Annotated in this window: 111 protein-coding genes and 2 pseudogenes (1 of these 113 cut by a window edge); 55 read left to right on the top strand and 58 right to left on the bottom strand. The window is 70.4% G+C overall.

The annotated features are described in order from the left end of the window. Window positions 1-1,156: AfsR/SARP family transcriptional regulator (locus tag DI276_RS22140; protein ID WP_198680817.1), on the bottom strand; the 1,156-nt coding region annotated here is incomplete at its 3' end. 97 nt (window positions 1,157-1,253) lie between these two features. Between DI276_RS22140 and DI276_RS22145 the strand changes: the two genes are divergently transcribed. After that, complete coding sequence (locus tag DI276_RS22145; RefSeq protein WP_157984867.1) at window positions 1,254-1,778, top strand: helix-turn-helix transcriptional regulator; 525 nt, start codon at window positions 1,254-1,256, stop codon at window positions 1,776-1,778. 10 nt (window positions 1,779-1,788) lie between these two features. Continuing rightward, the gene (locus DI276_RS22150) at window positions 1,789-2,703 is read left to right on the top strand and encodes a peptidoglycan-binding protein (protein ID WP_112266330.1); all 915 of its coding nucleotides are present in this window, start codon (window positions 1,789-1,791) and stop codon (window positions 2,701-2,703) included. Here the strand turns inward: DI276_RS22150 and DI276_RS22155 are convergent. Together DI276_RS22155 and DI276_RS22160 are read right to left on the bottom strand one after the other, a co-directional pair. Further along, window positions 2,697-3,179: a hypothetical protein gene (locus DI276_RS22155; RefSeq protein ID WP_112266332.1), complete on the bottom strand. Its 483-nt coding sequence runs from the start codon at window positions 3,177-3,179 to the stop codon at window positions 2,697-2,699. The two genes, DI276_RS22150 and DI276_RS22155, sit on opposite strands and share 7 nt — an antisense overlap. A gap of 11 nt (window positions 3,180-3,190) precedes the next feature. Next, a complete protein-coding gene (locus tag DI276_RS22160; protein WP_112266334.1) occupies window positions 3,191-4,021 on the bottom strand; it encodes a patatin-like phospholipase family protein in 831 nt (276 codons plus the stop codon). Window positions 4,022-4,218: 197 nt separating this feature from the next. Between DI276_RS22160 and DI276_RS22165 the strand changes: the two genes are divergently transcribed. Then, window positions 4,219-6,765, top strand: coding sequence for an MGH1-like glycoside hydrolase domain-containing protein (locus tag DI276_RS22165; protein ID WP_112266336.1), 2,547 nt, complete (start codon window positions 4,219-4,221; stop codon window positions 6,763-6,765). Beyond that, complete coding sequence (locus DI276_RS51150) at window positions 6,762-7,085, top strand: alpha-amylase family protein (protein ID WP_198680892.1); 324 nt, start codon at window positions 6,762-6,764, stop codon at window positions 7,083-7,085. Before DI276_RS22165 ends, DI276_RS51150 begins: the two co-directional genes overlap by 4 nt. Window positions 7,086-7,269: 184 nt before the next feature. Here the strand turns inward: DI276_RS51150 and DI276_RS53275 are convergent. After that, window positions 7,270-7,740, bottom strand: a pseudogene (locus DI276_RS53275) (hypothetical protein); the annotation flags it as partial. Between DI276_RS53275 and DI276_RS22175 the strand changes: the two are divergent. Together DI276_RS22175 and DI276_RS22180 are read left to right on the top strand one after the other, a co-directional pair. Continuing rightward, window positions 7,739-8,659 carry an MBL fold metallo-hydrolase gene (locus DI276_RS22175; protein ID WP_112266338.1) on the top strand — a complete coding sequence of 307 codons (921 nt, stop codon included), beginning with the start codon at window positions 7,739-7,741 and terminating at the stop codon, window positions 8,657-8,659. The pseudogene DI276_RS53275 and the gene DI276_RS22175 overlap by 2 nt on opposite strands. Before the next feature lie 241 nt (window positions 8,660-8,900). Then, window positions 8,901-11,126 carry a PQQ-dependent sugar dehydrogenase gene (locus tag DI276_RS22180; RefSeq protein WP_112266340.1) on the top strand — a complete coding sequence of 742 codons (2,226 nt, stop codon included), beginning with the start codon at window positions 8,901-8,903 and terminating at the stop codon, window positions 11,124-11,126. A gap of 57 nt (window positions 11,127-11,183) precedes the next feature. Here the strand turns inward: DI276_RS22180 and DI276_RS52270 are convergent, their stop codons facing one another. Together DI276_RS52270 and DI276_RS22185 are read right to left on the bottom strand one after the other, a co-directional pair. Continuing rightward, entirely contained in the window at window positions 11,184-11,378 is a 195-nt protein-coding gene (locus DI276_RS52270; RefSeq protein ID WP_232836823.1) for a hypothetical protein, read from the bottom strand. Then, entirely contained in the window at window positions 11,335-12,123 is a 789-nt protein-coding gene (locus DI276_RS22185; protein WP_232836824.1) for an NmrA/HSCARG family protein, read from the bottom strand. Before DI276_RS22185 ends, DI276_RS52270 begins: the two co-directional genes overlap by 44 nt. 148 nt (window positions 12,124-12,271) lie before the next feature. Between DI276_RS22185 and DI276_RS22190 the strand changes: the two genes are divergently transcribed. Then, window positions 12,272-12,751, top strand: a complete 480-nt coding sequence (locus DI276_RS22190; RefSeq protein WP_232836825.1) for a MarR family winged helix-turn-helix transcriptional regulator — start codon at window positions 12,272-12,274, stop codon at window positions 12,749-12,751. Window positions 12,752-12,754: 3 nt separating this feature from the next. Here DI276_RS22190 and DI276_RS22195 read toward each other — a convergent pair whose 3' ends face one another. Continuing rightward, window positions 12,755-14,110: an alpha/beta fold hydrolase gene (locus DI276_RS22195; protein WP_157984868.1), complete on the bottom strand. Its 1,356-nt coding sequence runs from the start codon at window positions 14,108-14,110 to the stop codon at window positions 12,755-12,757. 146 nt (window positions 14,111-14,256) lie between these two features. Further along, window positions 14,257-14,547 (bottom strand): DUF4342 domain-containing protein, encoded by a 291-nt coding sequence (locus DI276_RS22200; protein WP_112266344.1) that lies wholly within the window; start codon window positions 14,545-14,547, stop codon window positions 14,257-14,259. 216 nt (window positions 14,548-14,763) lie between these two features. Here DI276_RS22200 and DI276_RS22205 point away from each other — a divergent pair, with 216 nt between their 5' ends. Continuing rightward, window positions 14,764-15,501 carry a D-Ala-D-Ala carboxypeptidase family metallohydrolase gene (locus DI276_RS22205; RefSeq protein ID WP_112266346.1) on the top strand — a complete coding sequence of 246 codons (738 nt, stop codon included), beginning with the start codon at window positions 14,764-14,766 and terminating at the stop codon, window positions 15,499-15,501. 3 nt (window positions 15,502-15,504) lie between these two features. On the opposite strand, the gene DI276_RS22210 is transcribed toward DI276_RS22205, so the two are convergent. Beyond that, a complete protein-coding gene (locus tag DI276_RS22210; RefSeq protein WP_112266348.1) occupies window positions 15,505-17,022 on the bottom strand; it encodes a serine/threonine-protein kinase in 1,518 nt (505 codons plus the stop codon). A 15-nt stretch (window positions 17,023-17,037) separates the two neighbouring features. On the opposite strand from DI276_RS22210, the gene DI276_RS22215 reads away from it, so the two are divergent. The 5 genes from DI276_RS22215 (at window position 17,038) to DI276_RS22235 (ending at window position 20,642) form a co-directional block, all read left to right on the top strand. Continuing rightward, window positions 17,038-17,712, top strand: a complete 675-nt coding sequence (locus DI276_RS22215) for an NUDIX hydrolase (protein WP_232836826.1) — start codon at window positions 17,038-17,040, stop codon at window positions 17,710-17,712. Between the two features lie 171 nt (window positions 17,713-17,883). Then, window positions 17,884-19,095: a vanadium-dependent haloperoxidase gene (locus tag DI276_RS22220; RefSeq protein WP_198680818.1), complete on the top strand. Its 1,212-nt coding sequence runs from the start codon at window positions 17,884-17,886 to the stop codon at window positions 19,093-19,095. An 88-nt stretch (window positions 19,096-19,183) separates the two neighbouring features. Next, window positions 19,184-19,501 carry a WXG100 family type VII secretion target gene (locus DI276_RS22225; RefSeq protein WP_157984869.1) on the top strand — a complete coding sequence of 106 codons (318 nt, stop codon included), beginning with the start codon at window positions 19,184-19,186 and terminating at the stop codon, window positions 19,499-19,501. Next, window positions 19,498-20,427, top strand: a complete 930-nt coding sequence (locus DI276_RS22230) for a WXG100 family type VII secretion target (RefSeq protein WP_112266354.1) — start codon at window positions 19,498-19,500, stop codon at window positions 20,425-20,427. Before DI276_RS22225 ends, DI276_RS22230 begins: the two co-directional genes overlap by 4 nt. Then, on the top strand, window positions 20,424-20,642 hold the full coding sequence (locus DI276_RS22235) for a hypothetical protein (RefSeq protein ID WP_112266356.1): 219 nt from the start codon (window positions 20,424-20,426) through the stop codon (window positions 20,640-20,642). Before DI276_RS22230 ends, DI276_RS22235 begins: the two co-directional genes overlap by 4 nt. Before the next feature lie 44 nt (window positions 20,643-20,686). Here DI276_RS22235 and DI276_RS52275 read toward each other — a convergent pair whose 3' ends face one another. From DI276_RS52275 to DI276_RS22250, 3 genes are all read right to left on the bottom strand, one after another. Further along, window positions 20,687-22,558 (bottom strand): S8 family serine peptidase, encoded by a 1,872-nt coding sequence (locus tag DI276_RS52275; protein ID WP_232836827.1) that lies wholly within the window; start codon window positions 22,556-22,558, stop codon window positions 20,687-20,689. 193 nt (window positions 22,559-22,751) lie between these two features. Continuing rightward, window positions 22,752-24,110: a GntT/GntP/DsdX family permease gene (locus DI276_RS22245; RefSeq protein ID WP_112266360.1), complete on the bottom strand. Its 1,359-nt coding sequence runs from the start codon at window positions 24,108-24,110 to the stop codon at window positions 22,752-22,754. Then, complete coding sequence (locus DI276_RS22250; RefSeq protein ID WP_232836828.1) at window positions 24,107-24,607, bottom strand: gluconokinase; 501 nt, start codon at window positions 24,605-24,607, stop codon at window positions 24,107-24,109. Before DI276_RS22250 ends, DI276_RS22245 begins: the two co-directional genes overlap by 4 nt. A gap of 143 nt (window positions 24,608-24,750) precedes the next feature. Between DI276_RS22250 and DI276_RS22255 the strand changes: the two genes are divergently transcribed. Further along, window positions 24,751-25,455 carry a FadR/GntR family transcriptional regulator gene (locus tag DI276_RS22255; protein ID WP_232836829.1) on the top strand — a complete coding sequence of 235 codons (705 nt, stop codon included), beginning with the start codon at window positions 24,751-24,753 and terminating at the stop codon, window positions 25,453-25,455. Here the strand turns inward: DI276_RS22255 and DI276_RS22260 are convergent. Genes DI276_RS22260 through DI276_RS22270 form a run of 3 tightly spaced genes read right to left on the bottom strand, consistent with a single transcriptional unit; the run spans window position 25,387 to window position 29,812 of the window. Next, entirely contained in the window at window positions 25,387-26,550 is a 1,164-nt protein-coding gene (locus DI276_RS22260) for a 3-deoxy-7-phosphoheptulonate synthase (protein ID WP_112266362.1), read from the bottom strand. The genes DI276_RS22255 and DI276_RS22260 overlap by 69 nt on opposite strands. Then, entirely contained in the window at window positions 26,547-27,911 is a 1,365-nt protein-coding gene (locus DI276_RS22265; protein ID WP_232836830.1) for a class-II fumarase/aspartase family protein, read from the bottom strand. Before DI276_RS22265 ends, DI276_RS22260 begins: the two co-directional genes overlap by 4 nt. Before the next feature lie 50 nt (window positions 27,912-27,961). Continuing rightward, the gene (locus DI276_RS22270) at window positions 27,962-29,812 is read right to left on the bottom strand and encodes an FAD/NAD(P)-binding protein (RefSeq protein WP_112266364.1); all 1,851 of its coding nucleotides are present in this window, start codon (window positions 29,810-29,812) and stop codon (window positions 27,962-27,964) included. 219 nt (window positions 29,813-30,031) lie between these two features. On the opposite strand from DI276_RS22270, the gene DI276_RS22275 reads away from it, so the two are divergent. From DI276_RS22275 to DI276_RS22300, 6 genes are all read left to right on the top strand, one after another. After that, a complete protein-coding gene (locus tag DI276_RS22275; RefSeq protein WP_157984870.1) occupies window positions 30,032-30,757 on the top strand; it encodes a hypothetical protein in 726 nt (241 codons plus the stop codon). Between the two features lie 77 nt (window positions 30,758-30,834). Continuing rightward, window positions 30,835-33,027 carry an aminodeoxychorismate synthase component I gene (gene pabB / locus DI276_RS22280; protein WP_112266368.1) on the top strand — a complete coding sequence of 731 codons (2,193 nt, stop codon included), beginning with the start codon at window positions 30,835-30,837 and terminating at the stop codon, window positions 33,025-33,027. After that, window positions 33,024-34,484 (top strand): AMP-binding protein, encoded by a 1,461-nt coding sequence (locus DI276_RS22285; RefSeq protein ID WP_232836831.1) that lies wholly within the window; start codon window positions 33,024-33,026, stop codon window positions 34,482-34,484. Before pabB ends, DI276_RS22285 begins: the two co-directional genes overlap by 4 nt. A gap of 17 nt (window positions 34,485-34,501) precedes the next feature. After that, complete coding sequence (locus DI276_RS22290) at window positions 34,502-36,079, top strand: class I adenylate-forming enzyme family protein (protein ID WP_232836832.1); 1,578 nt, start codon at window positions 34,502-34,504, stop codon at window positions 36,077-36,079. After that, the gene (locus tag DI276_RS22295; RefSeq protein WP_232836833.1) at window positions 36,072-37,256 is read left to right on the top strand and encodes an FAD-dependent monooxygenase; all 1,185 of its coding nucleotides are present in this window, start codon (window positions 36,072-36,074) and stop codon (window positions 37,254-37,256) included. Before DI276_RS22290 ends, DI276_RS22295 begins: the two co-directional genes overlap by 8 nt. Continuing rightward, a complete protein-coding gene (locus tag DI276_RS22300) occupies window positions 37,257-38,051 on the top strand; it encodes an aminotransferase class IV (RefSeq protein ID WP_112266372.1) in 795 nt (264 codons plus the stop codon). It abuts the gene before it with no gap. Here the strand turns inward: DI276_RS22300 and DI276_RS22305 are convergent. From DI276_RS22305 to DI276_RS22320, 4 genes are all read right to left on the bottom strand, one after another. Further along, the gene (locus tag DI276_RS22305; protein ID WP_112266374.1) at window positions 38,034-38,513 is read right to left on the bottom strand and encodes a carboxymuconolactone decarboxylase family protein; all 480 of its coding nucleotides are present in this window, start codon (window positions 38,511-38,513) and stop codon (window positions 38,034-38,036) included. The two genes, DI276_RS22300 and DI276_RS22305, sit on opposite strands and share 18 nt — an antisense overlap. Window positions 38,514-38,731: 218 nt before the next feature. Continuing rightward, window positions 38,732-39,058, bottom strand: coding sequence for a hypothetical protein (locus DI276_RS22310; RefSeq protein WP_157984871.1), 327 nt, complete (start codon window positions 39,056-39,058; stop codon window positions 38,732-38,734). A gap of 64 nt (window positions 39,059-39,122) precedes the next feature. Next, a complete protein-coding gene (locus tag DI276_RS22315) occupies window positions 39,123-40,022 on the bottom strand; it encodes an RNA polymerase sigma-70 factor (RefSeq protein ID WP_112266378.1) in 900 nt (299 codons plus the stop codon). Then, window positions 40,019-41,176 carry an NAD(P)/FAD-dependent oxidoreductase gene (locus DI276_RS22320; protein ID WP_198680819.1) on the bottom strand — a complete coding sequence of 386 codons (1,158 nt, stop codon included), beginning with the start codon at window positions 41,174-41,176 and terminating at the stop codon, window positions 40,019-40,021. Before DI276_RS22320 ends, DI276_RS22315 begins: the two co-directional genes overlap by 4 nt. Window positions 41,177-41,318: 142 nt before the next feature. On the opposite strand from DI276_RS22320, the gene DI276_RS22325 reads away from it, so the two are divergent. Continuing rightward, window positions 41,319-43,328: an ATP-dependent Clp protease ATP-binding subunit gene (locus DI276_RS22325; RefSeq protein ID WP_112266382.1), complete on the top strand. Its 2,010-nt coding sequence runs from the start codon at window positions 41,319-41,321 to the stop codon at window positions 43,326-43,328. Here DI276_RS22325 and DI276_RS22330 read toward each other — a convergent pair. Next, a complete protein-coding gene (locus tag DI276_RS22330) occupies window positions 43,290-44,186 on the bottom strand; it encodes an NmrA family NAD(P)-binding protein (protein ID WP_112266384.1) in 897 nt (298 codons plus the stop codon). The genes DI276_RS22325 and DI276_RS22330 overlap by 39 nt on opposite strands. A gap of 86 nt (window positions 44,187-44,272) precedes the next feature. Between DI276_RS22330 and DI276_RS22335 the strand changes: the two genes are divergently transcribed. Next, window positions 44,273-45,010 carry a TetR/AcrR family transcriptional regulator gene (locus DI276_RS22335; RefSeq protein ID WP_112266386.1) on the top strand — a complete coding sequence of 246 codons (738 nt, stop codon included), beginning with the start codon at window positions 44,273-44,275 and terminating at the stop codon, window positions 45,008-45,010. Here DI276_RS22335 and DI276_RS22340 read toward each other — a convergent pair. Beyond that, window positions 44,961-46,139, bottom strand: a complete 1,179-nt coding sequence (locus tag DI276_RS22340) for a PucR family transcriptional regulator (RefSeq protein WP_232836834.1) — start codon at window positions 46,137-46,139, stop codon at window positions 44,961-44,963. The genes DI276_RS22335 and DI276_RS22340 overlap by 50 nt on opposite strands. A 108-nt stretch (window positions 46,140-46,247) precedes the next feature. Between DI276_RS22340 and DI276_RS22345 the strand changes: the two genes are divergently transcribed. Next, window positions 46,248-47,735 (top strand): flavin-containing monooxygenase, encoded by a 1,488-nt coding sequence (locus tag DI276_RS22345; RefSeq protein ID WP_112266390.1) that lies wholly within the window; start codon window positions 46,248-46,250, stop codon window positions 47,733-47,735. On the opposite strand, the gene DI276_RS22350 is transcribed toward DI276_RS22345, so the two are convergent. After that, entirely contained in the window at window positions 47,707-48,024 is a 318-nt protein-coding gene (locus DI276_RS22350; protein WP_408610569.1) for an ArsR/SmtB family transcription factor, read from the bottom strand. The two genes, DI276_RS22345 and DI276_RS22350, sit on opposite strands and share 29 nt — an antisense overlap. Before the next feature lie 73 nt (window positions 48,025-48,097). Here DI276_RS22350 and DI276_RS22355 point away from each other — a divergent pair, with 73 nt between their 5' ends. Further along, a complete protein-coding gene (locus tag DI276_RS22355) occupies window positions 48,098-49,252 on the top strand; it encodes an MFS transporter (protein WP_232836836.1) in 1,155 nt (384 codons plus the stop codon). 4 nt (window positions 49,253-49,256) lie between these two features. Here DI276_RS22355 and DI276_RS22360 read toward each other — a convergent pair whose 3' ends face one another. The 3 genes from DI276_RS22360 to DI276_RS22370 are packed head-to-tail and all read right to left on the bottom strand — an operon-like array spanning window position 49,257 to window position 52,401. After that, window positions 49,257-49,769 (bottom strand): DinB family protein, encoded by a 513-nt coding sequence (locus tag DI276_RS22360; RefSeq protein ID WP_112266394.1) that lies wholly within the window; start codon window positions 49,767-49,769, stop codon window positions 49,257-49,259. 27 nt (window positions 49,770-49,796) lie between these two features. Then, window positions 49,797-51,563 (bottom strand): bifunctional sugar phosphate isomerase/epimerase/4-hydroxyphenylpyruvate dioxygenase family protein, encoded by a 1,767-nt coding sequence (locus DI276_RS22365; RefSeq protein WP_112266396.1) that lies wholly within the window; start codon window positions 51,561-51,563, stop codon window positions 49,797-49,799. Beyond that, window positions 51,553-52,401 carry a shikimate dehydrogenase gene (locus tag DI276_RS22370; RefSeq protein WP_112266398.1) on the bottom strand — a complete coding sequence of 283 codons (849 nt, stop codon included), beginning with the start codon at window positions 52,399-52,401 and terminating at the stop codon, window positions 51,553-51,555. The genes DI276_RS22365 and DI276_RS22370 overlap by 11 nt, the downstream gene beginning before the upstream one ends. A 114-nt stretch (window positions 52,402-52,515) precedes the next feature. Between DI276_RS22370 and DI276_RS22375 the strand changes: the two genes are divergently transcribed. The 9 genes from DI276_RS22375 (at window position 52,516) to DI276_RS22415 (ending at window position 59,615) form a co-directional block, all read left to right on the top strand. Next, complete coding sequence (locus tag DI276_RS22375; protein ID WP_112266400.1) at window positions 52,516-53,160, top strand: TetR/AcrR family transcriptional regulator; 645 nt, start codon at window positions 52,516-52,518, stop codon at window positions 53,158-53,160. Between the two features lie 237 nt (window positions 53,161-53,397). Continuing rightward, window positions 53,398-54,702 carry an MFS transporter gene (locus DI276_RS22380; RefSeq protein ID WP_112266402.1) on the top strand — a complete coding sequence of 435 codons (1,305 nt, stop codon included), beginning with the start codon at window positions 53,398-53,400 and terminating at the stop codon, window positions 54,700-54,702. Window positions 54,703-54,735: 33 nt separating this feature from the next. Next, on the top strand, window positions 54,736-55,701 hold the full coding sequence (locus tag DI276_RS22385) for a phosphotriesterase family protein (protein WP_112266404.1): 966 nt from the start codon (window positions 54,736-54,738) through the stop codon (window positions 55,699-55,701). 95 nt (window positions 55,702-55,796) lie between these two features. Then, window positions 55,797-55,931, top strand: a complete 135-nt coding sequence (locus tag DI276_RS53020; RefSeq protein WP_269814288.1) for a hypothetical protein — start codon at window positions 55,797-55,799, stop codon at window positions 55,929-55,931. A gap of 212 nt (window positions 55,932-56,143) precedes the next feature. Next, on the top strand, window positions 56,144-56,782 hold the full coding sequence (locus DI276_RS22390) for an RNA polymerase sigma factor (RefSeq protein ID WP_232836837.1): 639 nt from the start codon (window positions 56,144-56,146) through the stop codon (window positions 56,780-56,782). Window positions 56,783-56,816: 34 nt separating this feature from the next. Next, window positions 56,817-57,485, top strand: a complete 669-nt coding sequence (locus tag DI276_RS22395) for a hypothetical protein (RefSeq protein WP_112266406.1) — start codon at window positions 56,817-56,819, stop codon at window positions 57,483-57,485. 120 nt (window positions 57,486-57,605) lie between these two features. Further along, window positions 57,606-57,875 (top strand): hypothetical protein, encoded by a 270-nt coding sequence (locus DI276_RS22400; protein ID WP_112266416.1) that lies wholly within the window; start codon window positions 57,606-57,608, stop codon window positions 57,873-57,875. A gap of 10 nt (window positions 57,876-57,885) precedes the next feature. Beyond that, entirely contained in the window at window positions 57,886-58,701 is an 816-nt protein-coding gene (locus tag DI276_RS49575) for a lipoyl protein ligase domain-containing protein (RefSeq protein ID WP_119724483.1), read from the top strand. A 62-nt stretch (window positions 58,702-58,763) separates the two neighbouring features. Next, on the top strand, window positions 58,764-59,615 hold the full coding sequence (locus tag DI276_RS22415; RefSeq protein WP_112266422.1) for a trypsin-like serine protease: 852 nt from the start codon (window positions 58,764-58,766) through the stop codon (window positions 59,613-59,615). A gap of 39 nt (window positions 59,616-59,654) precedes the next feature. Here DI276_RS22415 and DI276_RS22420 read toward each other — a convergent pair whose 3' ends face one another. From DI276_RS22420 to DI276_RS22450, 7 genes are all read right to left on the bottom strand, one after another. After that, window positions 59,655-60,146 carry a cupin domain-containing protein gene (locus tag DI276_RS22420; RefSeq protein ID WP_112266424.1) on the bottom strand — a complete coding sequence of 164 codons (492 nt, stop codon included), beginning with the start codon at window positions 60,144-60,146 and terminating at the stop codon, window positions 59,655-59,657. Window positions 60,147-60,152: 6 nt separating this feature from the next. Then, the gene (gene cysK, locus DI276_RS22425; RefSeq protein WP_232836838.1) at window positions 60,153-61,124 is read right to left on the bottom strand and encodes a cysteine synthase A; all 972 of its coding nucleotides are present in this window, start codon (window positions 61,122-61,124) and stop codon (window positions 60,153-60,155) included. 22 nt (window positions 61,125-61,146) lie between these two features. Then, window positions 61,147-61,773 (bottom strand): serine O-acetyltransferase EpsC, encoded by a 627-nt coding sequence (epsC, locus tag DI276_RS22430; protein WP_198680820.1) that lies wholly within the window; start codon window positions 61,771-61,773, stop codon window positions 61,147-61,149. After that, complete coding sequence (locus DI276_RS22435; protein WP_112266426.1) at window positions 61,770-62,672, bottom strand: DMT family transporter; 903 nt, start codon at window positions 62,670-62,672, stop codon at window positions 61,770-61,772. The genes epsC and DI276_RS22435 overlap by 4 nt, the downstream gene beginning before the upstream one ends. Before the next feature lie 43 nt (window positions 62,673-62,715). After that, on the bottom strand, window positions 62,716-63,579 hold the full coding sequence (locus DI276_RS22440) for an alpha/beta fold hydrolase (RefSeq protein ID WP_112266428.1): 864 nt from the start codon (window positions 63,577-63,579) through the stop codon (window positions 62,716-62,718). Window positions 63,580-63,686: 107 nt separating this feature from the next. Beyond that, on the bottom strand, window positions 63,687-65,294 hold the full coding sequence (locus tag DI276_RS53025; RefSeq protein WP_112266430.1) for a response regulator transcription factor: 1,608 nt from the start codon (window positions 65,292-65,294) through the stop codon (window positions 63,687-63,689). A gap of 39 nt (window positions 65,295-65,333) precedes the next feature. Next, window positions 65,334-65,885 (bottom strand): CGNR zinc finger domain-containing protein, encoded by a 552-nt coding sequence (locus DI276_RS22450; protein WP_112266432.1) that lies wholly within the window; start codon window positions 65,883-65,885, stop codon window positions 65,334-65,336. A 78-nt stretch (window positions 65,886-65,963) separates the two neighbouring features. Between DI276_RS22450 and DI276_RS22455 the strand changes: the two genes are divergently transcribed. Then, window positions 65,964-66,914 carry an EamA family transporter gene (locus tag DI276_RS22455; RefSeq protein WP_112266434.1) on the top strand — a complete coding sequence of 317 codons (951 nt, stop codon included), beginning with the start codon at window positions 65,964-65,966 and terminating at the stop codon, window positions 66,912-66,914. A gap of 10 nt (window positions 66,915-66,924) precedes the next feature. On the opposite strand, the gene DI276_RS22460 is transcribed toward DI276_RS22455, so the two are convergent. Beyond that, window positions 66,925-67,614, bottom strand: a complete 690-nt coding sequence (locus DI276_RS22460; protein ID WP_157984872.1) for a S1 family peptidase — start codon at window positions 67,612-67,614, stop codon at window positions 66,925-66,927. A 204-nt stretch (window positions 67,615-67,818) separates the two neighbouring features. Between DI276_RS22460 and DI276_RS22465 the strand changes: the two genes are divergently transcribed. Continuing rightward, a complete protein-coding gene (locus DI276_RS22465) occupies window positions 67,819-69,084 on the top strand; it encodes a hypothetical protein (protein WP_232836839.1) in 1,266 nt (421 codons plus the stop codon). Between the two features lie 14 nt (window positions 69,085-69,098). Here the strand turns inward: DI276_RS22465 and DI276_RS53030 are convergent, their stop codons facing one another. Next, a complete protein-coding gene (locus DI276_RS53030; RefSeq protein ID WP_269814289.1) occupies window positions 69,099-69,230 on the bottom strand; it encodes a hypothetical protein in 132 nt (43 codons plus the stop codon). 189 nt (window positions 69,231-69,419) lie between these two features. Between DI276_RS53030 and DI276_RS22470 the strand changes: the two genes are divergently transcribed. After that, a complete protein-coding gene (locus DI276_RS22470; RefSeq protein WP_112266440.1) occupies window positions 69,420-70,322 on the top strand; it encodes an NADP-dependent oxidoreductase in 903 nt (300 codons plus the stop codon). Between the two features lie 3 nt (window positions 70,323-70,325). Here DI276_RS22470 and DI276_RS22475 read toward each other — a convergent pair whose 3' ends face one another. Next, window positions 70,326-71,348 carry an LLM class flavin-dependent oxidoreductase gene (locus tag DI276_RS22475; RefSeq protein WP_112266443.1) on the bottom strand — a complete coding sequence of 341 codons (1,023 nt, stop codon included), beginning with the start codon at window positions 71,346-71,348 and terminating at the stop codon, window positions 70,326-70,328. A gap of 119 nt (window positions 71,349-71,467) precedes the next feature. Here DI276_RS22475 and DI276_RS22480 point away from each other — a divergent pair, with 119 nt between their 5' ends. After that, entirely contained in the window at window positions 71,468-72,274 is an 807-nt protein-coding gene (locus tag DI276_RS22480) for an SAM-dependent methyltransferase (RefSeq protein WP_198680821.1), read from the top strand. Here DI276_RS22480 and DI276_RS22485 read toward each other — a convergent pair. Beyond that, the gene (locus DI276_RS22485; RefSeq protein ID WP_232836840.1) at window positions 72,271-72,801 is read right to left on the bottom strand and encodes an extracellular solute-binding protein; all 531 of its coding nucleotides are present in this window, start codon (window positions 72,799-72,801) and stop codon (window positions 72,271-72,273) included. The genes DI276_RS22480 and DI276_RS22485 overlap by 4 nt on opposite strands. Between DI276_RS22485 and DI276_RS52285 the strand changes: the two genes are divergently transcribed. The 6 genes from DI276_RS52285 (at window position 72,751) to DI276_RS22510 (ending at window position 79,007) form a co-directional block, all read left to right on the top strand. Beyond that, window positions 72,751-72,861: a hypothetical protein gene (locus DI276_RS52285; RefSeq protein ID WP_232836841.1), complete on the top strand. Its 111-nt coding sequence runs from the start codon at window positions 72,751-72,753 to the stop codon at window positions 72,859-72,861. The genes DI276_RS22485 and DI276_RS52285 overlap by 51 nt on opposite strands. Then, on the top strand, window positions 72,858-73,379 hold the full coding sequence (locus DI276_RS22490; RefSeq protein ID WP_112266447.1) for a GNAT family N-acetyltransferase: 522 nt from the start codon (window positions 72,858-72,860) through the stop codon (window positions 73,377-73,379). Before DI276_RS52285 ends, DI276_RS22490 begins: the two co-directional genes overlap by 4 nt. A 115-nt stretch (window positions 73,380-73,494) precedes the next feature. Beyond that, entirely contained in the window at window positions 73,495-74,508 is a 1,014-nt protein-coding gene (locus tag DI276_RS22495) for a LacI family DNA-binding transcriptional regulator (RefSeq protein WP_112266450.1), read from the top strand. Window positions 74,509-74,649: 141 nt separating this feature from the next. Next, window positions 74,650-76,737, top strand: coding sequence for a beta-galactosidase (locus tag DI276_RS22500; protein ID WP_112267583.1), 2,088 nt, complete (start codon window positions 74,650-74,652; stop codon window positions 76,735-76,737). Between the two features lie 10 nt (window positions 76,738-76,747). Then, a complete protein-coding gene (locus DI276_RS22505) occupies window positions 76,748-78,268 on the top strand; it encodes an RICIN domain-containing protein (RefSeq protein ID WP_112266452.1) in 1,521 nt (506 codons plus the stop codon). Between the two features lie 37 nt (window positions 78,269-78,305). Next, a complete protein-coding gene (locus tag DI276_RS22510; protein WP_157984873.1) occupies window positions 78,306-79,007 on the top strand; it encodes a carbonic anhydrase in 702 nt (233 codons plus the stop codon). Here DI276_RS22510 and DI276_RS22515 read toward each other — a convergent pair. From DI276_RS22515 to DI276_RS22535, 5 genes are all read right to left on the bottom strand, one after another. Continuing rightward, window positions 78,971-79,978: an RNA polymerase subunit sigma-70 gene (locus tag DI276_RS22515; RefSeq protein WP_112266456.1), complete on the bottom strand. Its 1,008-nt coding sequence runs from the start codon at window positions 79,976-79,978 to the stop codon at window positions 78,971-78,973. The genes DI276_RS22510 and DI276_RS22515 overlap by 37 nt on opposite strands. A 63-nt stretch (window positions 79,979-80,041) precedes the next feature. Continuing rightward, window positions 80,042-80,803, bottom strand: coding sequence for an isocitrate lyase/PEP mutase family protein (locus DI276_RS22520; protein WP_112266458.1), 762 nt, complete (start codon window positions 80,801-80,803; stop codon window positions 80,042-80,044). 3 nt (window positions 80,804-80,806) lie between these two features. After that, window positions 80,807-82,177, bottom strand: coding sequence for an MFS transporter (locus DI276_RS22525; protein WP_232836842.1), 1,371 nt, complete (start codon window positions 82,175-82,177; stop codon window positions 80,807-80,809). 42 nt (window positions 82,178-82,219) lie between these two features. Further along, window positions 82,220-83,422: a PP2C family protein-serine/threonine phosphatase gene (locus tag DI276_RS22530; RefSeq protein ID WP_112266460.1), complete on the bottom strand. Its 1,203-nt coding sequence runs from the start codon at window positions 83,420-83,422 to the stop codon at window positions 82,220-82,222. 41 nt (window positions 83,423-83,463) lie between these two features. Beyond that, a complete protein-coding gene (locus tag DI276_RS22535; RefSeq protein ID WP_112266462.1) occupies window positions 83,464-83,781 on the bottom strand; it encodes a winged helix-turn-helix transcriptional regulator in 318 nt (105 codons plus the stop codon). 61 nt (window positions 83,782-83,842) lie between these two features. Here DI276_RS22535 and DI276_RS22540 point away from each other — a divergent pair, with 61 nt between their 5' ends. Both DI276_RS22540 and ligD read left to right on the top strand, forming a co-directional pair. Next, a complete protein-coding gene (locus DI276_RS22540; protein ID WP_232836843.1) occupies window positions 83,843-84,316 on the top strand; it encodes a group II truncated hemoglobin in 474 nt (157 codons plus the stop codon). 811 nt (window positions 84,317-85,127) lie between these two features. Then, complete coding sequence (ligD, locus tag DI276_RS22545) at window positions 85,128-87,104, top strand: DNA ligase D (RefSeq protein WP_198680823.1); 1,977 nt, start codon at window positions 85,128-85,130, stop codon at window positions 87,102-87,104. Between the two features lie 17 nt (window positions 87,105-87,121). On the opposite strand, the gene DI276_RS22550 is transcribed toward ligD, so the two are convergent. After that, window positions 87,122-87,685, bottom strand: a complete 564-nt coding sequence (locus DI276_RS22550) for a hypothetical protein (protein WP_232836844.1) — start codon at window positions 87,683-87,685, stop codon at window positions 87,122-87,124. A 118-nt stretch (window positions 87,686-87,803) separates the two neighbouring features. On the opposite strand from DI276_RS22550, the gene DI276_RS22555 reads away from it, so the two are divergent. Further along, complete coding sequence (locus DI276_RS22555; protein ID WP_112266464.1) at window positions 87,804-88,385, top strand: TetR/AcrR family transcriptional regulator; 582 nt, start codon at window positions 87,804-87,806, stop codon at window positions 88,383-88,385. On the opposite strand, the gene DI276_RS22560 is transcribed toward DI276_RS22555, so the two are convergent. The 6 genes and pseudogenes from DI276_RS22560 to DI276_RS52290 all read right to left on the bottom strand — a co-directional run. After that, complete coding sequence (locus DI276_RS22560) at window positions 88,314-89,468, bottom strand: glycosyltransferase (protein ID WP_112267593.1); 1,155 nt, start codon at window positions 89,466-89,468, stop codon at window positions 88,314-88,316. The two genes, DI276_RS22555 and DI276_RS22560, sit on opposite strands and share 72 nt — an antisense overlap. Next, window positions 89,465-90,307 (bottom strand): DUF3152 domain-containing protein, encoded by an 843-nt coding sequence (locus DI276_RS22565; protein WP_232836845.1) that lies wholly within the window; start codon window positions 90,305-90,307, stop codon window positions 89,465-89,467. Before DI276_RS22565 ends, DI276_RS22560 begins: the two co-directional genes overlap by 4 nt. Window positions 90,308-90,324: 17 nt before the next feature. Further along, complete coding sequence (locus DI276_RS22570; protein ID WP_112266466.1) at window positions 90,325-91,035, bottom strand: GNAT family protein; 711 nt, start codon at window positions 91,033-91,035, stop codon at window positions 90,325-90,327. Then, on the bottom strand, window positions 91,035-91,631 hold the full coding sequence (locus tag DI276_RS22575) for a hypothetical protein (protein ID WP_112266468.1): 597 nt from the start codon (window positions 91,629-91,631) through the stop codon (window positions 91,035-91,037). Before DI276_RS22575 ends, DI276_RS22570 begins: the two co-directional genes overlap by 1 nt. 121 nt (window positions 91,632-91,752) lie before the next feature. Continuing rightward, window positions 91,753-92,136: a hypothetical protein gene (locus tag DI276_RS22580; protein WP_112266470.1), complete on the bottom strand. Its 384-nt coding sequence runs from the start codon at window positions 92,134-92,136 to the stop codon at window positions 91,753-91,755. A 3-nt stretch (window positions 92,137-92,139) separates the two neighbouring features. Next, window positions 92,140-92,553, bottom strand: a pseudogene (locus tag DI276_RS52290) (GH25 family lysozyme); the annotation flags it as partial. 305 nt (window positions 92,554-92,858) lie between these two features. Between DI276_RS52290 and DI276_RS22590 the strand changes: the two are divergent. Genes DI276_RS22590 through DI276_RS22600 form a run of 3 tightly spaced genes read left to right on the top strand, consistent with a single transcriptional unit; the run spans window position 92,859 to window position 97,813 of the window. Continuing rightward, window positions 92,859-96,449, top strand: a complete 3,591-nt coding sequence (locus tag DI276_RS22590) for a discoidin domain-containing protein (RefSeq protein ID WP_112266474.1) — start codon at window positions 92,859-92,861, stop codon at window positions 96,447-96,449. A gap of 43 nt (window positions 96,450-96,492) precedes the next feature. Beyond that, a complete protein-coding gene (locus DI276_RS22595; RefSeq protein ID WP_112266476.1) occupies window positions 96,493-96,852 on the top strand; it encodes an antibiotic biosynthesis monooxygenase family protein in 360 nt (119 codons plus the stop codon). Between the two features lie 4 nt (window positions 96,853-96,856). Continuing rightward, window positions 96,857-97,813, top strand: a complete 957-nt coding sequence (locus tag DI276_RS22600; RefSeq protein ID WP_232836846.1) for a threonine ammonia-lyase — start codon at window positions 96,857-96,859, stop codon at window positions 97,811-97,813. A 61-nt stretch (window positions 97,814-97,874) separates the two neighbouring features. Here the strand turns inward: DI276_RS22600 and DI276_RS22605 are convergent, their stop codons facing one another. The 3 genes from DI276_RS22605 to DI276_RS22615 are packed head-to-tail and all read right to left on the bottom strand — an operon-like array spanning window position 97,875 to window position 102,595. After that, window positions 97,875-99,116 carry an MFS transporter gene (locus DI276_RS22605; RefSeq protein ID WP_112266477.1) on the bottom strand — a complete coding sequence of 414 codons (1,242 nt, stop codon included), beginning with the start codon at window positions 99,114-99,116 and terminating at the stop codon, window positions 97,875-97,877. A gap of 39 nt (window positions 99,117-99,155) precedes the next feature. Next, window positions 99,156-100,913: a fatty acyl-AMP ligase gene (locus DI276_RS22610; RefSeq protein WP_112266478.1), complete on the bottom strand. Its 1,758-nt coding sequence runs from the start codon at window positions 100,911-100,913 to the stop codon at window positions 99,156-99,158. Continuing rightward, a complete protein-coding gene (locus tag DI276_RS22615) occupies window positions 100,913-102,595 on the bottom strand; it encodes a fatty acyl-AMP ligase (RefSeq protein ID WP_112266479.1) in 1,683 nt (560 codons plus the stop codon). Before DI276_RS22615 ends, DI276_RS22610 begins: the two co-directional genes overlap by 1 nt. A gap of 183 nt (window positions 102,596-102,778) precedes the next feature. Here DI276_RS22615 and DI276_RS22620 point away from each other — a divergent pair, with 183 nt between their 5' ends. Then, window positions 102,779-104,023 (top strand): beta-ketoacyl-[acyl-carrier-protein] synthase family protein, encoded by a 1,245-nt coding sequence (locus tag DI276_RS22620; protein ID WP_112267599.1) that lies wholly within the window; start codon window positions 102,779-102,781, stop codon window positions 104,021-104,023. 203 nt (window positions 104,024-104,226) lie between these two features. Here DI276_RS22620 and DI276_RS22625 read toward each other — a convergent pair whose 3' ends face one another. After that, complete coding sequence (locus DI276_RS22625) at window positions 104,227-104,853, bottom strand: LuxR C-terminal-related transcriptional regulator (protein ID WP_112266480.1); 627 nt, start codon at window positions 104,851-104,853, stop codon at window positions 104,227-104,229. Further along, window positions 104,853-105,557 (bottom strand): 3-oxoacyl-ACP reductase FabG, encoded by a 705-nt coding sequence (gene fabG / locus DI276_RS22630; protein ID WP_112266481.1) that lies wholly within the window; start codon window positions 105,555-105,557, stop codon window positions 104,853-104,855. The genes DI276_RS22625 and fabG overlap by 1 nt, the downstream gene beginning before the upstream one ends. A gap of 212 nt (window positions 105,558-105,769) precedes the next feature. On the opposite strand from fabG, the gene DI276_RS22635 reads away from it, so the two are divergent. Continuing rightward, window positions 105,770-106,711 (top strand): AraC family transcriptional regulator, encoded by a 942-nt coding sequence (locus tag DI276_RS22635; RefSeq protein ID WP_112266482.1) that lies wholly within the window; start codon window positions 105,770-105,772, stop codon window positions 106,709-106,711. On the opposite strand, the gene DI276_RS22640 is transcribed toward DI276_RS22635, so the two are convergent. Continuing rightward, entirely contained in the window at window positions 106,696-107,529 is an 834-nt protein-coding gene (locus DI276_RS22640; protein WP_112266483.1) for a class II glutamine amidotransferase, read from the bottom strand. The two genes, DI276_RS22635 and DI276_RS22640, sit on opposite strands and share 16 nt — an antisense overlap. 396 nt (window positions 107,530-107,925) lie before the next feature. Here DI276_RS22640 and DI276_RS22645 point away from each other — a divergent pair, with 396 nt between their 5' ends. Both DI276_RS22645 and DI276_RS22650 read left to right on the top strand, forming a co-directional pair. Beyond that, window positions 107,926-108,777: a glutaminyl-peptide cyclotransferase gene (locus DI276_RS22645; protein ID WP_157984874.1), complete on the top strand. Its 852-nt coding sequence runs from the start codon at window positions 107,926-107,928 to the stop codon at window positions 108,775-108,777. Between the two features lie 125 nt (window positions 108,778-108,902). Continuing rightward, window positions 108,903-109,268 (top strand): cupin domain-containing protein, encoded by a 366-nt coding sequence (locus DI276_RS22650; RefSeq protein WP_112266485.1) that lies wholly within the window; start codon window positions 108,903-108,905, stop codon window positions 109,266-109,268. On the opposite strand, the gene DI276_RS53035 is transcribed toward DI276_RS22650, so the two are convergent. Together DI276_RS53035 and DI276_RS53040 are read right to left on the bottom strand one after the other, a co-directional pair. Beyond that, a complete protein-coding gene (locus DI276_RS53035) occupies window positions 109,265-109,765 on the bottom strand; it encodes a ferritin-like domain-containing protein (protein WP_198680824.1) in 501 nt (166 codons plus the stop codon). The genes DI276_RS22650 and DI276_RS53035 overlap by 4 nt on opposite strands. Next, window positions 109,753-110,307: a ferritin-like domain-containing protein gene (locus DI276_RS53040; RefSeq protein WP_198680825.1), complete on the bottom strand. Its 555-nt coding sequence runs from the start codon at window positions 110,305-110,307 to the stop codon at window positions 109,753-109,755. Before DI276_RS53040 ends, DI276_RS53035 begins: the two co-directional genes overlap by 13 nt. Before the next feature lie 157 nt (window positions 110,308-110,464). Between DI276_RS53040 and DI276_RS22660 the strand changes: the two genes are divergently transcribed. Continuing rightward, window positions 110,465-111,553, top strand: coding sequence for a VanZ family protein (locus DI276_RS22660; RefSeq protein ID WP_198680826.1), 1,089 nt, complete (start codon window positions 110,465-110,467; stop codon window positions 111,551-111,553). After that, window positions 111,528-111,935, top strand: coding sequence for an SRPBCC family protein (locus DI276_RS22665; protein WP_112266487.1), 408 nt, complete (start codon window positions 111,528-111,530; stop codon window positions 111,933-111,935). The genes DI276_RS22660 and DI276_RS22665 overlap by 26 nt, the downstream gene beginning before the upstream one ends. A gap of 4 nt (window positions 111,936-111,939) precedes the next feature. Here the strand turns inward: DI276_RS22665 and DI276_RS22670 are convergent, their stop codons facing one another. Both DI276_RS22670 and DI276_RS22675 read right to left on the bottom strand, forming a co-directional pair. Next, a complete protein-coding gene (locus tag DI276_RS22670; protein ID WP_198680827.1) occupies window positions 111,940-114,039 on the bottom strand; it encodes an alpha/beta hydrolase in 2,100 nt (699 codons plus the stop codon). After that, on the bottom strand, window positions 114,036-114,061 hold the 3' portion of the coding sequence (locus tag DI276_RS22675; protein ID WP_112266488.1) for a class I SAM-dependent methyltransferase. Its footprint extends 1,048 nt past the window's final position; the window shows 26 of its 1,074 coding nt (coding positions 1,049-1,074); its start codon lies off the right edge, out of view; its stop codon occupies window positions 114,036-114,038. Before DI276_RS22675 ends, DI276_RS22670 begins: the two co-directional genes overlap by 4 nt.

Here is a 114,061-nt window from a genome sequence, read left to right on the forward strand (position 1 = left end):
CGAGGAATTGTGAGCGCTCACATTCGTTGGCGCACAAGGTGAACAGCTCTTCCAACTGATCCACCACGAGCAACACGCGCACGTCGTCCGGCCCGTTCGCCAGCTCGTTGCGCACGGCGATGTCGAACGCCGCCGGATCCGCGTTCAGGTCCAGCCGTTTGCCGAGCGCGTTGCTCAGCGCTTCGAGCGGGCGTGCGGTCGGGGTGATCACGATCGGCCGCCACGTCTCGTCGAGCCCGCCGACGACACCCGCTCTGAGCAGCGACGACTTGCCGCTGCCGGACGCACCGAACACGCCGACGACCGGGTGGCGCTCGATCCTGCGGGTGACCAGCTCGATCAGGTGGTCGCGGCCGAAGAACCACGGGTGGTGCTCGGGTTGGTAGGCCATCAGGCCGCGGTACGGGCAGTCCGTGCGGACGACCTTGGGCGGCGGGGCCTGGTCGAGCGGCCGGCCCTGCAGCATCGTCTCGTGCAGGCCGCGCAGTTCGGGGCCGGGTTCGATGCCGAGGTCGTCGATCAGCCGCTCGCGGGTTCTTCGGAAGGTCTCCAGCGCCTCTGCCTGCCGGTTCGCGCCGTACAGCGCGGTCATCAACTTGGCGTGCAACGGTTCCCGGTACGGGTGCTGCCGCGCCAGCTCCTGCAGGTCCCCGACGACCTCGGCGTGCCGGCCCAAAGCCAGCTCGGCCGTGACGCGTGCTTCCGCTGCCCGCAGCCGTGCCTCGTCGAGCCGCGCCGCGAACTGGTCGGGCAGGTCCGGGTAGGCCGGTCCGCGCCACTTGCCCAGCGCCTCCGCGAGCAGATCGGCGGCCTTCGCGGGGTTGCCGTCCGCGAGCGCCTGCTCGCCGTCCTCCAGCAACTGGTCGAACCTGGTCGAGTCCAGCTCGCCGGGTTCGACGGTGAGCTCGTACCCGACCGGCGTGCGGCTGATCCGGCCACCGAGCGCCCGCTTGAGCTGGTGAACGTACAGCCGGACGTTCTCCTGCGCCGAGGCCGGTGGCACCTCCCAGAGCGCCTCGATCAGCCGGTGCTGCGACACGGGCGTGTTCGCGTGCCTCAGCAACATCGCGAGCAGGATGCGCTGCTTCGCCGACCGCAGCGGCACCTCACCTTCGCCGGTGCGCACGACCAGCGGACCGAGCACCCGGAACTCCACGCGCCCTCCCCCACGAATCGGCGGAACCGTAGCAACGACCAGGCGTTATACGCAGGCGATACGAAGAAATACGCCCGTCCGCCAACCGTCTCGACGTGTGCGAACCATCCATGTCGCGCTGTCGCTGCACAGCGCTCTGCTGGCGAACAAGATCTCTTCCCGCCTCGCCGCCCTGCCGTGGGCTGCCCCAGGCACTCCCGCCGACGTGACCGTCACCGACGCTGCCAAGGCCGGCGGCCCGCGAACCGTCGCGGTGCTGCCTTCCGGCGCCGGGGTGGAGGGCTTGCTGCGGGCGGGAGTCACCGGACTCGTGCTCGCGGACGATCCTTTGGACGACATCGTGCGCGCGATTCACGACGTGCACGCGTTCGGCGGCTGGGTCTCGCCCCGCCTGGTGTCCTGCGTGCTGCCATCACCGCCGCCGACGTCGTTGACCCTGCGCGAACGCGAGACGTTGAAGTTGGTGGCCGAGGGCCGGGAGAACGCGGAGATCGCCGCCGCCATGTTCATCTCCGTCAGCGCGGTCAAGTTCCACGTCTCGAACCTGTTGCGCAAGTTCGGCTGCCGCGACCGCACCCAACTGGTCTCGCGACTAGGGCGCCCGCTGCCGGTGCTTTCCTAGCGTGCCTCACATGAGAATCCTCGTCGCGGGCTTGCTCGCCTTTTCCGTCCTAATAGGACTCGCCAGCCCTGCCCAGGCCGCGTTGCCAGCCTGGCCGAACGTGCGGATCGGCGCCACCGGTGCCGTCGTGCAGAGCGCCCAGCACCTGCTGCGCCACCGCGGTCACACCATCGCGGCCGACGGCGACTTCGGCTCGGGCACCGAGGCCGCAGTCAAGCAGTTCCAGTCGTCGGCAGGCCTGTCGGCCGACGGCGAGATCGGCCCGCTGACCTGGCCCAAGCTGATCGTGAGCGTGCAGCGCGGCAACAACAGCGAGGCCGTCCGCGCGGCCCAGGTCCAGCTCAACCGCTACGGCCACGGCCTGGTCGTCGACGGCGACTTCGGCACCGGCACCCACAACGCGGCCGTGGCGTTCCAGAGCTCGCACGGCCTGACCGCGGACGGCATCGTCGGCCCGAACACGTGGCAGGCCCTGATCGGCGGCACACCGTCCTCCGGCGGCTCCCACAGCCTGCCGCTCGCCCGCAGTGCGTTGCCGCGCAGCGAATACGACGACCCGCACCACGACTACCCGGCCATCGACCTGCCGGTGAACAACGTCCCGGCGTACGCGATGGTCAGCGGCACCGCCTACCGCATCGACCAGCCCAGCGGCTGCGGCTACGGCATCCGGATCGCCAAGGGCGGCGTCGACTACATCTACTGCCACTTCTCGGGGTGGTCGGTCGCGCACGGCCAGGCGGTGACGGCCGGCCAGCGCGTCGGCACCACCGGCAACACCGGCAACTCGACGGGCCCGCACCTGCACATCGCGATCAAGATCAGCGGCACCTCCTACTGCCCGCAGAACTTCCTGCTCGCGATCTACGACGGCCGCACCCCGCCCGCGCCGTCGTCGCTGCCTCGCACGGGCTGCTTCTACTGAATCGCGGTGCTGCCGCTGATCGTCGGGCTCGGCTGGTGCTGGGCGTAGCGGCTTCGCCATTGCACGGTGAGCCGCTCGCCCAGTGTCGCCGTGGCGAAGGCGACCTCGTACGAGTAGCTCTGGCCGGCTTTCAGCGGCTCGAAGAGAACAGGCCTGCCGTCGACGTCGGGCATGATCGGCTTGATCTTGCGCCCGTCGGTGGACGCTTCGAAGTCCTGGTCTCCGACTCTCCTGCCCTCGTCACGCGCGTTGAACACCGTCACCTTGACCACGGTCACCACCCGGTTCGGGGTTCCGTCGCGGTCCTGGAACTTCGGCGCCGACACCACGAGCCAGTCGCCGTTGGGCCACACCACGCGTTCGTCCCACGTGTACTCACGCGGGGTCGCCGAGGACGGGGGCGGTGCGGCCGGTGGGGGCGCGCCACAGCCGGCCAGCAGCAACACGACGGCGAGCTTCCCCAGGACACGTGGCACCCGAGCAGTATCTACGCCCCGCAGTGCTGGTGCACCGAATTCCTCGGGCAGCCCCCGGCGAGCCAGTCGCGTGTGCTCGCGAACGCGGCGTCGATCAGTTCGCGGGCGCGGCTGAAGTCGCCGGGCGACACCTCGAGCGGGCACAGCGACGGCACGACCTTCATCTCCACCACGTCCCGATAGCGCTCGACGTCCACCGCCAGCCGGTGGTTGACCAGCAACGTCAAGGCCTGCAAGGCGATACCGATCGCGCTGCGCGGCGGCGACGTCAACGCACACGCGTAACCGGTCGGCAGCACCCACACCTGGTCAGCACCTCGTTCGACCGCGTGCGACACGGGGTTGTTGTTCACGGCGCCGCCGTCCATCAGGTAGCGGCCGTCGAGCACCACCGGCGGGAAGACGGCCGGAATCGCGGTCGAGGCCAGCACCGCGTCGACCGCGGATCCTTTCGACAGGAAGACTTCCCCGCCCGACAACACGTCCGTGGCAATGACGTGGGCCGGCAGCTCCGTGCCGGTCAGGTCGATCTCGCCGAGCGAGCGTTCCAGCAGGCGGCGCAACCCGGACGGCGGCACGAGGTGGTCGCGAAAGCCCAGCAAACCGAGCACACCGCGCACCGGCCGGAGCGGGAAGACATCGGTGCGGCGCAACGAAACCCACAGTGCGGCCAGGGAGTCCACATCGGACGGGTACAGCGCGAACCACACGGCGTTGGCCGCGCCCACCGATGTGCCGACGACGAAGTCCGGGTGGACGCCGGCGTCGGTGAGCGCGGCCAGCATGCCGACCTCTATCGCGCCCAAGCTCCCACCGCCTGCGAGCACGAACGCGGCCGCCATCTCCTCATCCTCCCCGGAAGGCGCTCGCGGGGGCGAGGGGCCAAATTCCGCACAGGTGGCCCGCACACCACGAACGCCAGGAGCCGTCTCCTCCGGTCCAGGTGGCCAGACACCACCGAACCATCCCCGCGGGGTGAACCGCCGCACCCGATCCCCACCCCAGCCTGGGATTTCCAAGGCGACGAAAGGCGGTCAACGTGGTCAGCGCGGAAAAGCAGAGGCTCCAGGACGCCGGTCCCTGGCGCAAGTGGGGCCCGTACCTGAGCGAACGCCAGTGGGGCACGGTCAGGGAGGGCAACGACAGCAGCGATGCCTGGACGTCGTTCACCCACGACCAGGCCAGGTATCGGGCCTACCGGTGGGGCGAGGACGGGCTGGCCGGGTTCAGCGACGACCGGCAGCGCGTCTGCCTGGCGCTCGCGTTGTGGAACGGCGTCGACCCGATCCTCAAGGAACGGCTGTTCGGCCTGACCAACGGCGAGGGCAACCACGGCGAGGACGTCAAGGAGTGCTACTACTACCTCGACGCCACGCCGACGTCCTCGTACCTGCGCATGCTCTACAAGTACCCGCAGGCGAAGTTCCCCTACGAGGACCTGCGCGCCACGAACGCGGCGCGCGGCCGCACGGAGCCCGAGTACGAGCTGCTCGACACCGGGGTGTTCGACGACGACCGCTACTTCGACGTGGAAGTCGAATACGCCAAGGCAGGGCCCGAGGACGTGCTGATGCGCGTCACTGCCCACAACCGCGGCCCGGACGACGCGACGCTGCACGTCCTCCCGACGCTGTGGTTCCGGCACACGTGGTCGTGGGCGGGTGATGTCCGGATACCGTCGCTGCACACCTGCGAGCCCGGAACCGTGCGCGCCGAGCATCCGGACCTCGGCACCAGGTGGTGGTACGTCGCGCCGCCCGCGCCGATCCTGGTGACCGAGAACGAGACCGACAACGAGCGGGTGTTCGGGTCGCCCAACGTCACCCCGCACGTCAAGGACGGCATCGAACGCGCGGTGATCCACAGCGATCAACAAGCGGTCGCCCAGGACGGCGTCGGCACGAAAGCCGCGGCCCACCACGAGTTGCGCATCCCGGCCGGACGAGCCGCGACGATCAGGGTCCGGCTCACCGACAGCAGCCTGAACGACCCGTTCCTGGACTTCGACGCCATCGTCAGCCAACGGCGGGACGAGGCCGACGACTTCTACGACGAGGTGCTCGGCGGTGATCCCCGCAGCGAGGAACGGCTGGTGTGCCGGCAGGCGCTGGCCGGGCTGTTGTGGTCGCGGCAGTACTACGCGTTCGACGTCGAGCGCTGGCTGACCGAGCGCGGCGTCGATCCCCTCGGCGCGGACCAGAACTGGCGGCACCTGGTCGCCGAGGACGTCATCTCCATGCCGGACAAGTGGGAGTACCCGTGGTTCGCCGCCTGGGACCTGGCCTTCCACGCGGTGCCGCTGGTGATCGTCGACCCGGAGCTCGCGAAGCAGCAGATCGAGCTGTTGCTGGGACGTCGCTACCAGCACCCGAACGGCCAGATTCCGGCCTACGAGTGGAACTTCGGCGACGTCAACCCGCCGGTGCACGCGTGGGCCGCGTGGTTCGTCTACCAGTACGACCGTGACGAGGAGTTCCTGAAAAGGGTGTTCCCGCCGCTGCTCAAGGCGTTCGGCTGGTGGTTGAACCGCAAGGACGCGGACGGCAGGAACCTGTTCCAGGGCGGGTTCCTCGGGCTCGACAACATCGGTGTGTTCGACCGCAGCGCGCCGCTGCCCACCGGCGGGCGGATCGACCAGGCCGACGGCACCGCGTGGATGGCGCTGTACTGCCAGAACCTCGTCCAGATGGCGCTCGAGCTGGGCGAGCTCGACGAGGCCGCCACGCTGCTGGAGAGCCTCGCCTGGATCGCGGCGGCCACGAACCACGTCGGCAGCGGGTTGTGGAACGAGGAGGACGGCTTCTTCCACGACGTCCTGCGGCATCCGGACGGCAGCTCGACGCCGTTGAAGGTCCGGTCCGCCGTCGGACTGCTGCCGCTCGCCGCCGCGACGGTGATCAGCCAGGACGTCCGCCGCGAGCATCCCGAACTGATCGACGGCATGCGCGAGTTCCTCGACCGGCATCCGGCGGTCAAAGCCGCCTTGTGGGGGCACGGCGCACAGGCCGACGCGACCGGGCCCGTGCTGTTCTCGTTGTTCGACGAGAGCCGGTTGCGGCGGATCCTCGCCCGCGTGCTCGACCCGCAGGAGTTCCTGTCGCCGCACGGGATCCGCTCGTTGTCGCGGTGGCACGCCGAGCACCCGTACACGCTCACCGTCGACGGCGTCGAGCACCACGTGGGCTACCTGCCCGCGGAGTCCGACAGCGGGATGTTCGGCGGCAACTCCAACTGGCGCGGCCCGGTGTGGCTGCCGATCAACGTGCTGGTGATCAGGGCGTTGCGGCACCTGCACGAGTACTTCGGCGACGACTTCACCGTGGAGTGCCCGACCGGCTCCGGGCGGCACCTCACCCTCCGCGAGGTGGCGCAGGACATCGGCGAGCGGCTGCTCGACACGTTCCGGACCGGTGTGGACGGTCGCCCGGTCCACGGTGGACAGACGCGGTACCGGGACCCGCACTGGCGTGATCTACCGCTGTTCTACGAGTACCTGCACGGCGACAACGGCGCGGGCATCGGCGCCAGCCACCAGACCGGGTGGACCGCGCTGGTCGCCCTGCTGCCGCGGGAGGTGGCCCGATGAGCCGGCCGGACCAACCCGTGATCTACGAGCTCAACACCGCCGTGTGGCTGGGCGAGCTGTCCCGCGCCGCCGGACGGGAGGTCACCCTCGGCGACGTGCCCTCGTCCGCCTGGCACGACGTCACGCCCGCCGGCGTTGACGCGGTGTGGCTGATGGGCGTGTGGGAACGCAGCGTGCCGGGCCTCGCGATGGCGAACGCGCATCCCGGCCCGCGGGCATCGTTCCACGAGGCGCTGCCGGATCTGCGACCAGAAGACGTCGCGGGCTCACCGTACTGCGTGCGTCGCTACGCCGTGGCCTGGCCGGGTCGTGCATCGTGACCAGGCCGAGCAGTTCCACGTTGCCCCGCAAGGCTTCCTCGGACAGCTCGCTGCCCGCCGCGCGGCCGATCGCGAGCACCCGCAGACCGGCGGCGGACAGGTCCTCGGCTTCGGCGTGGTGGTCGCGGCCGGCGAGGGCGAGGACCCGTTCGACCGCGCCCTTGACGTAGACCACGTCGTTGGCGTGCCGGGTCGCCATGAACATCCGTTCCGAGCTGAACGGCAGGACGTCCACGCGTTCCGGCACGTCGGTGTCGTCCAGGCCGGCCTTGCGCGCGGCCACGAGGTGAACACGAACGCGACGAACCCGCCGAGCACGCCGACCGCGAGCACCACGACCAGGCCCGTCGCCAGGACACGTGGCACGCCGTGCCGGGTGAGCCAGAACGCCGCCGGCCGCAGCAACGCGGACAGCAGCACGGCGATGGACAGCGGGATGACCACCACGGCCAGCCGTCCCAGCACGTAGCCCGCGGCCCACACCGTCACGCCGATGACCAACAACTGCAGGCACACCAACGACACGGCACGCAGCCGCTGTCCTGCCGTCACGATCCCGGCTTCCGCCAACGGCGCTCGGCCAAACCGGCGAGCGCCCGAACCGGTGAACGCGGCCGCACCCGTCCACCGGCGCCGCAAGTAGGTTGAGCGCCATGACCTCCCAACCCTCGCTGCAGGAAATCGCGCCCGGTGTGCACGCCTGGATCCAGCCCGACGGCACGTGGTGGATCAACAACGCGGGCGCCGTCCACTCCGGCGGCGAAGTCGTGCTCGTCGACACGTGCGCGACCGCTCGCCGCACGAGGCTCTTCCTCGACGCGGTCGACGCGGCCACCGGCGGGGCGCCCGTCCGCCTCGCCGTGAACACGCATCTGCACGGTGATCACGTGTACGGCAACGCGCTGCTGCCCAACTCCACCGTGATCGTGGCGCACGAGCACACCCGGCAGGGCATCCTGCAGGACTTCATCCTCGCCCACACGCCGCCGGTGTGGTCGCCGACGCCGGAGTGGGGCGTCGACGCGGTCCGCGCGCCCACGCTGTCGTTCCGCGACGAGGTCACCCTGTACGCGGGCACGAAGCCGGTCGTGGTGCGGCATCCCGGGTACGCCGCGCACACCGTGGGCGACGCGGTCGCGTGGTTGCCGGAGGAGCGCGTGCTGTTCACCGGCGATCTGGTGTTCCACCGGGTGACACCGATGATCGCGATGGGCTCGCTGGAGGGCGCGCTGCGGTCGCTCGACTGGCTCGCCGCGTTCGAACCGGCCGTGGCGGTGCCCGGCCACGGGCCGATCGTTCCCGGTGCGGACTTCGCCGAGGTGCTGGACGAGCACCGGCGCTATTACGGGTTCGTGCGCGACACCGCTGTCACGGGACGGGAGAAGGGCTGGACGCCGCTGGAGGCCGCGCGGGAGGCCGACCTCGGCGAGTTCGCCGACCTGCCGGACGCCGAACGACTGGTGCTCAACCTGCACCGCGCCTACGCCGACGCGGACGGGGTGGACATCAACGTCGCCGCCGCGCTCGGTGACGCCATCGCCTACAACGGAGGCCCGCTGGCCTGTTCGGTGTGAGTGGAACGCCGAGCGGTTTCCGCCTTGCGCGGATCTCCGCGGGCGAACCGCGAACCCCGCCCGCACTGCGCAGCGGGCGGGCTTCGTGACGTGGTCCCGAGTGGACGCTCACGACACGTCAGCGCGCGAACACAAACCGTTGCCGCGTAACGATATTGCTCTCCCGCCGATGTCCAGAGCACCGGACCGGAAGGGGGCCGCAATGTCGCCGCGCCCTTGGCTGAGGACAGCCCTGCTCACAATGGTTCTGCTCGCGCCCGCGATCGTGGTGGTGCCGCCCGCCGCCCAGGCGGCGGTGCTGCCGCCGAACTTCCAGGACCGGGTGGTGCTGAGCGGGCTCACCAACCCGATCGACGTCGAGTTCGCCGCGGACGGACGCGTGTTCGTGGCCCAGAAGAACGGTGTCATCAGGGTTTTCGACAACCTGGCCGACACCACGCCGACGACGTTCGCCGACCTGTCCGCGAGCGTGCACGACTTCTGGGACCGCGGCATGCTCGGCTTCGCGCTGCACCCCGCTTTCCCGGCGAATCCGTCCGTGTACGCGCTGTACGCCTACGACCCGAGCGGGCGGTGGGGTGACGGCTGCCCGACCCCGCCTGGTCCCACGACCGACGGGTGTCTGGTGTACGGGAGGCTGTCCCGGCTGACCGCGAGCGGCAACACCACGACCGGCGCGGAGCAGGTGCTGATCCAGGACTGGTGCCAGCAGTACCCGAGCCACTCCGTCGGCACGCTGCTGTTCGGCCGCGACGGCGCGTTGTACGTGAGCAGCGGTGACGGCGCGAGCTTCACCAACGTCGACTACGGCCAGTACGGAGCCAACTATCCCCTTAACCAGGCCAACCCGTGTGGCGATCCGCCGGGCGGCGTCGGGACCGCGCTCACGCCGCCGAACGCACAGGGCGGTGCGTTGCGCAGCCAGAGCATCCGCCGCCCGAGCGGCCCGGTGACGCTGGACGGAACGGTGCTGCGCATCGACCCGGCCACCGGCGCCGGCCTGCCGGACAACCCGTTCGCGGCCTCGGCCGACCCCAACGCGCGGCGCGTGATCGGCTGGGGCCTGCGCAACCCGTTCCGGATGACCCAGCGGCCGGGCAGCGACGAGCTGTGGATCGGCGACGTCGGCTGGACCAACTGGGAGGAGATCAACCGGCTCACCACCAACCGCAACTTCGGCTGGCCCTGCTACGAGGGTGCCGGGGCGCAAAGTGGTTACCAGAGCGCCGGTCTCGCCTCGTGCTCGCAGCTGTACAGCACGCCCGGTTCGGTCGCGGCGCCGTACTACGCCTACAACCACAGCGCGTGCGTGGTGAACTACACCGGTTGCCGCACCGGCAGCTCGTCGATCACCGGCATCGCCTTCTACGGAGGCGGTTCCTACCCGGCCGAGTACAACGGCGCGTTGTTCTTCGGCGACCACAGCCGCAACGAGATCTGGGCGATGATGCCGGGCACCAACGGCCTGCCCGACCCCGCGCAACGCAGGTGCTTCGTCTGCGCGGACTCCTCCGGCGCGGCCGCAGGCCACCCGGTCGCTCTGAAGATCGGGCCGAACGGCGACCTGTTCTACGTCAACATGGACAACGGGACTATCCACCGGATCACCTACACCGCGGCGAACCAGGCGCCGACCGCGCGCATCAGCGCCACCCCGACGACCGGCAACGCGCCGTTGACGGTGAACTTCAGCGGCACCGCGTCGACCGACCCGGAAGGCTCCCCGTTGGCCTACAGCTGGGACCTCAACGGCGACGGTCTGTTCGGCGACGCGACAACGCCGACGGCGACCCACACCTACACGTCGTCCGGCAACTTCGTCGCGTCGTTGCGCGTCACGGATCCCCAAGGCGCCGCCCACACGGCGACGGTCACGATCACCGTGGGCAACACCCCGCCCAGCCCGGTGATCGACTCGCCGTCGGCCGCGGTGCGCTGGAAGGTCGGTGACGCGATCAACTTCTCCGGCCGCGCGACCGACACGCAGGACGGCACGATTCCCGCGTCCGGGCTGAGCTGGTCGTTGGTGCTGAACCACTGCTTCAGCGCGACCGACTGCCACGAGCACGTCCTGCAGACGTTCTCCGGTGTCGCAAGTGGACAGTTCGCGGCACCTGACCACCAATATCCGTCGCACCTGCAACTGCGGTTGACCGCAACGGATTCCGGCGGGCTCAGCACCACAACGAGCGTGCGGCTCGACCCGCAGACGGTGCAGCTCACGTTCAAGACCAACCCCGGAGGGCTCAAGCTGACCGGGTTCGGGTTCAACGAGGGCGCGACGGCGACGCCGTTCACCGTCACCGTGATCGTCGGGTCCAGCAACTCGGTGAGCGCGCCCGAATCGCAGGTCGTCAACCGGTCGACCTACTTCTTCTCCTCGTGGTCGAACGGAGGCGCGAAGGACCACACGCTGATCGCACCCGCGGTCAACACCGTCTACACCGCCTACTACCGGAAGCGATGACGAGAGCCCACCCTGCCACTGTCCGATCCGGACAATGGCAGGGTGGATCGCCAGTCCCTACGCGGACTTCACCTCCGCGATGTGCTCGTCGAGCCACGTGCGGAAGTTCTTCAGCCGCGGGTTGAGCGCGCGCACGAGGTCGAGGTCGCGCGCGCCGACGAAGTCGCGCTCACCCTCGGTGTAGAACTGGAACATGTTGCCGAGCTCGTCACCACCGGGCAACCCGAGCGCCCGGAACTGGTCGTGCGGCACCGGGTAGTAGGACACCGGCTCGCCCAGTGCGGCGGCGAACGCCTCGGCGTACTCCACGCCGGTCAGGTGCTCGCCGGCGATGCTCACGACGCTGTCCTGATGCTTGTCCCCCGCCGAGGAACACGCCGTGAGCGGTGCGGCCGATGTCCTCGGACGCGATGCCCGGCAGCTTGGCCTCCCCCATCGGCAGTGTCAGCACGAGCTTGCCGTCCTCGCCGCGCTGCGGTTTGAAGTGCTCGGCGAGGTTGTCCCAGTAGAAGGTGGTGCGCAGGAACGTCGTCGGGACACCCGACGCGCGGAAGAACTCGTCCGCCTCGGCCTTGGCGTCGAAGTGCGGCACCGTGTAGCGCTCCTGGAGCACCGGCACCCGCCCGTCGAGGACCCCGCGCGTGTCCTCCAGCGTCGACCAGACGACGTGGGCGACGCCGGCCGCCTTGACGGCCCGCGCGGCGCGCGCGGCCTGGGCCAGCTCGACGTCCGCGGAGAAGCTCTCCCAGAAGTTGGTCACCACGAAAACGCCGTGCGCGCCTTCGAAGGCCTTGAACAGCGAGTCCTCGTCCTCCAGGCTGGCTTCGACGACCTCGGCACCGCGGTCGGCGAGCGCGACGGCCTTCGGTGCGGTCGCACTGCGCGTGATGGCCCGGACCCGGAACGGACCGTCGGGGTCGGCGAGGACGGCGTCGACCAGTCCCCCGCCCTGAGCACCCGTCGCCCCCAGCACCGCGATGATCTTCTTGTCGCTCAACTTCGCTCCCCGGAACTGTGTCACCGCCCAGCGCGGCAACTTACCTAGTTAGACAGGTAAGTTGCGCAGAGAATTCCCGAGGCGGGCTGTGGCCTGGGTCACCGAGCCCGGGGAGGCCGGACCCGCGCGGGACGTGGAGCATGAGCACGTGGCACGAGAAGAACGAGCGGTTCCCACAGCCGCGGCGAGCGGACCGGTCAGCCATCAGCTGTTCCGGGCCGCGCGGCTGCACCGGATGCTGGCGGGGTACCTGCTCCGCGACCTCGGCCTGCACCGCGGCCAGGAGCTGCTGCTGATGCACCTGTGGGACTCGGGCCCTGCGCGGCAGACCGAGCTGATCGAGGTGCTGGACTCCGACTCGCCGACCATGACCAGGATGGTGCAGCGGCTCGAAAAAGCCGGTCTGGTCGAACGCGTGCCCGACCCCACCGACGGCCGGGCCAGCCTGGTGTCCACCACCGCCGCGAGCGAGACGCTGCGGCGGCAGATCGAGCAGATGTGGCACGACCTGGAGGTGGCGACCGTCGGCGACCTCACCCCCGCCGACCTCTCCCCCGTGCTGGCGACGCTGGGCCGGATCGAGGCGAACCTCGCGAAGGCGGTCGCCCGCATCCGGCTCACGCCGTAGCCATCAGCCCGTCGAGCGGTCGCCGAGGAACTCAGCCGGCCGGAAGCCGATGAACGCGGCCGGGCCCAGCCCGAGCGACTCGGCGCGCGCCTGCAGCCGGCGCGGATCGGCCAGCCCGTCCCAGCGACCGGTCTCGATGCGCGTCTCCATCGTCACCACCGAAGCGACCAGTTCGGCCGGCGTGAAGGTGCAGTGCCCCGCACGGTCGGTGTACGCCTGCCGATGCAGTCCGGTGGAACCGCCGTGGCGCACGTCTTCGGCGTATTCCTCCTGGTGCTGCACCGGAACCAGGCCGTCGTCGGTCGTGTGCAACGTGAGCACCGGCATGGCGAGCCGTCCGGTCACCGTGGACGTCCTGCGCATCCAGTCGTGCGCCGCAGGATCGGCCGTCACGGTCGCCGTGCGCGTCAGCAGGTTCAGGTCGGCGCCCAGATCGGCGCCTGCCCGCCCGTACAGCCGCGCCACCTGGGCGAGGCGGCCCGACTCGGCGAGCTGCCGCCAGTAGTTCACGCCCTTGTTCCAGCTGGGGTTGCCGCCCGCGCTCCGCTCCACGTCGTAGCGGCCGAACAGGATGAACGGCAGGATCGCGCGCAGGTTCTGGACCTGGCCGGCCACCTGCGCGTCGAGGTCGCCCGGCGCGGGCTTCGGCTGTCCCGCGACCCACGACGGCTCCTGGTAGAGGGCCGTGACCAACGCGAGCCGCGCGCGACCGGCCGGACTGGCCTGAGCCTGGTCCAGCGCGGCGATCATCCGGCCCGTCGTGGCCGCGACCTCGGCCTGGTCGCCGAACCGGACGAGCTTGACCTGCTCGCCCGCGAGGAGCAGCTGCGCGATCGCGTGCGATCCGTCCAGCTGGTAGTTGTGCAGGTCGACCCCGCCACCCATCAGGCCGCAGGTCGCGACGGCGCCGTCGAGCCGCCCTCTCCCCCGTTCGGCGAGCTGGCCGGTGACCATGCCGCCGAACGACGTCCCGAGTGCGATGGCGCGCCGAGGTTTGCCGATGATCCCGGTGACGGCCTGGAGCGTGTCGAGCCCGTCCTGGGCCGCGGTGTCGGCGACCCAGCCCGGCCGGGAGTACGAGGAACCGGCCAGCGCGTAGCCGCGCGCCAGCAGGGCTTCCGCGGTGGCCGGGTCGGGGCTGTTGACCGGCGGGTTGGCCGGGCCGGGGTTGTAACCGTGGCTGTAGAGCAGCAGCGTGCCGTTCCAGTTCGCGGGCACGTCAGCGATCCAGCTCGCGCCGTTCGGCAGGACCCCGTCGTAGCGGGTCGCCGGTGCGGCCTGGGCCGTGGTGGGCACCAGGCCCAGCACGGCCATCGAGGTGATCACTGTGGCGGCGAGCAGTCGTCGGACAGTCTTCACAGTGCTGCGCCCCTTGCGTCGTCGGAGAAGGCGAGCGATCTCGACGCACGACGTTAGGCATTTCCATGACGACCGTCAACAGAACATCGAACCTCAATGTGCGGGGCGCCGTCGCCAACACTGACGACGGCGCCACCGACCCCCGACTAGATCCGCTCGGACTCGACCGTCGTCGCGGGCTCGCTACCCGGCTGCCGGCGGTCCTCGAGCTTGATCTCGCACTTGCTGACCAGTGCGACACCGGCACCGATCGTCGTGGCGACCGGCGCCGCCAGCGCCGCGAACACCCCGAGCGCCACCGGCACCTCGAGCACCACGTCGTCCTTGCTGTCACGCACCACGACGTGGCGGTTGATGCCCTCGCTGACCAGCCCGCGCACGGCGTTGACCACCGAGTCGACGGCGGTACGGGCGGCCTCGGGCTTGGGTTCGGTCATGACTCTCCTCGACTGTGGATCTCCCCTTGACGACTCCAGAGTGCCCGCCTCCGGTACCCGTCGGCATCAGGGTTTCCCCCCGACCTCCACCTGATTTCCCCCTCAGCGACTCAGTGGTTCACCTCCGCCGAACTAGGTGTTCATTTGGTTGCTCATTGACAGCCCCGGTGCGCACTCGACACGCTGCAACTCCCTGCGATCGGAAGGTGCCCTGTCGTGAAACTCCGCTTCGTCTTACCGGTGCTCGCCCTGTTGCTCGGGTTCGTGGTCACACCTGCCGCGGCTCAGGCGGAACCCGTGCTCGCCGATGCCTGCTACACCTGGGGACGCACCCTGTCGGAAGGCGCGTCCGGCGACGACGTGCGCCAGCTGCAGATCCGGGTGGCCGGCTATCCCGGTCACGGCGGCGTCCTCGGCCTCGACGGGCAGTTCGGCCCCGGCACGAAGGCCGCCGTGACGCGGTTCCAGCAGGCCTACGGTCTCGGCGCCGACGGCATCGCCGGGCCCGCCACGTTCGCCAAGATCTACGAACTGCAGGACAACGACTGCACTCCGGTCAACTTCTCCTACGACGAGCTGAACAACTGCAACTCCGACTGGTCGGGCGGCAACGTGTCCGCGGCGACCGCGCGGGCCAACGCCCTGGTGTCCATGTGGAAGCTGCAGGCCATGCGGCACGCAATGGGCGACCGGCCGATCGACGTCAACGGTGGCTTCCGGAGCGTCGCCTGCAACAACGCCGTCGGCGGCTCCCCCACGAGCCGGCACCTGTACGGCGACGCCGTCGACCTGGGCGCCGGTCCGCAGGGCTTCTGCGCGCTGGCCCGGCAGGCGCGCAACCACGGTTTCAACGAGATCCTCGGCCCCGGTTACGCAGGCCACGACGACCACGTCCACGTCGCGCACCGCTCCACGCGCTTCTGGTCCGCGCCGACCTGCGGCGTGTCCGGCTGACGATCACTTCGCCGACAGGATCCGCTGGTTCCACCAGGTGTCGAGACTGTCGAGAGTGTTGACGTCGCCCGGTCGCTTCAGCACCCCGACGGTGAGCGTCCGGGTGTCGACCCACCACACCTGGGCGGTGCCGTCGGCGAGGAAGCACGTGGTGAACTCGCCGGGCAACGGGCCGGAGGTGTCGCGGTGGTAGAGCGCGTAGTGGACGGGGTCCGACTTGGGCCGGCAGCCACCGCGGTCGTCCATCCGCGGGATTCCCCGGCTGGTCACCAACGCCCGGAAGAACGCGTCCTGGGTGGCGCGGTCGCCGAACAGCCGGAAGTCTGCCTCGTCCGGCGGTGGGAAGTAAGGCTCCCACCCGCCCGGACTGGGGCAGCGGACGGCGGCGACCGCGCCCCCGTCCGGGGTGAAGGGCACGCACGTGTCGGCGGGCTTGTAGACGGCAGGCAGCGCGGCCAGCAGCGCGGCCACCTGTGGCGACCGCGTCGTGGTTGTCGTTGTGGACGTCGTCGTGGTTGTCGTGCTCGTCAGGGTGGTGCCGGCGCCGCGCGTCTTGTCGCCGTTGCCGTAGACCAGCGCTGTCACGACGAGCACCGCCGCGACCACCAGACCGGCGGCGATCAGGGCCGGTGACGCGGTGCCCGGCTCGGTGGACCGTTTCGGCCGTGAGCGCACCGGGGTGGTCTCGGCGGTCTGCTGGACAGGAGCCGAGATGGCCAGCGCCGCCGCCCGTGCCAACGCTCCCGCGGTGGCGTAGCGGTCGGCGGGGTTCTTGGCCATCCCCTTCGCGATCACGTCGTCCAACGCCGCCGGGACCGCCGGGTTCAGCGCCGACGCCTTGGGCGGCACTTCCTTGAGGTGCGCCCAGATCTGAGCTTCCGCGCCCTCCGCGACGAACGGAGGCCGGCCGACCACACAGGAGAACAGGACGCACGCCAGGGCGTAGATGTCCGCGCGGGCGTCCACCGGGCCGCCCTCGAACCGTTCGGGCGCCATGTAGTCGAGCGTGCCGACCACCGAGCCGGACGCCGTCAGGGCCGTCGCGGACGGCGAGACGCTGCGGGCGATGCCGAAGTCCACCAGGTACACGAAGTCGCCGGAGGTCACGAGGACGTTGGACGGCTTCACGTCGCGGTGCACGAGCCCGTCGGCGTGTGCGGCGTCCAGGGCGCTCGCCACCTGCTCGACGATGCGCACGGCTCGCGCCGGTTCGACGGGCCCCCTGCGGATCAGGTCCGCCAGGTCGAACCCCTCCACCAGCCGCATGTCCAGGTAGAGCCGGCCGTCGATCTCACCGTAGGCGTGGATGGGAATGACGTGCGGCTCGCGCAGCCGGGCGACGATCTGGGCCTCGCGGCGGAACCGGGCGCGGTACTCCTCGTCGTCGTGGTGGCCGGGCGACAGCCTCTTGAGCGCCACGAACCGGTCGTGCGCCGTGTCGTAGGCCCGGTGCACCTCGCCCATCCCACCCCGGCCGAGCAACTGCTCGATCCGGTACGGCCCGAACGTCTCCCGCGTCATCGTCGAGCAGCCTACGTGGCTGATCGCTTGAACTTCGCGCGTTCACCGCAGAACCTGATCGACGTGACGACCGAAATCGTGCGGCAGCAGGCGATCGCGCTGCTCGCCATCGCCCAGACCGGACTGCACTACACCGACAACGTCTTCGAACGCCAGCGGTTCGGCCAGGTCCGCGACGCCGCGATCACGCTCATGGCACTGGTCAGCGACGGCGACGCCGAAGCCGTGCGGCAGGCCGTGACCCTGGACCTCGGCCACGCCACCCCCAAGGTCGACGTGCGCGGCGCCGTGTTCGACGACGACGGCCGCGTTCTGCTGGTGCGCGAACGGTTCGACGGCCTCTGGACGTTGCCGGGCGGGTGGGGCGACGTGCTGGAGAGCCCGTCCGAAGCCGTCTGCCGCGAGGTCCGCGAGGAGTCGGGTCTCACCGTCGAAGCGGTCAAGCTGGTCGCCGTGCTGGACCGCGAGAAACACCCGCACACGCCACCGATGCCGTTCCACATCTACAAGTTCTTCTTCCTGTGCCGCAAGCTGGCCGACGGCGAGTTCGACCCCACCGAGACGTTGGAGGTCGGCTGGTTCGCACTCGACGCGCTACCACCGCTGTCGACCAGCCGGGTGCTGCCGTCCCAGCTCGAACTGCTCAACGCGCACCGCCTGAACCCCGGTCTGCCAACGGAGTTCGACTGACGCATTCGGAGTAAATGCTTACCCGGCAAGGCTCGTTGCCCTTGCTCCACCGCGGTCGGATACTGGGACTTCGACGGCAACTGCCATCACTGGGGGAATTCCATGACACGTCGTATTCGTGAGCCTGGAAAATTACGCGGACTTGCTCTCCTGACCGTCTTTTCGCTGACCGTGCCACTGGCGTTCACGACCACCGCCGCACAGGCCGAGCCTGCCAAACCCAACGCCGTCATCACCTGGAACCTCCACGCCCAGAACGCCATCCACGAGGTTGCGAAGCAGTCGCCCACCGCGGGCACGCGCAGCTTCGCCATCACGCAGGCCGCGGTGTACGACGCGGTCAACGCGATCGCCGGCGCCCCGTACCAGCCGTACCTGGTCGCCCCGCGCAGCCGGCCGGGCGACTCGCAACCGGCAGCCGTCGCCACCGCGGCCTACCGCACGCTCGAATGGCTCTTCCCCGCACAGGCCGACTCCTTGCGCAAGCAGTACGAGGAGTCGCTCGCCGCGATTCCCGACGGTCCCTCCGAACGCGGCGGCATCGCGGTCGGCCAGGCCGCGGCGACGGCAATGATCAACGCCCGCCGCGACGACGGTGCGTTCGGCGACGCCAAGTGGCCCGTCGGCACCGCCCCCGGCCAGTGGCGGCCGACCCCGCCCGGCTTTCTCCAGACCGGCGCCTGGTTCGCCACGCTGAAGCCGTTCGTCGTCGCACCCGGCCCCTACCGCACGCCTGGACCGCCGGCGTTGACCAGTGCCACCTGGGCCCGCGACTTCAACGAGCTCAAGGCGTTCGGCTCGGCCACCAGCACGACGCGCACGCCCGACCAGACCGATGCGGCGATCTGGTGGGACGACGCGCGGCTGGTGGAGTGGTCGATCAAGCGTCAGCTCGCCACGACCCACCGGCTCAGCACCCTGCAGACGGCCAGGATGTTCGCGATGGTGGACGTGATCACCGCCGACGCGCTCATCGCCTGCTACCAGGAGAAGAAGCGCTGGAGCTTCTGGCGTCCGGTGACAGCGGTGCCGCTCGCCGACACCGACGGCAACCCGGCCACCGTTGGCGACAAGGACTGGAACCCGCTGCGCACCAACGCACCGTCACCGGAATATCCGTCCGGCCACGCCTGCTTCACCACCGCCACGACGGCCGCGCTGCACAAGTTCTTCGGCCGCGACAACCTGACCTTCAGCGCCTACAGCGCCGACTCCGGCACCACCCGCCAGTACCACAGCCTGTCCCGGGCGCTGGCGGAACTGCTCGATGCCAGGGTCTGGGCCGGGGTGCACTACCGGTTCGCCACCAAGGACGGGAACCGGCTCGGCGCCGCCGTGGCTCGCGACGCGCTCGACCGCGCTTTCGGGCCGCGCGGCAACTGACCCCGCACCACCCGATCAGGTATTTGCCAACGTGCGAATGGCGGCAAAGCGCAGGTGGGCTTTGCCGTCCGCTGGCATGCTCGGTCCCGTGAAGTACGACAAGGACGCCATCGCCGCCTTCGCCGACGTGTTCGAGGCGGCCCGCGAGCAGATCGAGACGATCCGTTCGGACATGATGAAACCGGAGCTGAGCGGGGCCGAGTTCGGCGAGTCCTGGCACGACGAGGGCACGGAGTTCGTGCGGCAGTTCGAGCGGATCGAGCTCGACCTCGGCGACCTCGCCGACGTGCTCGAGCACATGCGCGACACGATGACCGAGTCGGCCGAGCACATGTCGAACACCGACGACACCTCGCGCGTGCGGCTGGACGCCGTCCAACAGCCCGGTACGGGGGTCACGGCATGAAGTTCACCGAGCCCGACGCCGTCGACGAGATGAAGCGAACGTTGCTCGACGCCAGTGGCACGGGCGAGTGCTCGGACGAGATCGGGCAGCCGCTGGATCACGGCGTCGACCGGCTGCTGCCGGAGTACGACGAGAAGCTGCAGCTGAAGCTGAACCCGACGCCCGGCGAGAAGCGCAAGGAGATCTGGGGCGTCCACTGGGGCAAGATCGAACGCGAGGCCGCCCGGCTGTCGGGGCTGGCAGCCGGTCTGGCCGACATCGCCCGCTGCGTGCGGGAGGGAGCGGACAAGATCCAGGACTCCTGGGAGGGTGACGCGGCGGAAGCCTTCCAGGGCCGGGCCAAGCAACTGGTCGCCCACCTGAGCGAGTACAGCGCCTCGCTGCAGCACGCGGCGAAGGCGGTCGAGGAGGCCATGCACAGGTCGCGCGAGCTCTACGGCGGCGAGAACGGCTACCGCAGGTTCTGCGAGGACCTCTTCGAGTTCAAGAGCGTGCCCAAGACGCACGAGATCCACCGCGTCGACGGCTCGACGATCGGCGCGATCCCGTTGTGCGGGTTCACCTGTCACGCCGAGGAACCTGGCCAAGCCCAGATCGCCGAGATCCCCCTCGGGTACGACATCAGCGAGTACGGCCGCCGGGCCATGGCGTCCGCATACGCCACCAACAAGATCCTCACCGAGAAGTGGTACCGCTGGTACGGCTGGGAGTGGGACGGCGCCAACCACGAGCAGGACATCAACACCGCGATGAAGGAGTCGCTGAACCAGGTCAGCCCGATCCCGGTGCTGATCAACCTCTGGTACACCGCGACAGAGGGCGTGAAGGCGACGATGTCCGAGAACTACCAGGCCGTGCTCGACCTGCTGGGGAAGCACACCGGCGCGGAGATGTTCCGCAAGCTGAAGCAGGACATGGGCGCGTGATCGACGACGCCGACCTGGCCCGCTTCCGCGCCCGCATCGCCGACGCGACCCAGCACGGGATGCGGTCGTTCGCGGCGTTGCGGGAACAGGCGACAGTGCTTGCCGCGCAAGGACGCGCGCCGGAGCAACGCGCGGAACGCCCCGCGCGCCGGCCTGTTCGCCGTCAGCCTGCGGAAGACGACGGCTACGAGGTTCGCCTCGAAGACAGTTGGTGATCGCCCGGCTGGTCGCGGACCAGCCGGGCGATCACGCCTGACGGTTACGAGGCGAGCGGGATGTCACCCCCGACGCCCCACGGTGTGGTGAACTGGCCGCGCACGTACCAGTTTCCTTCCCACGGCCGCCACACGGCGAGGTCGGTCACGCCATCACCGTTGTAGTCACCGGGAACCGGGATGTCCCCGCCGACTCCCCACTGTGTGGTGCTGATGCCGCGCACGTACCAGTTGCCCTCGGACGGCCGCCACACCGCGAGATCCGCGACGGCGTCACCGTTGTAGTCGCCCACGACAGGGATGTCACCGCCAACGCCCCACTGGGTCGTGCTGATCCCACGCACGTACCAGTTGCCTTCGGAGGGCCGCCACACCGCGAGATCCGTTGTGCCGTCGCCGTTGTAGTCAGCCGCGACGGGGATGTCGCCGCCAACGCCCCACGGCGTCGTGCTGATGCCACGGACGTACCAGTTGCCCTCGGACGGCCGCCACACGGCGAAGTCCGTTACACCATCACCGTTGTAGTCACCGGGAACCGGGATGTCGCCGCCAACTCCCCACTGGACCGTGCCGATGCCGCGCACGTACCAGTTGCCCTCGGAAGGACGCCACACCGCGAAGTCCGTCACGCCATCACCGTTGTAGTCGCCAGGAACCGGGATGTCCGCGCCGATGCCCCACGGCGTGGTGCTGATGCCACGCACGTACCAGTTGCCCTCCCACGGCCGCCAGACCGTCAGGTCCGTTGTGCCGTCACCGTTGTAGTCGCCTTCCGGTCCCCACTGGGTGAACAGCGAGTACAGCAGCCGGTTCGGTGAGCCGGCGCCGGGGTTGCCGACCACGCCGGGCGTCGAGTTGCGAACGATGGCGTCGTGCACTCGCGCGGCCGGGGCCGCCGGATGCCGTTGCAGGTACAGGGCTGCGACACCGGCCACGTGCGGGGTGGCCATCGACGTGCCGCTGATCGAGTTGGTCGCCGTGTCGCTGGTGCTCCAGGACGACGTGATGCCGACGCCAGGTGCGAACAGGTCGGTGCAGCCACCGAAGTTCGAGAACGACGCCCTGGCGTCGTCGGTGCCGGTGGCGTTCACCGTCAGGGCCTGCGCGACCCTGGCCGGCGACGTCTGGCAGGCGTCGGTGTTGGCGTTGGCCGAGGCCACGGCGTAGGTGATGCCGGACGCGATCGAGTTGCGGACTGCGGTGTCCAGCGGGTCGAACGCGCCACCGCCCAGGCTCATGTTCGCCACCGCCGGCTTGACCGCGTTGGCGGTCACCCAGTCCACTCCGCTGATCACACCGGCGAAGCTGCCGCTGCCGCCGCAGTTCAGCACCTTGACGGCGACCAGTCGCACCGCCTTCGCCACGCCGTGCTCCGCGCCACCGATGGTGCCCGCCACGTGCGTGCCGTGGCCGTGGCAGTCGGTGTTGTTGCCATCTCCTGTGGTGTTGGTGCCCCAGCTCGCGCGTCCGCCGAACGTCGTGTGGGACACCCGGATGCCGGTGTCGATCACGTAGGCGTGCACGCCTGCCGCGGTCGGCCCGTAGTGGTAGCGCTGGTCCAGCGGGAGGTTCCGCTGGTCGATCCGGTCCAGGCCCCACGACGGCGGGTTGACCTGGACGGCGTCCGCCTTGACGACGCCGTCCTGGTACACCGCCGCGACCCGTGGATCACGGGCCAGCGCCTTGGCGTTGGCCGCGTTGGCGTTGACCGCGAAGCCCTGCAACGCGTGCTGCCAGCTCGCGATCACCTTGCCGTTGTACTGCTTGGCCAGCGAGCCCGCGCTGGTCGCCGCCACGCCGTTGCGCAGGACGACCACGTACTGGTCCGCGATCGCCGTCCCCGCCGGTGCGGCGACGAAGACCCCTTCTGCCGCTGAAGCCGGTGCCACGGCGGTCGACAGCCCCGCCGCGGCCACCACGATCCCTACAAGCGCACGCCGTATGGCGCGTCTGCCCGAGGTGTTCACAAACGCCCCTCTCATCCGAGACAAGCCTTGTGCAGGCGCACGGTGCGCCCGACGAGGAGGTCGTCGCAGGAGAGGTTTCGTAACCGGGAAAAGCGGGTATCGGCCCAAATGACTCCGTCGGGACCAGCAGGCCGCCCGCTGGTCAGATCACGAGGTCGAGCAAGAGCGTGAAGATCAGTCCGGTCACGGCCAGGATCGTCTCCATGATCGACCAGGTCTTGATGTTCTGCCCCACGGTGAGCCCGAAGTAGCCCTTCACCAACCAGAAACCGGCGTCGTTGACGTGGGAGAAGAACAGCGAACCGGCACCGATCGCCAGCACCAGCAGCGAGGTCTCGCCGGGCGACAGGGTGGTCACCAGCGGGGCGAGGATGCCGGACGCGGTGACGGTGGCGACGGTCGCCGAGCCGGTCGCCAGGCGGATGAGCACCGCGACGAGCCACGCGAGCAGCAGCACCGACATGCCGCTGCCGGCCACCCAGTCGGCGATCAGCTTGCCGATCCCGGTGTCGATCAGCGTCTGCTTGAAGCCACCGCCGGCGGCGACGATCAGCAGGATGCCGGCGATGGGCGGCAGACCGTCCTCAATGGACTTGGCAACGGCTTTGAGGTCCATCTTCGCGCCGCGGCCGAGGGTGAACATCGCGACGATCACGGCGAGGAGCAGGGCGATCAGCGGTGCGCCGAGGAAGTCCAGCACGGTGCGCACGGTGTTGCCCTTGGCCAGGAAGATGTCGGCCAGCGCCTTGCCCATCATCAGCACCACGGGCAGCAGCACGGTGGCGAGCGTGACGGCGAACGTCGGGCGCGGCCGTTCGGTGTCCTCGCGCGTCTCGGTGTCGAACAGGTCAGGCGCGGGTACGTCGACCCAGCGGGCGGCGAAGCGGGCGAACAGCGGGCCCGCGATGGCGATGGTGGGCAGGGCGATCAGCACGCCCAGGCCGAGGGTGATGCCGAGGTCGGCCTTCAGTGCGGTGACCGCGACCAGCGGGCCGGGGTGCGGCGGCACCAGGCCGTGCATCGCCGACAGACCGGCCAGCGCCGGGATGCCCAGGCGGATCAACGACACCCCGGACCGGCGGGAGACCAGCAGGATCACCGGCATGATCAGCACCAGGCCGATCTCGAAGAACATCGGCAGGCCGATCAGCGCGCCGACCGCGGCCATGGCCCACGGCAGGGAGCGCGTGCTGGACCGACCGATGATCGTGTCCACAATGGAGTCCGCGCCACCGGAGTCGGCCAGCAGCTTGCCGAACATGGCGCCGAGCGCGATCAGGGTGCCCACACCGGCGGCGGTGTCGCCGAAACCCTTGGCGAACGACGCGATCGTCGCGTCCATGGGCAGGCCCGCGATCATCGCGACGAGCAGCGAGGAGATCGTCAGCCCGAGGAACGGGTGCACCCGGAACCGGGTGATCAGCAGGACCAGCAACGCGATGCCGACCAGTGCGGCCGGGATCAGCCGTCCGCTGGAGACGGCGGCGAGTGCGATGTTCACAGTTCCTCCACGGCGGCGTGCAGGTAGGCCTCGACGATCGAGTCGACGGGCTGGTCCAGGTCGATCGCGATCCCGTGCTCGTCGGGATCGAGCGGTTCGAGTGCGGCGTACTGGGTGGCGACCAGGCTGGCGGGCATGAAGTGCCCTGGTCGCCGGGCGACGCGCGAGCGCACCACGCCCTGGTCGCCGGCGAGGTGCACGAACCGCGTCGCAGGCGCGGCGGCGCGCAGCCGGTCGCGGTACTCGCGCTTGAGCGCCGAGCAGCTGACCACGCCACCGGTGGCCGCGTGCGTGGCGAGCCAGGTCCCGATCTCCGCCAGCCACGGGGCGCGGTCAGCGTCGTCGAGCGGGATGCCGGCCGCCATCTTGTCGATGTTGACCTGCGGGTGGAAGTCGTCGGCGTCGCCGAACGGGACGCGCAGCCGTTGGGCCAGGGCGGCGCCCACGGTCGTCTTGCCGGATCCGGACACGCCCATGACGGCGATGAGTTGCGGCACGGCCCCTCCGTTGGGGTGCTAACGCTGCTTAGTGCGCAACATCCTGGGTTAATAATCTGCTTTTTACAAGCCTCGTCCGTTATTCGTCAGGTCTTAATCGGTCATGTGGCCACAGGTGGGCAATCATGGGATGATTCGCGCTCGTGGTGGCCGAAGAGCAGCTCAAACGTGGTCTGCACGAGACCGTCCTTGATCATCTGGGCACCCAGCTGAGCTCGGGCGAGATCCCCGCGGGCGAGGTGCTGCGCATCGAGGAGCTGGCCCAGCGCTACGAGGTCGGCCGCTCGGTGATCCGCGAGGCCGTGCGCGTGCTCGAGTCCATGGGCATGCTGACCACGCGTCGGCGGGTCGGGGTGACCGTGGCCGAGCAGGCGGCCTGGAACGTGCTGGACCCGCGCATCATCCGGTGGCGGCTGGACGGTCCCGGCCGGCAGGCGCAGCTGACCTCACTGGGCGAGCTGCGCGCGGGCGTCGAACCGGTGGCCGCGGCGTTGGCCGCGCAACGGGCCACGCCGGAACAGTGCGGCGTGATGACCGGCGCGGTGATGGACATGGCCGTGCACGGCAAGACCGGCGACCTGGAGGCCTACCTCCAGGCCGACCTGGTGTTCCACCGGACGTTGCTGGCCGCGTCGGGCAACGAGATGCTCGCGGCGCTGTCCGGCGTGACCGATGAGGTGCTCATAGGGCGCACCCACCACGGCCTGATGCCGCACACCCCGAACCCGGTCGCCATCCGGCTGCACGCCGACGTCGCGCAGGCCATCCGGACCGGCGACTCAGCCGCGGCCGAGACCGCGATGCGCGAGATCATCACCGAGGCGACCGAGGCTCTCAACCACGACTGACGCCTGCTCGTTGTTGAGCCGCGGGTCGCACAGCGACGTGTAGCGGCGCACGAGCGCGTTCTCGTCCGGCACGTTTGCGCCAACGCACTCCGTCACGTCCTCCCCCGCGAGTTCGAGGTGCAGGCCTCCCGGCCACTGACCCAGCTCGCGCAGAGTCTCGTGGAACGCCACCGCCTCGCCGGTGATGTCCTGGAGATGCCGGGTCTTGAGGCCGGTGCTGGTGATCCTCGTGTTGGCGTGCATGGGATCGCACATCCAGACGACCGGGTGGCCCGCTGCTCGGACCGCGCGCACCAAGGGAGGCAACAAGGTGCGGACGTCGTGCGTGCCGAGCCGGCTGATCAACGTCAGCCTGCCCGGTTCCCGTTGCGGGTCGAGTCGCGCGCACAGGGCGACGACTTCTTCGGGGGTGGCCGCCGGACCGATCTTGCAGGCGACCGGGTTGGCGATGTTCGTGAGGAATTCGACGTGCGCGCCGTCGACGTCTCGGGTGCGCTCGCCGATCCACGGGAGGTGGGTGGACGCGAGATACCTGGTGCTTCCCTCGGTTCTGATGAGGGGCTCCTCGTAGTCCAGCAGCAAGGCCTCGTGGCTGACCCACATGCCGTTGTCCAACTCCGCCAGCACCGCGCGGGCCGTGTGATAGGCGGTGATCATCCGCCGGGCGTTCGGGATCCGTTGGACTGCAACGGGTTCCGGGCCGTTCACCGCTAGTCCGCGGAAGGTCGGCATGGTTCGGCCGTCGATCACTTCCGTCGGTTCGGAGCGCGGTTTGGCGAACTGGCCGGCCAGTCGGCCGATCACGACCACGGGCGCGTGCCTGATCTGCTTCGACAGCGCGCCGAGGACGGCGTCTTTGGCGCGTGCGCCTCGGCGGGCTGCTATGCCGAACGGTTCGGCGCAGTCACCGCCCTGCAAGACGTACGCCTTGCCCGCGGCGACTTCGGCGAGCGCGCGCTTCAGCACGCGAATGTCCTTCGGCGAGGTGAGCGGCGGGGCGCTCGCGAGTTGTTGCCTGGCACGGGTGAGCTCGCAGGAGTCGGGCCAGTCGGGCTGGTGCGTGGCACGTTTGGTGAATGTCCGTGCCGCCGTCATCCGGTGCTCCCTGCGTGCAGGACGCGCTGCACCAGTTCGTCGGCCGCGCCGAGATAATCCGTGGGGTCGCACAGGCTCTTCAGCGTCGCCGCGTCCAGCACGTCCGTCTCCTGTGCCAACGCTTCGGCGAGGTCTTCGCCACGTCCGGCGGCCATCGCGACCGCACGCATCGCCGCCGTCTTTCCGAGGTGCGGAGTCAGTTGCGCGGACAGCCGTTCGGCCACGATCGCCCCTCGGGTGATCTCCAGGTTGGCCCGCATCCGCTCGGCGTGCACGCGCAGACCGGTGACCAGTTCCACCGCCGTGTGCGCGGCGCCACCCGCCAGCCGCAGACACTCCCGGAGCGGTTGCCACTCCGCGTGCCACGTGCCGCCCGGCCGCTCGTCCTCGGCGAGCATGCAGTGGGCGAGGCTTGATGCGAGGCCCGGCACCTGCAGCGCCGCGGACCGGATGAGCGTGGCGAGACTGGGGTTCTGCTTCTGCGGCATCGCGGACGAGACCCCTTTGCCTGCGGCGGTCTGCTCGCTGAGCTCGCCGATCTCGGTGCGGCACAACGACTGCACGTCGACCGCGATCTTCCCGAGCGCCCCGGTGAGCAACGCGCACCACCCGGCGGTGTCGACGATCGGCGTGCGCAGCACGTGCCACGGCACCACGGGCTCGGCCAACCCCGTCTCGTCGGCGTAGGCGGTGATCAGGCTCGCGGCGTAGTCGGCGGGCAGCCGGCCGAAGTGCATGCGCGCGTGCTCCAGGTAGGCCGCCATGGTTCCGGCCGCCCCGCCGATCTGCACGGGCAGACCGCGCTGGGTGAGGTGCCGCGCCCGGACGTCCACGGTCCGCGTCAGGTGCAGCCACCCGGCCGCCTTCAGCCCGAACGTCGTCGGCACCGCATGCTGAGTGAGCGTCCGGCCCGCCATGACCGTTTGGCGATGTTCGTCAGCCAGGTCCTCCAGCGCGGCGCACACCTTGGCGAGGTCCTGTCTGATGTGGACGACCGCCTGCGTGATGACCAGGCAACACGCCGTGTCCAGCACGTCCTGACTGGTGGAGCCGCGGTGAACGTACTCGGCGGCAACCGGGTCCACGGCAGCCACGCGTGCCGTCAACTCCTCGACCACGGCCACAACCGGATTCGCCGCGCCCCGCGACCGCGCGGCGATCGCGGCGATGTCGAGGCTCCCGTCCGCGGCGACCTCGGTGATCACCTGGGCGGCGGCCGCGGGAACGGTGCCGACCCTGGCCTGAGCGCGGGCCAGTCCGGCCTCGGCCGCGCACATGGCCCGCAGCCACGCCTCGTCGGAGGTGAGCGCCTCCACCGGGGTCGTGGCGCGCACCGGTGACAGCAATCCTGTGTCACGCAAGGGGTATCTCCATCCTGGACTTCGCGGGCAGGCGATGCGCTCGTCCCGGGTCACACAACGGACATCTCCACCCTCGACTTCGCCGGCACGCACCGCGGACCGAGCACGGCCCGCGCGATGGCGTCCGCGTCACCCACGGTCGCCGACGCCGAGCAAGGCCGGATGCCCACCGCGGTCACCCAGTGCACCGACTCGGTCGGCACGCCCAGCGCGTAGAGCCCCTGGTGAGGCACTCCGTCGGCGGCGATCACCCTGGCCGGCCGGGGAGTCACGTCCAGTCCGCCCGTCTCCAGCACGCCGCCCTCGCCGTCCGGGACCCGGTGCGGTCGGCATCGGCCCGTCGAAAGCAGGCGGCGGAGCAGTTCGTCGTCGGTGGTGCGGACGTCGGGCGCCGGCATGCGCGCGTCGATCACCGTGCGGACGGGCAGCGGGTGCGGCATCAGGTCGGCGAGCGCGACGAAGGTGCCCGCGGCGTGGTCGGGTTCGGCTCGGGTGCCCGGGCCCAGGACGTCCAGCACGCCGGCGGAGATCAGCGCCGCCAGTTCCTCGATCCGTCGTGCGGGAGGGCCGATGGACAGGAACGCGTTGAGCGGGCTGAACCAGCGTTCCAGGTCGTCGCGGTGGGAACGGCCGTCGAGGCCGCCGTGGTCCACCACCGCGCGGATCTCGTTGCGCAGGTCGCGCAGGACGTCGAGCGCCGCCTTGACCGGGCCGCGCACGTTGCCCTCGGCCGCCCTGGCGACGTCCTCGCGCAGGTAGGTCAGCAGCCAGGGGCGGAAGTCCGCCAGTGAGTCGAACCGGTCCACGGGGTGTTCGAGCCGCGTCCAGTCCCAGCGCTGGGTGATGCCGTACTCGTCCAGCACCGCCTCGCCGTCCGTGCTCGATCGGTACCGCGCGGAGAACCTGGCCACCTCAAGAGGTTCGAGGCGTGCGGCCAGCGAGGTCGCGTAGTAGACGGTCTCGACCTCCTTCGCGATCAACGGCCACAGGTGGGCGCGGAAGTCGACCGGCGCGGACCGCAACGTCTGCACGACGTCTTCGGTCAGCACCGCGGGTCGGTGACGGCCGTGTGCGCCTTTCTGGTTCTCCCCTCTCGCGTGCAGCGGTACGCCTCGCCGCGACCCCGCGTACAACTGGGGCTCAAGACCGGACGGGTGGTAGCCGAGCACGCCGTCGCGACGCGCGAACCGTCCGCCTCTGCCGGTGGTCAGCGCGGCCAGGTGGTCGAAGAAGTTCAGGCCGAGCCCCAGCAGCAACGTGGGTTCGCCCGGCTCGATCGCGGTCAGGTCCGCGTCGGCGGGGTTGCCCGGCCGCACGTACCGCAGCCCGTGAGCTGCGGCGAACTCGCTGAACGAGCGCTCGCGGGCACCAGGGCGGGACGGCAGGTGCCCTTGCGCCAGCACGACCGCGGCAAGAGAGCTCAACACCTGCCCGTCGGCCAGCCGGACCGCGTCGTCAGTCACCTCGACCGCGCGCTGCCGGTGGTGGACGATCCGCACCCCGACCGGTGCGGTTCGGACTATCTCTCGCAGCGCCCACACGAGGTAATGCCCGTAGAACGCGCGGGTGGCGTAGGAGTCGGGTCCGAGGCGCCTGGCCTCGCTCCGGATCGCGTCGTTCCCGTCGACGAGGCTCGCGGTGGAGGCCACCGATCTCGACCACTCGTAAAGCGACGGGCCGCGGCGCACCGGACCCTCCATGGGCACGCTCTCATCAGCGAAAACCGTGACCTGCGAACACACCGTGTTCATCAGGAAATCACTCGACTGACGAGTGTTCCAGACAGCTCCACAACCGTGTTCCGCAGGATCCACCACATGCACCACGAGTTCGTCACCAAGAACGACCGGCGACCAATTAGCGCACATTCTTTCAATCACGGACAGACCTCTCGGACCCATCCCGATTACAGCCAAACTGTGTTTATCCAAAATGGATTTACCCAACTTCCAATACCGGCGAGCCGCCGATACTCCGCTGGCCGATGTTAGTTCGACGTGAAGTTAGCGCTCACAAGTTCGGTTGAACCCGCCTCTGCGTACGGCCGTATGAATCCGTATACGCGCTTTTCCGTCACGCCGAACGGAGCAGTCGCCGCGCAAAAGGAGGCATTCGGCCCGATGTCCGACGAAAAAGAGGGCGTCGTCATCAGCACACACCGGGTGATGCCCGGACGGATGGCGAGTTTCTCGACGTCGGTAAAGGGACTACTCAGCGCGGCATCCAGATCACAGGGCTATCTCGACGGCAGATTGGAGAAAGCATCGGGCGATTCGGCGACCTGGCTGGTCATCTGCTGGTTCGACAGCGCGGAGAGTGCCGCCGAGTGGGGCCGTTCGCGGTCGCACGCCACGTGGCGCGAGTACGTCGGACGCTTCGCCACCCGCGTCGAAGCGCCGCCGCGACCCGCCCAGGCACCATCGGGACCGCCGAGCCCGCCGCCGCGGTGGAAGACCGCGCTGGTGACGTTGATCGGCGTGTTCCCCGCGGTGCTGCTGGTCAACGTCACCGTCATCCCGCGGGTGACCGGGCTGCCGCTGCTGGCGCGCACGTTGATCCTGTGCGTCTGCGTGACGGGGCTGATGACCTGGGTGCTGATGCCGCAGGTGATGAAGGTGCTCGGCCCGTGGCTGCGCAAGGGCCCTGCGCCCGCCCCCGCACCGGCGCCCGCGGCAGCTCCCGTCCCCGTGCCGGCGCCCGCTCGTGCCACCGACCAGGCCACCCGACGCGACCAGGCCAACCGGCGCGACCAGGCCGGCCGACGCGACCAGCCCGTCCTGTCTGCCGCCGTCAACGCCCCCACCTCGACCTCGACCTCCCCCGGCCTCCGGCCACCACCACCCTGAGCAGCGCGGTCGCAGCACGCCGCCCCGGCGACCTTCCCCCAGCGTGCCGCCGACCCCCGAGCACCGGAGCGTATTCAGTGCGGACCCTTCTGATCGACAACCACGACTCGTACACCTACAACCTGTTCCACCTCGTCGCGAGCGTGAACGGGGAAGACCCCCTCGTGCTCAGCAACGACGATCCGGAGCTCGCCAGGTTGTCGTTCGGCGAGGTGGACAACGTGGTGATCTCCCCAGGTCCCGGTCGACCCGGCCGGTCCAGGGACCTCGCCGGGTCGACCAGGTTCCTGGACCAGGACGTGCTGCCGGTGCTCGGCGTGTGCCTCGGCCACCAGGGGCTCGGGTTCCAGGCGGGTGCGCGGGTCGCGTTGGCACCACAGGCCCGGCACGGCCACCCGACGGCGGTCACGCACGTCGGCAGCGACCTGTTCGAGGGCATTCCGCAGGGGTTCACGGCGGTGCGCTACCACTCGTTGTACCTGCCCGAACCGCTGCCGCCCGGCCTGGAGGCCACCGCGTGGGCGGAGGACGGCGTGCTGATGGCGCTGCGGCACCGGACCCGGCCGCAGTGGGGAGTGCAGTTCCACCCAGAGTCGATCCTCACCGAGTGGGGCACCCGGCTGCTGGCCAACTTCCGCGAACTCTCCGCAGCAGCGCGACCGTCCGTCACCATAAGCAGAAAACCCTTGGCGGACAACGAGATCGTGACACGGAGCCGCCAGACCGGCCATCGGCTGCACACCGCCGTCCACCACGGCATCGTCGATCCCGAGCAGGTGTTCGCGGAGCTGCACTCCGCGTCGGAGCGGGCGTTCTGGCTCGACGGCGCCGGTGCGGGCGAGCGCGGGGCGCGGTTCTCCTACCTGGGCGACGACACCGGTCCGCTCGCCGAGTACTGCAGCTACGACGTGCGGGCGGGCGTGGTGACCGTGGAACGCGCGGGCCGGCCGCCGGCCAGACTGCGCGACGACATCTTCGCCTACCTCCGGCAAGGTCTGGCCGACCGCGCACATCCCGAGCCGGACCTGCCGTTCGACTTCACCTGCGGCTGGGTCGGGTACTTCGGCTACGAGCTCAAGGCTTCGCTCGGTGGCCGGGCCGCCCACCGCAGCAACACTCCGGACGCGGCCTGGCTGTTCGCCGACCGTGTGATCGTCATCGACCACCAGGAACACACGGCACATCTGTTGTGTCTGGCCGAGGACACGCGCTCGGCCCACGACGAGGCCGCCGGTTGGCTCGACGCCACGCTCGCCTTCCTCGCCTCGCTGTCCTCGCACGAGGCGCCGCCCGTCCGGTCGTGGCCGCAGGAGGACGACGCTGTGGAGATCACCGAACGGTGGCTGCTGCGCTCGTCCGACGACTACCGCGCGGATGTCGAGTCCTGCCAGGAACAACTGCGCGCGGGCGAGAGCTACGAGATCTGCCTGACCACCGCGGTCGAACTGCCCGCGACGTGCGCGTCCGCCGACTACTACCGGGTGCTGCGTCGGGTCAACCCTGCGCCGTACTCCGCCTACCTGCGCTTCGGCGAGGTCGACGTGGCCAGTTCGTCGCCGGAGCGGTTCCTCCGGGTCGGCGCCGACGGTGTCGTGCAGGCCGAGCCGATCAAGGGCACGGCCGCCCGCGGCACGACCCCCGAAGAGGACGCCGCCCTGCGCGACGGGCTGGCCTCGGACCCGAAGACGCGCGCCGAGAACCTGATGATCGTCGACCTGCTGCGCAACGACCTGGGGCGCGTGTGCGAGGTCGGCACCGTGGAAGTGCCGGAGCTGATGGGCACTCGCACGTACCGAACCGTGCACCAGCTCGTGTCGACGGTGCGGGGCGCGCTGAGGCCGGAACTCGACGCGCTGGACTGCGTGCAGGCGTGTTTCCCCGGCGGATCGATGACCGGAGCGCCCAAGGAACGCACGATGGAGATCATCGACGAGCTGGAGCCGGGCGCGCGCGGCGTGTACTCCGGTGCACTGGGGTTCTTGAGCTGCAACGGATCCGCTGACCTGAGCATCGTCATCCGGACCGCGGTGTTCGCCGCCGGACGGGTGCGGATCGGTGCCGGCGGCGCGGTCGTGCTGGACTCCGACCCGGACGGCGAGTACCAGGAGATGCTGCTCAAGCTGGCCGCGCCGATGCGGGCGTACTGGAGCTCGGGTGCGCACCGCCCGGCCGCTGTGCTGTCCGCCGAACCGCGCGTACATCGGCGAGGCCGGCACGCGCGTCGCCGTCGGCGCACCGCCGTGATCGGTGCGGAGGTCGAGGCGGGATGATGAGCCGAGCCCACAACGCGGCCCTCGCACTGGCGACGCACGCCGACCGGGCCGGCTGGTCGTCCCGCCCCGCCTACTTCGTGGGCGACGAGGTGTGGACGCACGGCCAGATCCACGACCTCGCCGCAAGGGCCGCAGGCGTGCTGCACGACCGCGGCATCACCAGGGGTGACCACGTGCTGCTCGCCGCGCCGGACGGTGCCGCGTGGGTCGTCGCGTTCCTGGCGATCACGCGGCTGGGTGCGGTGGCCGTCCTGGTGAACCCGGAGCTCACGGCGGCCGACCACCGGCTCCTGCTCGCGGACAGCGTCGCCCGCACCTGTGTGACGGACGCGGCGCTGGAGGAACACTTCGCCGGCCACGACTGGATGGACGTCGAACACCTGCTGGATCTGGCCTGGACGACCGCGGCCGGACCTGCCGCCAACGTCACCCCGGCGAGCCCGCTCTACATCCAGTACACGTCGGGCACCACGGGCAACCCGAAAGGTGCCGTCCACACGCACAAGGATCTCGCCTTGTACGGCACGTCGGTCGGACGTGACGTCCTGCGCATCGGCCTCGGCGACGTCGCGCTTTCGGTGTCGAAGATGTTCTGGGCGTACGGGTTCGGCAACGCGTTGGTGTTCCCGTTGCACTCCGGTTCCTCCGCGGTCCTCACGCCGCACCGGCCCGGTGCTGCGGAGATCGTCGACCTGGTCGCCCGGCACCGGGTGAACCTGCTGTACTCCGTGCCCTCCTCCTATGCGGCCCTGGCGAACACCAACAAAGCGTTGTCGTCCTTGAGAGCCGCTGTGTCCGCCGGCGAACCGATGCCGGAACCGCTCGGCGAACTGCTGCGCGACGACCTCAACCTCGAGGTGCTGGAACAGATCGGATCGACCGAGGCCGGACATGCGTTCTGCGCCAACGGGATCGGCCACAACACCCCCGGCACGCTCGGCCGGCCCGTACCCGGCTGGGAAGTGCAGGTGCGTGACGCGCACGGCCTGCCGGCGCAGGAGGGCGAACTGTGGGTGCAGGGCCCGACGCTGTTCTCCCACTACCACAACCAGCCCGACCTCACCCGGCGCACGCTCGTCGACGGCTGGCTGACGACCCACGACCGGGTGCGGCAGAACCCCGACGGCACGCTGAGCCATCTCGGCCGGACCGACGACATGGAGATGGTCGGCGGGATCTCCCTCTCCCCGCTGGAGATCGAGCGCGTGCTGGCCGCGCATCCACTGGTGCGCGAGGCCGCCGTCGCCGCGGTGCTCGACCAGCACGCGTCCCGGCTGCGGGCGTTCGTCGTGCCCGCACAGCACTCGCCGGGGCTGGAGGACGAACTGATCACCTGGACCAGGTCCCGGCTGCCCGCTTTCAAGGTCCCGCGCACCGTGCGGCTCGTGCGGCAGCTGCCGAGGACCGCCACCGGCAAGTTGCGCCGCCACGTCGTGCGCACCGGATCCTGGTAACCGAAGGAGTTTCCCAAGTGCAGCAAAAACTGTTCGGCGCCAGCGGTTTCTACATCGGCCAGATGTTCCGCGAGGCCGCGATGCGCCACGGTGCCGTACCGGTCGTCCTGGACCGTCCGCTGGACGTGGCTCCCGACACCGGCCTGCAGCACAGCTACCGCTCACTCGCCGACCTGGTCGACCGGCTCGCGGACCAGCTGTGGTCCGCCGGGGTCAGGCCCGCGAGTCACGTCGCGATCCACAAGCGCGACAACGTGGACATCGCGTTGCTCGGCTGTGCCGCGTCCCGCATCGGCGCCGTGCCCGTCCTGCTCTCCCCCGGCCTGGACGCCACCGCGGCCTCGATCCTGCTCGGCCGGCTCGACCGGCCGCTGCTGGTGACGGACGAGGCGACCTTGGAACGGCTCGCCGCGCACACCGACATCGCGAAGCTCACCAGCAAGCGCGTCCTCGTCAGCGGAGTCTTTCCCGGTGCCGTCGCGCTCAGCGGCCTGGAGGTGACCGGACGCGCCAAGCTGGTCCGGCTGCACCCCGACGAGCCCGCGATGATCACGCACAGCTCGGGCACGACCGACGTGCCCAAGCTGGCCGTGCACTGCGCCCGCGCGTTGTGGAACCGGTTGGTGCCGCAGAAGGTCATGGCTCTGCCCGTGCGCGGGGAGACGGCGGCCTTCTGCATGTCGTTCGTCCACTCGCGCTTCTACCACGCGCTCGGCACGTTCCTGTCCGGCGGCAGCCGCCTGCTCCTGCTCACCGACCACGACCCCGCGTCGGTCGGCCCGTTGCTGGCCCGGTGGCAGCCGGGCGTGGTGGAGACGCACCCCAACACGTTCGTGCTGTGGGAAGACCTCGCGGACGCCCCTGGTGCACCGTTGAAGAACGTCCGCTGCTTCGGCAGCACCTTCGACGCCATCCACCCGCGCACCGTGCAGCGGTTGCTTGCCGCGTCACACCGACGCGGCAAGTACCTCATGCAGCTCTACGGACAGAGCGAGACCGGACCGGTGGCCGTGCGCATGTTCACCGAACGTGGTGCGGCACGCGGCAACGGACGCCTGGTGGGCATCGGCATCCCCGGCTTCACCAAGGTCAGGATCACCAACGACGCCGGCACCCCGGTGCCGCGCGGCACGGTCGGGCACATCGAGGCACGCACCCGCGGGCGGATCGTCACCTACCAGGGCGCTCAGGACCGGTACGACGCACAGCTCAACGGCACCTGGTGGCGCATGGGCGACATGGGCACCCGCAGCTGGTGGGGCGGCCTGCACCTGATCGACCGCGAGATCGACCAGATCGACGACGTGGACAGCAACCTCCGGATCGAGGACGTGCTGATGTCCCGGCTCGACGAGCTGCGCGAGATCGTCGTGGTGCCCGGCGCGGACGGCGTCGCGGTGCCCGTGATCTGCACCCGCAGCGGCGCGCCGCTGGAACCGGCACGCTGGCGGCGTGCAACGGCTGACCTGCCCGCCATGGACGCACCGCGGCAATGGGCGTTCGACGACCTGCCCAGGACGTCCACGTGGAAGATCAAGCGAGTTGCGCTCGCGCAGCTGATCGCCACCGGTGACCGCGCGGTGGCCCGTGGCTGACGAGGCACCGGTGATCGTCGTGGGGGCCGGGCCGGTCGGGCTCTGCGCCGCGCTGGCCCTGCGCGCTCACCGGGTGCCCGTCGTCCTGCTCGAAGCCGACCCCGCCGACCGGCAGCGCACCGGCAGCCGAGCTCTCTACGTGCACGGGAAGTCGTTGGCGCTGCTGGAATCCATCAGCCGGGGACTGGGCGCGGAGCTCGCGGCGCGGGGCGTGCTCTGGAACGTCCGCCGCACCCTGTACCGCGGGCGGCAGGTGTACGCGCGGGAGTTCCCGCCGCACGACCCCGCTCGCGGCCTGCCCCCGTTCACCAGCCTGCGGCAAAGCGAGACCGAGCGCATCCTGTTGCACGCCTGCGAAAGCGCGGGCGTCGAGGTGCGGTGGAACCACCCCGTCACCGAGATCGTCGCGCACTCCGCCGGCGTCACCGTGGCCACGGCTGATGGCACGACCTGGTCTGGAAGTCACGTCGTGGGAGCCGACGGCGCCAGGTCGACCGTGCGCAAGTGCACGGGTTCCACTTTGGACGGATCGGCCGCAGAAGGGTTCCACGTGGTCGTCGACATCGCCGACGCCCCGGACCTGGAGCGGGTGATGCACTACGAGCATCCCGCCGCGGGCGGTCGCAGCGTGCTCCTCGTGCCTTACGCGGGCGGCTTCCAGGTCGACGTGCAGAGCCGGGCAGGAGACGCACCGGAGGGCTTCGCAGCACCGGAAGAGGTGTGCCGGTGGCTGCCCGCGTTGATCGGACCGACGCCGTCCGAGCGCATCACGGCGATCTCCGTCTACCGGTTCCTGCAGCTGATCGCCGACGACTTCACCGACCCGCACCACCGGGTTCTGCTCGTGGGCGAGGCAGCGCACCTGTTCCCGCCCTTCGGCGCCCGTGGCATGAACAGCGGCTTCGCCGACGCCCAGGCCGCAGCGGAGGCCATCGCCGTCGGACGCGGGGCGCCCGTGGCCAACGCCGAGGCCGTCACCCGGTTCGCCACGGCGAGACGAGCGGCGGCACAGGTCAACAGCGCTGCTGCGGGCGCGGCCCTGCGGCACCTGCGGCCACCCAGCACGGCGGCCCGGCTGCGACGCGGCGCGGCGGCCCGGCTGGCACCCGTGGTTCCCCGGTTCGGCGAGTGGCTGGAACACGCGCCTTACGGGCCACGCGCCGTGGTGAGGCACTGAATGGCGGGCGAGCTGCTGGTGGCCGACTCCTGGCTGGTGCTGGACGGATCGGTGCGGTCGCTGGACCGGCACATCCGCAGGTTCACCGAGTCCTGTCTGGAGGTCGGCGGCGTGACACCGCTGGAGCTCGACCGGTTCTGGCGCGAGACGATCTCCGCCCTGCCCCGCACGGGCGCGTGGTTCCCGCGGGTCGAGCTCGCGGGCGATCCGCCGTCGTTGCGACTGCAGATCCGTCCGGCACCCCCACGCGGCGAACACGTGCGCGTGTGGGTGCCGGACGCGCCTGATCACCGGCGCAGTCCGGCGCGCAAGGGGCCGGACCTCGAGGCGCTGGGCCGGTTGCGGGCCGAGGCGGAACGGCACGACGCTCAGGAAGCGCTGCTGCGGACCGCGGACGGCATCGTGGTCGAAGCCGCGAGCTCGTCGGTGCTGTGGTGGGAGGACGACGTCCTGTGCGCACCGCCGGAGGAGATTCCCGCACTGCCGGGCACGACCGCCGGGCTGGTGCTGGACCTCGCCACCGCACGGGGCATCCCGATCGCGCGAGGTGCCCGCCGGGTCGACGAGCTGGCCGGCCGGGAGGTGTGGCTGCTCAACGCTTTGCACGGCATCCGCCTGGTCACCGGTTTGGCTGGACCCGGCGTCACTTCACGCAGCGGCGTCGGCCTGGTCACGAGTGTGACCGAATCCGGCGTCGCCCTGGGCAGCGGCAGGCACTTCGCGGTGTGGCGGGAGCGGGTCGAACGGCTGCGCACACCGCTCGACCCGCTCGCCAAGTCAGCCGGCCTTCGGTGACGGGGGCACCATGCGGGTGCTCACCGCGATGCGGTTGTAGGCGTTGATGACGGTGCAGACCCAGATGAGCGCGGCGGTCCCGTCCTCGCCGAACTCCGCGACGGCGGCCCGGTACACCTCGTCCGGCACCCGGCCGTCGTGCACGAACGTGATCGCCTCCGCCAGTGCGAACGCGGCCTTCTCCCGCTGGTCGAACAGCGCGGACGCGGGCCAGGCGAACAGCGCGTCGAGCCGTTGCGCCGACTCGCCGCCGGACCGCGCGTCGCGGGCGTGGAGGTCCATGCAGAACTCGCACCCGTTGATCTGTGAGACGCGCAGCCGCAGCAGCTCCAGCAGTGGGGCGGGCAACCCGGCCCGCGCCGCGTTGTCCGCCGCGGCGACGTGCAGCGCCCGCATCGCGGCGGACACGTCCGGGGTGACCGACTTCAGGTTCACCCTCGGCTCGCTAGTGATGGTCGACATGCGTCCACACTAGCCGACTTTCGAGCGCTTTTCGTTGCCGCACAACAGAATTCCGCGTTGTTTCCATTGTGGACACAGCGCTCGCGGTGCTGCGCGGAAACCGGGCTGACGAGGCTCGTGGCGGAACGGCGCGGTAGCGGGCTCGGCGCACACCGCCTCGGCCGCGCCGTTCGAGTCCTGCAGGTACTACACCTTCGCCCGGTACTCGGTCCAGCCGGTCACCGCACGTCCGTTGACCGAGTCGGGGCCGATCGAGCTCGGGGGACTCCAGCTTCGCCACGCCGCCGGCACCATGCCGAGCACCACTCCCCTGGCCCGAGCGCGGAGACCTCGACCTGCACGACCGGGGTCGGGCCGATCTGCACCTGGAACTCGGCGTTCGTCCGCTTGTTCACGTCGAACACGTGGCAGTGCAGTCCACTGCAGACGTCGTTCGGGTTCGACATGAACCCCCACGTGCACAACGGGAAGAGCGGCTGGTCGAACTTCTCGACGACTGGGCTCAGGTCGATGTCGAGCTGGGCGTGCACGTCCGGCGCGACCATGCTGAAGCGGTCGAACGAGCCCTCGACACCGAGCGACTGTCGCGGACGCCGGCCGCCCCCAACCTCACAGCCGCCAGACGACCCCACCCGTGACGGCGCCGAGCTTGTCCGGGTTGGCGACGTTGTGGATGGCGGCGATGTGGCCGGTGTCGTCGAGGTCGAGTGTGAGGGTGGCGATCACCCGCCCCGCGCCGGCGAACACGACGCCCACGCCGCCGTTGAGCTCCACCAGTTCGACGCTCATGTCGGCGATCTCGACGCCCTGATAGGGCCGGGTGCCGATGGCCGCGAACCAGGTGGCCACCTTGTCCGCGCCGATGATCGGGCGCATGGCCTGGCGCACCTTGCCCCCACCGTCGGTCCACAGCGTCACGTCCGGCGCGAGCAACTGCATCAGGGTGTTGATGTCACCGCCGGTCGCCGCCGCGAAGAACCGTTCGGTGACCTCGCGCTGCCGCGTGCGGTCGGCGTGGAAGCGCGGCCGCCGGGCCTGCACGTGCTCGCGGGCGCGGTGGGCCGCCTGACGCACCGACGCCTCGGAACGTTCCACCGCGTCGGCGATTTCGCCGTAGCTGAAGCCGAACGCCTCCTTCAGGACGAACACCGCGCGCTCGAGCGGGCTCAAGGTTTCCAGCACCACGAGCACCGCCATCGACACCGAGTCCAGCGAGTCCACAGTGGACGCACTGGACTCGGCGGTGCCGAGGCTGGTCAGGATCGGCTCCGGCAACCACGGGCCGACGTAGGTCTCCCGCCGGACCTGGGCTGAGCGCAACCGGTCCATCGCCACGTTCGACACGATCCGCACCAGGTACGCCTTGGGGTCGGCCACCTGCGAGCGGTCGGCCGCCGACCACTTCAACCAGGCGTCCTGCACCGCGTCCTCGGCGTCGGCCGCGGTGCCGAGAATCCGGTAGGCCACCGAGAACAGCAGGTTGCGGTACTCGCCGAAGACCTCGCTCATCGGGTGAACCGGCCGCCACGCGGCCAGACCGAGCCCATGCGGGGCATCGTCAACAGCCTGCGGTAGGTCGGCCACGGCGAGGAAGTCACCGTTTCCTTGTACCAGACCGCCTTGCGACCGGTCAGGAGAAACGGCCTTGGGCTGCTGTCCGGCTTGGTGAACTGCACCACCGCGTCGTGCCGGCCCAGGCTGACCGGGGTGTGGTAGTAGCCGAACCGGAACGGCTTGGGCTGCTTGCCGCGCAGCTCGCGGGTGATCGACACCGCGGCGTGCACACCGGTGGGCATGCCGCTCTGGCAGGTGCCGTGCATGGCGCCGTAGCCCTGCTGGATCAAGGCCGCGTCGCCGACCGCGTAGATCTCCGGGTGGGACACCGACCGCAACGTGGCATCGGTGACGATGCGGCCGTGGTCGTCGACCTCCAGACCGGCCGCGGCCGCGAGGGGCGACACCCGCACCCCGCTGGTCCACAGCACGACGTCGGCCGCCACACTCTCCCCGCCCTCCAGCTCGACGGAGTCCGGCAGCACCTTGCTGATCTCGACACCACTGCGCACCTGAACGCCGAGGCGTTGCAACGAAGCCTCCAGGTACGTCTTGGCCTTCGGTCCCATCGTGGCACCGGGCTCCTGCCTGCCGAGCAGCACGACCTCCAGCTCCGGGTGCTGTTCGGCGATCTCGGCCGCCGCCTCCACACCGGTCAGCCCGCTGCCGCACACGGCGACCGCGCGGGTGCCCTGGCCGGCCAGGCGCAGCGCCAGCAGCTCGGCGTCGTGGCTGCTGTTGAGGGTGTAGGCGTGGTCGTCGACGCCGGCGACCGTCGCCGTGTCAGCCACGCCGCCCAAGGCGTAGACCAGCGTGTCGTACGCCAGCACCTGTTCGTCGTCGACGCGGACGGTGCGCGCGGCCGCGTCGATGCCGGTGACCCAGCCGCACACGAACTCCACACCGGTGCCCGCCAGCAGCTCCGGGACGCGCAGGTCGGCGACCTGCTGCCCGGACGCGGTCTGGTGCAACCGCAGCCGCTCGGTGAACCGCTCGGTCGCGTTGACGAGAGTGATTTGCACGTCCTGCCGGCGCTTGGTGCGCGCCGCCGTGATCACCGCGGTCATCACGCCCGCATATCCCGCGCCGAGAATCACGATCCTGTGCACCGTCGTTGTCCCTTCTTCGACCTGATGACGACCACGTGACGGGCCTCGGGCACACGAAGGTGACATCGCGTGATGGGCGTCACAGCGCGATGAGGCGGAGGATCGACGGCAGAGGCCTACGACCGATCGGAGGTGGCCGGCGGTGGGTGACGACTGGGTGTTCGGCTTCGGGTCCAACTCGTGGGAGGACCTCGTCGGAAAGCTGTTCGGCGGCCTGGGCCAGACCCAGTCGGCGACGCGGCGGACCGACCACTTCGGGCGCGACCTCACCGCAGCGGCCAGGGACGGCCTGCTCGACCCGGTGATCGGCCGGGAGGAGGTGATCGACGAGGTCCTCGAGGTGTTGTCGCGGCGCACCAAGAACAACCCCGTCCTGATCGGTGATCCGGGCGTGGGCAAGACCGCGATCGTCGAAGGCATCGCGGCGCGGATCGCGAGCGACGACGTGCCCGCCACGTTGCGCGGCAGGCGGCTGGTCTCGCTGGACCTCGCGGGCATGGTCGCCGGGGCGAAGTACCGGGGCGAGTTCGAGGAACGGCTGCAGAGCGTCGTCGAGGAGGTGGCCGCGACGAACCGGATGGTGGTCCTGTTCATCGACGAGCTGCACACCCTGGTCGGCGCGGGCAGTGCCGAGGGCGCGCCGATGGACGCCGCGAACATGCTCAAACCCGCGCTCGCCACCGGACGGATCCAGGTCATCGGCGCCACCACGGTCGAGGACTACCGGCGGCACGTCGCGAAGGACGCCGCGCTGGAGCGGCGGTTCCAGCCGATCCTGGTCGCCGAACCGTCGGCGGACGAGGCGATCGCCATCCTGCGCGGCCTGCGCGCCCGGTACGAGAAGCACCACGGCGTGCGGATCACCGACGAGGCGATCGTGTCCGCCGTCGAGCTGTCGGCCCGCTACGTCACCGACCGCTTCCTGCCGGACAAGGCCGTCGACCTGGTGGACCGCGCGGGCGCACGCGTGCGGTTGCGCGAGAAGTCCCCGATGCCACCGGATCCCGCGCAGCTCGAGCAGCGGGTGTGGCGGCTGAAACGGGACCGGGCCACCGCGCTGGGCGAGGACGCGGCTTTTCTCGACGACGAGCTGGAGCAGGCGGTCGCCGAACTGGAGGCCGCGCGCGTCGCGCTGGCCAACGCACCCGAGGTCGGGCCGAACGACGTCGCCGAGGTCGTGTCGCGCAGCACCGGCATCCCGGTCGCCCAGCTCACCGAGGCCGAGCGGCACCGGTTGCTGCACCTGGAAGACCATCTGCACCAACGGATCGTGGGCCAGGACGAGGCCGTCGAAGCCGTCGCCGACGCGGTCCGCCAGGGCCGGGCGGGCCTCAAGCACCCGCACCGCCCCGTCGGCTCGTTCCTGTTCCTCGGCCCGACCGGGGTGGGCAAGACCGAGGTCGCCCGCGCGCTGGCCGAGGCGCTCTTCGGTTCGCCGGACCGGCTGATCCGGTTCGACATGAGCGAGTTCTCCCAGCAGCACACGGTCACGCGGCTGGTCGGCGCGCCACCGGGGTACGTCGGCTACGAGGACGCCGGCCAGCTCACCGGCGCGGTCCGGCGCGTGCCGTACTCGGTGCTGCTGCTGGACGAGATCGAGAAGGCGCACACCGACGTCTTCAACACCCTGCTGCAGGTGCTCGACGCGGGCCGGCTCACCGACTCCCAGGGACGCACCGCCGACTTCGCCAACACCGTGATCATCATGACCAGCAACATCGGCGCCGACCAGCTGCTCGCCGCGGCCACCTCGGGCGTGCCGGTCGAACAGCTGCGGGAGCCGCTGATGGCCACGGTCCGCCGGTACTTCCGGCCGGAGTTCCTCAACCGCCTCGACGAGATCATCCTGTTCCGCGGGCTGACCTCCGAACAGCTGCGGCAGATCACCGCGCTGTTGCTCGAACGCACCCGCCAACGGCTGCGTGAGCAGGACATCACGCTGGAGGTGGACGAGCAGGCCGTCGACTGGCTCGCGTCGCGCGGTTACGTGCCCGAGTACGGGGCCCGGCCGTTGCGCCGCACCATCGCTCGCGAGCTCGACCGGCGGCTGTCACGTGCGTTGCTGGCCGGTGAGCTGCGCAGCGGGCAGCACGCCGTCGTCACGGTCACCGACTCAGGACTGGCGCTGACCGTCACCGATCAACCGTCCTGAGGTGTGCACGAGTTCCTGGAGCACGGCGCGGGCTGGGATCGACGGCCTCCCGAGCAGCCGTTCCAGCGCCGGATCGGTCACCGCGAACTGACCGGCACGCGCCGCCCGGAACATGCCGAGCGTGAACTCGGCCGCCGCCTCCGGCATGCCCGCGGCGGTGACCGATGCCTTCCACTCCTCGTCGGCCACGACGACACGTGTGATCGTCCGCCCGGTGAGTTCGCTCAAAATCCCTGCCACATCAGCGAAATCGAGCATCTCAGCGGCGGTCAGCGGCGGTGTCACGCCGTCGAGCGCGCCGGGACGGGTCAGGGCGAGCACGTCGGCCGCCACGAGGTCGGCGTGCGCGGTCCACGAGACCGGGCCGTCCTCCGGGAGCCGGAGCTCGCCGGTGCGCAGGGCGGCCGGCACGTAGTGCTCGAAGGTGCTCGCGTAGAAGCCGTGCCGCAGCGCCGTGTACGCGATGCCCTGCTGGGCGAGGTGCTGCTCGGTCGCCGCGTGCTGCCGGCCGGGAGCGAACAGCGAGTCGGGCGAGGCCACCTGGTGGCTGGTGTAGAGCACGCGCGCGGCGCCTGCTCGGACGGCGGCGTCGATCGCGGCCCGGTTGGCTCCGGCGGCCTGTGGTCCGCGGATCGCCGCCGACACGACGAGCACCTGGTCGGCGCCCTCGAAGGCGTGGTCCAGCGACGCCGGGTCGGTGAAGTCGCCAGCGCGGACGCGAACGCCACGAGCGGCGAACACCGCTGCCTTGGCCGGGTCGCGCACGCTGACGCCCGCGGTCTCAGCGGGAACGTGGGCGAGCAACTGCTCGACGATCTGCTGACCGAGCCTGCCGGTCGCTCCGGTAACGATGATCATGGCTTCCTCCAGCGCGAATCAGTGGTTCACCAAAACGCTACCACTGATTCGAATCGGCGATATCAAGATCCTGATACCATCGATCCATGACGGAGTCGGACACAAAGTCCAGGATCGTCGCCGCCGCAGCTCATCTGCTGCGCACCAGTGGTGCCCGCGCGGTGACGACCCGCGCGGTCGCCCAGGAGGCCGGCGTGCCTCCGCCGACGATCTTCCGGCTGTTCGGCGACAAGGACGGGCTGCTGGAGGCGGTCGCGGAGCTGGTGCTGGCCGACTACGTCGCGACCAAGGCGGCCACGGCGGCAGGCGAGAACGGCGACCCCGTTCAGGACCTGTGCGCCGCCTGGCGCGAGCACATCGCCTTCAACGTCGCCAACCCGGACGTGTTCCTGCTCCTCGTCAACCCGACACGGCTGCAGCGCTCCTCTGCCACCGGCACCGGCGTCGAGGTGCTGCAGCGCCGGGTCGCCCGGATCGCGGCCGCGGGGCTGTTGAAAGTCTCGGAGACGCGGGCGGTCGACATGATCCAGGCGGCCGGCAGCGGCGCCGTGCTCACGCTGCTCAGCCAGCCGGCGGAGCAGCGCGATCCGGAACTGGCCGAGGTGCTGCTGGACGCGGTTCTCGACCAGATCCTCACGACCACGCCGGCACCACCCGACTCCGAGCCCGTCGCGCTCGCGGTGGCGGTCCGGGCGGCACTTCCCCGTTTTCCGGCGCTCAGCGACGCGGAACGAACCTTGCTGTCCGAGTGGCTGACCCGCACGATCGGCGAACTCACTGCGAGCGCCAGCGATGCACCTCCAGAGCCACCCCGACGTGCATGAGGTTCTGCTCCAACGGCCGTGGCAACAACTTCGACGCACGGGCCAGACGGCGCAACAGCGTGTTGCGGTGCGTGTAGAGCCGTGCTGCTGCCGTCGTCGCGTTGCAGTTCGCGGCGACGAACGCCCGCACGGCTTCGATCACCTCGGGGTCGGCCGTCGCGAGCGGGCCGAGGGTGCGCTTCACGAACCGGTCGGCCCGCTCGGCGTCCGTGGTGAGCAGCGCGACCAGCTCGACCTCCTCGTGGGTCGCGACCTGTTGCGGTGACGCCAGCCGCGCGAGCATCCGCTGGACCGTCAGCGCGTCGAGGTGGCTGCGCCGGAACCCGTCCGCGTTGCGACCGCCGGCCCCCAACGCCACCCGCACGGCCGGGAAACGCGCGACCTCAGCGCGGAGCACGACCTCGTCCGGCGAGCCGTGCACCCACACCCACCTGGTCGCGGCGCTGGCCAGCACCGTGAGCGGGCGCGGTTCCCCGGCGGCCGCCGCGAGCACGTCCGCCGCACGATCGAGGTCGCCCAACGCGTCGTCGCTCCAGACGATCGCCGCCGTGTGTTCGCCGGAGAGCCGGTAGCCGAGGCGTTCCTCCGCGCGGGACACCGTGATCGGAGCGCCGTCGAGCAGCAACGTCACCGTTTCGAGGCGTTCGGCGTGCGTGCCGCGGGTGAGCTGCTCGCGCTCGCGGGTCATCTGCACCGAGATCGCGGCCACGGTGTCGTCGACGAACGCCGCGATCGACCGGCACGACACGTCGACCAGCTCGCGCAGCTCCTCCGGGTCGGACGTCAGCGAGAACGCGATCTGCAGCCACAGCCGCAAAGCAACGCTCTCGCCGGAGCGGTACGCGTCGAGCGCCGACTCGTCGAGACCGCGGCGGATCAGGTCGCGGGCGAACGCCAGCGGTGCCTCACCCAGGTCGGCCGGCACCCGCTCCCCCGGCGCGCGGACGTTGGCCGACGCCCAGCCCAGCAGGTTCGACCGGTTCGTGCGCTTCAGGGCGGCGGTGAGCACGGGATCTTCGGCGATCTGCTGCCGGTTCGCGCCGCCGAGCGTGGCGGCGTCCAGCTCGGCCAGCCACTCGGCCGGCGGATCCAGTGCGATCTCCGCACCCTGCCGGATGAGTGTGCGCACGCGCGATGACGGACGCTCCCACGACATGGTGCATATTGCACCACAACGACGTTGAACAGGTGCACTTCGCTCTTTCGTGACCGCCGTCACCCCGGCCACTATGAGGACATGGCTGACCTCGACGTTCTCATCGTCGGCGCCGGGATCTCCGGCCTCGGCGCCGCGTACTACCTGCAGCGCGAACACCCGCGCAAGAAGTACGCGATCCTCGAGGCGCGCGGGTCGATCGGCGGCACCTGGGACCTGTTCCGCTACCCCGGCATCCGGTCGGACTCGGACCTGCACACGTTCGGCTACGAGTTCCGGCCGTGGCGCGACGAGGACTCGATCGCCGGGGCGGACAAGATCCTCGCCTACCTGCGCGACACCGCGGCGGAACACGGCATCGACCGAGCCGTTCGGTTCCACACCAAGGTGATCGCCGCCGAGTGGTCGACGCCGGACGCGCACTGGACCGTCGAGGTCGAGCAGGACGGTGCACGCGAAACGCTGACGTGCTCGTGGCTGTTCTGCGCGGGCGGCTACTACCGCTACGACGAGGGGTTCACACCGCATTTCGAGGGCAGGGAACGGTTCCGCGGCCAGATCGTGCACCCGCAGCACTGGCCGGAGGACCTCGACTACGCGGGCAAGCAGGTGCTCGTGATCGGCAGCGGCGCGACCGCGGTGACGATCGTGCCCGCCATGGCGGCGACCGCGGGCCACGTGACCATGCTGCAGCGCACCCCGACGTACGTCCTGCCGGTGCCGGCCAAGGACCCGATCGGCACCCTGCTGCGCAAGGTGCTCAGTCCTGACCGCGCGTTCGCGCTCACGCGCCGCAAGAACATCCTGCAGCAGCAACTGACCTGGCGGTTCTCCCAGCGGTTCCCGAACGCCGCCCGGCGCCTGATCCGGCGGTTCAACGCGAAGCTGCTGCCCGCCAACTACCCGGTCGACGAGCACTTCAACCCGCCGTACAACCCTTGGGACCAAAGGCTGTGCATCGTCCCGGACGGCGACCTGTTCCGCGTGATCAGCAGCGGCCGGGCGTCCGTCGTGACGGACCGGATCACGACGTTCACCGAGACCGGTGTGCGGCTGGCGTCCGGGCGCTCACTCGACGCCGACATCGTCATCACCGCGACCGGGCTCAACGTCCAGGCGTTCGGCGGGATGACGCTGACCGTCGACGGCTCACCCGTGCATCTGCCGGACACCTTGGCGTACAAGGGGATGATGCTGTCCGGTGTGCCGAACTTCGCCTACGCCATCGGGTACACGAACTCGTCGTGGACGCTCAAGGTCGGCCTGCTGTGCGAGCACTTCTGCCGGCTGCTCGCGCACATGGACGCGCACGGCTACGACACCGCCCGGCCCGTGGTCGCCGACGCCGACGCGCCGACCCGCCCGTTCCTGGACTTCGGCGCCGGCTACATCAAACGTTCCCTGGACCAGCTGCCACGCCAGGGCGAGCGGGCGCCGTGGCTCACGTCGATGAGCTACTTCAGCGACGTGAAGCTGTTGCGGCGCCTGCCCGTCGAGGACGACGAGCTGCGCTTCTCGCGCGCGGTCCCAGCACAGCCGGTCAGTTCTCAGCGGACAGAATCGCGGTGAGCAGCCCCGGATAACGCGCGTCGAGGTCGTCGCGCCGGATCGTCGCGATGCGGGCCGTGCCCTCCTTGCGCAACCGGACCACGCCGGCCTCGCGCAGCGTCCGCAGGTGATGTGTGCGGGTGGACTTGGTCACCGGCAGTTCGATCGCGCCGCACGCCACCCCGGTCCCGATCCGGTCCAGCTCCCTGACGTAGTGCAGCCGCACCGGGTCGGCGAGTGCCTGCAGCACCGCCTCGATCCTGATCTCGGCGCGCTCGGGGTGCGGCAGCTCGTCGCTCATGGTGTCCATAGTACGAGAACCATCGTAGTTCGACGAGTTTCGTAGTACGGTACCCATCGTACTAACCGTCGAAGGGGTCGTCTTGTCTCGCATCCACCTGCTCGCGGCCGGCGCGTTCGCGGTCGGCACCAGCGGTTACATCGTCACCGGGGTGCTGCCGGCGGTCAGCCGCGAGCTGCACGTCTCCGCGGCCGCCGCTGGCCAGCTCGTCACCGCGTTCGCCATCGCCTACGCGCTCACGTCACCGGTGCTGGCCGTCCTCACGGGACGGTGGGAACGCCGCAAACTCCTGATCGTGGCGCTGCTGACGAGTGCGCTGGGCAACGGCCTGGCCGCCGTCGCGCCGACGTTCGAGCTGCTGCTGGGCGCCCGCGTGATCAGCGCACTCGGCGCCGCCGCGTTCACCCCGGTCGCCACCGCCGTCGCCACCGTGCTCGCCCCGCCGGACCACCGCGCCCGCGCGGTCGCCACGGTGTTCGGCGGCCTCACCTTCGCGCTGATCCTCGGCGTGCCGCTGGGCAACGTCATCGGCGAGCAGCTCGGCTACCAGGGCGTGTTCGCGTCGGTGGCCGTCATCTCCCTGCTCGGCGCCCTGGCGATCCACCTGGGAGTGCCGCGGCTGGCCGCGCCGCCGTTCGCGGGCCTGCGCGAACGGTTCGCCGCCGCGCGCGACCGCCGCGTGCTGCTGGTGCTCGGCATGACCGTGCTGGGCTGCCTCGCCGCGTTCAGCGTGTTCACCTACATCGCGCCGATCCTGACCACCGTCGCGAACGTGCACGGCTGGACGATCAGCGTGCTGCTGCTCGTCTACGGCGTGGGCGGCGCGATCGGCAACTCGGTCGCCGGCCGCGTCACCGACCGCTGGGGCAGCCGGCTGCCGTTGCTCGTGATCTTCTCCGTGTTCGTCGTCGTGCTGGCCACGCTGCCGTTCACCGCGACGACGGCGGCGACCGCGGGTGTCGTGCTGTTCGTGTGGGGCCTGTTCACGTGGTCGGTGAACCCGCCGATCCAGAACTGGCTGATCGAGCTCGCGCCCGGCGAGTCGAGCGGACTTCTGCTGTCCGTCAACGCATCCGCCATCTACCTCGGCGTGGGGCTGTCGGGCGTGTTCGGTGGCGTGGTGGTGAGCAACGCCGGACTGCTCGCGTTGCCGCCGATCGCCGCACTGGTCGCGCTCGGGGCGCTCGGCCTGCTCATCGCACAGCCGAAGCCCGCGCTGGCGCCTCAGGCGGGGTGACGCATCAGTCCAGGCTGAGCTGGGCGCGGTGGAAGTCGAAGTGCCGCACCGGGAAGCGGTAGAGGTCCGCCACCGTCATGAACTCGCGGAAGCAGGGATCCCACCGCGTCGGATACGGCATGCCCTTCGCCAGGCCGGCCTCGTCCTCCCGGTCGAGGCGCCGGTGCAACGCCGCGATCGTGCGATCGCACAAGACGACCATCACCCGCTTCGGCAGCACGCTGCCGCCGAGCCAGGAACCCACGAAGTTGACCACGTCGAACGGCCTCGTGCCGGCGTTGAGCAGCCTCGCCCAGCCGCGGCCGACCGACGCCGGCAGCCTGGCGACGATCTTGGCCAGGGCCAGCAGCGCTCGCATGATCAGGAAGCCCAGCAGCATGTGGAACAGCAGCTGCCGGTTGGTCCAGCGGGTGCCGGCCGAGCGGCGGCGCAGCGCGTCGTCGGACGCGCTGCCGAGCAGCGTGCGGAAGGTCGCTCGCACCCGCTCGAAGTCGTCGTGAACGGTCTGCCGGTCCACCCGCCCAGTGTGCGCCTCGCAGCCGCGTTACGTCCGCAACACGCGTGCGTCGTGGTGCGCCGCCATCCGCAGAGGTGCGTTGAGCACGCCGAACCCGCGATACCCACCGACGCGCTGAACCACCTCGAAGAACACCCGCGCCCCGGCGAGTTCGGTGTAGAAGTGCAGGTACTCGCCGTCCGAGTCGCGGTCGTACAGCACGGACTGCTCGCGCAACACCTCGATGCGCTCGGCCGGCAAGCCCGTGCGGGCCGCGAGGTCGTCGTAGTAGTTGCCGGGGATCTCCAACAGCCGCGCACCCAACTGCCGCAGCGTCCGCGCACATTCCACCGCGTCCGTGCACGTGAACGCGATGTGCTGGGGCTCTGCCACGGCCGGTGCCCAGCCGCCGCGCCGGACCAGTGCCGCGTCCAGGGTCAGCCGGACGCCGCCGCTCACGCCGCGGACGCGCACCAGGCCGAACGGTGCCGCGAACTCCGCGGTGGCGCCGGGTTCCAGGCCCAGCACCGCGCGGTAGAAGAGGGTGGCCTCGTCGAAGTTGTCGAAGGGCTGGGTCAGCGCGACGTGGTCGATGCCCGTGATTCCGGCACCAGGACTCGACTCCCCGGTCGGTACGAAGTCGCCGAGCCAGTCGTCGTTGGCGCACAGGAAGATCTCGGTGCCGTCGGGTGCGGCGATCGCGGTCAGCGGTGCTTCGCCGGGGCCGGCCGTGCGCGACAGCGGTGGCGCCAGCATAATCTTCGCGCGCTGGGCTGCGGCGGCCGGGTCCGGCACGGCGATGCCGAGTGCTCCGATCGCGCCCGGTTCGCCGTTCGCGTTGACCAGGACGCGTGCTTCGCCTTGCGTCCACAGCTCCACCGGCTTCGAGCGGTGCACGCCGGTCCGGGTGAAGCCCAGTCCGGCCAGGTTCGTCTCCCCCACCACTTCGGCGAAGGCGTAGCCCGTCGAGACGGGTGCGGCGGGAATGTCCAGCAACCGCAAGGAGTCCTGGAGACTGACCAACGACCGCAGCGCGTCTACTGCGGCCCGGTACGGGTCCGACTGGCGGAAGACGTCGTTGAACACCTCGAGCGAGAGCGGGCCGCGGTAGCCGGCGTCGAGCACGTTGCGGGTGAACGTGGTCAGGTCGAAGTCGCCCTGTCCCGGGAAGAGCCGGTGGTGGCGGCTCCACTGCAGGACGTCCATCGGCAGCACCGGAGCGTCGGCCAGCTGCAGGAAGAAGATCTTCTCGCCGGGGATCGCGCGGATCGCCCGAGGATCGTCCCCTTTGGACAGGATGTGGAAGCTGTCGAGACACACGCCGAGCGCCGGGTGGGCGGCGCGGCGCACGATCCGCCACGCGTGCTCGTAGCCGTTGACGAACCTGCCCCACGCCAACGCTTCGTAGGCGATGCGCAGACCCCGTTCGGCCGCGCGACTACCCAACAGGTGCAACTGCTCGGCCGCGAGATCGTCGTCGTCGATCGCCTCCTGCGACACCGACGAGCACACCAGCACGGTGTCCACGCCGAGCTCGGCCATGACGTCGAACTTGTGCTCCGCGCGCCGCAGGTTGGCGGCGAGGACGTCCGGCGGCACCGCCTCGAAGTCGCGGAACGGCTGGTAGAGGTCGATGCTCAGACCCAGGTCGGCGCAGCGCTGCCGGATCTCCGCCGGGCTGCGGCGGGACGCGAGCAGGTCGTTCTCGAACAGCTCGATGCCGTCGAAACCCGCCTCGGCGGCCGCGGCCAGCTTGTCGTCCAGCGTGCCGGACAGGCAGACGGTGGCGATGGCAGTGCGCAGGTCACGACGCATGCGCGGGTTCTCCTTCCAGCTCCTCGAAGTGCGCGAGCATCCGGGCGGCGTCCGGCTCGACCCCGGTGAACAGCCGCAACGACTCGGCGGCCTGCAGCACGACCATCCCGCCGCCGTGCAGCACCCGGCAGCCACGTGCTCGTGCGGCGGCGAGCAACGCCGTCTCCAGCGGCCGGTAGACGATGTCGGCGACCCAGAGTTCCGGACGCAGCAACGACTCGTCGATCGGCAGCCCCGGATGTGCCGCCATGCCGGTCGGGGTCGCGTGCACCAGGCCGTCGGCGGTCCGAAGGGCGTCAGGGGTGCACACGGCGGCCCGGTCCGCGCCGAACCTGCGTCGCAGCGCCTTGACGAGTCGCGAGCTTCGGCTCGGGTCGACGTCGTGGACGCCCAGCCACCCGGTGCCGAGGGACAGCAGCGCGTGGGCGACCGCAGCGCCCGCACCGCCCGCGCCGAGCAGCACGACGTCTTCCATCTTCGCGTCCGGCAGGCCGCGGCTCAGACTCCGCGCGAAGCCGGCGGCGTCGGTGTTGTGCCCGATCGCCCTGCCGTTCTCGAAGACCACGGTGTTGACGGCACCCAGCGCGGCCGCCTCCGGGACGACGTCGTCCAGGTGCGCCAGGACCGCCTGCTTGGCCGGGTGGGTGATGTTGAGGCCGTGGAACCCGTCGTTGCGCGCTGCCCTGAGCACGTCCCCCACCGGCGACCCGATGACGTCGAGGTCGAGCAGCCGGTAGACGTAGCTCAGCCCCAGCTCACCGGCCTCGCGCTCGTGCAGCGCCGGACTCAGGGACGGACCGATCCCGGACCCGACGAGCCCGATCAGGTAGTTGGTCACCCGGCCTCCCACTTAATGTACGAACTAGTGAGTTAACGCTAGCGCACCGAGCCGCCCGCAGTGAAGTGCTCCACTAGAGTTGGCTGGTCATCCGCAGAGATCGAAGGGGGCCCGGTGGCCGCACCGTCGTCATCCGATGCCGAGCGCCAGCGGGACAAGGACCGCACGCGCGCCGACATCCTGGACGTAGCCACCAGGGAGTTCGCCGACAAGGGCTACACCGGCGCCCGCGTCGACGAGATCGCCGAGCGCACCAGCACCACCAAGCGGATGATCTACTACTACTTCGGCGGCAAGGAACAGCTCTACATCGCCGTACTGGAACGCGCCTACCTGGCCATCCGGGCCCTGGAGGCCGAGCTCGACGTCGAACACCTCGAGCCGGAGGACGCCGTTCGCCGGCTCGCGGAGCTGACCTTCGACCACCACGAGGCCAACCCGGACTTCATCCGGCTCGTCAGCATCGAGAACATCCACCACGCCGAACACATCGCCCGCTCGGAAGTGCTGGCGAACCTCGCGAACCCGGCGCTCGACGGCCTGACGCAGATCCTCGAACGCGGCCGTGCGACCGGCCGGTTCCGCGCCGACGTCGACCCGCTCGACGTGCACATCGTGATCAGCTCGTTCTGCGTCTTCCGGCTCGCGAACCGGCACACGTTCGCGGCGATCTTCGGGCGGGACATGCTGGACCCCGCGCGCCGTGAGCACTACCGGCGCATGCTGGGCGACATGTTGATCGATTATCTGACCAGCTAGTGCTGTGACCGGCAGCCTTCGCCGCGTCTTCGGCGCTCAGCAGGACACCTCGTGGCGCCGGCCCCACGCCCACAGCCAACCAGGATGAGGACGCGGGGCCGGCGCCACGATGCGCCCGTCTGAGCACTGAATACGGGGCTAAGGCTCCCGATCACAGCACTGAAACTGAGTCTTGACAGGCGGGGGTGGCGTATCCGATTTTGTGTTAACTAACTAGGTCGTACATAGGAGTACGCCGTGACCACTTCGATGGCCCGCAAGACTGCGCTGGCAGCCTGGATCGGCAGCGCTCTCGAGTACTACGACTTCTTCATCTACGGCACCGCCGCCGCGCTGGTGTTCAACAAGGTCTTCTTCCCCGCCGCCGATCCCGCGACGGGCACCCTGCTCGCGCTGGCCACGTTCGGCGTCGGTTACCTGGCCAGGCCGCTCGGCGCGTTCGTGCTCGGACACGTCGGCGACCGCTTCGGCCGCAAGAAGGTCCTCGTGTTCACGTTGCTGCTGATGGGCGTGGCGACCTTCGCCGTGGGCTGCCTGCCGACCTACGCGTCGGTCGGCGTGCTCGCGCCGGTGCTGCTCGTGATTCTCCGCTTGCTGCAAGGGCTTTCGGCGTCCGGTGAGCAGGCGGGCGCGAACTCGATGTCGCTGGAGCACGCGCCGGAGCACCGCCGGGCGTACTTCACCAGCTTCACGCTGAGCGGCACGCAGGCCGGGCAGATCCTCGCCACGGCCGTCTTCCTGCCGGTCGCCGCACTCCCCCAGGAAGACCTGCTGACGTGGGGCTGGCGGGTGCCGTTCTGGTGCAGCGCGCTCGTGGTGGTCGCGGGGTTCGTGATCCGCCGCAAGATCGACGAGACCGCGGTGTTCCAGCGCACCAAGGCGGCAAAGCTGCCGGTCGTGACGTTGTTCCGCAACCACTGGGCCGACGTGCTGCGCGTGGTCTTCGCGGCCACCATCGCCTCGGTCAGCACGATCTTCACCGTCTACGCCCTGAGCTACGCGGTGAACACGATCGGGCTGTCGCGGACGTCCATGCTGTGGGTCGGCGTGCTGGCCAACACGGTCGCACTGGCCGCGATCCCCTTGCTGGCAGCGCTTTCGGACAATATCGGGCGCAAACCCGTGTTCCTCGCCGGCTGCGGCGCGTGCGCGATTCTGATCTTCCCGTACCTCTGGTCGATCTCCATCGGCTCGTACGGCCTGGTGTTCGCGCTCGGCATCCTGATGTTCGGGGTGGCCTACTCCGCGACCAACGGGGTCTGGCCGTCGCTGTACGGCGAGATGTTCAGCACCGAGGTCCGGTTGTCCGGCATGGCGATCGGCACCCAGTTCGGGTTCCTGCTCGCGGGTCTCGCGCCGAGTGTCGTGTCGGCGATCGGGACAGGACGGGACGGCTGGATCGGTGTCGCGATCTTCACGGCGGCGGTGTGCGCGGTGAGCGCTACGGCGATCGCGACCGGGCGCGAGACGTTCCGGCGTCCCACGGCCGAACTCGGGCTGGCGACGGCAGAAAGGCGTGTTCCCGCCACGGCTCAGGTTTGACAGCCTGTAGCCAAAGGCCGGAGGAGGACGCGCATGTCGCAGGTGCAGACCGTTCGAGGTGCGATCGAGGCAGCAGCGCTCGGGACCGTGCTGATGCACGAGCACGTGTTCGTGCTCAGCACCGAGGTCATCCAGAACTACCCCGAGTTCTGGGACGAGGAGCAGCGGATCGCCGACGCCGTCGCGCGGCTGCGGGCGCTCAAGGCGGCCGGGGTCGACACCATCGTCGACCCCACCGTGCTCGGGCTCGGGCGGGACATCGCGCTGGTCGCGAAGGTCAACGCCCAGGTGGACCTCAACATCGTGCCCGCGACCGGGCTCTACACCTACAACGACGTGCCGTTCTTCTTCCGCCTGCACGGTCCCGGCACCATGTTCGGCGGCCCTGACCTGATGGTCGACCTGTTCGTCAAGGACCTCACCGAGGGCATCGCGGGCACGCCGATCAAGGCGGCGTTCCTCAAGTGCGCCATCGAGGAGGAGCTCACGCCCGGCGTCGAGCGGGTGATGGTCGCGGTCGCCGAGGCGCACAAGCGCACCGGTGTGCCGATCACCGTGCACACCAGTCCGAACCACCGGACCGGGCTGGTGGCGCAGGAGGTGTTCCGGCGCGAGGGCGTCGACCTCGGGCGGGTCGTGATCGGCCACAGCGGAGACACTGCTGATCTCGACTACCTGCGCCAACTGATCGACAACGGCTCGTCGCTGGGCATGGACCGGTTCGGCCTGGACGTGTACCTGCCGGGTGACCAGCGCGTCGCCACAGTCGCGAAGCTCGCCGCCGAGGGCTTCGCGGACCGGATGGTGCTCTCCCAGGACGCCTCCTGCCACATCGACTGGGTGCCACCGGGTGTGCGCGAGCAGATCGCACCGAACTGGGTCTTCACGCACATCCACGAATCCGTGCTGCCCGCGTTGCGCGACGCGGGCGTCACGGACGACCAGATCACCGCGATGCTGGTGGACAACCCGCGCCGCTACTTCGACCCGGCGAGCTGATCACTTTTTCACCCCAGCCGTCCTGAACACCGCGCCGCGCGTTTCCGCACAGGAGGGCCGCGCTGCAGCGGCCCACGGAAACCTGGGGTTTTCATTTGCGTGCATTGATTCTCGGTGCTGCGGTCGCCCTGGCCGCAGCGCTGGCACCGGGCACCGCCCACGCGGCGCCGCCGGCCAACGACGACAACCCGGCCGACAACGAGCGCGTGGTCGAGACGACCGTCAGCTAGTTCACCGAGACCCGTTCGGACCGCGTTGTCCGGACGGGTCTCACACCGCTTTCGAGAACGCTGCTGCGAGCACCTCGTACACCGACGAGATCGGCTGACGCAAGCTGGTCCTATGTGGACGATCTGCGCTCACGATCCGTCCTCGGTTAGTACATTTCCGGCCAATTGGCAAGGACTTGGCACAGCGCGAACCTTCGTTCAAGATGCCGCGCGTGCACAGTGCGGCAGGCTTCGGCGACAGCGGTGAGATCTCTCGGGTCGCGTGGTCCCGTCGGCGCGCGACCAAGAGCTCCACCGCGGACTCGGCGCTGGAGGACGTGCTGACCGCGGCCCGCCGGGGTGACGAGGACGCCTTCCGCCTGCTCTACCGCGACCTCCAGCCCAAGCTGCTGCGCTACCTCACGGTGCTGGTCGGCGCCGATGCCGAGGACGTCGCGTCCGACGCGTGGCTGCAGATCGCGCGGGACCTGGGCTCGTTCCGCGGCGACGTCGACGGGTTCCGCGGCTGGGCCACCACGATCGGCCGCAATCGAGCCATGGACCACCTCCGTCACCAGCAGCGACGGCCCGTGCACGGCACTGTCGACGACGTGGCCGAACCTGCCGGACCGGACGACACCGCGCAGGCGGCGGTGGACGCGGTGGGCACCGACGCCGCGCTGGCGTTGATCGCCACGCTGCCGCCGGACCAGGCAGAAGCCGTGCTGCTGCGGGTCGTCGTCGGACTGGACGCCAAGGCCGCCGCGCAGGTGCTCGGCAAGCGGCCAGGCGCCGTGCGGACCGCGGCGTACCGGGGGCTGCGCGCACTCGCCGCGCACCTCGATCCACCTGGGAAAACACCACTGGAGTGACAAAAACCGGAGACCTGACGCTGAAGGACATGAGATGAGCAACCACCGTTCCCGCCGCATCGACCGGCGCACCGCTGAGCAGCTGCTGCACGGCGATGCGCGGGTCACCGGGCACGACCGCCTGAACGACCTGCTCGCGGCAGCGGCTGCCCCCGCCCGCGACCGCGAGCTGGCCGGTGAGCAGGCTGCCGTGCTGGCGTTCCGGGACGCTCGTCTCGCCCCCGCACCTCAGCAACGGAGACCCTGGATGCTCAAGATCGCACTGGCGAACCTGCTGTCCGTGAAGATCGCGGCGGTCACCGCGGCCGCCGCCGGTGGCATCGCGCTCGCCGCTGCCGCGGGTACGCTGCCCGGCCAGCAGCGCGAGGAACCCAAGCCCGCCAACGACACGAGCGTCGTCACGACGTCCACGAAGGACACCCCGGCGTCGGCCAAGCAGGACAAGAAGCCGGACAACTCCCCCTCGCCCTCGCTCAAGGGCCTGTGCCAGGCTTGGACCGCGGGCGCCGGCTCCGAGCACGGCAAGGCGCACGAGAACCCGGCGTTCAGCGCGCTGATCACGGCCGCAGGTGGTGCCGACAAGGTCCCCGCCTTCTGCGCCGACCAGCTCGCCGACAAGCCCGGCAAGTCGGACGAGACGCACGGCAAGTCCGACCAGGCACCCGGCAAGTCCGACCAGACGCCGGGCAAGCCCACCCGCTGACGCGCACACCGAGCTCCGGCGACCCCGGCTCTCCCTCGACGGGTCGCCCGTTCCGGACGGGCGGCGGCTTGCCCCCACGCCGCCGCTCGTCCGCCCCTACCACCGAGCTGGAGGAGCGCCTTGACCGACGCCTGTCCGCACAACATCGAAGCCGGCAGCTACCTGCTCCACATGCTCAGCCAGGAGGAGAGCGACGAGTTCCGGCTGCACCACCAGCACTGCCTGTCCTGCCAACGGGAAATCATCGCGCTCCTGCCCGGTGCGCTCTTCCTGGAGGAGCTCAGGGCCGACATCCTGGCCGCGGAACAACGCCTGTGCACCGAGCGGCCGGTGCTGTCCACTGTGGCCGCACGGGAACTCTCGGCGTTGCAACGGGTGCACCCGCGCTGAGTCTCCGGTCATGGTCGAGAATCACGGTGTGCCCACTGCGAACAACCTGCTGGTCTCCGGAAGCGCCGGGCGCGCGGTCACCGAGTTGGTGATCCCGGCCCTGCTACTGCGTTCTCAAAACGCGACGTGGTCACAGCTGGTCCACATCTACGTGCCCAACGGTCCCACCGTCGCCTTCAGCGGCCGGGACCTCCGCTCCCCCGGCATCGCCGCAGCCACCCGGATCGCCCGCGAAGCCGGATTCGAACCCGTGGTCCGGTCGCCAGGCGGACGGATGGTCGCCTACGACAGCGGCGCCGTCGTCATCGACCACCTCGACCGCACCACCGGCATCCGGCACGCGGGCAGCGCGACGTTCGCCGCGAACGCCGAGAGCCACGTCGAGGTGCTGCGCGCGCTCGGTGACGTCGACGCACGCGTCGGCGAGGTGGACGGCGAGTACTGCCCCGGCGAGTACAGCATCAACGTCGGCGGCACGGCCAAGGTCGTGGGCTCGGCGCAACGGGTCACCGCCACCGGTTCGCTGTTCAGCACGGTCGTGCAGGTCACGGTGTCGGACCGGGTGCGGGACGTGATCGTAGAAGTCTCCGAGGCGCTCGGCTACGACCTGCGGCAGAGCTCCATCGCGGGCCTGGCCGACTACGCGCCCGCACTGACCGCCGACGAGGTCGCCGCGGCCTTCGCAGCGGACTACCGGAGCCGGCTGGGCATGACCGGCGCGGAGTTGCCGGCCGAGGCGGTCGCGCTCGCGTCGACCGTCGTGCCGAGCAACCCACAACCCTTCCACGTGGACGACTGGACGCGTGCGAATGGACGTCATCTGTGAAGGCTTCTGCCGCAACGAGTGCGCGGGTTGAATCCAGCGCACGCCGTCGAAGGAGCATCAGCATGCGTCTGATCAGAGCATCCGCGGTCACCGCCGCACTCCTCGTCGTGGCCGCGCTGCCCGCGTCCGCGATCAACTCCTACAACGCCACGCCCGCACCCGAGCGCACCGAGGTCGGTGCGCTCGTCGCGACCTGGGACAACGACGACAACCCGGCGACCCCGGACCGCGTCGACTGGGTCTGCAGCGGCACCATGATCGATGCCGACACGTTCCTCACCGCCGCGCACTGCACCAGCGACTGGCCGGCGAACGTGAAGTTCTTCGTGTCGTTGCACCAGGACGTCCAGGCCGCGCTGGACAACGCCACGGGCACACCGGCGCAGATCGCCGCGGCAGTGGGTGTCCCGGGCACCGCGCACAACCACCCCGCCTACCCCGGCTCGGCGAACGACACCCACGACATCTCCGTGGTGCAGGTGTCCGCGCAGCAGATGAAGGCGCGCTGGTCGTTCACGCCGGCGACACTGCCCACCGCGAACCGGCTCGGCCGGCTCGGGCCGCAGGGGCTCAACGACACGCCGTGGGTGGTCGCCGGCTACGGCACGCAGGAGGCCCGCCGCGGCCCCGGCGGGCACACCCACCCCGGTGGCGGCGTGCGGATGAAGGCGCCGGTCACGTTCAACGCGCTCAACGACGCGTGGGCGCGGCTCGCCATGACCGCGCCGCAGGGCAACGGCGGTGCTTGCTACGGCGACTCCGGTGGCCCGAACTTCGCCACGATCGACGGCAAGCGGACCCTCGCGGCCACGACGATCACCGGCGACTCGCCGTGCTACGCGACGAACGTCGTCTACCGGCTGGACACCCCCGGCGCACGGGACTTCCTGCGCCCGTTCGTGTCACTGCCTTGATCGAGTGGCGGGCGCCCGGACCGGGCGCCCGCCGCAGCGTCAGTGCCGGCCCCAGCCGGGGACGGTGCCGTCGATCGTCACCTCGAACTGGTCGTACTTCGCCATCAACGCCAGCAGCTCGTCCTCGGAGGGCTTGTTGCCGTCCGCGTACATCTCGGCGAGACCCCGGAAGTACTCCTCGCGGTTGAGCGCGGGCGTGAAGATGATGAGCATCGTCGCCTGGTCCTGGTACGGGTTGCGGAAGCCGTGCGACACCCCCATCGGCACGTTCACGTAGGTGCCAGGGGGCGCGGCGAACGTCTTGCCGTCGAGGTGCAGCTCCACCATTCCGTGCAGGACGTAGAACGCCTCCAGCTGCTCGTTGTGGACGTGCGGTGAGGCGCCGGGCGCGCCGGGGTCCATCCGGTGCTCGTACAGGCCGAGCTTCCCGTCGGTCTCGCTGCCCTGGGCCTTGAAGGTCGTGTGGGTGGTGGTGCCGATCTGTACCGACTCGCCCTCGCCGGGAAGCAGGATGCGGGACAACTGCGTCATTTCAGTTCACTCCTCGTTGCTGGCTGAGTCGATGGCTGCGTCGTCCTGGTTGAACCACGAGAGGTACCGCTCACCCGTGTCCGGGAAGACGGTGACCAGGTTCTTGCCCGCGTGCTCGGGGCGGGAAGAAAGCACCCGGCAGGCGTGCGCCGCCGCACCGGAGGAGACGCCGACCAGCAGCCCCGCCGTCCGGGCGAGCTCCCGGGCCGTGGCGTAGGCGTCCTCGTTGGACACCGTGAGGACCTCGTCGATCAGGTCGACGTCGGTCGTGGGCGCGACGAAACCGCCGTTGAGGCCGGGGATCCGGTGCAAGCCTCCCCACCCCTGGCTGAGCACGGGCGATCCCTCGGGCTCAACGGCGACCACGCGGACAGCGGGGTTGCGTTCCTTCAGGAAACGCGCGGTGCCGCTGAGCGTCCCGCCGGTGCCGACGCCGCAGACGAAGACGTCCACCGCCCCGTCGGTGTCGGTCCAGATCTCCGGCCCGGTGGTGGCGTAGTGCGCGGCCACGTTGTCCGAGTTCTCGTGCTGGCAGGCGAACCACGACCCCGGCCGCTCGCGGTAGATCTCCTCGGCCTTGGCGATCGCCGCCACGTACCCCTCCTGGTACGGGGTCAGCACGATCTCCGCCCCGAACGCGCGCAGCAGCTGGATGCGTTCCTGCGTCGCGCTGTCCGGCAACACGATCACGCACCGGTACCCGCGGGCGGCGGCGATCGCGGCCATCGAGATGCCCGTGTTGCCCGACGTCGCCTCGACGATCGTGCCCGAACCCCTGGTCAGCTGCCCGCGCTGCTCGGCGCCGTTGATCATGTAGAGCGCGGCGCGGTCCTTGACGCTGGACAGCGGGTTGGCCATCTCCAGCTTGGCGTACAGCGCAGCGGTGGTCACTCCGAGATCGAGCCGGACGAGCGGAGTGCCGCCGATCAGGTCCTCGATCGACTGGGCCAGCGGCAGTGTGGTGACTCCGGTGTTCACATGCTCTCCGATCGTTCAGTTGTCACCAGCTGGGGAAAGCGGCGGCACCCTTGTGCTTCTGGCCCGCGACCACGACGGGCTGACGAGGCTTGGCCGAGCCGGGGCTGGACCTCAGGTTCGGGATGGAGAACGGCGCCAGCACGCGCGAGTCCGCCGGCACGTCGCGGATCACGAGTGCCTGGGCGCCCACCACGGAGTCGGGGCCGACGGTGATCGGGCCGAGCAACGTCGCGTTGGCCCCGACGACGACCCGGTCGCCGAGCTTCGGGTGCCGGCGGGATCCCTCCGGCCGTTGGTTGTCGTGCCACCACCCGACCGCGCCGAGCGTCACCTGGTGGAAGATCGTGACGTCCTCGCCGATCTCGACCGTCTCGCCGATCACCACGCCGGCGCCGTGGTCGATGAAGAACCCGCGGCCGATCCGCGCCCCTGGATGGATCTCGATGCCACCGGTGAGCAACCTCGCGATGACCATGACCAGCCGGGCACTGCGCCGACGTCCGCGCAGGTGCAGCCGGTGCGACACGCGGTGACCCCAGATCGCGATGACCGTCGGGTGCAACAGCGCCTCGCTGCGCGACAGGATCGACGGGTCGCGGTCCATGACCATGTCCAGGTCGGCGGTGAGCAGGCGGAGCAGCGCCCTCACCGGACCGCTCCCGCCTTCTCCTTGCGCAGCTGCCCGAGCCGGTTCTCCGCGTAGGCCACGCCGACGAGCACGACCAGGCCGCCTGCCAGCAGGTTCCACGTGACGGGTTCGCCGAGGAACAGCACGCCGAGCAGCACCGCGAACGCCGGCACCACGTAGTTGACCGCAGAGGCGGTGGTGGCGCCGACGTCGCCGATGAGGCGGAAGTAGAGCACGTAGGCCAGGCCGGTGCTGAACACCCCGAGGACGACGATGCTGAACGTCACCGGGCCGGTGAAGTCCGGCACCCGCCAGTCGAGGAACGGCGTCACCAGCGCCTGCAGCACCGCCGCCGAGACGAGCTGCGCCGCAGCCAGCGACAGCGGGGCCAGGCCCAGCGGCGAGAGGTACTTCCGGACGTACACGAAGCCGATCGCGTAGCTGACCGCCGCACCGAAGCAGGCCAGCCGTCCGCTCAGCGACCCGAGCGACTCGTGCCACGGACCGATCAGCAGCACCACGCCGATGAAGCCGAGCCCGAGGCCGACCGCCTTGCGTGAGGTCGCCCGCTCGGTCGGGAGGGCTGCCGTCGCCAGCGCGAGCGTCAACAGCGGCGAGGCACCGATCAGGACGCCCGCGATGCCGGCGCCGGTCGTCTTCTCCCCGTACGACAACAGCAGGAACGGGATCACGTTGCCGAACAGCCCCGCCGCGCCGATGTGGCCCCAGACCCGCACGGAGCGCGGCAGGGCGACCTTGCGGGCAGCCGCGATCGACAGCAGCACCGCCGCGCCCAGCACGAGTCTGCTCAGCACGAGCTGGCTCGGTGTCAGACCTTCGAGGGAGACCTTGATGAAGGTGAAGCTGCTGCCCCACAGCAGTGCCAGCAGCAGGAAGCGCGCGACGGATGCCTTGTCCATTGCTTCTCGATTCGGGTCATCTGTCCGTGGTCGTTCCGTTACTTCAGCAGGAGCTGCTAGTGGCGCGGTGGAGCGCCGAGTCGAGGAACGGAACCACGGCAGCGGCAACGGTTTCCGGTGCGAGCACCGGCGCGAAGTGACCCACGCCCGGCAGTTGCCGCGCGTGCGCGTCGGCGACGTGCTGAGCCAGGTAGTCCTCCACCGCGGCGAAGAAGATGCCGAGCAGCGTCTGTTCGCCGCGCAGCAGCAGGACCGGCGCGGTGACCTGCCCGAGCGCTTCCGGATCCGTCGGCCGCGGTCCCCGGTAGACCACGTCCTGCCCGACGAGCTGGAGCATCGCGGGGATGCCGGGTGCCCAGCGCTCGCAGAAGGACGTTGCCTCCAGCGCGGCGATCTCGTTGGCGGGGCAGATCCCCGGGAGGAACGCGCGCGCCGCGTCGAGGAGCCGCCCGTCGGCCGCCGCCGCGCCCACCTGCTGCATCGCGGCACCCAGCCGGGCGAAGTCGTCCTCTCCGCCCACCCCGATCACGACGGGCTCGTGGATGGCGACGGCAGCCACGGAGTCGCTGTCGGCGGCCGCGCCCAGCACCCACGCCCCACTGCCAGACCAACCGACCAGGCCGACCGGTTCGCCGATGCTGTCGACGAACGCGGTGACGTCCTCCTTCAGCCGCAGCGGTGAGTGGTCCGGGTGATCGGCGGACAACCCTCTGCCGCGCGTGCTCGGCAGGTAGCAGGTGTACCGGTCGGTGAGGTGCGGCAGCAGTTCCGTCCAGGCGACCTCGCCGTCCCCATACGCGCCGTGGACCAGCACGAGTGCCGGCCCCTGCCCTGCCACGCGGCCGGCGATCTCGGTGCCGTCGGCGGAGATGGCGCGGTGGATCCGGGCGAATTCGTTGGTGTTCATGGTGACTCCTCGGTATTCGCGCCGTGGTCTGGCGCGTCTACAGAGGACGCTAGGTCGCGTGGCAGGCCGCCTGCTTCGGAACGATTGACCAACTGCGGCGGGAGCGACTACGCGGTTGTGCGCAGGTCCAGCCGCCGGTCGATGGCGTAGCGGGCGGCCTGGGTCCGGGAGGTGACGCCGATCTTGTGGAAGATGTTCGTGAGGTGGCGGGCGACGGTCCGGTCGCTGATGAACAGCGCCTCGCCGATCTCCCGGTTGGACCGGCCCTCGGCGACGAGCACCAGCACCTCGCACTCGCGCCGCGTCAACCCGTCCGGCGCCTGCTGATGCACGCCCAGCCGCTCGTACACGGCCTTCGCGCGTTCATCCTCGGCGCACGCGGACGCCGCGTCACCGAGCGCCCGGTACGCCTCGGCGAGCCGGACGCAGATGCCGGCGGCGTCGTACTCCGCGCCCAGTTCGTGCCAGCGCCGGCACGCTTCGCGCAGCACCGGCAGCGCCCGTTCCGGCTGCCCCTCGGCCAGCAGCACCGCGCCACGTGCGGCAGCAGCCATCGCCTCCAGCCCCGAGGTCGCGTACTTCGCCGCCGTCGCCTCGAGTTCGGCCGCCGCGACCACCGCGTCGTCCAGCCGACCGGCCGAGATCGCGATCTCCACCAGCGCCGAACACAGCGGGGCGCGGGACAACGGGTCGGTGCCTGCCGCGGCGACGGCCGAACGCACCGACGTCGCGGCCCCATCGGCATCCCCCGTCCGGAGCTGCAGCAGCGCGCGTCCCGGTTGCGGGTCGCGGCCACGGGCGTGCGCCTCGTCGTACGCCTCGGCGGCACCGGGGTCGCCGCGCAACCGGCGTGCCTCGGCCGTCACGTACCAGGCTTCCGCGGCGTAGTCGATCCGGCTGGCGCAGAGGTCGACCACCACCCGGAGCGCGACCTGTTCCGCCTCCAGCCACTCGCCGTGGAGCAGCAGGAGCTGCGCCCGGTGCACCGCGCACAGTCCCCCGAACAGCACCGCCGCGGGGAAGGTGGCCAGCCACTGCTCGGCCAGCGTGGTCCAGCGGGCCATCCGGCGCACGTCGGAGACCTCGTGGCAGGCCGCGATGGTGTGGCAGTAGAGCGTGCCCGAGATGAACGGCGCGAGCTGTCCGTCCAGGACGGTGACCATGGCCTCGTCGAGCAGCGCCAGCCCGTCGGCCACGTGGCCGGACCGGATCAGGGCGCGTCCTTCGCCGTTCAACCCCACCGCGACCAGATCCGGCGCGCCGACCCGGCGGCCGATGTCCTGCACCTGCCGGGCCGCGTCCACGGCCGCCGCCGGCTGGCCCGCCATCAGGCTCGCCTCCACGCCCATGAAGGTGAGCACCCACCCGTGCACCGGGGAGTCCTGGACGTCCTCCGCGAGCCGCCTGGCGCGTCCCAGCCACCCCACGGCGCGCGGCTCGTCACCGCGGCCCATGTGGAAGATGCCGAGCACCATGGCGATGTGCGCGGCTTCAGCCGTGCGGGACTCGGCCAGGAAGGCGTCGTAGGCCGCGGCGCCGAGCCGCAGGTTGTCCTCGACGCGGCCGACCCACCACACGGCGTCGGCGTGGGCCGCGAAGTCGTCGGCGGTGAACTGCTCCGGCGGCACGGCGTCGAAGTGCGCCGCAGCGGACGTCCAGTCGTGCGCTGCGTAGGCCAACCGGGCCTGGGTCAGGCCGTAGTCGTGCTCGTCCATCGGCCGTCCATTTCGCCGGACCTCAGGCTAACCCGCTGTTCAACGGTCCGCGCGGCGTTCCCGGAAGGCGATCATGTTCATCCGGTTGCCGCACCGCACCGTGCAGAACCGCTTGAGCCCGTTGCGGGACAGGTCCAGCACGAGCCCCTCGCAGTCGTCCGCTTCGCAGATCCGCAGGCGGTCCATCTCGTTCATCCGGATCACGTCGATGAGGGCCAGCGCGGCCTCCACCCGGATGCGTTCGGCGAGCGGGGAGCCGGGCTCGGTGGCGTGGATGTGCCAGTCGAGGTCGTCGTGCCGCACCAGGTACGGCAACGCGTTGGCGTCGCGGAGCATCTTGTTGACCGCCCCGACGGCGTCGTCGCGGTCGAGGGTCCACACCTGCCTGAGCAGTGCGCGGGTGCGGTGGACGTCGCGCAGTTCTGCCTCGTCGTGGTCGATGCGACCGGTGAAGGGATAGCCGTCCAGCAGGGCCTTGAGCTGCTCGATCGTGGCCAGCTCGTCCGTGCCGCTGCGCGAGGCCGACGGATCGGTGTTGCACAGGGCGACGACGAAGACGAGCGACTCCTCCGTGTCAGGGGCAAAACGCAAATTGACTCCTTACTCGCACCGGCCTACCGTCAGGGGTGACAACCAGGTTAGGCCATTACAGGGCGCGGGGAGGCGAGCATGGCGACTGTGTCGAAGTCCACCGGCCTGATCGCGGCAGCGGTCTCGTTCATCTCGTTCGGCACCTCCGGAGCGTTCGTCAAACCGCTCCTGGAGGCCGGTTGGTCGCCGACTGCCGCCGTCACGGCCCGCGCGCTCACGGCCGGGCTCGTGCTGCTGCCCTTCGTCGTGGTTTCCCTGCGCGGCAAGTGGAACCTGCTCCTGCAGGCCCGGTGGCCGGTGCTGGGCATGGGACTGGTCGGCGTGGCGGTCACGCAGGTCCTCTACTTCGCCGCCATCCAACGCATTCCGGTGGCGACGGCGCTGCTCATCGAGTTCCTCGCGCCGATCATCCTGGTCGGGTTCACCTGGGCGGTCAGCAGGCGACGACCCGCTCCGGTCGTCCTGTTCGGTTCGGTGCTCGCGGTCGGTGGTCTCGTGCTGGTGATCGGGCCGGGAGCGATCCAGGCGGTGGACCCGATCGGCCTGGCGGCCGCGTTCGGCGCTGCGCTGGGATGCGCCGGGTACTTCTGGATCGCGGCCCGCCCCAACTTCGGACTGCCTCCCGTCGCGCTCGCCGGCGCCGGGCTGCTGGTGGCCGCGCCGGTGCTGGCGCTCATCGGGGCGCTCGGTCTGTTGCCGTTCACCGCGACGTTCGGCGACGTGCCGCTGTTCGGCCTCGAGGCGGCCTGGTGGGTGCCGTTGCTCGTGGTGGCGGTCGTCGGTACGGCGCTGGCCTACGCGTCGGGCATCACCGCGTCGGGGATCCTCGGGTCACGGCTCGCGTCGTTCATCGCACTGCTGGAGGTCGTGTCCGCCTCCGTGTTCGCCTGGCTGCTGCTGGGCGAGGGGCTGTCTCCGGTGCAGTTGCTCGGCGGTGCGCTGATCCTCGGCGGCATCGCTTCGGTGCGCGCTGAGCGGCCGCAGGAGGAAGCGTCGACCGCGGCGCCCCCGGTCGGCGCTTCCTGCTAGCTGTTTCCTGTTAATTCTGGCCGCCGGGACGAATTCCGGTGATCTGCTGAATCCACGCGGCCCTGCGCGGAATGTTCTGATAGGCCACGGTCAACCTGGACGGGTCTCCCCCGCCGCCGACCGGACCGGTGCAGGTGCCGATCTCCTGACCGTTGTGGACCATCGGGCCACCGGAGTCGCCGAAGTAGGCCTGACCGTTGATCGGTGCACCGTTGATCGTGTTGCCGACGGCGACCACGCGCAGGTTCGCGGTCTTGATCGACTGGGCCAGCGGACCGCCGGGCGCGGAGATGCCGCCCCAGCCGTAGATCTGCACCGTGGCGCCCATCGGCGGCGGCGTCGCGGCGTAGGGCAGGTACCTGCTCAGACCGGCTGACGAGGCCAGCTTCTTCAGGCCGACGTCACCGTTGGTGTAGTCCGCCACGACCCGGATGCTCCGGCCCTGGCCGAGTCGCTGGCTGCCCACGCGCACGCTGCCGCCCCGGCCGCAGTGGGCGGCGGTGAGCACCCACAGCGGGCCGATCACCGAACCCGAGCAGAAGCCGCCGGCGTTGACCTGCGCTCCCCACGGAGCGCCGCCGTCGGGCACGGTGATGCCGCCGATGATGTTGGGCCGCACGTCCGCCTGCGACTGCGGAACCGTGCCGAGGCCGGCCACGAGCGTGGCTCCGACAATTGCGCTTAACAGCTTGAGCCGCATTACCTCTCCTAAAGTCAGGAAATGGGGCAGGGAATCCACGGATGCGGCGAATGATCCGGGGACCATTGTGCGGCCACGGCGCCGATTCGCGACCGATCCGAAATTCCGGATTCCGTCGCAGCCGGTCCGCTAGGGCCTGTGTCGAAGTCCCGTTCGATGAGAGTCGAATGGGACTTCGACACAGGTCCTAGTAGCGTCCGGAGCATGAGACGACTGCTCAGCGTCGCGTTGTCGTTCGGTCTCGTGTTCGCGGCCGCGCAACCCGCCGCCGCGACCGGTGGCCAGCCGTTGCCCGGCTACACGATCAACAATCCGCCGCTCGCCCCGGCGTTGGTCGGCGGCTTGCCCACGAAGGTCATACAGGGCGTGCACAGCCACGCCGGGTACATCATCGAGGTGCCGCCGCGGTGGAACGGCCGGTTGGCCATGTGGGCGCACGGATATCGCGGTGAGGGCAAGGTGCTGACGGTCGACGCCCCGCCGTACGGGCTTCGGCAGCGCTGGCTCGACGAGGGCTACGCGTGGGCCGCGTCTTCCTACTACGCCAACAGCTACGACGTGCGGGCCGGCGTCACGACCACTCGTGAGCTCGCGACCCTGTTCGGTCAGAAGGTGAAGCGGCCCAAGAAGGTCTTCCTCGCCGGCGTGTCCATGGGCGGGCACGTGATCGCCCGGTCGCTGGAGCAGTACCCGGGGTTCTACGCGGGCGCGCTGCCGATGTGCGGTGTCCTCGGCGACCACGAGCTGTTCGACTACTTCCTGAGCTACCACCTCGTCGCGCAGGCGTTGACCGGCATCCGCGCCTACCCGTTGCCGCCGGACTACCTGCAGACCGTGGTCCCCCGCATCCAGCAGGCGCTGGCGGGCCGCGACGACCAGTTCCGCGCGATCGTCGCCAACCTGTCCGGTGGCGCGCGGCCGGGCAACGAAGCCGCTTACGCGTACTGGCAGAACTTCCTGTTCAACCTCGTTTCGGCGCGCGAGGGCGACAGCCTGGCCGGCAACCCGATCCAGCTGGCCACGAACCTGACGACGCGCTACCGGCCGAACTCGCCGGTGGACGTCGACAAGACCGTGCAACGGGTCCGTCCCGCGAACCCGGTCGCCCGGCACACGTGGGCCCTGACCGAGATCCCCGCGGTGGTGGGCCTGCCGAGCGCACCCGTCATGTCGCTGCACGGGCTCGGCGACCTGTTCGTGCCGTTCTCGATGGAACAGGACTACCGCGACGACGTGGCCCGCTTCGGCCGCACCGATCGGCTCGTTCAGCGCGCGATCCGCACGGTCGACCACTGCGAGTTCTCCCCCGCCGAGGTCGGTGACGCGTGGCGCGACCTGCTGTTGTGGGTGGACAAGGGAAAGCGGCCGTCCGGTGACGACGTGCGCCGCACCGATGACCCGCGGTACGGCTGCCGGTTCAGCGACCAGCAGGCCACCGGCGGCACTCGGGCGCTCTTCCCTGCCTGCTGACCTGTGAGCAGCCGTCAGCCGTCGTCGTTCTGGCGGCGGCTGCTCGTGGTCTCCTGATCGATCTCGGCCTGCTTGCGGCCTGCGCGGTCCGCGCTGCGCCGCAACGCCGCCAGTGCCCGGTCCAGCCGCTGCTGTGACCGGCGCACGCCGCGTGCGCGAGGTCGATGACCTCGTCGCTGGTGTCGACGTTGGTCTGCGCGGACAGCCGCAGCCGGTAACCGCGATCGTCCAGCTCGGCCTGCCGTGCGGTGAGCCGGCGCGCCGGAAGCCGCGGCCGGGGTGACACTGTTGGTCCGCTGCGCTGGGGGATCCCCACCAGTGAAAGGCAGACCGCCATGCGCGCAGTACGTTTCCACGAGTTCGGCGACCCGCAGGTCCTCACGGTCGAGGACGCCCCCGAACCGCACGCCGGCCCCGGCGAGGTCCGGGTCAGGGTGCGGGCCGTGAGCGTGAACCCCGTCGACCTGAAGATCCGGGCCGGGTACATGGCCCAGGTCATTCCGACCACGTTCCCCGCGGTCATCGGGTACGACGCGACCGGTGTCGTCGACGAGGTCGGTGCCGGCGTCACCGATGTCTCGCCAGGCGACCAGGTGTTCGGCCTGGCTGCTCAGGGCACCACGGCCGAGTACGCCGTGCTCAACGCGTGGGCTTCGGTGCCCAGACCCTGGACGGTCGAGCAGGCGGCCGCGGCCGGCCTGGCCTCCTCCACCGCCGTCGAGAGCCTCAACGCCCTCGGCGACCTCTCCGGCAAGACGCTGCTCATCGAAGGCGCGGCCGGCGGCGTCGGTTCCGCCGCCGTGCAGATCGCCGTCGCCCGCGGCGTCACCGTGATCGGCACCGCGAGCGAGGCCAACCACGACTTCCTCCGCTCGCTCGGCGCGATCCCCATCACCTACGGCCCAGGCCTGGCCGAGCGCGTCGCCGAGGTCGCCCCCGACGGCGTTGACGCCGCGTTCGACACGGCCGGGTCCGGTTCGCTGGCCGACCTCGTGGCGATCGTGGGCTCCTCGTCACGTGTCGTGAGCATCGCCGACTTCGGTGCCGCCGCGCTCGGCGTCACTCTGGTCGCGGGCAACGCCCACGCCGCCGACAACCTCGCCGACGCGGCACGACTCGGTTCGGCCGGCACCTTCACCCCGGTGGTGCAGGCCGCCTACCCGTTGGAGAAGGCGGCCGACGCCCACGCACACGTCCAGGGCGGTCACACCCGAGGGAAGGTGCTGATCACGTTGTGAAGCTCAGCGCCAGCCGAGCGCCGGTGCCACGTGCACGAGGATGTTCTCGATGACGTGCGCGCAGTAGTCGGCGCCGAGCTGGTTGGGCACGGTCAGCAGCAACGTGTCGGCCTCGGCGATCGCCTCGTCCTCGGCCAGCTGCGCGACCAGCACCTCGGGCTCGGCCGCGTAGGAGCGTCCGAAGATCGCCTTGTTCGGCCCGTCGATGAAGCCGATCTGGTCCCGGCTCTCGCCGTCACCACCGAAGTACGCGTCGTCCAGGTCGGTGGTGATGGCGAAGATGCTGCGCGACACCGAAACCCGCGGCTCGCGCTGCCACCCCGCCTCCGTCCACGCCTTGCGGAACGCCCGGATCTGCTCGGCCTGCTGCACGTGGAACGGCGCCCCGCCCTCGTCGAACTTCAGCGTCGAGCTCATCAGGTTCATGCCCTGCTCAGCCGCCCACACCGCGGTGCCGTTGGAGCCGGCGCCCCACCAGATCCGGTCCCGCAGGCCGGGCGAGTGCGGCTCGAGCCGCAGCAGCCCCGGCGGGTTCGGGAACATCGGCCGCGGGTTGGGCCGCGCGAAGCCCTCGCCCTCGAGCACCTTCAGGAACACCTCGGCGTGCCGGCGGGCCATGTCGGCCTCGGTCTCACCCTCCGCGGGCTGGTAGCCGAAGTGCCGCCACCCGTCGACGACCTGCTCGGGCGATCCCCTGGAGATGCCGAGCTGCAGCCTGCCGCCCGCGATGAGGTCGGCGGACCCGGCGTCCTCGACCATGTACATCGGGTTCTCGTACCGCATGTCGATGACGCCGGTGCCGATCTCGATGCGCTCCGTCTTCGCTCCGACGGCCGCGAGCAGCGGAAACGGCGACCCGAGCTGCCTCGCGAAGTGGTGCACCCGGAAGTAGGCGCCGTCCGCGCCCAGCTCCTCGGCGGCCACCGCGAGGTCGATCGACTGCAGCAGCGTGTCCGACGCGGACCTCGTCTGCGAGTGCGGGCTGTCCGACCAGTGCCCGAACGACAGGAAACCGATGTTCTTCACACGACGGGGAACGCGGCGGCGGGCGCGGGCATTCCTGGCGAGCGCGAAACACCTGTCCGAGCGACCATCTACAGCCTAGGGTGTTGCCGGTTCAGGACTCGACGACGAGGGACGGTCAAGTGGAGCGAGCGACGTGGGCGGGCCCGGACATCGACGTGTCCAAGCCGAGCGCGGCCCGGATCTACGACGCCCACCTGGGCGGCTTCCACAACTTCCAGGTCGACCGGGACGCCGCCGCCAAGATCGTGGCGTTCATGCCGGAGCTGCCCGACATCCTGCGCGCCAACCGGTCGTTCCTGCGCCGTGCGGTCCGCCACCTCGTCGGGCAGGGCGTCACGCAGTTCCTCGACCTGGGTTCCGGCATCCCGACTGTCGGCAACGTGCACGAGATCGCCTGGAAGGCGAACCCCGAGTGCCGGATCGTCTACGTCGACTCCGATCCGGTGGCCGTCTCGCACAGCCGCAACATCCTCGGCGGCATCGACAGGGCCACGGCCATCCATGGCGACATGCGGCAGCCGCAGAAGATCCTCGCCGACCCCGACACCCGGCGGCTGCTGGACTTCGACCAGCCGATCGCGGTGCTGATGTTCGCGGTGCTGCACTTCGTGGCCGACGAGGACGACCCGGCCGGCATCATCCGCACCTACCTCGACGCGATGGCGCCCGGCAGCTACCTGGCGATCTCCCACGCCACCCTGGAAGGGCCGGAGCGGGAGAAGGCCGAGGAAGCCACCGCGCAGTTCCAGCGCAGCGTCACCGACTTCTCGATGCGGACGCGTGCCGAGATCACCGCGCTGTTCGACGGGCTGGAACTGGTCGAGCCGGGTGTGGTCTACCTGCCGGAGTGGCGGCCGGACGCCGGCGACGAGATCGGTGAAGCCAGCCGCACCTCCACGTTCGCCGGGGTGGCACGCAAGCTCTAGGCGCCGGCTTTGCAGTCGTTGTCCATCGCGGCGAACATCTTGTCCGGAGTGGACTGTCCGCTGAACACCTCCTGCAGCCCGGTGAGCATGGTCTGCTGCACCTTGGCGTTGGGCCAGAGCTGGTCCATGAACGGCACGGTCCGGTTGTCGTTGATGAACTTCCCGACCTCGGCCAGCGACGGGTCGACCGAGAAGCCGGTGTCGGGCAACGACGGCAGCCCGCCCTGCTTGCCCACGAACACGTTCATGCCCTGCGGGGACATCACGAAGTCGACGAACTTCAACGCGAGGTCCTTGTTCTTCGCCTTGGCGTTCACGCTGTAGCCGGCACCAGCGGCGGCGGGCATCAGCTGGGCACCGGCGTCATCGGTGGCGGGCAACGGCTTCAGCGTGAACGTGCCGGCCGGGTTCTGCTTCTTGCGCAGCGCGAGTCCGCTTGGCGGCTCGACGGTGATCGGTTCTGGTTGCAGGTGGTCGTGCCCGCGGGGACTCAGGTGACCGTGGTGTTGCCGGATGGACAGCGGCACACCGCCGGGCCGGGTACGCACACGTACGGCTGCGAGGTCGCGGCTAGCCTGGCGACGTGATCCTCACCAGCGCCCGCCTCACGATCCGGCTGTTCCGCGCAGCGGACGCACCGACGCTGGCGGACTACCGGTCGGATCCGGAGGTGGCGCGTTATCAGGGCTGGAGCACGCCGTTCCCGGTCGACGCCGCGGTCAAGATGATCGCGGAGATGACCGATCCCACCGCGCCGGGCTGGTTCCAGTACGCGGTCGAGCACAACGGTGCCGTGATCGGCGACGTCGGCGTCAACACCCACGAGAACCTCATGCAGGCCGACCTCGCCTACACGTTCGCCCCCGCGCACCAGGGTCACGGTTACGCCACGGAGGCCGTAGGCCGGATGGTGCAGCACCTGTTCACCGACCGCGGCCTGCACCGCGTGTCCGCCGAGTGCGACGCCCGCAACGAGCGTTCGGCGAAGCTGCTGGCGCGACTCGGTTTCCGCCAGGAAGGCCTGCGCCTCCAGCACACCTGGATCAAGGGCGAGTGGACCGACGACCTCCTGTTCGGTCTGTTGGCCGCGGACTTCGAGCCGTAGCACTTTTGCGAGATCGTGCCTTGACGACGGACTCCCGCCAGTCGCAGTATGACTGCGCAGTCAGACAGGTCAGACCAAGATCGGCAACGCAACTGCGGGAGCTACCGTGCGACAGATGAGTCCGGGTGGGAGCTCTGCCGTGCGCAGCGTCGACGTGGCCCGGCTGGCCGGGGTCTCGCAGAAGACCGTGTCCAGGGTCCTCAACGACGAGCCGTACGTGTCCGCGGACGTGCGCCGCCGCGTGCTGGAGGCCGCCGAGCAACTCGGCTACCGCCTCAACAACGCGGCGCGCGCGCTGGCGTCCGGACGCACCCGGTCCATCGGTGTGGTCGCGCTCGGCACGGCGCTGTACGGCCCGGCTTCGTTGCTCATCGGGATCGAACGGGCCGCGCGCGACACCGGCTACGCGCTGCGTGTGGTGAGCACCGTGGAAGGCGATCCGAACGGTGTGGCCGGGGCGGTGAGCTCGTTGCTGGACCAGGGTGTCGACGGCATCGTGATCTCCGAACCGATCGACGACGGCCCGGTGCCGGTGAAGATCGACGTCCCGGTGCTCGTCCTCGGTGCGCCGCCGTCCTTCACGGCGCCGCAGGTCCTGAGTGCGAGCGTTCGTGCGCACGACATGGCGCGGGCGGCCACCGACCACCTGCTCGATCTCGGGCATGCGACCGTGCACCACGTCGCAGGCCCGCAACGCTGGTTCGCCGCCCAGGACCGCCTGGACGGCTGGCGCACCGCCCTCGCCGCGCGCGACGCCCCCGAACCGCCGGTGTTCGAGGGCGACTGGTCGGCGGACTCCGGTTACGCGGCAGGTCGCCAGCTGGCGCAAACCCCTGGTGTGACAGCGGTTTTCGCGGCGAACGACGACATGGCGATCGGGTTGATCCGCGCGCTCGTCGAGACCGGCCGCAGGGTGCCCGAGGACGTCAGCGTGGTCGGTTTCGACGACGTTCCGGTCGCCCCGTACATCACTCCTCCCCTGACCACGGTGCGGCAGCCGTTCGACGCGGTGGCCAGGGAAGGGCTCAGCCTGCTCGTGCACGCCATCGAGAAACGTGATCTCCCGGCGACGGGCGGCCAACCGGTCGACCTGATCGTCCGCGCCTCCACGGCGCCCCCACCCGCGTAGTCGTTCGCGCACCTCCCCTCAGCACGCCGCCCCGGCTCGCGTGCCGATCTCCCCTGCCCGCCTCCAGGAGTCATCCATGCCCGAGACCGGACTGGCCACCGGCGCCGTCAAGCAATGATCGAGTCGAAAGAGGTTCTGCCCATGGCGGTTCTGCCCGCCCGTGTCCTGTTCGGCGCCGCCTACTACCACGAGTACCAGCTCCGCGACCGGCTCGAGGAAGACTTGGACCTGATGGTCGAGGCCCACTTCTCCGTCATCAGGGTCGGCGAGTCGGTGTGGTCGACCTGGGAACCCGAGAACGGCCGGTTCGACCTCGACTGGCTGCAACCTGTGCTCGACGGCGCGCACGAGCGCGGGATCTCGGTGGTCCTCGGGACACCGACCTACGCGGTGCCGCCGTGGCTCGCCCGGCAGTACCCGGAGATCACCGGTGAACGGGCCACCGGGCAACGGATCGGCTGGGGTGCGCGGCAGGAGGTCGACTTCACCCACCCCGCGTTCCGCTTCCACGCCGAACGCGTCATCCGCGCGATCATCTCCCGGTACGCGTACCACCCGGCCGTCATCGGGTTCCAGGTGGACAACGAGCCGGGCAACGAGTTGCTGCACAACCACGGCGTGTTCCAGCGGTTCGTCGACCACCTGCGCGACAAGTACGGCGACGTCGAGACGCTCAACCGCGAGTGGGGCCTGGTCTACTGGTCGCACCGGCTGTCCACCTGGGCCGACCTGTGGACCCCGGACGGCAACTTCCAGCCGCAGTACGACGTGGCGTGGCGGGAGTTCCAGGCCCGCCAGGTGACCGAGTTCATCGGGTGGCAGGCGGACATCGTGCGCGAGTACGCCCGTCCCGAGCAGTTCGTCACCACCTGCATCTCGTACACGCGGCGCGCCGTGGCCGACGACGAGCTGAGCGCCGGTCTCGACATCGCCTCCGGCAACCCGTACTACGACATGCAGGACGGCCTGGCGCTGCCGGACCAGACCCCCGACGACTTCGAGCAGAAGTGGAAGACCACCGGCGTGTGGTCGCTGTACCAGACCGCCGACTGGATGTTCTCCTCGCGCCAGGAACCGTTCCTGGTCACCGAGACCAACGCCGGTTCCATCGGTCACTCGTGGGAGAACCGCCCCGCGTTCGACGGCCAGTGGCGGCAGGCCGCGTGGGCGCTGGTGGGCCGCGGTGCGCGCATGATCGAGTACTGGCACTGGCACACCCTGCACTTCGGCGCCGAGACCTACTGGGGCGGAATCCTGCCCCACAACGGGAAGCCGGGCCGCACGTACGCACAGCTCGCCGCGCTGGGTGCCGAGTTCGACCAGGCGGGCGCGCTGGTCGCCGGACTCGAACCGGACGCCGACATCACGATGGTCTACTCGACGCCCAGCAAGTGGCTCATGCAGAAGTACCCGCCGTTGTCCACTTCGGACCGTGAGCCGGACCCCGCCGCGTACCACCGGATCATCGACCCGTTCTACCGCGGTGCGTTCGACGCGGGCCGGCAGGTGCGGCTCGTGCACGCCGCGCAGCTCAGCGACCGGATGACGCCGGCGGAGGCCGCGACACGGCATCCGGTGCTGATCGCGGCGGCGTTGTACGTGGTGGACGACGCGACGATCGACTGGCTCGCCGCCTACGCCCAGGCGGGCGGCCACCTCGTGCTCGGGCCGCGCACCGCCTACGCCGACCACGAGGCACGGGCCCGGCCCGAGACCCAGCCCGCCAGGTTGGTCGAAGCCGCCGGAGTCCGCTACGACGAGTTCAGCAACCTCCGCGCGCCCATCGCTGTCAACGGACTCACGGAGAACGCCACGGCGACCCACTGGGCCGACGGACTCACCGTGATCAACGCCGAGGTGCTCGCCGAGTACGACCACCCGCACTTCGGCCGCTGGCCCGCGATCACCACGCGCGCCCACGGCAAGGGTCGCGTGACGTGCGTCGGCACCGTGCCCGGCCGCGACCTCGCCCGTGCGCTGGCCGAATGGCTGGTGCCCCTGACCGTGCACGGATGGCGCGACCTGCCCGCCTCCGTGACGGCGACCACCGGCACCTCCGCCGACGGCCGCCGCGTGCACGTCCTGCACAACTGGAACTGGGGACCCGCCCGCGCCAAGGCACCTGTGGACCTGACCGACGTGCTCGCGGACGGTTCCGTGCCGGCCGGCACGGAGGTGGAACTGGGTGCCTGGGACGTGCGCGTGTTCGTCAGCGTTCCGACCGACTGAGGAGCAATCGATGATTTCCCTGCACAGAAAACGAACGTGGCTGCTGACAGCGTTGCTCGTCGTGGTGGGCAGCACACTTGGCGGGTCGCCCGCTCTGGCCTGCGGTCCGTCGGTGCTCGTGGCGCCGTCCGGTGACTGCACTCGCCCGTACTGCTTCACCTACGCCAAGTCCGCACAGCTGCCCAGCGGCCGCATCGTTGCCACGTATGAGGACAACAACCAGCCGCTGGAGAACATGACCTTCCCGATCTGGAGCAGCACCGACCACGGCAAGTCCTGGTCGCGCCGCTCGAAGGTCGCGGACACGTCGCCGCGCCGGTGGGGCAACTGGACCAACCCGAACCTTTACGTGCTGCCGCAACGGATCGGCACCATGCCGGCGGGAACCCTGTTGCTCGCCGGGATCTCCTCGCCACCGGACCGCTCGGCGACCGCGATCCAGCTCTACCGCAGCAACGACGAGGGCGCGACCTGGCGCTGGGTGAGCGAGGTGGCGCTCGGCGGCGGCCAGTGGGGCAGCCCGAACCCCACGCCGATCTGGGAGCCCTACCTGCTCGCGGCGAACAACCGGCTGATCGTCTACTACTCCGACGAACGCGACAAGGCGAACCACGACCAGAAGATCGTGCACCAGACCTCGACCGACGGTCTGCGATGGGGCCCGGTGGTCGAGGACGTGGCGATGGCGGACCGCGCGCTGCGGCCCGGAATGCCTGTGGTGACGCGGATGTCCGACGGCCGGTACCTCATGGTGTACGAGATGGTCGGGCAGCCGAACACGCCCAACAACTTCAAGATCTCGGCGGACCCCGAGTCGTGGAACTCCGGTGACGGCGGCACGACGATCGACCACGGCGGCAGCCCGACGGTCGTCACGCTGCCCAGCGGCAGGCTCGTCTACAACTCCCACGGCTCAGGTGACGTCCGGGTCAACACGGGCAACGGCAGCGGTCCGTGGACGCCGGTGCGCACCACGATGCCCAACGGGTACAGCCGGATGCTCCAGCCGGTCGCGGGCACCGGGCGGGTGCTGATCCTGTCCGTGGAAGGCTTCTGGGTCAACGCGCGCAACACGGTTCGCTACGGCGACGTCGACCTCGGTCACTCCGCCGGCGCCTACTACAAGCTGGTGAACCGCCAGACCGGCAAGGTGCTCGACACCTCCCAGGCGAGTCTGCAGGACGGCGCCGACCTGGTGCAGTGGGCCGACAACGGCGGCGCGAACCAGCAGTGGCACGTGACCGACGTCGGCAGCGGCTACCGGACGTTGTTCAACCGCAACAGCGGCCGGGTGCTGTCGATCTGGGGCACCAGCACGGCGGACAACGCCCGTGCCGTGCAGTGGGTGGAGAACATCGGCGCCGACCAGCAGTGGCAGCTGGTCCCCGTCGGCGCCTACTACCGGCTCGTGGCGCGGCACAGCGGCAGCGCGCTGTCGGTGCTGGACGGCGCCGGCGCGGACGGCGCGCAGATCGTGCAGCGGCCCTACACCGGGGCGCTCGACCAGCAGTGGCGGCTCGTCCGAGTCTAGTGAGTCCACTATGGACTTCGAATCTACCGTCCCTGGCATGACCAACGCACAGACCCGGCGGACGGTGTTGCGCGGCATCGCCCTCGGCGGCCTCTCGGCCGCCGTGGGTGCCTGCGCGTCCGGCACGAGCACCGCCCAGGAACACCTGACCACGCCCACAACACCGGACGGTGCGCTGCAACGCCTGTTGGAGGGCAACAAGCGCCTGCTGGCAAACCAGACGCTGCACCCGCAGACCCTGGACGACATCCGCAAGCACGCCACCGGCCAGGCCCCCTACGCCCAGGTCTTCGGCTGTGCGGACTCGCGCGTGCCCGTCGAAGCGGTGTTCGACGAGGACTTCGGCGACGTGTTCGTCACCCGCACCGCCGGCAACGTCCTCTCCGACCCCACCATCGGCACCATCGAGTACGGCGTGCTCGCACTGCAGACCCCGCTGATCATGGTGCTGGGTCACCAGAACTGCGGCGCGGTGAAGGCCGCCGTCGACGCGCTGAAGGACCCGGCCAAGCTGCCCACGGGTCCGCTCGGTGCCCTGGTGTCGGCACTGTTACCGGCGGCGCGGCGAGCGAAGGAGCACAGCGGCGACATCTACGCGGCCGCCCTCGAAGCGCACGTCCGCTCGGTGGTGACGACGTTGCAGGGCACTCCGTCGCTCGCCGGGCCGATCGCGGCGGGGACGTTGCGCGTGGTCGGCGCCTCCTACGACCTGTCCACGGGAAAGGTCTCGCTGTACTGAACCGGGAAGCCCGCCGCGGTGACGAGATCCGGGTCCTCGAACTTGGTCGCGCGGGAGAACCGGCCGTCGACCAGGGTCAGCACCCACAGGCACTCGGCCCGCAGCACCCCGTCGTCGTCGCGCCGGTAGCCGGCCATGGCGGGCTGACCGTTGGCGCGGGTGGGCAGCATCCGGACGTTGCCGTTCCTGGAGCTGAAGTTCCGTTCCAGGAACGGGATGCACACGTGCACGCCCTGGAACCAGACGGGGTGCGGCACGGCTTCGAGGCTGAAGTCGTCGTGGATGACCTGGCGGATGGCGGCGGAGTCCCCTGCCTCGAACGCGGTGATGTACCGATCGAGCAGCACCCGTTCGAGCTCCAGGTCCGGCGACTCCAGCCGTTCGCCCTCCAGGTCCAGTTCGTCGAGCCGCCTGCGGGCCCGTTGCAGCAGGCTCTTCACGGCGGGAACGCTGACGTCGAGCGTCTCCGCGATCTCGGCGGCCGACCAGGAGAGCACCTCCCGCAGCAGGAGCGCCGCGCGTTGCCGCACCGGCAGGTACTGCAGTGCCGCGATCAACGCCAGCCGCACCGACTCGCGCAGCACGACCACCTCGCCCGGCTCGTCGGCACGGCTCAGGACGGCGTCGGGCAACGGTCCGAGCCACGCGATCGACTCGTCGCTGTAGACGTGCACGCCGGGGTCGGTCGCCGGTGCCCCGAGGCCGGCGGGGAGCACCCGCCGGCTTCGATGGGTCAACGCGGTGATGCAGGTGTTCGTCGCGATCCGGTAGAGCCAGGTCTTGACCGACGACCGCCCCTCGAAGCCCGCCAGGCCGCGCACCGCCCGCAGGTACGTCTCCTGGACGGCGTCCTCGGCGTCGGGGTACGAGCCGGTCAGCTGGTAGCAGTGCACGACCAGCCCGTCGCGCAGCAGGCCGAACTCGTCCTGCAGCCGCCCGGTGGTCAGCGGGGGTAGCACCTCGGCAGACACGTCACGCTCCTGGTCGCGGTCGTCAACTGTTCATTGGACACCGCCGGCCGCGAAAAGGAATCGCTACCGCTCCATCTCGGTGCGAAGCAGTTCGAGCGCACCACGGAATCCGGCCGACCCACCTCGGTAGAACCGGGGACCGTACGACACCCGTGCCACCCCGAGCGCCTTCAACGCCGCCAGGTCCAGCGAGTCGGTGGTGTTCCCGTTGGCCGGCCCCGGCACCTCGTCGATCAACCGCCGGAGGTTGTGCTCGGTCGACCCGCCGATCGGATAGACGCAGTCCACACCCGCGTCCCGGTAGAGCCGAGCCCGCCGGATCGCCTCGTCCAACCGGTCCTCCGAGGGAATCCCGCTGGACGGCAGAAACACGTCGATCCGCGCGTTGAGCACGATCGGCACCCCGGCGGCGTCAGCGGCCGCCCGCACCCCGGCAAGCCGATCAGCCTGCGCGGCAGCGTCCACGAGACCACCAGCCCGGTGGTCGGTGTCTTCGAGGTTGCAGCCGGACGCGCCGGCTTCGAGCAGTCGCGAAACGAACTCGTCCGGCGGCAGGCCGTAGCCCGCCTCCGCGTCCACGGTCACCGGCACGGACACGGCCGCGGAGATCCGCGCGACGGCCGCGAACATCTCCTGCCACGGCGCCTGCTCACCGTCCTCGTGCCCGAGCACCTCCGCCACGGCGGCGCTCGAGGTCGCCACAACGGGGAAACCCAGCTCTGCCACCAGCTCGGCGCTGGCCGGGTCCCACGCGTTCGGCAGGACGAGCAGCTTGCCGAAGTGGAGCTCGCGCAGCAGGTCGGCGTGTGCCAACAGGTCGGACATTTACTACCCCTTTCGCGGAATGACGGTTCCGGCGAGCGCGCCCACCACCGCGAGGCCCGCACCGGTCAGGACGGCGGCGCTGAAGCCGCGGGAGAACTCGGCATCCGACGCGTAGCTCCCGGCCGCGGTGAACCCGACGACCAGCACTGCCACGCCGAACGCGCCGCCGAGCTGCCGCATCGAGCTGAACGCACCGGAGGCCTTGCCGAGGAACTGCGGCGCCACCGAGGTCAGCACGGCGCTCTGCGCGGCGGGCAGGCACATCGCGATGCCCGTGCCCGACAACAGCATCGGGCCGATGATCATCAAGTAGCCGACGGCGGGATCGGCGACGAGAGCGAGCCAGACCAGTGCGAGGGCGTGCAGGCCGAGCCCGGTGACGACGAAGGGCCGTTCCCCGAACCGGCCGACCTGCCGGCCCACCCACTGCGGGACGAACACGGCCGTGAGCCCCCACGGCGCCAGCCCCAGCCCGGCGGCCAGCGGCCCGTACCCCAGTCCGGTCTGCAGGAACTGGGCCATGAAGAACACCACGCCGAACGCGGAGGCCCAGTGGAAGAAGATCACGACGTTGGCGGCCGTGAACCCGCGCGACCGGAACAGGTGCAGCGGCAGCATCGGATGCGCCGCCCGGCGTTGCCAGCCGAGGAACATCCCGATCGCGACCAGTCCGGCCACGGCGAATCCCGCGTCGCCGTGGACCAGCGCCCACATCAGCCCGAACGTGCCGACGCCGGCCAGCACCAGTCCGGGAACGTCGATCACACGATCCGGCCCGTCGCTCTCATCGATCTTCGTGAGCGCGAGGTAGATCAACCCGATCCCGAGCGGCACGTTGATCCAGAAGATCCACGGCCAGGAGATCCCGGCCACCACGGCCCCGCCGACCAGCGGCCCCAACGCCACGGCAACGCCGCTCACGCCGGCGAACACACCGAGGGCGCGAGGACGAAGTTCTGGTGGGAAAGCCGCCCCCAGCAACGCGAGGGCGAGCGGCATGATGAACGCCGCCCCGGCGCCCTGCAGCAGCCGGCCGGCGACCAGGACCTCGATGTCCGGCGCGACCGCGCAGACCAGTGACGCCACCGCGAACACCGTCACGCCTGCCGTGAACACGCGCCGGCGGCCCCACCTGTCACCAGCCGCCGCGGCCGTCATGAGCAGCACGGCGAAGCTGAGCCCATAGGCGTTCACCGTCCACTCCAACTCGGTGAGCGACGCACCGAGATCGGTTCGGATCGCCGTCAGCGCGGTCGCCACGACCAGCGCGTCGAGCACGACCATCAGCGACGCGACCGAGGTGATCACGAGCACCCACGTCCGCCTCGTTCGCTCCACGACCGCCAGCACGTCCGTCTCCTCTGCCTCCGGCACTCTTCGGAGACTTGGACTCGGAACGACGCCGCGAGGAATCGGTCAGTGGCTGTGGCGGATCGCCACCAACGCGATGTCGTCGGTCGCGGGCTGGTAGCCGACCATCGTCGCCATCACCCGGTTGCACGCCGACTCCGGGCCCATCGGACTGACGATCTGCCGCAACCGCTCCAGGCCGACGTCGAGGTCCTGCCCGCGGCGTTCCACCAGACCGTCGGTGTAGAGCACGATCAGCGTGCCCGGCGGCACGTCCAGGTCGACGCTGCGGCGGCCGCTGGTGCCGAGCTCGAACCCGATCGGCGGACCGATGTGGGCGGGCACGAACCGGGCCTGTTCGCCCGGCACCGCGAGCACCGGCAGCAGGTGCCCGGCCACGGCGAGGGTCATCCGGTGGGTCGCCGTGTCGATGACCGCGTAGGCGACCGTGGCCATGGTGTTGTGCTCGAAGTAGCTGGCTTTCCGGTCGAGCTTGCAGAGCACCTGCGCGGGATCGAAGTAGTCCAACGCGTAGGCGCGCAACGCGCTCCGCAACCGGCCCATCACCACCGCGGCCTGCAGCCCGCTGCCCGCGACGTCGCCGATCACCACGCCGATGCGGTCACCCGGCAGTTCGAACACGTCGTACCAGTCGCCACCGACGCCGCTCTCCGCGCCGGGCACGTAGCGGGCCGCCAGCTCCCAGCCCTCGGTGCTCGGCAGGCGTGCGGGCAGCAGGCTCTCCTGCAGCAACGTGGCGGCGGCGCGCTCGGACCGGGTGCGGTCCACGTAGACGGCCACCGCGAGGCGGTCGGCGAAGAGCTGCAGCGCTTCCTTCTCCTCGTCGGTGAACCGGCGGGACGTGGTGCTGCCGACGTGCACGACCCCGGTCACCTCGCCCTGGGCGATCATCGGCGCACCGAGCAGCACCCGCAGGCCGTGCTCCCACAGCAGCGGGTTGACCACAGTGGACTCGTCGACGTGCTCGATCTGCACCGGTTCCCGCAGCTGCGCCACCCGGCCGGCGAAGCCCTTGCCCACCGGCACGCGCACGCCCTGGAAGACCTCTTCCTCCAGCCCGGAGGTCGCTCGCGCCACGAGCTGGGTGCCGCTGCGGTCCATCAGCAGGACGGTGACGGTGTCGACCGCGAGCAGTTCGCGGGCGCGCTGCAGCAGGACTTCGAGCAGCTTGTCGAGGTCGAGCTCCTTGAGCGCCCCGTCCGTGACCGCGTCGAGGACGCGCAGGCGCACACTCCCGTCCTCGGTCATGCCACCTCCACACCTCGCGCTGCCAGCCAGTCTCCCACGGCTCAGGCAGGTGCGATCACCACGCCGGTGCGTGCGGCGCGCTGCGCACCCCAGTCGTAGAGGGCCTGGAGCGCGGGTCCGAGGCTCCGGCCTTCGTCGGTGAGGGAGTACTCGACGTGCGGCGGCACCTCCGCCCGCGCCACCAGGCCGGCCGCCTGCAGCTCGCGGAGCCGCTGCACGAACATCTTCTCGCTGATGCCGGGCACCTTGCGGCGCAGCTCGCCGTAGTGGTGCGGGCGTTGTTTGAGGTGGGCGAGGAGGACGGCCCGCCACTTGCCGCCGATGACGTCGAGGGCCAGCTCGACCGGACAGTTGTACATGGGCTCCTCACCAAAAGGTGCGTACTTGCCGGGCCGTGCGCGTGCTGCTGGAGTTGGCGCCGTGATCGACAACCAGTCAACACCAACGCTGTACACCTGGGCGGGCGGCGCGGACGCGTTGCTGCGCCTCACTGAGGCGTTCTACCGGAAGGTCGCGGAGGACGAGCTGCTCGCGCCGGTGTTCGCCGGCATGGACCCCGGACACGCGCGCTACGTGGCGCTGTGGCTGGGCGAGGTCTTCGGCGGACCGGCCGCGTACACCGAGGAGCGCGGCGGCTACGAGTTCATGCTGTCCAAGCACCTCGGCCGCGCCATCACCGAACAGCAGCGCCGCCGGTGGTTGAACCTCATCATGGACGCGGCGGACGAGGTGCAGCTGCCGGACGACCCGGAGTTCCGCGCCGCGTTCGTGTCCTATCTGGAGTGGGGCACCCGGCTGGCGGTGCAGAACTCCGCACCGGACGCCAAGCCGTTCCACGGGGCGCCGGTGCCGAAGTGGGGCTGGGGCGTGGCGCCGCCGTACGTCCAGGGTTGAGCGGGGAGAGGCCGGCGAACCTGCTGCCACGCCTGCGGCGCACCGATCTGCGCGGCACTGCGGTCGAGCGAGGCGGTGATCCTGCCGTCGAGCCACACCTTCGCCGCGCCCGCCGTGCGCGCAGCCGACCAGAAACCGCCCTTCTTGTCCGCCGTGACGGCGTGGGCGTTGATGCTGGGCAACGACTTCGCGTCCGCCGAACGCAAGGTCGCGCCGCCCTGCACGATCAGCGGGATCGAGTTGCGGCTCGCGTCGTCGTAGCCGGACCGCGCGAGCAGCGAGACGTCGAACAGCCGCTGGTCCAACGTGCCGGCGTCGATCTGCGGCACGGCGTCGAGCGGGATGACGTGCAGGTCGCCCCGCTCGTCGGTGTAGTGGTGGAAGCGGACGCCTTCGCGGCCCTTCGCGGCGTGCGTCCGCACTTCCCCGTTGGCCACGTGCACGAGGTCACCGGTGATCAGCGTGACCGTTGTCGTCAGACCACCCGCCTTGACCTGCTGCGGTGTGGTCGTCTCCCCCATGGCCGGCGGTACGGCGGCCGAGGTGATGCCCACGGCTGCCGCCGGCCCAACGGCGAGAATGGATTTCTTCAACGCGAACTCCCCTTGCTCGGCGTCGGAGGGGCGATGTTGCCCTCGGTGACACAGATACCGCAGAGAGTGGTCTTGTTGCCTTTTTCCAGATCAGATGTCCCGAATGACGTCCTGAACCACCGATTCGGCCCCTGACGGACCTGACGCGCGCAACTAGGCCGTTCGGGTTACCTTCAGATTCCCGGTGACCGGGCAACACGCCGGGATCGGAGGTCACCATGGCCGTGGCGCGCGACTCCGTGCCCGCCTGGGTCGACCCCATGCTCGCCAAGCCCGACGGCGGCCGCCTGCGCGAGGGCCCGCAGTGGGCGTACGAGTACAAACTGGACGGTTACCGCGTGGCGATGCGGATCGCCGCCACCGGCGCCACGGTGCTGACCAGCCGCAACGGCCTCGACCTCACCGCGGAGTTCGCCGAGCTGACCGGCGTGCTCGCCCCGGCCTTGCGCGGGCGCCCAGCGGTGCTCGACGGCGAGGTCGTGGTCTACAACGAGTCCGGCCAGATCGACTTCGGTCTGCTGCAGCAACGGCGCGGCCGCTTCCAGAAGCACCGGACGGCCCGGCGTGAGCAGCCGTTCGACGACGTCCCCGTCCGGTTCCTGGTGTTCGACCTGCTGCAGTTCGGTGAGCAGATGCTGCTGGACCAGCCCTACGAGCAACGGCGACGCCGACTCACCGAGCTCGACATGCCCGATCCGTTCCGCATCGCGGTCGTGCCGTCGTTCACCCCAGGCGACCTGGCCGCCGAGCGCCTGACCCCGCAGCGGCTGCTCGACCGCGTCGCCGCCGAGGGGCACGAAGGACTCGTGGCCAAGCGCCTCGACTCGCCCTACCTCCCCGGCAAACGGCCGGACTTCTGGTGCAAGCACCCGCTCGTGCAGACGCGCGAGGTCATCGTGTGCGGGTGGCGGCCAGGTCAGAGCGGGTTCACCGGGACCGTCGGCGGTCTGCTGCTCGGCGCGCACGACCCGGACACCGGTGAGCTCGTCTACATCGGCGACGTCGGCACCGGCTTCACCCGGCAGGACCGGGATCAACTGCGCGACCGGCTGGAACCCTTGGAACGCAAGAGCCATCCCTTCGCGATCACTCCCCCGCGCGAAGACGTCGTCCGTGCGCGCTGGGTGGATCCCGTGCTGGTCGGCGAGGTGCGGTTCCGGCAGTTCACCCGCGGCGAGGACGGCCGGCTGCGGCACACCGCCTGGCGAGGCCTGCGCGCCGACCGCGACCAGGGCGAGGTGACCGCACCGCAGCCCGGCCGTCCCGCCCCCGAAGCACCCGAGATCGGCACCCGCGTGACGGTCAAGGCGGGCAGCCGCACGCTGAGTCTGTCCAATCTGGACAAGCAGCTCTACCCGGACGGCACGACGAAGAGCGAGGTGATCTCCTACTACAGCCGGATAGCACCGGTGCTGCTGCCGCACCTGCGCGACCGGCCCGTCACGTTCGTGCGCTTCCCCAACGGGGTGCACGGCCAGAAGTTCTTCCAGAAGAACACCGACGCGAGCGCACCGGCCTGGCTGCCGACCGTGCCGTTGCGCGGCGGAGGTTCCCGCAAAGGCGGTGACGAGATCGTCCGCTATCCGTTGCTGCACGAGCTCGCCGCGCTCGTGTGGGCCGCCAACCTCGCCGCGCTCGAACTGCACGTTCCACAGTGGACTGTCGAGAACGGCATCAGGAACACGCCGGACCGGCTGGTGTTCGACCTCGACCCCGGCCCAGGCACCACGATCGTCGACTGCTGCCGGGTGGCCGAACGGCTGCACGACGTGCTGACCGCGAACGGGCTCGTGCCGGTGGCGACCACCTCGGGTTCGAAGGGCCTGCAGATCTACGCCGGCATCGAGACGACGAGCACGCCGGCACCCTCGAACTACGCGAAGGCCATCGCCACGGCCTTCGAACGCGAGACGCCCGAGCAGGTGACCGCCACGATGTCCAAGGCGCGCCGCGAGGGCAGGATCTTCATCGACTGGAGCCAGAACAACCCCGCCAAGACCACCATCTCGCCCTATTCGTTGCGGGGCCGCGACGAGCCCACGGTGGCCACGCCGGTCACCTGGGACGAGGTCCGCGCCTGCCGCGACCCCGAGCGGCTGGTGTTCACTCTGGACGAGGTCCTCGATCGGGTGACAGAGCTCGGCGACCTGTTCGCGCCGACCCGCACCGAGGTCGCCCGACTCGGCGACACCTGACCATGACCGGTCCCGGCCTACTCCCGTGAGCGGTTCGCGGCCCGGCCGAGGCGCACCGCCGAGACCAGGAAGAAGATCCCGCCGATCGCGGCGTAGCCGGCCAGGCTCGTGAGCGACGGCTGCGGCCCGGACGCCATCACGATGAACGAGGATCCGGCGACCACGGAGATGCTCCCGCTGAGGATCATCGGCCACTGACCGCCCATCTTGCGGCGGCTCACCCCCACGAAGAGCTGCACCAGCCCGGACACGATCGCCCAGGCGCCCCACACCTGCAGGACCGCCGGAATGCCTGCGGCACAGGCGATCGCGAGGCCGACCGCGGCCAGCAGGCTGATCACGACGTTCCCGTACAGCCCGCGAACCGGTCCGGCGCCACGGGACGAGCGCGCGTCCACGACCGCCGCCGCCACGTCGAACAACGGGTACAGGACCAGCAGGGTGACGCTGACGGGCCCGAGCTCCGCGCCCGTCACGACCAGCAGGGCGGCCCAGACGACGGCGAACCCGAACCGGACGAAGTACAGCCGGCGCAGTGCCGCGGCGGTCTCGTGCACGGTGGATGAAGCAACGGCGGTCACGGGAGTCCTCTCCAGAAGCGGCGTTCGGCGAAAGAGACCGAACGTTCTACCTCTTTCAGACTGACTGCTTCGCGGCGAGTCGTCAAGACCGAACGTTCTATCGACTAGAGTTGACGGCATGGCGCGCACCGAACCGGCGAGCCGGCCGTCCGAAGCGCGGTCCCGGCTGCTCAACACCGCACTCAAGATCTTCTACGCCGAGGGCATCCACTCCGTCGGCATCGACCGCATCGTCGCGGAGGCGCAGGTCACGAGGGCGACCCTGTACCGGCACTTCCTGGGCAAGGAAGAGCTCGTCGTCGCCTACCTGACCGAGGTCGACGGCATGATGCGCGCCCAAGCAGCGCACGCCGCCGCCCAGGGCCACTCCCCCGCGGACACCCTGCAGGCGCTCGCCCAGGCCATCGCCGAGGGCATCCGGTCACCCGAGTTCCGCGGCTGTGCGTTCCTCAACGCCGCCGCCGAGTACCCCGATCCCGATCATCCGGTGCACCAGGCCGTGCTCGCCCACCGCGAGTGGTTCCAGACCACCATCACAGAGCTGTTCGCGCAGCTCAAAAAATCCACCGCCGAACCGGCCGCCCGGCACTACGTGATGCTGCGCGACGGCGCCATGGCGGCCGGTTGCCTAGCCGATGCTGACCTGGTCTGCGAGACGTTTCTCCGTGGTGTCGAAGGACTTCTGCAGGCTCAACGCTGAGCGTTCGTACACCCCGGCCACGTCGAGCGCCACGCGGTCCCACGCATGGCGAACGTGCGTGCGGTCCTGCCCCGCCGCGCCCAGCTCCTGGCGCCGGGTGTCGTCTCCCAGCAACGAGCGCAGGGCCCTGGCGAGTTGCGCGGGGTCCCGAGGCCGGACGTGCAGCCCGGTCACGTCGTGCACCACGGACTCGGCGAGGCCGCCGACCGCCGACACCACCACCGGCACACCGCACGCCATCGCTTCCAGTGGCACGACGCCGAACCCTTCGCGCCACTGTGGACACGCGACGACGTCAGCAGACCGGAACAGCGCGGGCATCTCCGAATGCGGCACGCGGCCGAGGAAGCTGACCCGGTCCGCGACACCCAGCCGCGCCGCCAAGGCGCGCAGTCGCTCGCACTGCCCGCCGACCACCACCAGTTCGGTGCAGGTCACCGCGGGCAGGGCGCTGATCAGGTCGTCGAGGCCCTCGTTCGGGGGCGTCACCGCGAGGACGCGCGGCATCCCGTTGCGCGGCGCGACCGGGCCGTTCAGCGTGAACATCCGGGTGTCGACGCCCGACGGGACGGTCGAGATCCTGTTCCGGCGCACCCCGAGCCGGGCCAGGTCGCGCGCTTCGTGGTCCGACCTCGCGAGCACCGCCGCCGCTTCCCGCCCGACCAGCCGCTCGATGCCCGTGCAGTCGCCGCCGTCCAGCCCGTGCCAGCTCTGCACGATCGGGATTCCGGTGCGCCGGGCGCCGAGCACCGCGGCGAACCCGGACGTCCAGTGGTGGGCGTGGATGACGTCCGGCGCCTCGCTCGCCCACCGTTCGGTCAGGAACCGCGCGAACTCCCCGATGTGGGGGATCATGGCGTCCTGGCCGAGTTCTCGTGCCGGCCCGGCAGGCACGGACACGACCTCGAACCCGGCCCTGCCTTGATCCGGCAGGCCCGTCCGTCGCGTGTAGACGGTCAGGTCGTGACCCTGCCGGCGCAGTGCCTCCGCGAGCTTGGCGATGTGCAGACGGCGGCCGACCGCGTCCGCGTCGCGCAGTGCGGTGAGCGGGTTCTCCTGCACCGAGATCATCGCGATCTTCACCTGCCCACCTCCGGGTTCGGCCACGGGTTCGCCGCGCACGTCCTGCCGTCCTTGGGGATGGCGAGGCCCTGCGGCGTGGTGGCGGTGAGCTCGGCGGGCGCGTCGTTCGAGACCGAGAAGGTCTGCTGCATCATCACGGGAGCGGGCGCGCCGTCGGCGGGACAGGGCTCGTGCCCGCGCCCGAGGAAGTGCCCGATCTCGTGGTTGATCACGTACTTCCGGTAGCCGTCCAGGTCGCCGCCGAACGACTGGGCGCCCCGGAACCACCGCGCCGCACTCACGTACACGACGCCGCCGACGTAGCAGGACGTGTCGTAGGGCAGGCTGAACCCGCAGGTGGCTCGCGCGGTTTCCGTTGCGGTGAGCCGGATTCGCACGTCGGGTTGCGCCACGTCGACGCGGCGGAAGGCGATGCCACCGGACGCGGTCCAGCCGCGCGGGTCCGCGAGCGCCTGGTCCACCACCGCGGCGAACGGGTGGTGCGCCGACGGTGGCACAGCGCCTTGCTCGACCTCGACGGAGCAGGTGTGCACCCGGCCCGCGCCGATCTGCGCGGTCGTGCCGTTGACGGTCCGCCACCAGCCCTCGCCCTGGACGGGCACCGGCGCTCCTGGCGGAAGTTCGGGCCCTGGCCGGGGCGCGGCCGCTGGAGCAGGGCTCGACGGTGCCGGCGACGGCGGTGCCTTCACGGAAATGCTGGCCACCACCGGAACCCGCGGCTGCGGCTGAGCCTGGTCCTGTGCCGGCGGTGTGGGTGCGGGCCAGCTGTTCAGCAGGCCGATCGTCACCCCTGCCAGCATCGCGGCGAAGACGTACATGACGATTCTGCCGATGGTCATGAGGTCCCTCCCCCTGGTCACGAACAGCTGAACAACACCGGGCAGTGCGCGTGGTGCAGTGCCTCCCGCGCGGCCGGTTGCAGTCCCTCCGCCGGGCCCCGCTCCCGGCCGGACACCACGAGCAGGTCGCTCGGGAACAACCGCGTCTCGTCCTGCACGGACCTGGCTTCCCGCACCAGTTCGACGATCACGCCGGGGCAGGCGTCGTGCAGCACTGCGGCGGTGGCGTCGAGCGAGTCGCCGTTGCCGAGGTACGGACGGGTCAGCACGCGCAGCCGGGTGGCCTGGCGGGCACGGCAGAACGTGATCGCACGCCGCAACACGCCCTCACCGCCGACCGCGTCCACGACCGCGGTCACCACCCCGAAGCAACCGGCGAGCGCGGCGGCGGAACCGCCGAGCACGACGACGTCGCGAAGGTCGCGGCCGGCGAGTGGCGGGGCAACCACCGCCGCCGACCGCGACAGCACCACCAGCCCGCCTTCCCAGCGCGCCGGTGGGGCGTCGTGGTGTTCGATGTGGACGGCGAGGGCCGGGTACTCCGCCAGCAGAGCCGCGACGTCGGCGTGCACCGGGTCGTTCGCGGCGGCCGCGTGCACGACCAGCCCGACTCCCAACGCGTCCGCGCACGCGGCCGCCCAGCGGACTCCTCGCACCCCGCAGTCGCGGAGGTCGACCAGCACGCAGGTGGTCGTGACCCGCGCGCTCTCGTGCACGAGCGCGGTCATCACGCCACGTCCGAGGTGTCGGCGACGGCGGGTTCCGGCCGCCGCGGCAACGGGAGGTCCTGCACGGTGGCGACCTCGGTGTACCACTGGTCCAGCAACCGTTGGCGCTCGGCCAGATCTGCCAGCATGTCCCGCGACTGCTCCAGCGCCTCGCCGACGATCTCCCTGGCGCGCCGGCTCGCTTCCGCCAGCCTGCGCTGGGTTTCCTGCTCGGTCTCGTCCAGCAGCCGGGCGTGCCGGCCGGCCGCCTCCTCCGCCTGGTGCACCGCCTGCTCGGCGCGGGCGCGGGCCTCGGCCTCGATCTCCTCCGCCTTGCGCTTCGCGACGTGCAGCAGGTAGCGGATGCACCCGGACGCGGCGTTGTCCTTGCTGTGCCCGGCATGGATCATCCGGTACTCGGCGAGCTCGGTGCTGGCTTCCTCGAGGTGCCTCGCGAGGGCCTCGGCCGTGGCGAGCGCGGCGTCCCGGTCGGTGCGGGCGACGTCGAGCTGTCCCTCCAGCTTCGCGTACTCCTCGTCGACCTGGACCCGGTCGTAGCCGAGCCAGCGGGTGCGGAAGGTTCTGGGGGCCTCGTTCAGGAGGTCTTCGATGGCCATTGCCCGTGTCCTTTCCTGAACGTGGGCCGGCGTGCTGCGTGCCTGGCAGGTACCCGTGGCGGGACCTCTCAGACATTCTTAACCAGGTAAGCACCCTCTCTAGTGAATTCCTCACGGTGTGTCATCGCGAGACGGTGAACTCGTGCGCGACCTGCGCGTCCAGCAACAACGGCGTGGTGCTGCGGACTCGGGCGACCAGCGTGTGCCCGCCCTCGCCGGGTGCGAAGTCCGGCAGTGTCAACCGGTTTCCGTCCCGCCGGGTGGCGACCGCGGCGTCGTCGACGAGCACCTCGACCCGGTCCAGCGCGGCCGGGTCATCGGCGCGGACCCTGATGTCACGCGCGGCCGCGGTCGTCAGGACCGCACCGTTGCCGACGCCCTCGACCGCGAGGCCGGCTCGTTCCACGTGCACCACGGACCCCACCACGACGGTGGACGACACGGCGAACACCACGGCGAGGAAGACGAGCAGGACGAGTTCCGACCTGCGTGCCTCGGCGTGCACCGGTCATCCCGTGGCCAGCTGAGCGAGCCGGTCGGCTCCGCCGTTGAACACGTTCTGGTCGATCGGCGACGAGGTGTACTGCCAGATCGTGTGGAAGGGCCAGCGGAAGGGCATCGGGCCGACCTTGGGGGCGTACCGCGCGAGCCACAACGCGTTGGTGGAGCTGAAGTCTCCGGTGCGGCCGGTGCACTTGTCCCACCACAGCACCGACGTGTAGATCACGGGCCAGCGCTTCGTGAGCGCGTGGTAGGTGTCGCTGAAGCTGCGGATCCAGCCGACCATCGCGGCGTGGCTCAGGCCGTAGCAGGTGTCGCCGCCGTACGGGTTGTACTCGATGTCGAGCGTGCCCGGCAGGGTCCGGCCGTCGCGCGACCAGCCGCCACCGTTCTGCACGAAGAACCTCGCCTGCGTCGCGCCGTGGTGACGTTGTCGGTGAGCAGCGGACCGCCCCCGCGGCCACGGCTGAGACTCCGGCTGCTCCCTCGGCCCCGGTGACGCCCACCGGTTGAGGCAGCGGGTCGTCAGCCGATTTCCCAGCTGCCTCCCACCGGCCTTGGCGGGTTCAAGAATGCGAACCCGCCACGAGATTCCCGGTTTTCGGACCGGTCCATGACATCGATGTCCTGATCGCAGATTCTTGTCTCGCTTGTCTGGTTGACGAGTCCAGCGCATGCCGCCGAAGCTTCCTGCCAACGTTGTCAGGAACATGATCGGAGCTCGCAATGGCGCAGGACTTCGGCAGCGGCGTGTCGCGGCGTCAGGCGCTCGCCCTGGGAGGCGGGCTGCTCGCCGGTTTCGGGTTGAGCACGCTGCTGCCCGGCGTCGCGTCGGCCGCACCGGAGCAGGCGGCAGCACAGGGAGAGGCCGTGGATCTGGCGTTGTTCCGTCCGGTGTCGGTCTCGTCCACGGACTACGCGGCGACCCCGGCGGAGTTCGCCGTGGACGGTCTGGCGCAGGTCGGCGTGCAGGGCTCCGGCTGGCGGGCCGGTCAGGGCGACGCCCAGTGGTTGATCGTCGACCTGCAGGGCCGGTGCGAGATCAGCTCGATCGTCCTGACCTTCGAGGCCAAGCCCGGCGACCCCGCGTTCGACGCGAACGCCTCGCGGGCCGACACCATCGGCACGGAGATCCTCTCCAGCTACGCCACCGTCTTCGACCTGGACACCTCCGACGACGGTCGGGTCTGGCACACCGTCCACAGCACCGAGTCCGGCGCCGGCGCGGTCGTCACCGTGCCGTTCCGGCCGGCGGTCAGGGCGCGCTGGGTGCGGTTCTCGGCGTCGCGCAGGTCGACGACCAACCCGCTGGGGCTCAACGGCTTTCAGGTCTACGGCACGACGAGGGACAACCGGCCGGCGGTCAAGGGGTGGACCAACTGGCCGGTCCAGAACCGCGAGAACCCCGCGCTGACGGTGGCTCCAGACGGATCGGTGCCGCTCGAGTCCGGCTGGGTGCTGACCATGCACGACTTCGCGCATGCCTTGGACGGCGCCGCGCTGTCCGGGCCGAACGTCGACACCCGCGGCTGGGTGCCCGCGACCGTGCCGGGGACGGTGCTCGCGTCGCTGGTCGAGCAGGGGCATCTGCCCGATCCGGTGCACGGCATGAACAACCTGAAGGTCCCGGAGGCTCTGTCACGGCACATGTGGTGGTACCGACGCACGTTCGCCCTGCCACGCGGACTGGACGTCAGCGCGGGACGGCACGTGTGGCTCGAGTTCGACGCCATCAACCACGAGGCGGAGATCTGGCTCAACGGAGCCAAGATCGGTGCGATGACCAACCCGTTCGGCCGAGCCGCGCTGGACATCACCACCACGCTCGAGCGTTCGGGTGACCAGCACCTGGCCGTGCGGATCACGCCGATGCCGTACCCCGGCAGCCCCGGTGACAAGGGGCCGCGCGGCGAGGCGTGGGTCGGCGCGAACACCACGATGTTCAAGAACTCGCCGACGTACCTGGCGGTGTCCGGCTGGGACTGGATGCCCGCCGTGCGCGACCGGGCGTCGGGCATCTGGAACCACGTCCGGCTGCGCTCCACCGGTGCCGTGGTGCTCGGCGACCCGCGCATCGACACCGTGCTGCCGGACCAGACCACCGCCGAGGTCACGTGCACCGTGCCGGTCCGCAACGTCGAGGCCACCGCGCAGAACGTCGCCGTGACCGCGGCGTTCGACGGCGTCACGGTCAGCAAGACGGTGACCGTGCCCGCGAACTCGGGGTCGGCGGTCGTGTTCGCGCCGTCGGAGTTCTCACAACTGCGGATCAAGAACCCGAAGCTGTGGTGGCCCAACGGTTACGGCGACCCGACACTGCACGACCTGACCCTCACGGTGGCCAAGGGCAGCGCGGTCAGCGACCGGAAGACCCTGAAGTTCGGCATCCGCCAGATCACCTACCAGTACGATCTGCCGATCACGATCGTCGACGGCGCCGCCGAGCAGACCCTCGACTTCCCCGCTCAACAGGCCCGTTACGTCCGGATGCAGGGCGGGAAACGCGCCACCAGCTGGGGATTCTCGCTCTACACCCTGTCCGTTGTGGACAGCAAGAACCCGGACGACCTGGCGCGCGGCAAGACCGCGACCGCGTCGTCGAGCGCTGACGGAACCTCACCCGGCGCCGTCACCGACGGCGACCCGAAGTCGCGGTGGTCCTCCAACTACGCGGACAACGAGTACGTGCAGGTCGACCTGGGCGCAGTCACCTCGTTCGACCGGGTGGTCCTGCGGTGGGAGACGGCGTACGCGGCGACGTTCCGGATCCAGGTCTCCCAGGACGGCCAGACCTGGACCGACGTCGTGGACCAGGACAACTCCCCCAAGCCGTTGGTCATCCTCGTCAACGGGGTGAAGATCTTCTGCCGCGGTGGCAGCTGGGGCTGGGACGAGCTGCTGCGCCGGATGCCCGCCTCCCGCGCCGACGCCGCGGTCGCGCTGCACCGCGACATGAACTTCACCATGATCCGCAACTGGGTCGGTTCCTCCTACCGCGAGGAGCTGTTCGAGGCCTGCGACAAGTACGGCATCCTGCTGTGGAACGAGTTCTGGCTGGGCTGGTCCTACGACCCGGCCAACCACGACACGTTCTTCGCACAGGCCGAGGACACCGTGCTGCGCTATCGCTCACACGCCTGCAACGTGGTGTGGTTCGGCTGCAACGAGGGCAGCCCGCCGTCCACTGTGGACAAGGTGCTGCGGGAGATCGTGCACACCAACACGGACCTGATGTACCAGCCCAACTCGGCGAGCGGCGTGATCACCGGCGACGGCACCTACCGATGGGTGGACCCGCGCACGTACGCCACCGGCGAGGCCACGGGCGGGAAGTTCGGGTTCTGGAGCGAGATCGGCCTGCCGACGGTGTCCGTCGTGGAGAGCATGCGCAACCTTGTAGGCCAGGGGAACCCGGGCTGGCCGATCGGTGACGCGTGGTACATGCACGACTGGTCGGAGAACAGCAACCAGCAGCCCAACGGTTACAAGGCCGCGATCGACGCCCGCCTCGCGCCGTCCAGCAGCCTGGCGGAGTTCTGCCGCAAGGCGCAGTTCGTGAACTACGAGAACATGCGCGCGATCTTCGAGGCCTGGAACTCCAGGCTGTGGCACGACGCCACCGGTGTGCTGCTGTGGATGTCGCACCCGGCCTGGCACAGCACGGTGTGGCAGACCTACGACTACGACCTGGAGGTCAACGGCAGCTACTACGGCTCGCGCAAGGGCTGCGAGCAACGGCACGTGCAGGCGAACCCGACCACCTGGCAGGTGACCGCCGTCAACCACACCGCGTCCGCGTTGGGTGACGTGACGGTCAAGGCGCAACTGCACGGCCTGGACGGCAAGCCGATCGGGCAGGCGCGGGAGCAGAAGCTCGACGTCGGCGCGTTGTCGGCGACCAATGTGTTCACCGTGCCGTTCGACGACGCGTTGCCCGCGTTCCACTTGTTGCGACTGACGCTGACCGCCGGTCAGGGCGAGGTCATCTCCGAGAACACCTACTGGCGGTACCGGACGGACACGTCGATGCGCGCGCTGAACCAGCTGGCGTACACGCAGCTGGCGACCACGTTGACCGCCACTCGGGACGGTTACACGGCCACGATCCGCAACACCGGCAAGACGGTGGCGGCGATGGTCCGGCTGTCGCTGCGGGAGCGCAACGGGACGGACCGCGTGCTGCCGACGCTGTACGGCGACAACTACTTCTGGTTGCTGCCAGGAGAAAGTCGTACGGTCACAATCAAACCGCAGCGCGCGGTGCGTCAGCCGCGGTTGCTCACGGAGGCGTACAACTCGGCGCCGAAGCTGACCTGAAAACGCGGTGGATCGACGGGCCCGCCCCGCTTACGGTGACGCCATGAGTGATCACTCCGAGGCGCCGGTGCGGCCCGTCGAGGCCTTCGAACCCCCGTATTACGCGGTGGTTTTCACGTCGGTGCGCACCCAGGAGCAGGACGGCTACCCCGAGACCGCCGCCCACATGGAAGAGCTGGTGCAGGACGTCCCCGGCTTCCTGGGCATGGACCACGCGCAGACGCCGGGCGGCCTGAGCATCACCGTCGGCTACTTCCGCGACGCCGAGGCGATCCGCGAGTGGCGGTCCAACACCGAGCACACCGCGGCGCGGAAACGCGGGCGCGTCGAGTGGTACCAGAGCTACTCGCTGCACGTCGCGAAGGTGGAACGGAGCAGCGGCTTCACGCGACCGGCAGACTGACCGCATGGCTGAGCTGCTGACCATCGACGACGTCCGGGCCGCGGCCGCGGTGCTCGCCGGGCGCGTCCTGCGCACCCCGACGCTGCCCTCCCCCGGTCTGTCGGCCCTGCTGGGCGTCCCGACCACGGTGAAGCTGGAGTTGTTGCAGCGCACCGGTTCCTTCAAGACCCGCGGGGCCTTCGCGAAGGTCCTCTCGCTGTCCGCCGCGGCTCGTGCGGCGGGCGTCGTCGGGGTCAGCGGCGGCAACCACGGCATCGCGCTGGCCGACGTGGCTCACGAGCTGGGCGTAGCCGCCACCGTCGTGATGCCCTCCACCGCACCCTCCCGGTCGGTGGAGCTCGCGCGCGCTTCCGGTGCGGACGTGCGGCTCACCGACGACCTGCCGTCGGCGTTCGCGCTGCTCAACGAGCTGGTAGCGGCAGGCGCCACCCTTGTGCACCCCTACGACGACCCGATCGTGGTCGCCGGCCAGGGCACCGTGGGCCTGGAGTTCGCCACGGACGCCCCGGACATGACCGACGTGCTGGTGAGCATCGGCGGAGGAGGGTTCATCGCGGGCGTCGCGACCGCGTTCCACGCGCTTGTGCCCGGCGTGCGCGTTTGGGGCGTGGAGGTCGAGGGCGCCGACGCGATGAGCCGTGCGCTGGCCGTGGGCGGACCCGTGGAGATCGCGCCCACGTCGATCGTCTCGACCCTCTCCGCGCCACACGTCTCGCAGCTGACCTACGACCACGCAGTCGCGCTGCTCGAAGACGTGCTGGTGATGTCCGACGCCGAGGCCGTGCAGGGCTCGCTCATCCTGGCCGAGACGCAGAAGGTGTGGGCAGAGCCCGCCGCCGGTTGCCTCGTTCCGGCTGCCCGCGCGGTGCTCGACCGGGTCGGACCGGACGCGCGGCTCGGCCTCGTGTTGTGCGGCGGGAATGCGGCGGTCGCCGACATCGTCCGCTGGGCGAACGTCTGAGGCTCACGCGTCACGTCCGGAGGCGCACGGCCCGACGCTTCCGCCAGGCACGCGCCCGAGATCAGGCGGCACGTCGGGCTGCCAGCCGGAGCACCGGCGTCGCCCAAGCCGTCACCACCCCGGCCAGCACCACCGTCACACCCGCGGCAAGCCCGGCACGTGGATCTCCTGCTTTCACGGCCACCACCCCACCGAGGAAGGCACCGAGCGGCTGGCCCGCGCCCCACGCCACCATCCTGGCCGTCGTGTTCACCCGCGACTGCAGCTCCTCCGGACACACCTGCTGCCGGTAGGTGATCCCGTTGATGACCACGACAGCCTGCGCGACACCCCAGTACACCATCGCCGCACACGCCAACAGCCAATGCCCGCTCATCAACACAAACACTCCGCCGAGCAACGACAACGGCAACGCCCGCAACGCCACCCGCGCCTGCCCCCACCGCTCGGTCAGCCGCGGCGACAACCGGGACGCGATGATCGCCCCCACACCCCAGCAGCTGAACAAGGCGGCGAGCCGGACGTCCCCGCGCGGCGCGACGTGCAACACGCGGTCGGCGAACGGCACCAGCACCGCCATCCACGCCCCGCTCCCGACCGAGTGCGTCGCCCCCACCAACGTGAGCGTGCGAATGACCGGCTCGTGCCACAGGAACCGCAACCCTTCCCGCACATCCCCGACCAGCTCACCCGCACCGCGCACCGGCCGCGGGTTGGCCATGCTGCCCGCGATGCCGCGCAACAACAACGCCGACCCCACCCCGGTCAACGCGTTCACCGCCAGCAGCGCCGCCGGAGCCACGACCGCCACGAGCAGCCCGGTCAGCCCGGGCACCACCAGTTCCACCACGGTCGTGCGCCCGTAGATCGTCGAATAGGCCGCCGTCAGCCGTTCCTTGCCCACCAACGCCGGCAGCGCCCCGAAGTTGGCCGCGTCGAAGAAAACGAACGCCGTCTGCGCCGCGAACGCAACGGCCACGACGTGCGCCGCGCTCAACCCACCCGCCAGCCACGCCAGCGGCACGCTCAGCAGCACCGCGGCCACCGCGAAGTCCAACGCGACCATCATCTTCCGGCGGTCGAGCCGATCCGCGAGCGCACCCGCCGGCAGCCCGAACACCAGGTACGGCAACGCCTCCGCCGCCGTGACCGCCGACGTCCACCCCGCCGACCCGGTCAACTGGTAGACGAGGACCGGCATCGCCACCGCCGCCACCACGGCACCGGTCACCGACAACACCCGCGCCATCAGGTAACGGCTGAAATCGCGCTCGGACGACTCGACGTTCCCGATCCCCACCACGCCGACAGCCTATGGGGCCGTTCAGGGCACCCCGCAGGTTCACGCACGAGGCGCCTGACGGCGAAGCGCGCCCGCCTGGTAGGCCTCCCGGCACCCGGCCCGCAGCAGCTTGCCGCTCCCACTGCGCGGCAGCGTGCCCGGCGCGAGCATCAGCACGTCGTCCACCCGCACTCCGTGTCCGGTGTGGACGGCGCGGCGGACCGCCATCTCGACCGCCTCGGGGTCGACGTCGCCGACCGCCTCCACCAGCACGACGACCTGTTCCCGCTGACCGTCCTCGATGCCGAGCACGCAGCACCCCAGCACCGCGCGGTGCGCGGTCTCCGCGGTCGTCTCCAGGTCGTGCGGGTGGTGGTTCGCGCCGGCCACGATGATCACCTCTTTGGCCCTGCCGGTGACGAAGAGCTCACCGTCCCAGCGGAAACCCGTGTCGCCGGTGCGCAGGAACGAGCCGCGCCTGCCGGGCAGCTCCGCGTGGAACACCTCGTCGGGACGGTTCCAGTAACCGGTGCCCACGCTCTGGCCCTGCACGAAGATCTCGCCCACCTCGCCTTCCGCGCACTCCTGCGCGGTGTCCTGGTCGGCCACCACGACCGTGATCGACGGCGACACGGGACCGCAGCTCACCAGCTGCCTGCCACCGGGAGGGTCCACCGGCCGGACGCGTCCCCTGGTCAGTTCCCCGGCGTCGCAGCGCAAGGTCACCGGTCCCTCACCCACCACCGCGCTGGTGACCATCACGGTCGCCTCGGCGAGGCCGTAGCCGGGTACGAGCGCGCCGCGGCGGAACCCGGCCGGTGCGAACACCTCGCAGAACCGGTCGAGCGTGTGCGCCCTGACCGGTTCGCCGCCGATGAGCGCCATCTCCCAGCCGCTCAGGTCGAGTCCGGCCAGCTGGACCTCGGCGACGCGCCGCACGCACAGGTCGAGCGCGAAGTTCGGCGCGCAGCTGTCGGCGCGGCCGACCTGCGAGATCAGCCGCAGCCAGCTGACCGGGCTGCGCACGAACACCCCGGCCGGGAACAGGAGCGCGGACCTGCCCGCGTACAACGGATCGATCACACCGCCGATCAGGCCCATGTTGTAGTGCGACGGCAGCCACGACACGCTCGTCGGCCTGGGCAGCCCTTCCTCGTCGGCCGGGCGGTAGAGGTTGTCGTGGATCAGCGCGAGGTTGTGCAGGACGTTCCCGTGGGTCAGCGTCACGCCCTTGGGCTCGCCGGTGGATCCCGAGGAGTACTGCAGATACGCCGGGGTGTTGATGCCGATCGACGGCGGCGTCCACCGGTCGGCCTCGGCCGGGTCGATCTCGTCGACGGCGATCCGCACGAGGCCGGCGAGCGCGGGGGACTCCTCGACCACCTCGAGACACTTCGCGAAGGTGAGACCGGTGGACAACAGCAGCGCCGGCCGGCAGCTCGCCAGGATCGACTCGACACGGCTCACCTTCACGCTCGAGCGGGTGCCGTCGAGCGGCGCGACCGGCACGGCGATCAGGCCGGCGTACAGGCAGCCGAAGAACGCGATGTGGAACTCGAGACCGGGCTCGAAGCACAGCAGCGCACGGGCGCCGGGCTGGGCGAGCGGGGTGAGGTGTGCCGCCAGCGCCCGAGCCCGGCGATCGAGATCGGCGAGCGTCAGCGCGTCCCACTCCGTTCGCCCGTCGGCGTAGAACGAGTACGCGCGCAGCTCCGGTTCGGCTGCCGCACGGGCCGTGCACAGCTCGACCAGCGTGGTGAACTTGCGCCTGCCGCCGGCGACTCCCTTGGGCAGGCGTACTCCGTCGCGGATGTGCATCACTCGTCTCCCTGCATCAGCGTCCGGCAGGCGGATCGGCGCAGCTTCCCGCTCGTGGTGAGCGGCAACGTGCCGGGCGAGAGCAGGACGACGCGACTCAGCCCGACTCCGTGCTCCGCCTGCACCGCGGTCCAGACGGCGTTCCTGATGTCGTCCCGCGACGTGGCGCGGTGCCGGTGCTCGACCTCGGCGAGCACCACCACGTCCTCGCCGTCCATCACCGCGCACGCCGCCCGCAGCGCGGGGTGACTGCCCACCGCGGTCGCCTCGACGTCGTACGGGTAGAGCTGGCGGCCGTCGACCTCGAGCAGGTCCGGGATCCGGCAGGTGACGAAGAGCTGGCCCTCGAACAGGAATCCCAGGTTCCCGGTGCGCAGGAACCTGCGGCCGGCGACCTGCGCGCCGAAAGTCCGTTCGGTGCCGGCGGGATCCGCCCAGTACCCGGCCCCGATGCTCGGCCCCGACACGAGGATCTCGCCGACCTCGTCGGCGCCGACCGGCTCACGGGTCTCCGGGTCCACGACGACCACTTCCAGCGACGGATCCGGTTCGCCGCACCCGACCAGGCTGCGCGCACCGGCGCCGCTCGTCGCACGCTGGACGCGCCCGCGTTCCAGCGCACCGGTGTCGAACGGCCGCACGACCGGTTGCCCCTCGAGCGGACCGCCGCTGATCAGCACGGTCGACTCCGCCATCCCGTAGCTGGGGAAGAACGCCTCCCGGCGGAACCCGCACGGGGCGAACCGCGCCGCGAACCTGTCGATCGTCGACGCGCGCAGCGGTTCGTCGCTGATGGCGGCGATGCGCCAGCGGCTCAGGTCGAGGGCGTCGCGCTGGTCGTCCGTGACGCGGCGCAGGCACAGCTCGTACCCGAGGCTGGGCGCGGCGGCGATCTCCGCGCCGTAGCGGGAGATCGCGCGCAGCCAGTTGGCCGGCACCCGCGCGAAGGACTGCGCGGACATCAGCACGGACAGCTGGCCGAGGAAGAGCGGTTGCAGCACACCTCCGACGAGCCCCATGTCGTGGAACACCGGCAGCCACGACACGGTCGGCGCGAGCCGCCCGTAGTCCTCGTCCGGCCGCGACCCGCCGCGGACGATGAGCGCGAGGTTGTGCAGCACACCCGCGTGCGTCAGCACGACTCCCTTGGGCCTGCCCGTCGTGCCGGACGTGTACTGCAGGTAGGCGATCTCGTTCGACACGTGCGCGGGTTCGAACTCGTCGCCGCCCTCGACGACGTCGTCCGTGGCGAGCGGGGTGATCGGCCGGGCGCCCAGTATCGCGTGCACGCCAGCGATAACGTCCTTTGTGGACAGAAGGACCGCCGGCCGGCAGTCGTCGGCGATGGCGATCAGCCTGCTGTGCCTCGCGTCGCCCGCTGCCCGGCGCACGGGAGGGGCCGGCACGGCGACGACACCGGCGTAAAGGCAACCGAGGAACGCCGCCACGAACTCGATTCCGGGGGGATGGCAGAGCAGGGCGCGTGATCCCGGCGTGGCCAGTGCGCGCAACCGCACGGCGATCGAGCGGGCCCGGCGATCGAGCTCCGCGTACGTGATCGCGGACGACTCCACCGCACCGCTCTCCAGGAACACGAACGCGCGTTCCTCACCTCTCAGCGCCACCTGCCTGCGGCACAGGTCCGCCAGGTTCGCCACGTCCGCCGCCACTTCAGCCGACACCGCGCATCAACTCCCGCCATCGCCGGATTTCCCTTGCGGTGCGGACGTTACGGAGCTCCGGCGGCGCTGTGATCGGCCGCGCGACGGAGTGCTGTCTCCGTCCCCCGGCCACTGCCGCCACGGCGGCCGCGGTGTTCTCCTCGATGCATGTCATACGAGAGCACCTTCCTCGACTTCTCCCTGATGCACCCGTCGCTGCCTCCGCTGCCGGGACGAGAGGAGGAGATCGTCGTCACCGGGCTCGGCATGTCGACTCCGCAGGGCGGCGATGTCCAGTCCACTTGGGACGGACTGCTCGCCGGCACCTCCGGTGTGCGCCTGCTCGACGCGCCGTGGGCCGCCGATCTGCCGGTGCGGCTCGGCGCGCCGGTGCACGAGGATCCCGGCCCGTCGCTGGACCGCGTGGCCCGCCGCCGGATGGACCGCTGCCAGCAGCTCGCCGTCGTCGCGGCGCGACAGGCGTGGGCGGACGCCGGTGCACCGTCCGTGGAGCCCGAACGCCTCGCGGTCGTGTTCGGCACCGGGCTGGGCGGCGGGGCCACGCTCGTCGAGCAGTACGAACGGTGCCAGTCGCTCGGTCCCGACCGCGTCTCACCGTTCACCGTCACGATGCTCATGCCGAACGGACCCGCGGCCGCCGTGAGCATGGACCTCGGCGCACGCGGCGGTGCGCACGCCCCGACCAGCGCCTGCGCGTCCGGGGCGGAGGCGATCGCACTAGGTTCCGCGCTGCTGCGCCGCGGCCTCGCGGACGTCGTCGTCGCCGGCGGCACCGAGGCGTGCCTGGGCAGGCTGTCGATCGCGGCGTTCGCGCGGATGGGAGCGTTGTCCCGGAGGCACTCCGACCCCGGCGCCGCCTCCAGGCCGTTCGACTCCGGCCGGGACGGTTTCGTGATGGCCGAGGGTGCGGGCGCGGTGGTGCTGGAACGCGGTTCGTTCGCGCGCGCCCGAGGGGCCCAGGTCGCGGCCCGGCTCGCGGGCATCGGCATGACCTCCGACGCGCACGACATGACCGCGCCGTCACCGGACGGCCAGATCCGCGCCATCCGGCACGCGCTGCGCTCGGCCGGCCTGAGCCCGTACGACGTCACCCACGTCAACGCGCACGCACCGGGCACCCAGGTCGGCGACCGCGTGGAAGCGGCCGCCGTGCTGGAGGCCCTGGGCCCGCACCCGCTGGTCACCGCGACGAAGTCGGTGACCGGCCACCTGATCGGCGGCGCGGGCGCGGTGGAGGCGATCTTCACCGTGCTGGCCGTGCGGCACGGCGTCGTCCCGCCGACGCGCAACCTCGACGACCAGGACTCCGACGTGAAGCTGGAGATCGTCGCGAACCAGCCCCGGCACGCGCGGATCGGGGCGGCGATCTCCAACTCGTTCGGGTTCGGCGGGCACAACGTGGTGCTCGCGTTCACCCGGTCCGGCTGAGAGGGCGCAGCTGAAGGCGTGCGGCGGCACGGCAGTGCGGCAGTGCGGCAGTGCGGCGGCGGGCAGCACGACGGGCAGTGCGGCAACACGGCAGGGCAGCACGGCCACACGGCCGCGAGCAGTGCGGCAGCGCGGCGAGGCGATGCGGCCCGCACCCCCGACACAGCGGCCCAACCGCTGCAGGAGCACGAGCCGCACCAAGCTCACCCGGTGCGGCTCAACAACCCCAACCGCTGCGCGAACAACGCCGCGTGCATCCGGTTGGGCTGCCCGAGCTTCGCCAGGATGTGCGACACGTGGGACTTCACCGTGGCACAGGTGAGGTAGAGCTCGCGCGCGATCTCCTCGTTGCTGCGCCCCCGCGCCATCCGCGCGAGCACCTGCCGTTCCCGATCGCTCAGCAGCCCCAGCCCCCGGTCCACCTCCTCGGGCGGGGGCAGGATCTCGAACCGGTCGAGCAGCCGCCCCGTCACCTCGGCGCAGAGGTACGCGTGCCCACGGGCCACGGCTCGCACGGCGGCGAGCAGTTCCTCGTGGCTCGCGCGCTTCAACAGGAACCCGCGGGCGCCGTCGGTCAGCACTTGGTGCAACCGCGCGTCGCTGCCCTCGCCGGCCAGCGCGATCACGCCACCGGCGAACGCCCGCAACCGGGCGAGGTCCGTGACGTCCGCGGTGATCACCACCCGTGGCCGCCGCAGTTGTGCGAGCCGCAGCCCTTCCTCGGCGCCGGACGCCTCCCCCACCACGGCGAGATCGGCCGCCTCCTCCAGCGCGTGCCGGAACCCCCTGCGGACCAGGACCTCGTCGTCGATGAGCAGGACGGTGGACATCAGTGCCCCATCCCGAGCCCGCCGTCGACCGGGATCACGGCACCCGTCACGTACCGGGCTTCGTCACTGGCGAGCCACACCACCGTGGCGGCCACCTCCTCGGGCTCGGCGAAGCGGCGCAACGGGATCGCGTCGCGGTACTGCTTGCCGTACTGCTCCGGCAGTGCGGCGGTCATGTCGGTGTTGACGTAGCCCGGCGCGACCACGTTCGCCGTGACGCCGCGGCTGCCCAGCTCGCGGGCGAGCGACCGGGCCAGGCCGATCAGGCCCGCCTTGCTGGCGGCGTAGTTCGTCAGACCTGCGCTGCCGTACAGGCCCACCACCGACGACATGAAGATCATCCGGCCGTGCCGCGCGCGCACCATCGGGGTGGCCGCACGGCGGGCGCAGCGCCAGGCGCCGGTGAGGTTCGTGTCCACCACCGAGGCGAACCTGTCCTCGGTCATGCGGGTGATGAGCGTGCTGTCGGTGATGCCGGCGTTGGCAACCAGCACGTCCACCGTTCCCAGCTCCGCCTCCACGGCGGTGAACGCCGCGTCGACCTGTTCGCGGTCTCGCACGTCGCACTTCACGCCGAACACCCCGTTCGGGCATTCGCGGCCGCGATGCGTCACCGCGACGAGCGCGCCCTCGTCGAGGAACGCCTCCGCGACCGCCCGGCCGATGCCCCGGTTGCCGCCTGTCACCAGAACTGTGCGGGTCATGGTGCTCCTTTGGATCATCGGCGTCCGGGTGATGCCGCCAGTCGGCCACCCGGGCCGCCCCTATCGTGGGAACGGCTTCGGGCACCGGCGCCCTCAACCTGGTTCGACGTTAGGGAGAGAACACGGTGTCGCCTGATGGCCATCGCGGCCGACGTGTTGACCTTTCCGGCCAACCGGCCGGGTCCCGCCGCGGCACCGCCGGGGTGCGCGCGATGGTGGAGGTGGGCGCCCAGCTCGGGGTCGACGCGCGGAAGTGCTTGCAGGGCACCGGAATCTCCGCCGAGATGCTGAGCGGCGACGCGGTCGTGCGCGGGGACCAGGAGCTGGCCGTGGCGAAGAACCTCGTCACGGCGACCGGCCACTCGCCCGGTGTCGGCCTCGCGGTCGGCGAACGGCTTTCGTTGCGCGCCTACGGGGTCTGGGGCTTCGCGCTGCTGACCTGCCCGACGGTGCGGGCCGCCGTCGAGTTCGGCCTGCGCTACCTGCCGCTCACCTACGCGGTCACCGGGCTGAGCCTGCTGGTGCGTGGCGAAGAGGCCCATCTCGTCGTGGACGACGGGCCGGAGGAGACCGGGTTGCGGCAGTTCCTCGCCGAGCGGGAGATCGCGGTCACGGCCGGAATCCTGCGCACCATCCTCGACGAGTCACCGCCGTCGATGCGCGTGGAGCTCCACTTCGCCCCCACCTCCGTCGACTACGCGCACGCCCTCGGCGCACCGGTGGCGTTCAACGCGCCGCACACCGCGATCGTCGTCGACGCCGCGGTGCTGGACCTCCCGCTGCCCCAGGCCGATCTGCTCACCTTGACGGCCTGCGAACGCGCGTGCCGCTCGCTGTTGCTCGAACGCTGCTCCCCGTGCGTCGCACAGAGCGTGCGGACGATCATCGCGGAAGGCGTGACCGAAGCGAGCTTCATCGCCGCGCGCCTGCACCTGTCGCCCCGCACGTTGCGCCGGCACCTCGCAGAGGAGGGGACCTCCCTGCGGCACCTCGTCGACGAAGCCCGGCGGTTCCAGGCGATCGAGCTGATGGCGCTGCACCAGCTGAGCGTCGAGCAGGTCGCGGCGCGGCTCGGCTACACGGACGCGGCCACGTTCATCCGCGCGTTCCGCAGGTGGACGGGCACCACGCCCGCCGCCTACGCGGGCCGTTGAGGGCAGAACGCCCGCATCTCCTGGCCGGAACCGCTGATCTCGAGGCAGGAGGACTCCGGCACCTCGCGCCACGCGCCGTGCAGGTCCCCCAACGGTTCCGACACGACCAGCCGGGTGTCGGCAGACAGGGAGTGCAGTCTCGGGTTGTCCGGGTACTGCTCCCGCAGCGTCGTGATGTCGGTGCTGTGGAACAGGCTCCGCGACCGGCCCTGACTGGAGTAGCGGAACGCCCAGGTGGTCCGGCCGTCGGTCGTCGCGACGGTCAGCTGGATCGGGTGCACGAGCCCGCGGTCCGCGCCGACCGCCTCGACACAGCCGACCGCGCGGGCAACGGCGGCCGGAGGATCCGCTTCCAGTCCGAAGGTCAGGGCGAGGTGGAAGAGGATCTCGGAGTCCGTCGACCCTTCGATCTCGGGGTAGAGCGACGGATCCACCGTCAGCGCAAGTTCCCTGCGCACCAAGGGGAAGTCCGTGATGAGGCCGTTGTGCATCCACAACCAGCGTCCGTGCCGGAACGGATGGCAGTTGGTTTGCTGCACCGCGGTGCCGGTGGACGCGCGGACGTGCGCGAACACCCGTCCCGACCTGACCTGGGCCGACAGCTCGCGCAGGTTCCGGTTGTGCCACGCCGGTTCGGTGCTGAGGAACACACCGGGGGTGTCCGCGGTCGCGTACCAGCCGACACCGAACCCGTCACCGTTGGTGGCCTCCACTCCCAGCCGGGCGTGCCTGCTCTGCGTGACGAGCGAGTTCTCCGGTTTGTAGAGCAGTTCCTCCAGCAGGACCGGGGAACCCGAGTACGCGAGCCATCGGCACATGCCGTCCTCCTGACGAGTTGGGTCCGGGAAGGCGTGCACCGCACCGGTGTCGGCAGCGTGACGGGCTCTCCGTCCACGCCGACCGGCAGCACCGGCGCGTCGGCGGTGATCACGACCTCCGGCGCGGTCAGTTCGAGCAACGCGGTGGAGCTCCGCCGGCCACACAGCAGACCCGCGGCCGCACCAGCACGATCGCCACCGCTGCCGTGAGCAGGGCGAACCGGGCAAGCCGACGTCGTTTCGCGTCCGCCATCTGTTCGTCCCTCCAGTGGGGTGCACCCACCAGAGTGGGGTGCAGCCGCCACGTGCGGCCTCCTCCGCGACGGATGAGCACGCCCTGAAGGTCATCCGTCGCGGGTGAAGTCGCCTCGGCCAGGCGTCGACACGATCGCTGCCGTGAACTCGTTGCGCATCAACGGCTTTCCGCTTCGCGGGCTCGCGTTCGCCGCACTGCTGGCGTGCGCACCGGCCTGCGCGCCGGCCGCGTCCACACCACCGCCGGCCGCGTCCACACCACCGCCGGCCGGCTCCGCCCCGGTCACCACGACCAGTTCGCCGCCGGCCTCGAGGCGCTACCACGTGCGGGTGATCGACCGCGTCCGCACCGACCGGGCCGACGCGCGCGGCCTGGAGCTGGTGGGCGAGGTCCTGGTGGAGAACACCGGCAGGACCGTTCGCGCCGTGGCACCCTCGACCGGTGAGGTGCGCGCCCAGCAGAGCGTGCCTGCGGACGGTGGAATCGCGCTCACCCCGGCCGGACTGTGGCACGTGAGCTCCAGTGCCACGATCCTGCGCGACCCGGTGACCTTGGTGGAACGACGCAGAGCGCCCGCGTCGCACGAGACCTGGGGCCTGTGTCATGACGGCATCCGCCTCGTGCAGTCCGACGGCACCACGCAGCTGCTGCTCCGCGATCGCGACACCGCCGGGCTCGTCGGCGAGGTCAGGGTCGCGACCCGTGAATGGGGCACCGCCCGCCTCGGCGAGCTGCACTGCGTGACCGTCAACGGCTACCCGCAGGTGTGGGCGGTCGTCACCGGAACCGACTGGATGATCCGGGTCGACCTCTCCACCGGCCTCGTGACGGCGGTCGCCGACCTGACCGCCGTCACGGTGGCCGAGCGACCGACCGGCGCCGACGAGGTGATCGGCGGAGTCGCCGCGGTGGCCGGTGGCGGGGACGAGCTCTGGCTCACCGGACGGCACTTCGACCACCGGTACCGGATCCGGCTGCAACCCGGACCGTGACCAACAGCCGCCGGACGTCGCAGCCGAGGTACGTCCGTTCGGCCCTAGTGAACAGGTCCTGTGCCACGCGCGCACAGGACCTTTCGCGTGTTGTCCTCGATCCCTGTCCGATCCGAGGAGGCACCATGTCCGGTCTGCTCGTCAAGCACTTCGACTCCCCCGAGGAGACCCGTCCCTTCGAACAGGGCATGGGTCAGCTCGACCTGGTCAACATCGACGCCGGCGCCGTCGGCCGTGCCGTCTTCCAGCCGGGCTGGCACTGGGCGGAGCACGTCAAGCCGCTGGCCCAGACCGACAGCTGCCAGGTCGCGCACAAGGGCTACTGCGTCTCGGGGCACATGAAGATCGTGATGAACGACGGCCAGGAGGAGGAGATCGGGCCCGGCGACTTCATGGTCGCCGAGCCCGGACACGACGCGTGGGTCGTCGGCGACGAGCCGTGCGTCATGATCGACTGGCAGGGCATGGACGACTACGCCAAGCGGCGTTAGGACCGCTGGTCCGGCGGCACGTACTCGAACGTCGGGCCGGCGGTGGTCCCGTCCCCGTTCGGCATCTTCAGCAACGCCTGCGCCTGGCCCTTCAGCTGGTACATGGTGCCGACGGTGGCGCCGAGCTGGGACGGGTTGCCGTTGAAGGCGTCCTCCAGCAGGTAGAGCAGCAGGCAGTAGGTGTTGTTGAACTGCTCCTGGGCGACGCGGATCTCGCTGCCGTCCGGGTGGTCGGTGGTGCGCGGGTTGGGCCGCATCGGCAGCACGCTTTCGAAGTCGACCGCGATCTGCTCGCCCGTCGGCCCGGACTGCGGGGTGTCGCCGGCGGCGTAGCGACGGCCGTGCTTCAGCTCCTGGAACCGGTAGAAGTGCGCCACCTCCTCGCGGTCGGGGTGGAAGACGTCGTGATCGCCGTCCCACACGTCGGTGCGCGCGGCGCCTTCGCCCTGCTCCACGATCTCGGCCAGCGCGGCGAGGGCGGACTTCAGGTCGTGCACGGGCACACCCCGCCACCGCCGTTGCGCAGGTGGAACTCGCCGACCTGACGTGCGGGGTCGCCGGTGAAGACCGCGTCCTCACCGAGCTCGTCGCACAGCGCGTGCAGGCCCGCCTCGATCGCGGCGTAGAACTGGCCGATCGTCTCGTACTCGTCCGCCTCGGGTGGTGCGTCCGCCGACGCCGGCTGCTCGATCCGCAGGAACAGCTCCAGGGCTTCCCGACCGAACGGCAGCAGCTGGACCTGCACGGACCTGTCGCCGTGCGGCAGCGGACGCGGATATGGCCGCAGCAGCTCGGGAGTGTCGAGCTTCGGCTCGCCACCCACGGCGTTGAGCAGGTTCGCCGCCAGCGCCAGGTGCAGCATCTCCTCGGCGAACACGCTGCCGACGACCTGTGCGGCCTCGGCGTTGCGGCCGGGATCCAGCGAGTACAGCGCGCACAGGTACGGCGGGATGGTCGCGTGCTCCAGCTCGATCGCCCATTGCAGGTGGCGGCGTAGATCCTCGAGCGTCTCGATCGCGTGAGCGCCGCGTGCATCCATTGTGGACCTCGTCTCGATGATGTCGGCAGTTCGGTGTCGACACACCAGACAAGACAGCGCCGCGACTTGTGACGAGCGGCCGTACCCTGCGCGTCCGTCCGCCGCATCTTCCGGCCCTCAGGTTTGCCTGATCACGTCAGCGGGCAATGGATCGCCCATGATGGCGTCGTACTGGGAAACCGCGCGGACCGGCTTCCTGGCGTTCGTGGGCATCGGCCTGCTGGTGCTCGTCCCCCTGGTGTTGCTGCACTACTTCCGGTTCCGGCGCGTCGAGCCGCGCCGGGCGTTCGTGCTGTACGGCCTGCTCGCCTACGGGCTCGTCGCGCTGGCGCTGATCTTCCTGCCGTTCCCCGCCGACCCGGCGCGGGTGTGCCAGGGCGAGCAGATGCTGTCCACGGTCCCGTTCCAGTGGTGGACCGACATGAACAACAACCTGGCGGCGAACGGGCGTTCCGGCGTGCTGGCGATGGTGCGGTCGCAGGCGTTCCTGCAGCAGCTGTTCAACGTCGCGTTGTTCGTCCCGCTGGGAGCGGTGCTGCGCAAGGCGTACGGCAAGGGGCCGCTCGCCGTCGTCGCCATCGGCCTGGGCATCTCGCTGGCCGTGGAAGTGGTGCAGTACACCGGCAACTTCGGCTACTACGCGTGCCCGTACCGGATCGCCGACGTCGACGACCTGATGTCGAACACCTTCGGCTCGCTGCTCGGGTGGATGGTGGCGCCCGCCGCGGTCGTGGTGCCGAGGGTGCCGGCGTCGGAGGACTCGACCGCGCCGGAGGGCACCGTCACCGTGCCGCGCAGGCTGCTCGGGCTGATCACCGAGCTGATGCTGGTCCTCCTGATCACCAAGTTCGTGCTGCCAGACCCGCGCTGGGCCTTCGTCGTACTGGTGGCGTTGCGGGTCGTGCTGCCGGCCGCGGCGAACGGGACGACCCTCGGCGGCTGGCTGCTGCACTACCGGATCGGCGACCAGGACGGCTCCCGCGCAAACCCGGCGCAGCTCGCGTTGCGCGAACTGCTCGGCGTCACGGGACTCGTGGCCTACGCGGTCGTCGTGTCGCCACTGCTCGACATCGGGCGGTTCGATCTGGTCGTCGTGGCCTGGTACGTCGTCGGTGCGTTCGTCGTCCCGGTGTTCCGGCGGGACCAGCGGGGCTGGCACGAGCACGCGGCTCGCACGCGCGACGTATTCACCGGGCGTGCGACCGGGTACCCCGACCGCCATGACGACCTATACGCACACGGCTGAGGCCGACATCCCGGCGGACACGCTGTTCGGGTTCCTGGCCGAGCCGCGGAACCTGCCCCGCTACTTCCCGCAGATGACCGCCGCCGAACCCGAGGGCGGCGAGTCGGTGCACGTCGAGGCCGAGGTGCACGGCCACCACGTCGACGGCGAGGCGTGGGTGCGACCGGACGCGGAACGGCGGCGGCTGGAGTGGGGCGCCGAAGGGCCGGACGACTACCACGGCGAGCTGCAGATCGACGAGCTGTCGCCGGGACGGTCGCGCATCACCGTGAGCCTGCACAGCGTCCGGGAAGCGCAGGGTGACGAGGTGCAGCGCGGGCTGGAGGAGACCGTCGCCGTGCTCACCCAGACGGCGGCCGCGGACGACCGCGCGTCCGGGTGAGGGGTCAGAGCAGGTCGGCGAGCAGCGCGGCGGCACGCGAAGCACCATCGCCCTCAACCGGCCGATAGCCGACCTCACGCCCGATCTCCTCGGCCATCGCCACCGCCAGGGCCTCGCGGTCCACGACGTCGTCGTAGGTCATGCACCGGCCCGCCCCGTAACGCGCGAGCCGGTGCCGGACGTGGAAGTTCTGCTCGAAGTGGTGGCGCAGCGGCACGAAGATGAACGGACGCCGGGCGGCCGTCAGCTCCATGCACGTGGTCAGGCCGCCCTGCACCACCGCGAGATCGCACGCGCCGAGATACCGGTGCAGGTCCGGCAGGTAGCCGCGAATCGACACGCCGCGATGTTCGGGAAGCGACGACGGATCGATGCGCGGCCCGGTGACGACGAGGAACCTCAAGCCCGGCACCAGTTTCCGCGCGGCCGGCACCGCGTCGAGCACCCGCCGCAGCAACGACTCCCCCACACCCGAGCCGCCGACCGTGACCACGCACAGCTTCTCGTCCGGCCGGACGCCGATCCGCCTGCGCAACACCGAGCACTCGCCTTCGTCCGGCGGGTCGAACCCTGTGACATAGCCGGAGAAGTCGAAGTTCTGCTCCGTCCACTCGCGAATCGACGGCAGACCGTCGCCGAACGGCAGCGAGACGACGTCGGACAGGTTGCCGACGAACACCGACCGGTCGCGCACCCGGCGCAGGCGGGCGCGTTGCTCGATCATCTCCAGGTTGTAGTCCGCGGTCAGCCGCTGCTCGCGCGCACCGCCGTCGGGCATCGGGAGCCAGCCGACGAAGTCGGTCAGCCACGCGAACGCCGACCGCTTCAGCGCTGGGTTCTCGTGCAGGAAGTAGTCGACGTCCCACGCCTCGTCGCCGATGACCAGGTCGTACCCCTCGACGACCTCGTCGAACACCATGAAGTTGTGCACCAGCACCGCGTCCAGCCGGCGGAACGTCTCGAACACGTGCAGGTCGTGCTCCCCCGCGTCGTCCTCGACGTGCGACGACTCGGTGGCGAGCCACGCGGACGCCGGGTGGATCCGCTCCCCCGCCGGCCCGAGCACCTCGGTGACCGGGTGCTGCGCGAGCCAGTCGATCTGCAGGTCCGGCCGCAGCTTGCGCAGCTCGGAGGCGATGGCCAGGTCGCGCCGGGCGTGGCCGAGGCCGATCGGCGAGCTCAGGTACAACGCGCGCGGCGGCTTGGAGAGAGCCCTGGACGAGCGCACCCGCCGCACGACCGGGTGCACCCGGTCGACGAACTCCTTGATCAGCAGGTTGACCCGCACCGGGTCCCTGGCGGGCACGCCGTGTCCGGAGCCCTCGACCAGCACGAGCGAACCGCCGGTCAGCTCGGCGAGGCGTTCCCCGATGGCGTGCGGGCGGATCCGGTCGTCGGTGCCGTGGATCACCAGCACCGGGCACCGCACCGCGCGACAACTGTCCTCAATGGACTCCGAAGCGAGCCGGCCGGCCGTCGTGTCGACCAGCGTGGCAGGCTCGACCTGGTGCGCCCACCGCACGGCGTCCTCGATCTGCTTGGTGGAGTGCGGTTCGGGGAACATGCGCGCGAAGAACCACTCGACGAAGTCGTCGTACCCGCCGTTCAGCCAGTGGTGCCGGTTGTACTTGCTCCCGCCGGAAGCCTCCCAGGCCTGCTTCTCCTCGGCAGCAGCGCCGATCAGCGATCCACTGGCGGGTGCGATGGCCACGATGCCGGTGACCCGGTCCGGGTGGCGCGCGGCGGCGAGCACCGACCAGGCGTCCCCGCGCGACAACGCCACCAGCACCGCGTTCTCGGTCCCGGTGGCGTCCATGACCGCGATCGCGTCCGCCGCGCACTCACTGTCCACATAGGAGGCAGCACCTGTCGGGCGGTCCGACGAACCGGAACCGCGGCCGTCGAAGGTGACCACCCGGAAGTGCCGCGCGAGGTACGACACCTGCGCCTTCCAGAACAACGACGGCACGATCGACCACGTCGGCATCAGCAGAACCGTCGGCCTGCCAACACTTTCATAGACCTTGAACGCGAGCCGCACCCCGGCCCGCTCGGCGAACCCGGTCTGGTCCGGCTCGCGGACCGGGCGCGGCTCGACCGTCACGGCCGGGCTTCCAGGACCTGGT

Origin of the sequence: Lentzea terrae, assembly GCF_003265345.1 — a bacterium.
GTDB lineage: Bacteria > Actinomycetota > Actinomycetes > Mycobacteriales > Pseudonocardiaceae > Lentzea > Lentzea terrae.

Bases quoted from the DNA above. Each gene is read 5' to 3' on its own strand.
- DI276_RS22150 (WP_112266330.1), top strand. From the start codon at position 1,789: ATGAGAATCCTCGTCGCGGGCTTGCTCGCCTTTTCCGTCCTAATAGGA.
- DI276_RS22160 (WP_112266334.1), bottom strand. From the start codon at position 4,021: ATGGCGGCCGCGTTCGTGCTCGCAGGCGGTGGGAGCTTGGGCGCGATA.
- DI276_RS51150 (WP_198680892.1), top strand. From the start codon at position 6,762: ATGAGCCGGCCGGACCAACCCGTGATCTACGAGCTCAACACCGCCGTG.
- DI276_RS22175 (WP_112266338.1), top strand. From the start codon at position 7,739: ATGACCTCCCAACCCTCGCTGCAGGAAATCGCGCCCGGTGTGCACGCC.
- DI276_RS22180 (WP_112266340.1), top strand. From the start codon at position 8,901: ATGGTTCTGCTCGCGCCCGCGATCGTGGTGGTGCCGCCCGCCGCCCAG.
- DI276_RS22200 (WP_112266344.1), bottom strand. From the start codon at position 14,547: ATGACCGAACCCAAGCCCGAGGCCGCCCGTACCGCCGTCGACTCGGTG.
- DI276_RS22210 (WP_112266348.1), bottom strand. From the start codon at position 17,022: ATGACGCGGGAGACGTTCGGGCCGTACCGGATCGAGCAGTTGCTCGGC.
- DI276_RS22230 (WP_112266354.1), top strand. From the start codon at position 19,498: ATGAAGTTCACCGAGCCCGACGCCGTCGACGAGATGAAGCGAACGTTG.
- DI276_RS22260 (WP_112266362.1), bottom strand. From the start codon at position 26,550: ATGACGGCGGCACGGACATTCACCAAACGTGCCACGCACCAGCCCGAC.
- DI276_RS22270 (WP_112266364.1), bottom strand. From the start codon at position 29,812: ATGGGTCCGAGAGGTCTGTCCGTGATTGAAAGAATGTGCGCTAATTGG.
- DI276_RS22275 (WP_157984870.1), top strand. From the start codon at position 30,032: ATGTCCGACGAAAAAGAGGGCGTCGTCATCAGCACACACCGGGTGATG.
- DI276_RS22285 (WP_232836831.1), top strand. From the start codon at position 33,024: ATGATGAGCCGAGCCCACAACGCGGCCCTCGCACTGGCGACGCACGCC.
- DI276_RS22300 (WP_112266372.1), top strand. From the start codon at position 37,257: ATGGCGGGCGAGCTGCTGGTGGCCGACTCCTGGCTGGTGCTGGACGGA.
- DI276_RS22305 (WP_112266374.1), bottom strand. From the start codon at position 38,513: ATGTCGACCATCACTAGCGAGCCGAGGGTGAACCTGAAGTCGGTCACC.
- DI276_RS22310 (WP_157984871.1), bottom strand. From the start codon at position 39,058: ATGGTCGCGCCGGACGTGCACGCCCAGCTCGACATCGACCTGAGCCCA.
- DI276_RS22315 (WP_112266378.1), bottom strand. From the start codon at position 40,022: ATGAGCGAGGTCTTCGGCGAGTACCGCAACCTGCTGTTCTCGGTGGCC.
- DI276_RS22330 (WP_112266384.1), bottom strand. From the start codon at position 44,186: ATGATCATCGTTACCGGAGCGACCGGCAGGCTCGGTCAGCAGATCGTC.
- DI276_RS22335 (WP_112266386.1), top strand. From the start codon at position 44,273: ATGACGGAGTCGGACACAAAGTCCAGGATCGTCGCCGCCGCAGCTCAT.
- DI276_RS22345 (WP_112266390.1), top strand. From the start codon at position 46,248: ATGGCTGACCTCGACGTTCTCATCGTCGGCGCCGGGATCTCCGGCCTC.
- DI276_RS22350 (WP_408610569.1), bottom strand. From the start codon at position 48,024: ATGGACACCATGAGCGACGAGCTGCCGCACCCCGAGCGCGCCGAGATC.
- DI276_RS22365 (WP_112266396.1), bottom strand. From the start codon at position 51,563: ATGCGTCGTGACCTGCGCACTGCCATCGCCACCGTCTGCCTGTCCGGC.
- DI276_RS22385 (WP_112266404.1), top strand. From the start codon at position 54,736: ATGTCGCAGGTGCAGACCGTTCGAGGTGCGATCGAGGCAGCAGCGCTC.
- DI276_RS22395 (WP_112266406.1), top strand. From the start codon at position 56,817: ATGAGCAACCACCGTTCCCGCCGCATCGACCGGCGCACCGCTGAGCAG.
- DI276_RS49575 (WP_119724483.1), top strand. From the start codon at position 57,886: ATGGTCGAGAATCACGGTGTGCCCACTGCGAACAACCTGCTGGTCTCC.
- DI276_RS22415 (WP_112266422.1), top strand. From the start codon at position 58,764: ATGCGTCTGATCAGAGCATCCGCGGTCACCGCCGCACTCCTCGTCGTG.
- DI276_RS22420 (WP_112266424.1), bottom strand. From the start codon at position 60,146: ATGACGCAGTTGTCCCGCATCCTGCTTCCCGGCGAGGGCGAGTCGGTA.
- DI276_RS22435 (WP_112266426.1), bottom strand. From the start codon at position 62,672: ATGGACAAGGCATCCGTCGCGCGCTTCCTGCTGCTGGCACTGCTGTGG.
- DI276_RS22440 (WP_112266428.1), bottom strand. From the start codon at position 63,579: ATGAACACCAACGAATTCGCCCGGATCCACCGCGCCATCTCCGCCGAC.
- DI276_RS53025 (WP_112266430.1), bottom strand. From the start codon at position 65,294: ATGGACGAGCACGACTACGGCCTGACCCAGGCCCGGTTGGCCTACGCA.
- DI276_RS22455 (WP_112266434.1), top strand. From the start codon at position 65,964: ATGGCGACTGTGTCGAAGTCCACCGGCCTGATCGCGGCAGCGGTCTCG.
- DI276_RS22460 (WP_157984872.1), bottom strand. From the start codon at position 67,614: ATGCGGCTCAAGCTGTTAAGCGCAATTGTCGGAGCCACGCTCGTGGCC.
- DI276_RS22465 (WP_232836839.1), top strand. From the start codon at position 67,819: ATGAGACGACTGCTCAGCGTCGCGTTGTCGTTCGGTCTCGTGTTCGCG.
- DI276_RS22470 (WP_112266440.1), top strand. From the start codon at position 69,420: ATGCGCGCAGTACGTTTCCACGAGTTCGGCGACCCGCAGGTCCTCACG.
- DI276_RS22495 (WP_112266450.1), top strand. From the start codon at position 73,495: ATGAGTCCGGGTGGGAGCTCTGCCGTGCGCAGCGTCGACGTGGCCCGG.
- DI276_RS22500 (WP_112267583.1), top strand. From the start codon at position 74,650: ATGGCGGTTCTGCCCGCCCGTGTCCTGTTCGGCGCCGCCTACTACCAC.
- DI276_RS22505 (WP_112266452.1), top strand. From the start codon at position 76,748: ATGATTTCCCTGCACAGAAAACGAACGTGGCTGCTGACAGCGTTGCTC.
- DI276_RS22510 (WP_157984873.1), top strand. From the start codon at position 78,306: ATGACCAACGCACAGACCCGGCGGACGGTGTTGCGCGGCATCGCCCTC.
- DI276_RS22520 (WP_112266458.1), bottom strand. From the start codon at position 80,803: ATGTCCGACCTGTTGGCACACGCCGACCTGCTGCGCGAGCTCCACTTC.
- DI276_RS22530 (WP_112266460.1), bottom strand. From the start codon at position 83,422: ATGACCGAGGACGGGAGTGTGCGCCTGCGCGTCCTCGACGCGGTCACG.
- DI276_RS22535 (WP_112266462.1), bottom strand. From the start codon at position 83,781: ATGTACAACTGTCCGGTCGAGCTGGCCCTCGACGTCATCGGCGGCAAG.
- ligD (WP_198680823.1), top strand. From the start codon at position 85,128: ATGGCCGTGGCGCGCGACTCCGTGCCCGCCTGGGTCGACCCCATGCTC.
- DI276_RS22555 (WP_112266464.1), top strand. From the start codon at position 87,804: ATGGCGCGCACCGAACCGGCGAGCCGGCCGTCCGAAGCGCGGTCCCGG.
- DI276_RS22565 (WP_232836845.1), bottom strand. From the start codon at position 90,307: ATGACCATCGGCAGAATCGTCATGTACGTCTTCGCCGCGATGCTGGCA.
- DI276_RS22570 (WP_112266466.1), bottom strand. From the start codon at position 91,035: ATGACCGCGCTCGTGCACGAGAGCGCGCGGGTCACGACCACCTGCGTG.
- DI276_RS22575 (WP_112266468.1), bottom strand. From the start codon at position 91,631: ATGGCCATCGAAGACCTCCTGAACGAGGCCCCCAGAACCTTCCGCACC.
- DI276_RS22590 (WP_112266474.1), top strand. From the start codon at position 92,859: ATGGCGCAGGACTTCGGCAGCGGCGTGTCGCGGCGTCAGGCGCTCGCC.
- DI276_RS22595 (WP_112266476.1), top strand. From the start codon at position 96,493: ATGAGTGATCACTCCGAGGCGCCGGTGCGGCCCGTCGAGGCCTTCGAA.
- DI276_RS22600 (WP_232836846.1), top strand. From the start codon at position 96,857: ATGGCTGAGCTGCTGACCATCGACGACGTCCGGGCCGCGGCCGCGGTG.
- DI276_RS22610 (WP_112266478.1), bottom strand. From the start codon at position 100,913: ATGCACATCCGCGACGGAGTACGCCTGCCCAAGGGAGTCGCCGGCGGC.
- DI276_RS22620 (WP_112267599.1), top strand. From the start codon at position 102,779: ATGCACCCGTCGCTGCCTCCGCTGCCGGGACGAGAGGAGGAGATCGTC.
- DI276_RS22625 (WP_112266480.1), bottom strand. From the start codon at position 104,853: ATGTCCACCGTCCTGCTCATCGACGACGAGGTCCTGGTCCGCAGGGGG.
- fabG (WP_112266481.1), bottom strand. From the start codon at position 105,557: ATGACCCGCACAGTTCTGGTGACAGGCGGCAACCGGGGCATCGGCCGG.
- DI276_RS22635 (WP_112266482.1), top strand. From the start codon at position 105,770: ATGGTGGAGGTGGGCGCCCAGCTCGGGGTCGACGCGCGGAAGTGCTTG.
- DI276_RS22640 (WP_112266483.1), bottom strand. From the start codon at position 107,529: ATGTGCCGATGGCTCGCGTACTCGGGTTCCCCGGTCCTGCTGGAGGAA.
- DI276_RS22650 (WP_112266485.1), top strand. From the start codon at position 108,903: ATGTCCGGTCTGCTCGTCAAGCACTTCGACTCCCCCGAGGAGACCCGT.
- DI276_RS53040 (WP_198680825.1), bottom strand. From the start codon at position 110,307: ATGGATGCACGCGGCGCTCACGCGATCGAGACGCTCGAGGATCTACGC.
- DI276_RS22660 (WP_198680826.1), top strand. From the start codon at position 110,465: ATGATGGCGTCGTACTGGGAAACCGCGCGGACCGGCTTCCTGGCGTTC.
- DI276_RS22665 (WP_112266487.1), top strand. From the start codon at position 111,528: ATGACGACCTATACGCACACGGCTGAGGCCGACATCCCGGCGGACACG.